The 108,630-nt window shown below is 47.4% G+C and carries 144 protein-coding genes and 6 pseudogenes (1 of these 150 running past the window's edge); 38 read left to right on the forward strand and 112 right to left on the reverse strand.

The genetic code is table 11. The annotated features are described in order from the left end of the window. The 6 genes from O3W44_RS22080 to O3W44_RS22105 all read left to right on the forward strand — a co-directional run. On the forward strand, positions 1 to 282 hold the 3' end of the coding sequence (locus O3W44_RS22080; protein WP_269294873.1) for a hypothetical protein. 321 nt of this gene lie to the left of the window's left edge; only the last 282 of its 603 coding nucleotides appear in the window; its start codon lies off the left edge, out of view; its stop codon occupies positions 280 to 282. A gap of 152 nt (positions 283 to 434) precedes the next feature. Next, positions 435 to 785, forward strand: coding sequence for a hypothetical protein (locus O3W44_RS22085; protein WP_269294874.1), 351 nt, complete (start codon positions 435 to 437; stop codon positions 783 to 785). Between the two features lie 69 nt (positions 786 to 854). Further along, on the forward strand, positions 855 to 1,349 hold the full coding sequence (locus O3W44_RS22090; RefSeq protein WP_269294875.1) for a glycoside hydrolase family 24 protein: 495 nt from the start codon (positions 855 to 857) through the stop codon (positions 1,347 to 1,349). A 310-nt stretch (positions 1,350 to 1,659) separates the two neighbouring features. Next, positions 1,660 to 2,004 (forward strand): hypothetical protein, encoded by a 345-nt coding sequence (locus O3W44_RS22095; protein WP_269294876.1) that lies wholly within the window; start codon positions 1,660 to 1,662, stop codon positions 2,002 to 2,004. A gap of 148 nt (positions 2,005 to 2,152) precedes the next feature. Further along, positions 2,153 to 2,467 carry a hypothetical protein gene (locus O3W44_RS22100; RefSeq protein ID WP_269294877.1) on the forward strand — a complete coding sequence of 105 codons (315 nt, stop codon included), beginning with the start codon at positions 2,153 to 2,155 and terminating at the stop codon, positions 2,465 to 2,467. A gap of 33 nt (positions 2,468 to 2,500) precedes the next feature. Next, positions 2,501 to 2,707 carry a hypothetical protein gene (locus O3W44_RS22105; protein ID WP_269294878.1) on the forward strand — a complete coding sequence of 69 codons (207 nt, stop codon included), beginning with the start codon at positions 2,501 to 2,503 and terminating at the stop codon, positions 2,705 to 2,707. A gap of 572 nt (positions 2,708 to 3,279) precedes the next feature. On the opposite strand, the pseudogene O3W44_RS22110 reads toward O3W44_RS22105, so the two are convergent. From O3W44_RS22110 to O3W44_RS22190, 17 genes and pseudogenes are all read right to left on the reverse strand, one after another. After that, positions 3,280 to 4,578, reverse strand: a pseudogene (locus tag O3W44_RS22110) (hypothetical protein); the annotation flags it as partial. Between the two features lie 65 nt (positions 4,579 to 4,643). After that, complete coding sequence (locus tag O3W44_RS22115) at positions 4,644 to 5,048, reverse strand: hypothetical protein (protein ID WP_269294880.1); 405 nt, start codon at positions 5,046 to 5,048, stop codon at positions 4,644 to 4,646. Beyond that, positions 5,048 to 5,605, reverse strand: coding sequence for a hypothetical protein (locus O3W44_RS22120; protein WP_269294881.1), 558 nt, complete (start codon positions 5,603 to 5,605; stop codon positions 5,048 to 5,050). Before O3W44_RS22120 ends, O3W44_RS22115 begins: the two co-directional genes overlap by 1 nt. Positions 5,606 to 5,625: 20 nt before the next feature. After that, positions 5,626 to 7,470: a hypothetical protein gene (locus O3W44_RS22125; protein ID WP_269294882.1), complete on the reverse strand. Its 1,845-nt coding sequence runs from the start codon at positions 7,468 to 7,470 to the stop codon at positions 5,626 to 5,628. Then, positions 7,463 to 8,101 (reverse strand): hypothetical protein, encoded by a 639-nt coding sequence (locus O3W44_RS22130; protein WP_269294883.1) that lies wholly within the window; start codon positions 8,099 to 8,101, stop codon positions 7,463 to 7,465. Before O3W44_RS22130 ends, O3W44_RS22125 begins: the two co-directional genes overlap by 8 nt. After that, positions 8,094 to 8,540, reverse strand: coding sequence for a lysis protein (locus O3W44_RS22135; RefSeq protein ID WP_269294884.1), 447 nt, complete (start codon positions 8,538 to 8,540; stop codon positions 8,094 to 8,096). Before O3W44_RS22135 ends, O3W44_RS22130 begins: the two co-directional genes overlap by 8 nt. Continuing rightward, positions 8,541 to 8,849 carry a holin gene (locus tag O3W44_RS22140; RefSeq protein WP_269294885.1) on the reverse strand — a complete coding sequence of 103 codons (309 nt, stop codon included), beginning with the start codon at positions 8,847 to 8,849 and terminating at the stop codon, positions 8,541 to 8,543. A gap of 114 nt (positions 8,850 to 8,963) precedes the next feature. Further along, positions 8,964 to 9,368, reverse strand: coding sequence for a hypothetical protein (locus O3W44_RS22145; RefSeq protein ID WP_269294886.1), 405 nt, complete (start codon positions 9,366 to 9,368; stop codon positions 8,964 to 8,966). Between the two features lie 140 nt (positions 9,369 to 9,508). Further along, the gene (locus O3W44_RS22150) at positions 9,509 to 9,736 is read right to left on the reverse strand and encodes a hypothetical protein (protein WP_269294887.1); all 228 of its coding nucleotides are present in this window, start codon (positions 9,734 to 9,736) and stop codon (positions 9,509 to 9,511) included. Continuing rightward, positions 9,736 to 10,932 (reverse strand): phage tail fiber protein, encoded by a 1,197-nt coding sequence (locus O3W44_RS22155; protein WP_269294888.1) that lies wholly within the window; start codon positions 10,930 to 10,932, stop codon positions 9,736 to 9,738. The genes O3W44_RS22150 and O3W44_RS22155 overlap by 1 nt, the downstream gene beginning before the upstream one ends. Then, entirely contained in the window at positions 10,911 to 11,195 is a 285-nt protein-coding gene (locus O3W44_RS22160) for a hypothetical protein (RefSeq protein ID WP_269294889.1), read from the reverse strand. Before O3W44_RS22160 ends, O3W44_RS22155 begins: the two co-directional genes overlap by 22 nt. A 62-nt stretch (positions 11,196 to 11,257) precedes the next feature. Beyond that, the gene (locus tag O3W44_RS22165) at positions 11,258 to 13,378 is read right to left on the reverse strand and encodes a hypothetical protein (protein WP_269294890.1); all 2,121 of its coding nucleotides are present in this window, start codon (positions 13,376 to 13,378) and stop codon (positions 11,258 to 11,260) included. Beyond that, positions 13,378 to 13,827, reverse strand: coding sequence for a phage tail protein (locus tag O3W44_RS22170; protein ID WP_269294891.1), 450 nt, complete (start codon positions 13,825 to 13,827; stop codon positions 13,378 to 13,380). The genes O3W44_RS22165 and O3W44_RS22170 overlap by 1 nt, the downstream gene beginning before the upstream one ends. 100 nt (positions 13,828 to 13,927) lie before the next feature. After that, on the reverse strand, positions 13,928 to 14,989 hold the full coding sequence (locus O3W44_RS22175) for a phage tail protein (RefSeq protein ID WP_269294892.1): 1,062 nt from the start codon (positions 14,987 to 14,989) through the stop codon (positions 13,928 to 13,930). Between the two features lie 8 nt (positions 14,990 to 14,997). Further along, complete coding sequence (locus O3W44_RS22180) at positions 14,998 to 15,495, reverse strand: hypothetical protein (protein WP_269294893.1); 498 nt, start codon at positions 15,493 to 15,495, stop codon at positions 14,998 to 15,000. Then, positions 15,492 to 16,409: a baseplate protein gene (locus O3W44_RS22185; RefSeq protein ID WP_269294894.1), complete on the reverse strand. Its 918-nt coding sequence runs from the start codon at positions 16,407 to 16,409 to the stop codon at positions 15,492 to 15,494. The genes O3W44_RS22180 and O3W44_RS22185 overlap by 4 nt, the downstream gene beginning before the upstream one ends. A gap of 2 nt (positions 16,410 to 16,411) precedes the next feature. Next, positions 16,412 to 16,756 carry a hypothetical protein gene (locus O3W44_RS22190; protein ID WP_269294895.1) on the reverse strand — a complete coding sequence of 115 codons (345 nt, stop codon included), beginning with the start codon at positions 16,754 to 16,756 and terminating at the stop codon, positions 16,412 to 16,414. A 193-nt stretch (positions 16,757 to 16,949) separates the two neighbouring features. On the opposite strand from O3W44_RS22190, the gene umuD (O3W44_RS22195) reads away from it, so the two are divergent. From umuD (O3W44_RS22195) to O3W44_RS22205, 3 genes are read left to right on the forward strand one after another with little or no spacing between them, the layout of a single operon-like run. Beyond that, positions 16,950 to 17,393 (forward strand): translesion error-prone DNA polymerase V autoproteolytic subunit, encoded by a 444-nt coding sequence (gene umuD, locus O3W44_RS22195; RefSeq protein ID WP_269294896.1) that lies wholly within the window; start codon positions 16,950 to 16,952, stop codon positions 17,391 to 17,393. Beyond that, positions 17,377 to 18,639, forward strand: a complete 1,263-nt coding sequence (gene umuC, locus O3W44_RS22200) for a translesion error-prone DNA polymerase V subunit UmuC (RefSeq protein ID WP_269294897.1) — start codon at positions 17,377 to 17,379, stop codon at positions 18,637 to 18,639. Before umuD (O3W44_RS22195) ends, umuC (O3W44_RS22200) begins: the two co-directional genes overlap by 17 nt. Before the next feature lie 55 nt (positions 18,640 to 18,694). Then, the gene (locus O3W44_RS22205) at positions 18,695 to 19,171 is read left to right on the forward strand and encodes a hypothetical protein (protein WP_269294898.1); all 477 of its coding nucleotides are present in this window, start codon (positions 18,695 to 18,697) and stop codon (positions 19,169 to 19,171) included. 153 nt (positions 19,172 to 19,324) lie between these two features. Here O3W44_RS22205 and O3W44_RS22210 read toward each other — a convergent pair whose 3' ends face one another. From O3W44_RS22210 to O3W44_RS22270, 13 genes are all read right to left on the reverse strand, one after another. Beyond that, entirely contained in the window at positions 19,325 to 21,316 is a 1,992-nt protein-coding gene (locus O3W44_RS22210; RefSeq protein WP_269294899.1) for a hypothetical protein, read from the reverse strand. 5 nt (positions 21,317 to 21,321) lie between these two features. Beyond that, positions 21,322 to 21,738 (reverse strand): hypothetical protein, encoded by a 417-nt coding sequence (locus O3W44_RS22215; protein WP_269294900.1) that lies wholly within the window; start codon positions 21,736 to 21,738, stop codon positions 21,322 to 21,324. Further along, positions 21,702 to 22,292 (reverse strand): hypothetical protein, encoded by a 591-nt coding sequence (locus O3W44_RS22220; RefSeq protein WP_269294901.1) that lies wholly within the window; start codon positions 22,290 to 22,292, stop codon positions 21,702 to 21,704. Before O3W44_RS22220 ends, O3W44_RS22215 begins: the two co-directional genes overlap by 37 nt. 29 nt (positions 22,293 to 22,321) lie before the next feature. Then, the gene (locus O3W44_RS22225) at positions 22,322 to 23,086 is read right to left on the reverse strand and encodes a hypothetical protein (RefSeq protein WP_269294902.1); all 765 of its coding nucleotides are present in this window, start codon (positions 23,084 to 23,086) and stop codon (positions 22,322 to 22,324) included. 120 nt (positions 23,087 to 23,206) lie between these two features. Then, the gene (locus tag O3W44_RS22230; protein ID WP_269294903.1) at positions 23,207 to 23,617 is read right to left on the reverse strand and encodes a hypothetical protein; all 411 of its coding nucleotides are present in this window, start codon (positions 23,615 to 23,617) and stop codon (positions 23,207 to 23,209) included. A 20-nt stretch (positions 23,618 to 23,637) separates the two neighbouring features. Next, positions 23,638 to 24,030 carry a hypothetical protein gene (locus O3W44_RS22235; protein WP_269294904.1) on the reverse strand — a complete coding sequence of 131 codons (393 nt, stop codon included), beginning with the start codon at positions 24,028 to 24,030 and terminating at the stop codon, positions 23,638 to 23,640. 8 nt (positions 24,031 to 24,038) lie between these two features. After that, positions 24,039 to 24,839: a phage tail protein gene (locus O3W44_RS22240; protein WP_269294905.1), complete on the reverse strand. Its 801-nt coding sequence runs from the start codon at positions 24,837 to 24,839 to the stop codon at positions 24,039 to 24,041. After that, positions 24,826 to 25,398 carry a hypothetical protein gene (locus O3W44_RS22245; RefSeq protein WP_269294906.1) on the reverse strand — a complete coding sequence of 191 codons (573 nt, stop codon included), beginning with the start codon at positions 25,396 to 25,398 and terminating at the stop codon, positions 24,826 to 24,828. Before O3W44_RS22245 ends, O3W44_RS22240 begins: the two co-directional genes overlap by 14 nt. 3 nt (positions 25,399 to 25,401) lie before the next feature. Next, positions 25,402 to 25,896 (reverse strand): baseplate protein, encoded by a 495-nt coding sequence (locus O3W44_RS22250; RefSeq protein ID WP_269294907.1) that lies wholly within the window; start codon positions 25,894 to 25,896, stop codon positions 25,402 to 25,404. An 8-nt stretch (positions 25,897 to 25,904) separates the two neighbouring features. Beyond that, positions 25,905 to 26,468 carry a hypothetical protein gene (locus tag O3W44_RS22255; protein WP_269294908.1) on the reverse strand — a complete coding sequence of 188 codons (564 nt, stop codon included), beginning with the start codon at positions 26,466 to 26,468 and terminating at the stop codon, positions 25,905 to 25,907. A 60-nt stretch (positions 26,469 to 26,528) separates the two neighbouring features. Continuing rightward, on the reverse strand, positions 26,529 to 27,245 hold the full coding sequence (locus O3W44_RS22260) for a hypothetical protein (RefSeq protein ID WP_269294909.1): 717 nt from the start codon (positions 27,243 to 27,245) through the stop codon (positions 26,529 to 26,531). A gap of 15 nt (positions 27,246 to 27,260) precedes the next feature. Further along, positions 27,261 to 28,853 carry a phage tail protein gene (locus tag O3W44_RS22265; RefSeq protein WP_269294910.1) on the reverse strand — a complete coding sequence of 531 codons (1,593 nt, stop codon included), beginning with the start codon at positions 28,851 to 28,853 and terminating at the stop codon, positions 27,261 to 27,263. 42 nt (positions 28,854 to 28,895) lie between these two features. Beyond that, positions 28,896 to 30,887, reverse strand: coding sequence for an Ig-like domain-containing protein (locus O3W44_RS22270; protein ID WP_269294911.1), 1,992 nt, complete (start codon positions 30,885 to 30,887; stop codon positions 28,896 to 28,898). A 160-nt stretch (positions 30,888 to 31,047) separates the two neighbouring features. Here O3W44_RS22270 and O3W44_RS22275 point away from each other — a divergent pair, with 160 nt between their 5' ends. The 3 genes from O3W44_RS22275 to O3W44_RS22285 all read left to right on the forward strand — a co-directional run bounded on the left by O3W44_RS22275 (position 31,048) and on the right by O3W44_RS22285 (position 32,095). Next, positions 31,048 to 31,434, forward strand: coding sequence for a hypothetical protein (locus O3W44_RS22275; protein WP_269294912.1), 387 nt, complete (start codon positions 31,048 to 31,050; stop codon positions 31,432 to 31,434). Then, positions 31,431 to 31,700: a hypothetical protein gene (locus O3W44_RS22280; protein WP_269294913.1), complete on the forward strand. Its 270-nt coding sequence runs from the start codon at positions 31,431 to 31,433 to the stop codon at positions 31,698 to 31,700. The genes O3W44_RS22275 and O3W44_RS22280 overlap by 4 nt, the downstream gene beginning before the upstream one ends. A gap of 98 nt (positions 31,701 to 31,798) precedes the next feature. Then, positions 31,799 to 32,095 carry a hypothetical protein gene (locus O3W44_RS22285; protein WP_269294914.1) on the forward strand — a complete coding sequence of 99 codons (297 nt, stop codon included), beginning with the start codon at positions 31,799 to 31,801 and terminating at the stop codon, positions 32,093 to 32,095. 381 nt (positions 32,096 to 32,476) lie between these two features. Here O3W44_RS22285 and O3W44_RS22290 read toward each other — a convergent pair whose 3' ends face one another. From O3W44_RS22290 to O3W44_RS22395, 22 genes are all read right to left on the reverse strand, one after another. After that, the gene (locus O3W44_RS22290) at positions 32,477 to 33,181 is read right to left on the reverse strand and encodes a RepB family plasmid replication initiator protein (protein WP_269294984.1); all 705 of its coding nucleotides are present in this window, start codon (positions 33,179 to 33,181) and stop codon (positions 32,477 to 32,479) included. Between the two features lie 398 nt (positions 33,182 to 33,579). Next, positions 33,580 to 34,212 (reverse strand): hypothetical protein, encoded by a 633-nt coding sequence (locus tag O3W44_RS22295; RefSeq protein ID WP_269294915.1) that lies wholly within the window; start codon positions 34,210 to 34,212, stop codon positions 33,580 to 33,582. After that, the gene (locus tag O3W44_RS22300; RefSeq protein WP_269294916.1) at positions 34,212 to 35,000 is read right to left on the reverse strand and encodes a hypothetical protein; all 789 of its coding nucleotides are present in this window, start codon (positions 34,998 to 35,000) and stop codon (positions 34,212 to 34,214) included. The genes O3W44_RS22295 and O3W44_RS22300 overlap by 1 nt, the downstream gene beginning before the upstream one ends. Then, positions 35,000 to 35,284, reverse strand: coding sequence for a PAAR domain-containing protein (locus tag O3W44_RS22305; RefSeq protein ID WP_269294917.1), 285 nt, complete (start codon positions 35,282 to 35,284; stop codon positions 35,000 to 35,002). The genes O3W44_RS22300 and O3W44_RS22305 overlap by 1 nt, the downstream gene beginning before the upstream one ends. Next, entirely contained in the window at positions 35,284 to 35,517 is a 234-nt protein-coding gene (locus tag O3W44_RS22310) for a crAss001_48 related protein (protein ID WP_269294805.1), read from the reverse strand. The genes O3W44_RS22305 and O3W44_RS22310 overlap by 1 nt, the downstream gene beginning before the upstream one ends. Positions 35,518 to 35,736: 219 nt before the next feature. Continuing rightward, the gene (locus O3W44_RS22315) at positions 35,737 to 35,967 is read right to left on the reverse strand and encodes a hypothetical protein (protein WP_269294918.1); all 231 of its coding nucleotides are present in this window, start codon (positions 35,965 to 35,967) and stop codon (positions 35,737 to 35,739) included. Then, entirely contained in the window at positions 35,967 to 36,596 is a 630-nt protein-coding gene (locus O3W44_RS22320) for a division plane positioning ATPase MipZ (protein ID WP_269294919.1), read from the reverse strand. Before O3W44_RS22320 ends, O3W44_RS22315 begins: the two co-directional genes overlap by 1 nt. A 232-nt stretch (positions 36,597 to 36,828) precedes the next feature. After that, positions 36,829 to 37,089 (reverse strand): colicin immunity domain-containing protein, encoded by a 261-nt coding sequence (locus tag O3W44_RS22325; protein ID WP_269294920.1) that lies wholly within the window; start codon positions 37,087 to 37,089, stop codon positions 36,829 to 36,831. Further along, on the reverse strand, positions 37,086 to 39,314 hold the full coding sequence (locus O3W44_RS22330; protein ID WP_269294921.1) for an S-type pyocin domain-containing protein: 2,229 nt from the start codon (positions 39,312 to 39,314) through the stop codon (positions 37,086 to 37,088). Before O3W44_RS22330 ends, O3W44_RS22325 begins: the two co-directional genes overlap by 4 nt. A gap of 201 nt (positions 39,315 to 39,515) precedes the next feature. Next, a complete protein-coding gene (locus O3W44_RS22335; RefSeq protein ID WP_269294922.1) occupies positions 39,516 to 41,573 on the reverse strand; it encodes a Dam family site-specific DNA-(adenine-N6)-methyltransferase in 2,058 nt (685 codons plus the stop codon). Next, a complete protein-coding gene (locus tag O3W44_RS22340) occupies positions 41,563 to 41,802 on the reverse strand; it encodes a hypothetical protein (protein WP_269294989.1) in 240 nt (79 codons plus the stop codon). Before O3W44_RS22340 ends, O3W44_RS22335 begins: the two co-directional genes overlap by 11 nt. Further along, a complete protein-coding gene (locus tag O3W44_RS22345) occupies positions 41,774 to 42,712 on the reverse strand; it encodes a recombination-associated protein RdgC (protein WP_269294923.1) in 939 nt (312 codons plus the stop codon). The genes O3W44_RS22340 and O3W44_RS22345 overlap by 29 nt, the downstream gene beginning before the upstream one ends. Positions 42,713 to 42,852: 140 nt before the next feature. Next, a complete protein-coding gene (locus tag O3W44_RS22350) occupies positions 42,853 to 43,293 on the reverse strand; it encodes a helix-turn-helix domain-containing protein (RefSeq protein WP_269294924.1) in 441 nt (146 codons plus the stop codon). Beyond that, positions 43,290 to 43,601 (reverse strand): type II toxin-antitoxin system HigB family toxin, encoded by a 312-nt coding sequence (locus O3W44_RS22355; protein ID WP_269294925.1) that lies wholly within the window; start codon positions 43,599 to 43,601, stop codon positions 43,290 to 43,292. Before O3W44_RS22355 ends, O3W44_RS22350 begins: the two co-directional genes overlap by 4 nt. An 88-nt stretch (positions 43,602 to 43,689) precedes the next feature. Next, positions 43,690 to 44,490: a hypothetical protein gene (locus O3W44_RS22360; RefSeq protein ID WP_269294926.1), complete on the reverse strand. Its 801-nt coding sequence runs from the start codon at positions 44,488 to 44,490 to the stop codon at positions 43,690 to 43,692. Positions 44,491 to 44,557: 67 nt separating this feature from the next. After that, complete coding sequence (locus tag O3W44_RS22365) at positions 44,558 to 45,190, reverse strand: baseplate protein (protein ID WP_269294816.1); 633 nt, start codon at positions 45,188 to 45,190, stop codon at positions 44,558 to 44,560. Then, a complete protein-coding gene (locus O3W44_RS22370) occupies positions 45,183 to 46,202 on the reverse strand; it encodes a tail length tape measure protein (protein ID WP_269294927.1) in 1,020 nt (339 codons plus the stop codon). The genes O3W44_RS22365 and O3W44_RS22370 overlap by 8 nt, the downstream gene beginning before the upstream one ends. Beyond that, positions 46,195 to 46,974, reverse strand: coding sequence for a hypothetical protein (locus O3W44_RS22375; protein WP_269294928.1), 780 nt, complete (start codon positions 46,972 to 46,974; stop codon positions 46,195 to 46,197). The genes O3W44_RS22370 and O3W44_RS22375 overlap by 8 nt, the downstream gene beginning before the upstream one ends. Next, positions 46,967 to 47,881: a phage tail protein gene (locus tag O3W44_RS22380; RefSeq protein WP_269294821.1), complete on the reverse strand. Its 915-nt coding sequence runs from the start codon at positions 47,879 to 47,881 to the stop codon at positions 46,967 to 46,969. The genes O3W44_RS22375 and O3W44_RS22380 overlap by 8 nt, the downstream gene beginning before the upstream one ends. Before the next feature lies 1 nt (position 47,882). Next, on the reverse strand, positions 47,883 to 49,091 hold the full coding sequence (locus O3W44_RS22385; RefSeq protein ID WP_269294929.1) for a phage tail protein: 1,209 nt from the start codon (positions 49,089 to 49,091) through the stop codon (positions 47,883 to 47,885). 11 nt (positions 49,092 to 49,102) lie between these two features. Beyond that, the gene (locus tag O3W44_RS22390; RefSeq protein ID WP_269294824.1) at positions 49,103 to 49,444 is read right to left on the reverse strand and encodes a baseplate protein; all 342 of its coding nucleotides are present in this window, start codon (positions 49,442 to 49,444) and stop codon (positions 49,103 to 49,105) included. Next, complete coding sequence (locus tag O3W44_RS22395; protein ID WP_269294825.1) at positions 49,441 to 50,082, reverse strand: maturation control protein; 642 nt, start codon at positions 50,080 to 50,082, stop codon at positions 49,441 to 49,443. The genes O3W44_RS22390 and O3W44_RS22395 overlap by 4 nt, the downstream gene beginning before the upstream one ends. A 312-nt stretch (positions 50,083 to 50,394) precedes the next feature. Between O3W44_RS22395 and O3W44_RS22400 the strand changes: the two genes are divergently transcribed. Beyond that, entirely contained in the window at positions 50,395 to 51,411 is a 1,017-nt protein-coding gene (locus O3W44_RS22400) for a DUF2806 domain-containing protein (RefSeq protein ID WP_269294826.1), read from the forward strand. Here the strand turns inward: O3W44_RS22400 and O3W44_RS22405 are convergent, their stop codons facing one another. The 6 genes from O3W44_RS22405 to O3W44_RS22425 all read right to left on the reverse strand — a co-directional run bounded on the left by O3W44_RS22405 (position 51,412) and on the right by O3W44_RS22425 (position 55,513). Continuing rightward, a complete protein-coding gene (locus O3W44_RS22405) occupies positions 51,412 to 51,768 on the reverse strand; it encodes a Ref family recombination enhancement nuclease (RefSeq protein ID WP_269294930.1) in 357 nt (118 codons plus the stop codon). A gap of 89 nt (positions 51,769 to 51,857) precedes the next feature. Further along, entirely contained in the window at positions 51,858 to 52,658 is an 801-nt protein-coding gene (locus O3W44_RS22410) for a hypothetical protein (protein WP_269294828.1), read from the reverse strand. Beyond that, positions 52,658 to 53,002, reverse strand: coding sequence for a hypothetical protein (locus O3W44_RS22415; protein WP_269294931.1), 345 nt, complete (start codon positions 53,000 to 53,002; stop codon positions 52,658 to 52,660). The genes O3W44_RS22410 and O3W44_RS22415 overlap by 1 nt, the downstream gene beginning before the upstream one ends. A 179-nt stretch (positions 53,003 to 53,181) precedes the next feature. After that, on the reverse strand, positions 53,182 to 53,436 hold the full coding sequence (locus tag O3W44_RS25155; RefSeq protein WP_442954687.1) for an HNH endonuclease: 255 nt from the start codon (positions 53,434 to 53,436) through the stop codon (positions 53,182 to 53,184). Between the two features lie 452 nt (positions 53,437 to 53,888). After that, the gene (locus tag O3W44_RS22420) at positions 53,889 to 54,479 is read right to left on the reverse strand and encodes a hypothetical protein (RefSeq protein WP_269294830.1); all 591 of its coding nucleotides are present in this window, start codon (positions 54,477 to 54,479) and stop codon (positions 53,889 to 53,891) included. 5 nt (positions 54,480 to 54,484) lie between these two features. Then, the gene (locus tag O3W44_RS22425; protein WP_269294831.1) at positions 54,485 to 55,513 is read right to left on the reverse strand and encodes a tyrosine-type recombinase/integrase; all 1,029 of its coding nucleotides are present in this window, start codon (positions 55,511 to 55,513) and stop codon (positions 54,485 to 54,487) included. A 609-nt stretch (positions 55,514 to 56,122) separates the two neighbouring features. On the opposite strand from O3W44_RS22425, the gene O3W44_RS22430 reads away from it, so the two are divergent. Further along, complete coding sequence (locus O3W44_RS22430; protein WP_269294832.1) at positions 56,123 to 56,296, forward strand: hypothetical protein; 174 nt, start codon at positions 56,123 to 56,125, stop codon at positions 56,294 to 56,296. 313 nt (positions 56,297 to 56,609) lie between these two features. Further along, positions 56,610 to 57,611: a hypothetical protein gene (locus tag O3W44_RS22435; protein WP_269294932.1), complete on the forward strand. Its 1,002-nt coding sequence runs from the start codon at positions 56,610 to 56,612 to the stop codon at positions 57,609 to 57,611. A gap of 316 nt (positions 57,612 to 57,927) precedes the next feature. On the opposite strand, the gene O3W44_RS22440 is transcribed toward O3W44_RS22435, so the two are convergent. The 4 genes from O3W44_RS22440 to O3W44_RS22455 are packed head-to-tail and all read right to left on the reverse strand — an operon-like array spanning position 57,928 to position 60,597. After that, the gene (locus tag O3W44_RS22440) at positions 57,928 to 58,905 is read right to left on the reverse strand and encodes a hypothetical protein (RefSeq protein WP_269294933.1); all 978 of its coding nucleotides are present in this window, start codon (positions 58,903 to 58,905) and stop codon (positions 57,928 to 57,930) included. A 20-nt stretch (positions 58,906 to 58,925) separates the two neighbouring features. Beyond that, on the reverse strand, positions 58,926 to 59,441 hold the full coding sequence (locus O3W44_RS22445) for a hypothetical protein (RefSeq protein ID WP_269294934.1): 516 nt from the start codon (positions 59,439 to 59,441) through the stop codon (positions 58,926 to 58,928). Continuing rightward, a complete protein-coding gene (locus O3W44_RS22450; protein WP_269294935.1) occupies positions 59,438 to 60,322 on the reverse strand; it encodes a hypothetical protein in 885 nt (294 codons plus the stop codon). The genes O3W44_RS22445 and O3W44_RS22450 overlap by 4 nt, the downstream gene beginning before the upstream one ends. After that, the gene (locus O3W44_RS22455) at positions 60,319 to 60,597 is read right to left on the reverse strand and encodes a hypothetical protein (RefSeq protein WP_269294936.1); all 279 of its coding nucleotides are present in this window, start codon (positions 60,595 to 60,597) and stop codon (positions 60,319 to 60,321) included. The genes O3W44_RS22450 and O3W44_RS22455 overlap by 4 nt, the downstream gene beginning before the upstream one ends. Positions 60,598 to 60,889: 292 nt before the next feature. Between O3W44_RS22455 and parM the strand changes: the two genes are divergently transcribed. The 3 genes from parM to O3W44_RS22470 are packed head-to-tail and all read left to right on the forward strand — an operon-like array spanning position 60,890 to position 62,591. Continuing rightward, complete coding sequence (gene parM / locus O3W44_RS22460; RefSeq protein WP_269294937.1) at positions 60,890 to 61,555, forward strand: plasmid segregation protein ParM domain-containing protein; 666 nt, start codon at positions 60,890 to 60,892, stop codon at positions 61,553 to 61,555. A 17-nt stretch (positions 61,556 to 61,572) separates the two neighbouring features. After that, positions 61,573 to 61,986, forward strand: a complete 414-nt coding sequence (locus O3W44_RS22465; protein ID WP_269294938.1) for a hypothetical protein — start codon at positions 61,573 to 61,575, stop codon at positions 61,984 to 61,986. A gap of 2 nt (positions 61,987 to 61,988) precedes the next feature. Further along, on the forward strand, positions 61,989 to 62,591 hold the full coding sequence (locus tag O3W44_RS22470) for a hypothetical protein (protein WP_269294840.1): 603 nt from the start codon (positions 61,989 to 61,991) through the stop codon (positions 62,589 to 62,591). Here the strand turns inward: O3W44_RS22470 and O3W44_RS22475 are convergent. From O3W44_RS22475 to O3W44_RS22525, 11 genes are all read right to left on the reverse strand, one after another. After that, entirely contained in the window at positions 62,581 to 63,015 is a 435-nt protein-coding gene (locus tag O3W44_RS22475) for a hypothetical protein (protein WP_269294841.1), read from the reverse strand. The two genes, O3W44_RS22470 and O3W44_RS22475, sit on opposite strands and share 11 nt — an antisense overlap. Before the next feature lie 1,468 nt (positions 63,016 to 64,483). Further along, on the reverse strand, positions 64,484 to 64,993 hold the full coding sequence (locus O3W44_RS22480; RefSeq protein WP_269294842.1) for a hypothetical protein: 510 nt from the start codon (positions 64,991 to 64,993) through the stop codon (positions 64,484 to 64,486). Beyond that, the gene (locus tag O3W44_RS22485) at positions 64,936 to 65,442 is read right to left on the reverse strand and encodes a hypothetical protein (RefSeq protein ID WP_269294843.1); all 507 of its coding nucleotides are present in this window, start codon (positions 65,440 to 65,442) and stop codon (positions 64,936 to 64,938) included. Before O3W44_RS22485 ends, O3W44_RS22480 begins: the two co-directional genes overlap by 58 nt. Continuing rightward, entirely contained in the window at positions 65,430 to 65,636 is a 207-nt protein-coding gene (locus O3W44_RS22490; RefSeq protein WP_269294844.1) for a hypothetical protein, read from the reverse strand. The genes O3W44_RS22485 and O3W44_RS22490 overlap by 13 nt, the downstream gene beginning before the upstream one ends. Further along, complete coding sequence (locus O3W44_RS22495; protein ID WP_269294845.1) at positions 65,623 to 65,853, reverse strand: hypothetical protein; 231 nt, start codon at positions 65,851 to 65,853, stop codon at positions 65,623 to 65,625. Before O3W44_RS22495 ends, O3W44_RS22490 begins: the two co-directional genes overlap by 14 nt. A gap of 10 nt (positions 65,854 to 65,863) precedes the next feature. Next, positions 65,864 to 66,352, reverse strand: coding sequence for a hypothetical protein (locus O3W44_RS22500; RefSeq protein ID WP_269294846.1), 489 nt, complete (start codon positions 66,350 to 66,352; stop codon positions 65,864 to 65,866). Then, the gene (locus O3W44_RS22505) at positions 66,349 to 66,822 is read right to left on the reverse strand and encodes a hypothetical protein (protein WP_269294847.1); all 474 of its coding nucleotides are present in this window, start codon (positions 66,820 to 66,822) and stop codon (positions 66,349 to 66,351) included. The genes O3W44_RS22500 and O3W44_RS22505 overlap by 4 nt, the downstream gene beginning before the upstream one ends. A 118-nt stretch (positions 66,823 to 66,940) precedes the next feature. Continuing rightward, the gene (locus O3W44_RS22510; RefSeq protein ID WP_269294848.1) at positions 66,941 to 67,183 is read right to left on the reverse strand and encodes a hypothetical protein; all 243 of its coding nucleotides are present in this window, start codon (positions 67,181 to 67,183) and stop codon (positions 66,941 to 66,943) included. Further along, entirely contained in the window at positions 67,183 to 67,926 is a 744-nt protein-coding gene (locus O3W44_RS22515) for a hypothetical protein (RefSeq protein WP_269294849.1), read from the reverse strand. The genes O3W44_RS22510 and O3W44_RS22515 overlap by 1 nt, the downstream gene beginning before the upstream one ends. Beyond that, complete coding sequence (locus O3W44_RS22520; protein ID WP_269294850.1) at positions 67,923 to 68,486, reverse strand: hypothetical protein; 564 nt, start codon at positions 68,484 to 68,486, stop codon at positions 67,923 to 67,925. Before O3W44_RS22520 ends, O3W44_RS22515 begins: the two co-directional genes overlap by 4 nt. Beyond that, positions 68,483 to 68,641, reverse strand: a complete 159-nt coding sequence (locus tag O3W44_RS22525) for a hypothetical protein (protein ID WP_269294851.1) — start codon at positions 68,639 to 68,641, stop codon at positions 68,483 to 68,485. Before O3W44_RS22525 ends, O3W44_RS22520 begins: the two co-directional genes overlap by 4 nt. Before the next feature lie 319 nt (positions 68,642 to 68,960). Between O3W44_RS22525 and O3W44_RS22530 the strand changes: the two genes are divergently transcribed. The 3 genes from O3W44_RS22530 to O3W44_RS22540 all read left to right on the forward strand — a co-directional run bounded on the left by O3W44_RS22530 (position 68,961) and on the right by O3W44_RS22540 (position 70,542). Then, positions 68,961 to 69,134 carry a GNAT family N-acetyltransferase gene (locus tag O3W44_RS22530; RefSeq protein WP_269294939.1) on the forward strand — a complete coding sequence of 58 codons (174 nt, stop codon included), beginning with the start codon at positions 68,961 to 68,963 and terminating at the stop codon, positions 69,132 to 69,134. Beyond that, a complete protein-coding gene (locus O3W44_RS22535; protein WP_269294985.1) occupies positions 69,106 to 69,477 on the forward strand; it encodes a GNAT family N-acetyltransferase in 372 nt (123 codons plus the stop codon). The genes O3W44_RS22530 and O3W44_RS22535 overlap by 29 nt, the downstream gene beginning before the upstream one ends. 153 nt (positions 69,478 to 69,630) lie before the next feature. Next, complete coding sequence (locus O3W44_RS22540; RefSeq protein WP_269294854.1) at positions 69,631 to 70,542, forward strand: restriction endonuclease; 912 nt, start codon at positions 69,631 to 69,633, stop codon at positions 70,540 to 70,542. 297 nt (positions 70,543 to 70,839) lie between these two features. Here O3W44_RS22540 and O3W44_RS22545 read toward each other — a convergent pair whose 3' ends face one another. Genes O3W44_RS22545 through O3W44_RS22565 form a run of 5 tightly spaced genes read right to left on the reverse strand, consistent with a single transcriptional unit; the run spans position 70,840 to position 72,102 of the window. After that, positions 70,840 to 71,013, reverse strand: coding sequence for a hypothetical protein (locus O3W44_RS22545; protein WP_269294855.1), 174 nt, complete (start codon positions 71,011 to 71,013; stop codon positions 70,840 to 70,842). Next, positions 71,003 to 71,251, reverse strand: coding sequence for a hypothetical protein (locus O3W44_RS22550; protein WP_269294856.1), 249 nt, complete (start codon positions 71,249 to 71,251; stop codon positions 71,003 to 71,005). Before O3W44_RS22550 ends, O3W44_RS22545 begins: the two co-directional genes overlap by 11 nt. 59 nt (positions 71,252 to 71,310) lie before the next feature. After that, a complete protein-coding gene (locus tag O3W44_RS22555) occupies positions 71,311 to 71,547 on the reverse strand; it encodes a hypothetical protein (protein ID WP_269294940.1) in 237 nt (78 codons plus the stop codon). After that, positions 71,544 to 71,867, reverse strand: a complete 324-nt coding sequence (locus O3W44_RS22560; protein ID WP_269294941.1) for a hypothetical protein — start codon at positions 71,865 to 71,867, stop codon at positions 71,544 to 71,546. The genes O3W44_RS22555 and O3W44_RS22560 overlap by 4 nt, the downstream gene beginning before the upstream one ends. 58 nt (positions 71,868 to 71,925) lie before the next feature. Next, entirely contained in the window at positions 71,926 to 72,102 is a 177-nt protein-coding gene (locus O3W44_RS22565) for a hypothetical protein (protein WP_269294858.1), read from the reverse strand. Between the two features lie 231 nt (positions 72,103 to 72,333). On the opposite strand from O3W44_RS22565, the gene O3W44_RS22570 reads away from it, so the two are divergent. Continuing rightward, complete coding sequence (locus O3W44_RS22570) at positions 72,334 to 73,203, forward strand: benzoate transporter (RefSeq protein WP_269294859.1); 870 nt, start codon at positions 72,334 to 72,336, stop codon at positions 73,201 to 73,203. Between the two features lie 289 nt (positions 73,204 to 73,492). On the opposite strand, the gene O3W44_RS22575 is transcribed toward O3W44_RS22570, so the two are convergent. Genes O3W44_RS22575 through O3W44_RS22600 form a run of 6 tightly spaced genes read right to left on the reverse strand, consistent with a single transcriptional unit; the run spans position 73,493 to position 75,209 of the window. Further along, complete coding sequence (locus O3W44_RS22575) at positions 73,493 to 73,810, reverse strand: hypothetical protein (protein ID WP_269294860.1); 318 nt, start codon at positions 73,808 to 73,810, stop codon at positions 73,493 to 73,495. Continuing rightward, positions 73,810 to 74,229 carry a phage protein NinX family protein gene (locus O3W44_RS22580; protein ID WP_269294861.1) on the reverse strand — a complete coding sequence of 140 codons (420 nt, stop codon included), beginning with the start codon at positions 74,227 to 74,229 and terminating at the stop codon, positions 73,810 to 73,812. Before O3W44_RS22580 ends, O3W44_RS22575 begins: the two co-directional genes overlap by 1 nt. A 60-nt stretch (positions 74,230 to 74,289) precedes the next feature. Next, on the reverse strand, positions 74,290 to 74,517 hold the full coding sequence (locus O3W44_RS22585) for a hypothetical protein (protein WP_269294862.1): 228 nt from the start codon (positions 74,515 to 74,517) through the stop codon (positions 74,290 to 74,292). Then, positions 74,517 to 74,741, reverse strand: a complete 225-nt coding sequence (locus tag O3W44_RS22590; RefSeq protein ID WP_269294942.1) for a hypothetical protein — start codon at positions 74,739 to 74,741, stop codon at positions 74,517 to 74,519. Before O3W44_RS22590 ends, O3W44_RS22585 begins: the two co-directional genes overlap by 1 nt. Beyond that, positions 74,714 to 74,959, reverse strand: coding sequence for a hypothetical protein (locus O3W44_RS22595; protein ID WP_269294943.1), 246 nt, complete (start codon positions 74,957 to 74,959; stop codon positions 74,714 to 74,716). The genes O3W44_RS22590 and O3W44_RS22595 overlap by 28 nt, the downstream gene beginning before the upstream one ends. Positions 74,960 to 75,017: 58 nt before the next feature. Continuing rightward, the gene (locus O3W44_RS22600) at positions 75,018 to 75,209 is read right to left on the reverse strand and encodes a hypothetical protein (RefSeq protein WP_269294863.1); all 192 of its coding nucleotides are present in this window, start codon (positions 75,207 to 75,209) and stop codon (positions 75,018 to 75,020) included. 310 nt (positions 75,210 to 75,519) lie between these two features. On the opposite strand from O3W44_RS22600, the gene O3W44_RS22605 reads away from it, so the two are divergent. After that, positions 75,520 to 75,927 carry a hypothetical protein gene (locus O3W44_RS22605; RefSeq protein WP_269294864.1) on the forward strand — a complete coding sequence of 136 codons (408 nt, stop codon included), beginning with the start codon at positions 75,520 to 75,522 and terminating at the stop codon, positions 75,925 to 75,927. A gap of 351 nt (positions 75,928 to 76,278) precedes the next feature. On the opposite strand, the gene O3W44_RS22610 is transcribed toward O3W44_RS22605, so the two are convergent. The 5 genes from O3W44_RS22610 to O3W44_RS22630 are packed head-to-tail and all read right to left on the reverse strand — an operon-like array spanning position 76,279 to position 83,521. Further along, positions 76,279 to 76,722 (reverse strand): olxA, encoded by a 444-nt coding sequence (locus O3W44_RS22610; RefSeq protein ID WP_269294865.1) that lies wholly within the window; start codon positions 76,720 to 76,722, stop codon positions 76,279 to 76,281. 32 nt (positions 76,723 to 76,754) lie between these two features. Beyond that, complete coding sequence (locus tag O3W44_RS22615; protein WP_269294986.1) at positions 76,755 to 79,166, reverse strand: helicase C-terminal domain-containing protein; 2,412 nt, start codon at positions 79,164 to 79,166, stop codon at positions 76,755 to 76,757. After that, on the reverse strand, positions 79,154 to 79,768 hold the full coding sequence (locus O3W44_RS22620; protein WP_269294944.1) for a hypothetical protein: 615 nt from the start codon (positions 79,766 to 79,768) through the stop codon (positions 79,154 to 79,156). The genes O3W44_RS22615 and O3W44_RS22620 overlap by 13 nt, the downstream gene beginning before the upstream one ends. Next, positions 79,732 to 82,356, reverse strand: coding sequence for an SNF2-related protein (locus O3W44_RS22625; protein WP_269294945.1), 2,625 nt, complete (start codon positions 82,354 to 82,356; stop codon positions 79,732 to 79,734). The genes O3W44_RS22620 and O3W44_RS22625 overlap by 37 nt, the downstream gene beginning before the upstream one ends. Then, positions 82,268 to 83,521: an N-6 DNA methylase gene (locus O3W44_RS22630; protein WP_269294946.1), complete on the reverse strand. Its 1,254-nt coding sequence runs from the start codon at positions 83,519 to 83,521 to the stop codon at positions 82,268 to 82,270. The genes O3W44_RS22625 and O3W44_RS22630 overlap by 89 nt, the downstream gene beginning before the upstream one ends. A gap of 270 nt (positions 83,522 to 83,791) precedes the next feature. Here O3W44_RS22630 and O3W44_RS22635 point away from each other — a divergent pair, with 270 nt between their 5' ends. Genes O3W44_RS22635 through O3W44_RS22645 form a run of 3 tightly spaced genes read left to right on the forward strand, consistent with a single transcriptional unit; the run spans position 83,792 to position 87,243 of the window. Then, the gene (locus O3W44_RS22635; protein ID WP_269294869.1) at positions 83,792 to 85,423 is read left to right on the forward strand and encodes an AAA family ATPase; all 1,632 of its coding nucleotides are present in this window, start codon (positions 83,792 to 83,794) and stop codon (positions 85,421 to 85,423) included. Positions 85,424 to 85,429: 6 nt separating this feature from the next. Continuing rightward, positions 85,430 to 85,999, forward strand: coding sequence for a hypothetical protein (locus tag O3W44_RS22640; protein WP_269294947.1), 570 nt, complete (start codon positions 85,430 to 85,432; stop codon positions 85,997 to 85,999). Beyond that, positions 85,993 to 87,243 carry a phage portal protein gene (locus O3W44_RS22645; protein ID WP_269294948.1) on the forward strand — a complete coding sequence of 417 codons (1,251 nt, stop codon included), beginning with the start codon at positions 85,993 to 85,995 and terminating at the stop codon, positions 87,241 to 87,243. Before O3W44_RS22640 ends, O3W44_RS22645 begins: the two co-directional genes overlap by 7 nt. A 43-nt stretch (positions 87,244 to 87,286) precedes the next feature. Here O3W44_RS22645 and O3W44_RS22650 read toward each other — a convergent pair whose 3' ends face one another. Continuing rightward, positions 87,287 to 87,658: a DUF6283 family protein gene (locus tag O3W44_RS22650; RefSeq protein WP_269294871.1), complete on the reverse strand. Its 372-nt coding sequence runs from the start codon at positions 87,656 to 87,658 to the stop codon at positions 87,287 to 87,289. Between the two features lie 200 nt (positions 87,659 to 87,858). Between O3W44_RS22650 and O3W44_RS22655 the strand changes: the two genes are divergently transcribed. The 8 genes and pseudogenes from O3W44_RS22655 to O3W44_RS22690 all read left to right on the forward strand — a co-directional run bounded on the left by O3W44_RS22655 (position 87,859) and on the right by O3W44_RS22690 (position 92,207). Continuing rightward, a complete protein-coding gene (locus O3W44_RS22655; RefSeq protein WP_269294872.1) occupies positions 87,859 to 88,893 on the forward strand; it encodes a head processing protein in 1,035 nt (344 codons plus the stop codon). A 293-nt stretch (positions 88,894 to 89,186) separates the two neighbouring features. Next, positions 89,187 to 89,516 (forward strand): hypothetical protein, encoded by a 330-nt coding sequence (locus tag O3W44_RS22660; protein WP_269294949.1) that lies wholly within the window; start codon positions 89,187 to 89,189, stop codon positions 89,514 to 89,516. 17 nt (positions 89,517 to 89,533) lie between these two features. Then, on the forward strand, positions 89,534 to 89,788 hold the full coding sequence (locus tag O3W44_RS22665; protein WP_269294950.1) for a hypothetical protein: 255 nt from the start codon (positions 89,534 to 89,536) through the stop codon (positions 89,786 to 89,788). Positions 89,789 to 89,940: 152 nt separating this feature from the next. Then, positions 89,941 to 90,291, forward strand: a complete 351-nt coding sequence (locus tag O3W44_RS22670) for a hypothetical protein (protein WP_269294874.1) — start codon at positions 89,941 to 89,943, stop codon at positions 90,289 to 90,291. A gap of 69 nt (positions 90,292 to 90,360) precedes the next feature. Further along, a pseudogene (locus tag O3W44_RS22675) lies at positions 90,361 to 90,854 on the forward strand (glycoside hydrolase family 24 protein). Positions 90,855 to 91,161: 307 nt separating this feature from the next. Then, positions 91,162 to 91,650 (forward strand): hypothetical protein, encoded by a 489-nt coding sequence (locus tag O3W44_RS22680; protein WP_269294951.1) that lies wholly within the window; start codon positions 91,162 to 91,164, stop codon positions 91,648 to 91,650. A 3-nt stretch (positions 91,651 to 91,653) separates the two neighbouring features. Next, positions 91,654 to 91,920: a hypothetical protein gene (locus tag O3W44_RS22685; protein WP_269294952.1), complete on the forward strand. Its 267-nt coding sequence runs from the start codon at positions 91,654 to 91,656 to the stop codon at positions 91,918 to 91,920. Between the two features lie 80 nt (positions 91,921 to 92,000). Next, entirely contained in the window at positions 92,001 to 92,207 is a 207-nt protein-coding gene (locus O3W44_RS22690) for a hypothetical protein (protein WP_269294878.1), read from the forward strand. A gap of 570 nt (positions 92,208 to 92,777) precedes the next feature. Here O3W44_RS22690 and O3W44_RS22695 read toward each other — a convergent pair. The 3 genes and pseudogenes from O3W44_RS22695 to O3W44_RS22710 all read right to left on the reverse strand — a co-directional run. Further along, positions 92,778 to 94,073 (reverse strand): annotated as a pseudogene (locus O3W44_RS22695) (hypothetical protein); the annotation flags it as partial. A gap of 65 nt (positions 94,074 to 94,138) precedes the next feature. Continuing rightward, complete coding sequence (locus O3W44_RS22705) at positions 94,139 to 94,408, reverse strand: hypothetical protein (protein ID WP_269294955.1); 270 nt, start codon at positions 94,406 to 94,408, stop codon at positions 94,139 to 94,141. A gap of 136 nt (positions 94,409 to 94,544) precedes the next feature. Beyond that, positions 94,545 to 94,997, reverse strand: a complete 453-nt coding sequence (locus O3W44_RS22710; RefSeq protein WP_269294956.1) for a hypothetical protein — start codon at positions 94,995 to 94,997, stop codon at positions 94,545 to 94,547. Between the two features lie 66 nt (positions 94,998 to 95,063). Here O3W44_RS22710 and O3W44_RS22715 point away from each other — a divergent pair, with 66 nt between their 5' ends. Beyond that, complete coding sequence (locus O3W44_RS22715; RefSeq protein ID WP_269294957.1) at positions 95,064 to 95,201, forward strand: hypothetical protein; 138 nt, start codon at positions 95,064 to 95,066, stop codon at positions 95,199 to 95,201. A gap of 269 nt (positions 95,202 to 95,470) precedes the next feature. On the opposite strand, the gene O3W44_RS22720 is transcribed toward O3W44_RS22715, so the two are convergent. The 18 genes and pseudogenes from O3W44_RS22720 to O3W44_RS22805 form a co-directional block, all read right to left on the reverse strand. Then, positions 95,471 to 95,824, reverse strand: a complete 354-nt coding sequence (locus tag O3W44_RS22720; protein WP_269294958.1) for a hypothetical protein — start codon at positions 95,822 to 95,824, stop codon at positions 95,471 to 95,473. A gap of 133 nt (positions 95,825 to 95,957) precedes the next feature. Next, positions 95,958 to 96,308 carry a hypothetical protein gene (locus O3W44_RS22725; RefSeq protein WP_269294959.1) on the reverse strand — a complete coding sequence of 117 codons (351 nt, stop codon included), beginning with the start codon at positions 96,306 to 96,308 and terminating at the stop codon, positions 95,958 to 95,960. Then, positions 96,305 to 96,760, reverse strand: coding sequence for an internal head protein (locus O3W44_RS22730; RefSeq protein ID WP_269294960.1), 456 nt, complete (start codon positions 96,758 to 96,760; stop codon positions 96,305 to 96,307). Before O3W44_RS22730 ends, O3W44_RS22725 begins: the two co-directional genes overlap by 4 nt. 32 nt (positions 96,761 to 96,792) lie before the next feature. Continuing rightward, the gene (locus tag O3W44_RS22735) at positions 96,793 to 96,957 is read right to left on the reverse strand and encodes a hypothetical protein (RefSeq protein WP_269294961.1); all 165 of its coding nucleotides are present in this window, start codon (positions 96,955 to 96,957) and stop codon (positions 96,793 to 96,795) included. Between the two features lie 337 nt (positions 96,958 to 97,294). Beyond that, positions 97,295 to 97,585: a hypothetical protein gene (locus O3W44_RS22740; RefSeq protein WP_269294962.1), complete on the reverse strand. Its 291-nt coding sequence runs from the start codon at positions 97,583 to 97,585 to the stop codon at positions 97,295 to 97,297. A gap of 169 nt (positions 97,586 to 97,754) precedes the next feature. Beyond that, entirely contained in the window at positions 97,755 to 97,979 is a 225-nt protein-coding gene (locus O3W44_RS22745) for a hypothetical protein (protein ID WP_269294963.1), read from the reverse strand. A gap of 438 nt (positions 97,980 to 98,417) precedes the next feature. After that, positions 98,418 to 98,606, reverse strand: coding sequence for a hypothetical protein (locus O3W44_RS22750; RefSeq protein WP_269294964.1), 189 nt, complete (start codon positions 98,604 to 98,606; stop codon positions 98,418 to 98,420). Next, positions 98,584 to 98,847, reverse strand: coding sequence for a hypothetical protein (locus O3W44_RS22755; RefSeq protein WP_269294965.1), 264 nt, complete (start codon positions 98,845 to 98,847; stop codon positions 98,584 to 98,586). Before O3W44_RS22755 ends, O3W44_RS22750 begins: the two co-directional genes overlap by 23 nt. A gap of 236 nt (positions 98,848 to 99,083) precedes the next feature. Beyond that, positions 99,084 to 99,284, reverse strand: coding sequence for a hypothetical protein (locus O3W44_RS22760; protein ID WP_269294966.1), 201 nt, complete (start codon positions 99,282 to 99,284; stop codon positions 99,084 to 99,086). A gap of 436 nt (positions 99,285 to 99,720) precedes the next feature. Beyond that, positions 99,721 to 100,053 (reverse strand): annotated as a pseudogene (locus O3W44_RS22765) (hypothetical protein); the annotation flags it as partial. Between the two features lie 409 nt (positions 100,054 to 100,462). Then, positions 100,463 to 100,789, reverse strand: coding sequence for a hypothetical protein (locus O3W44_RS22770; RefSeq protein ID WP_331283460.1), 327 nt, complete (start codon positions 100,787 to 100,789; stop codon positions 100,463 to 100,465). A gap of 443 nt (positions 100,790 to 101,232) precedes the next feature. After that, entirely contained in the window at positions 101,233 to 101,586 is a 354-nt protein-coding gene (locus O3W44_RS22775; protein ID WP_269294968.1) for a hypothetical protein, read from the reverse strand. 620 nt (positions 101,587 to 102,206) lie between these two features. Next, positions 102,207 to 102,449, reverse strand: coding sequence for a hypothetical protein (locus tag O3W44_RS22780; protein WP_269294969.1), 243 nt, complete (start codon positions 102,447 to 102,449; stop codon positions 102,207 to 102,209). A gap of 429 nt (positions 102,450 to 102,878) precedes the next feature. Then, positions 102,879 to 103,052 (reverse strand): hypothetical protein, encoded by a 174-nt coding sequence (locus tag O3W44_RS22785; protein WP_269294970.1) that lies wholly within the window; start codon positions 103,050 to 103,052, stop codon positions 102,879 to 102,881. 808 nt (positions 103,053 to 103,860) lie between these two features. Then, positions 103,861 to 104,109 carry a hypothetical protein gene (locus tag O3W44_RS22790; protein ID WP_269294971.1) on the reverse strand — a complete coding sequence of 83 codons (249 nt, stop codon included), beginning with the start codon at positions 104,107 to 104,109 and terminating at the stop codon, positions 103,861 to 103,863. A 618-nt stretch (positions 104,110 to 104,727) separates the two neighbouring features. Further along, complete coding sequence (locus tag O3W44_RS22795; RefSeq protein ID WP_269294972.1) at positions 104,728 to 104,943, reverse strand: hypothetical protein; 216 nt, start codon at positions 104,941 to 104,943, stop codon at positions 104,728 to 104,730. A 33-nt stretch (positions 104,944 to 104,976) separates the two neighbouring features. Beyond that, complete coding sequence (locus O3W44_RS22800) at positions 104,977 to 105,402, reverse strand: hypothetical protein (RefSeq protein WP_269294973.1); 426 nt, start codon at positions 105,400 to 105,402, stop codon at positions 104,977 to 104,979. Beyond that, entirely contained in the window at positions 105,399 to 105,596 is a 198-nt protein-coding gene (locus O3W44_RS22805) for a hypothetical protein (RefSeq protein WP_269294974.1), read from the reverse strand. The genes O3W44_RS22800 and O3W44_RS22805 overlap by 4 nt, the downstream gene beginning before the upstream one ends. Positions 105,597 to 105,663: 67 nt before the next feature. Here O3W44_RS22805 and O3W44_RS22810 point away from each other — a divergent pair, with 67 nt between their 5' ends. After that, the gene (locus O3W44_RS22810) at positions 105,664 to 105,843 is read left to right on the forward strand and encodes a hypothetical protein (protein WP_269294975.1); all 180 of its coding nucleotides are present in this window, start codon (positions 105,664 to 105,666) and stop codon (positions 105,841 to 105,843) included. A gap of 185 nt (positions 105,844 to 106,028) precedes the next feature. Here O3W44_RS22810 and O3W44_RS22815 read toward each other — a convergent pair whose 3' ends face one another. After that, positions 106,029 to 106,205 (reverse strand): hypothetical protein, encoded by a 177-nt coding sequence (locus O3W44_RS22815; RefSeq protein WP_269294976.1) that lies wholly within the window; start codon positions 106,203 to 106,205, stop codon positions 106,029 to 106,031. A gap of 192 nt (positions 106,206 to 106,397) precedes the next feature. Between O3W44_RS22815 and umuD (O3W44_RS22820) the strand changes: the two are divergent. Both umuD (O3W44_RS22820) and umuC (O3W44_RS22825) read left to right on the forward strand, forming a co-directional pair. Further along, positions 106,398 to 106,843, forward strand: a pseudogene (gene umuD, locus O3W44_RS22820) (translesion error-prone DNA polymerase V autoproteolytic subunit). Continuing rightward, positions 106,827 to 108,078 (forward strand): annotated as a pseudogene (gene umuC, locus O3W44_RS22825) (translesion error-prone DNA polymerase V subunit UmuC). Before umuD (O3W44_RS22820) ends, umuC (O3W44_RS22825) begins: the two co-directional pseudogenes overlap by 17 nt. The last annotated feature ends 552 nt before the right edge of the window (positions 108,079 to 108,630 follow it).

A 108,630-nucleotide genomic window follows, 5' to 3' on the forward strand; every position in this document is an offset into this window, starting at 1 on the left:
ATGCGAGTGATTGAGGCAAGCGGGATTATGACCCGTACTACCGTGACCGACAGTATTAAAGGCCACCAGCCAAATGTTTATACCTTCGCACCGGAATTCATCGCAGCAGCGCGCTCATTTTTCACCGAGCAATTGTCACCGGCAAGCATTAAAAACCTTCGCACTATCGCTCAGGCTGAACTGTCAAAACTGGTAGATAAGGCTCTGGCACCTTTTAAAAAAACATTTCGCAAGATCCTATCTCTCGATGCGGCTAAAGCTTTTTTAAAGCGTCCCCCATAGGACAGATTGTCCCGTCATCCCCAGGTCAAAATGACCCACAAGAAGTAGTTGTTAACAAACCAGAAAAAGAAAATAAAAACCTTCCTCGCACTGGCTCGGAAAAGCTTCATTCCATTTTAAGGAATTCTTTAACAGGCCAGGAACGCAAGGCTATGACCAACAAAGCCCTGACGGAAACCCGCCAAAAGCGTGAAGAAGAAGCGGCTCAGCTAACTCGCGCTGCATACCTCCGCAGAAAACACGTTCAATCTAAAGCTGTATCCACAGACGACGAACTGGAAGCGATGGGGTGGAATACCGGCAAAACTCCTAAGACTCAGAAACGCACTGAACAACGCTCTACACAACGCGCTCCACAGACCAGCTACAACAGTAACCGGTTCGAATCAGCAAACCGTGAACACGATGCAGCTCTTGAATTGGCAAAGGCTAACGCCCAAAAGAATCCTGAAATCATTAGCGGCCATCTGAACAGAATTCGTGACATGTTTAAAGGCCGCTAACCGGTCCTAAAACTCACTTTTAATAGCATACGCGGCGGCAATTTTGCCGATATGACAATGAGTTGAGTTATGACCGATATTTCGAAAGCGAACCGTAAAGCCGCATTAGACGTGATTGCATTTTGTGAAGGCACCAGCACCAGTCCTTTCACTCGCAACAATGGCTATGACGTGATCGTGACGGGTTTGGGCGAAAAAGGTGAAGTTTTTACTGACTACCGAGATCACCCGTTTGCTAATGGCCGTCCCAGCAAGGTATGGAGCAAATCAGGCGCAACATCAAATGCAGCCGGTCGTTATCAACAAATGTACCGCTGGTGGCCAGCCTATAAAAAACAGCTTGGCCTGCCGGATTTTAGCCCGGCCTCGCAGGATCGTCTTGCTCTGCAAATCATTCGTGAGCAAAAAGCCCTTACAGATGTTGATCGTGGCGATATGAAAGCCTTTGCTGAGAAATGCTGTGATATTTGGGCATCCCTGCCAGGTTCTCCACATGGCCAGCCGACAAAATCACTGGCGGTCATTCAGCAGAAATTTCTAGAGTTTGGTGGCATTGTTGCTTAACTCTTTGGGGCCGGATGGCCCCACTTGGCTTTAGTTGTAGTCCCTGCTTCAAACGCCTAAAAGGCCCTGGCTCTTAAAAGCTTAAAAAGTATTCGCTTAACCATCGCGTAACTTCCTCAGTTAACTCTTAATCTGTTTTTCTAATAGAAAATTGATTGGCAAGAGTCAGTCCTATATGCTGGAATCATGATCATTAAACTAATTGATAATTATTTGGCAGTGCGCCTCTAACCGTAACAGAATCCATGCGTGTGATGGATATACTCACAAGGGTTATTGCACCCCTTTCATCAATAAAGACTGAGGGACTATGAGAGACGGGATCGACGATACACTGGCGAAAATGCGCAGGTTAGCGATTGAGATAAGCCAAATGGTCGCCGCGCAAGAAGGGATTGATATTATTCCACGGGATTACGCTGCTTTACTGGATAAAGCGGATGAGATTTTTAGTGCCGATAACGTGTTGCTGGCGCTTGAACAGATGGACCGATGGAAAAATATTGCGCTTAATCAGAACGTAGCAACACTTTTTCATGCCGGTTATTTGTGCGGGCATGAAGCTGGTTCCGAAGGTAATGCACTTCTTACGCAGGAGGAAATTCTTCACCTTCTCCCCGACATTTTGGACAGCGAAAACATCAAACTTCGTTAACACAAACGGCCTGCATACAGCACTACACATTCAACCCGGCGAATACCGGGTTTCTATGTCTATTTTTCTAATAATTAATTGTGTTTCAAATATTTCCGTTGTACAGTCGCTGGATAATGTCTATTTATCTAATAGGAAAATGTAAGGTATGTCCGACACGCAACTAGCGTCAGTGCCGGTAGCTACTCAATTGTGGGATCTGGCTAAGGTAGACACTGCGAACGCCCCGCTATTACGTCAGGCATATAACCTGATTGAAGTGCATAAATCATTACTCAATCAGGTTGTAATTAATGCAACTGCATTAGGTTTTGAAGGAAATGATATCGAAGGCGCATTAGTCTTTTTGCAGGCGCTGACTGACGATTCGAAAGACTTCAAACTCTTGCAGAAAGATTTACGGGCGCCTTCCCTAGTTAAACAAAAAGTAGCAGACGTGGCGGCGATCCTCCGCACTACCTGACGAAAAGAGCATCCTAACGAAAGGCTAAAAATTATGATGACAATCGCGCAAAACAACCAATTAGAGCGTTACCGCAACTTGTTATTGTCTAAGGGTTTTAAAATAACCGCTGACCGCCGCGCCATCCGACCCGACGTTGAAATAACTTCCAACGGCAGAGAGTGGATATGCAATGACCTGATTAAAAAGACAACTAAGAAAAATGATGATTTAGGCCGCATGTTGCGCGCGGGCGTGTAACCAAGACCAGAAACAGTAAACCCGCCAATTGGCGGGTTTTTTAGTATTAATCGGGAAATGGTTTACTTTGAAACGCAATTATTCCCTTGGTAACGCCAGTTCGTTATAGCTCCGTTTACTACCTCAAAAGTTGTAGTGCAAGACATAGCCACATTCATCGCGGGCGTACCGCCATAAGCGTTAGTATAGGCAGTATTACCTATCAAAGTTGTTTGATAAGTTGGGGAGGTTCCTGGCAAGTACATGTTTGATGAGTTTGAATAAACAAGAAATTTATGTCCTTCAGTTTCATATGCTTGCTGTGGAGGCCCCCATGCCTGAATCAAGCTTATTTCAGATGAGCCAAGCCAGGTATTCAGTGCAGCCTTATATTTGCTTTCTGTGGCACAACTGGTCACTAAAAAGCACATAAGAATGATCGAAACGAATCTGAACTTCATTAAAAATGCGACCCTCTAAAACGGACTGAAATATATAGACACTTTATCCCAACCAGGAATAATCTTAAAGCTACTCTTTGATATGGAACTTTAAGCATCCCAAATATGCGTTTTTAATATCTATTCATGTCAAAACAGTCCGCCTAAGCCGGTGCCCCCTTCTGCCTCAAGTTCATCCGATACCTGTCGCAAAATGTCCTGAAGCGATACATCACCGCCGCCAAACATGTCGCCCATTGCCTGCTGCTGGTGGGTAAGTTCCGAATTAATTTTATCGGCCAGTAGCTTAAAAGCTTTGCCCATTCGCTTCGCTGAACGGTTGTTATCAACGATAAAAAGCGCCAGCGCCTTTGCTTCATCGCTGGCATTTTCGAACATACCTAATTGAGCGATCACATCTTTAATATGCTGGCCTGTTTCCTTTGCCTGGCGAACCAAATCGACTGCCTCTTTGAGCGCGCCGAGCGCCTTCTTATCGAGGCTGGCAACGTCTTCAGTTCCATCCACCAGCGTGCTCACCGTTTCTTTGTGTACATCGCCGGAAAGGATCTGCATTTGGGCAAAATCATTCGCTGCTGTATTAAGCGCAGTCAGGACGTTACGCATATCCGGGTCAGGTTCCTCGGACACCATTTTCACAAGGCGTTCGTCTTTATACGCTTTGGCGAAAATGCTGTTTTGTAATCGGTCAATTAACTGGCGTGTAGGCCTGCCGTCTTCTGTCAGCAAACCTGCCGCTGCCGTTGCGCCAATCTGCGTAACGAAAGCTCGAATAAAACCATCGTTTGACCGTGCAAGCAGATCACCACTTTCTGAAGGTTGAAACAACTTCATCATATCCGGGGTAATGCTTTCCGCATCCACGAAAGCTTTTTCACTGGCTGACATTTCTTGCAGATCCGACAAATTACTGTCTTTTGCAAATTGCGCCCTGTCCACATCTGTGAGGCGCTCACGCACTAACAAGGGCCTTTGCATGGATTTTACATCTGCGGCTGAAATACCGTAGCTGCGGGCGTTCTTAATGAGGAATTCACGATAGTTATCAGCCTTGCCTTCTGCATAGGCCCGAATAATCCCCATTGTGCGACCGTTACCGGATTCGACAACATTATCCGGTCCGACAATAGGTGATCCGTGGCTGGACAGACCTGAATCAGTCAATTGCGCCGGTCGAAGAGATCGGGAAATGTTGTTCACTTGGAGTTTGCTGGAAAAGCGAGTGCGATCTCGCGGTTGAAGTTCCTGCGGATAGTTTTCGTTTATGCGCCCATCCTGATGATTGGACACAAGCAGATCATTAGCATCCACCAGCTTGAATCGGGTTTTAACTTCATCCCCTTTGGCCGTCACCACGAATGAACTGCGTCCACGATTGAATGCCTGACGAATAACGGCAATAAGCGACTTAACGGTCGGCGCGCTCTGGATTTGTTGTAATACGGTTTGCTGCATATTCACACCAAAAAGCCCGACATTGCGCCGGGCATAAATTATCAGGCCGCTTCCGGGTACTTTTCGCGTAACCAGTCTGAAGCCCCGCCCAACACGTCATCCATTGTCAGGAAAATATCGAGATACGGCTCCAGTTGAGTTAACGTCTGAGTGAAATCATCGCTGTCTTGAGTGACGTAATCACCATTCAAAAACGCCGCCACGATTTCAGGTTTGGCGGGTTCTGGCGGCTCAGAGTCATTAGCAGTTGCTGGTGGCGTGGTTTCGTTTGCTGCCGGGGTGGTATTGTCTGCGGCAGTATGACTTCCATAACCTAACTGAATTAACAGAGCGTTAATCTGCCGCCCGATAGTAATTTTGCGTAAGCCGGTTGCGCCGTTTGCGTCCAGAATCAACGGGTTTAGTTGGCGACCGAGGCGGATTTTTTCTAAGGCGGTTAAAGCCATTAGTTGCCTCCTTGCGCCACGGCTACAGACAGGCTAACGAGATGATCGGCTACGTGATTCAGTAAATCTTCATTCTCATCCATCTGGCCCGCGTTGGTCAGCGTAGCGGCAATGTCTTCCACCTTCGCCAGTTCAGCGTCAATGCTGGCCGGATCGGTTGACTGGAAGGAAAGCAGCCCGTGAAGGTAATCAATACCTGCCTGTGCGGCTGTATCGGCTTCGTTCAATGGTGCTTCCTCTTCTTCCTGCTGATGCTCAGCGGCGTTGTTTAGTTCTTCCACCTTCGGGATACGCTTGCCAGTGCTCATCGCTTCATTAACGGCGGTCAGATATTCAGGCGTGGCATGTTCTGACACATAATTCGCAATCTCATCCATCTGGCGCGAGTCATAACCCAGGGCATGGCCCCATGCGCTTACGAGGTCCCATGCCCAACCGATTAAATCACCCACTTTTTTCGCTGCAATAGCAGACGGATCGGTCGGCTCCGGCTCTTCGAAATCTGGAGTGCCATCAGGCTGTGTCTGTGAATTTTGGTGCTCCCGGCTATCGTTCACAGCGCCGTTTTCCGGCTCAATTACAGCCGATTGAGTGTCAGATTCTGCCGCTGCTGCTTCCGGTCGGACCGCTGCTGGCACGCTGTCATACAATTCTCTGAAGGTATCAAACGTGGTTTTTCCGCTGGTGCGTGCGAGCACGCGCAAAAGGCCCATTGCTCCCCCGCATCTTTCACTGACTGCGGTTGTTTATCCCAATCCGGCGCGTTGAATTTAAGGTACTGGCTAATGAAATTTTTATCAGTGGCTTCAGGATTATCGAGTTTGAAATTAGCAATTAGCGGGGTAAGTTCATCCCATATCGCGCGCGCATCAGATGGGGCTGTAATAGCCTGGAAGTCCACCAGCTCGTAATCGTAAACTTTGGTTTCGCTTAGCGGCTCTGCATATGCAACAACGCCCCAGCGGTAATCATTTTGTTTTACGCCCTTGTGCTGTATGACGGGTAAACTTTTCGCCTCTTCTACAGGCCACTGCTCAACAGCGCCGCGCGGTTTCCAGTTCGGACGCGCTTTCATTCCGTAATAAAACAGATTTGTTTTACTGGCGTCGTCTGTAGTGCCGGTGTTGCCCGATTGTTCAGTATATTGGCTTGCTTCAGATGGCGGGAACATATCAAGGTAGATTGCCTCAAACCATGCCTGCTGCGTAGGTTGGTCGCCTTCAACATCGCCGGTTGCAGGCACGTTCGGAAATGCCGCTTTCAGGCGCGGCATCCAGTCATCCATGCTCAAACTGCCTTCGCCGCTGCGTTTCAATGGATTCGGATCAGACGCCGTGCCCATCGTGCGATAGAACCAACGGTAAAAGTCGTAGGCATCCGTAATGTTCGCACTTGCACCTACAAAGGCTTTCAGGTTGTCACGATCTGTTGCTGCGGTTTGCTTTGCGATATCGGGGGCGGATGATTCTGGTTCCCGCTTATCAGAATTGCTAATTTCTGCGGGCTTGTCTTCTGGCGCTGGTGGCTGATTGCCTGCTTCAATTCCCTGATTTGCCTGCTTAGAAGCCTTTTTAGCCTTGAGATCGGCAATCTGCCGTTCCAAATCGCCATTGGATTTTTTGATGCGATTCAGCGCGGCGTTGGTTTTCTTAAGTTGTCTATCAAGCGCGGGCTGCGCATCACGTAGAGCATCAGCTTTAGCCATTTCTTCTGCTGCCTGTGCTTCCAGCTTATTCGCTTCATCCTCTGCGCTCTCTGCGCTGGCTTTCAGCTTGCTGTGCGTCTCTTGCAGTTTCTGGAATTTGGCAGAGTTTCGCTCGATGAGATTCGACAGAGTTTGCGCCGTCTGGTCCAGCGACATATCGCGACCGCCAATCGGTGCGACAACATGTGTCACATCACGCTTGTTAAGAAGAAACTTAAACGCAACCAGCGCATCACTACTAACCAGCTTCGCGCCGTCTGCGGTCGGACTGTGAAAAATAAGTGAAACGCTCTGACCATCGGTGCAAGGGATTTTTGCAGTCATGACCGGCACGCCGGACACCTTACGCACGTTGCCAATCATCGCGCCGCCAACAACCGCTAATCCGGTTTCGTCCGTACCGGCATCATGGGTGCCTGCTGTAATGCCAGTGCCGTTTAAACCGCGATTTAGAACACGCACAAAAGCGCGCATGGTTTGTGCCAGGCGCTGTTTAGTGGTGCTGACGGCTTCGAACATCGCCGTTTCGCCTGCATCAGTTAAATGCTCGCCTAAATACGTGTGTTCGATGTCTTCAAGCGTGGTCGGCTCAAGTAAAAGTGCGTCTTCGTCATCTGACATCAGACTGTCAATCTGCGTATCGCTCAGCGGCTTTACGTCATAATCAGCGCGATCATAAATGGCGATGCCGTTTACTGGATGGTAAGGATTAATCATCGTCTTTCTGCCCCTGCAATTGCTCTAATTCACCCTTTAGCTGACGGTTGCGCGCCTGCTCAGACTTCAGTTCAGTCTTTGCCGTTTCCATCTTCGTTCGGGTGCTTGTCGCTGCCTGCTCACGCTCAGCGTAAAACTGCTGTACGGTCTGGATATTGGCTTTAGCGGCGTCAATACGGGCGTTCTGCTCAGCCAGGCGCTGCGCATTAGATTTAACGGCGGGCTTCTTTGATTGGCCATCCTGCGGCTTAGCAGCACGCGCCAGTTTGCGCTCCAGTGATTTTGCGAAGGTATTAGCGTTGGCCTTGATGGCATCAGCAATAACCTTTGCCAGTTCACTCAGATTTCGCGCGCCGGTATAGGGAACGGCTTTCTTGTTAAGGCTGATTGCGGAGACGTCGCCAGTGTCGTTTACCTGTACCGTGACTTCTTGCTCATCCATTACTTTGAGGCCAAACGTGCGCATGGCCACGCCATCTTTACGGCGTGCGGTGCCAGCCTGGATGATTTTGGCAATCTCTACACCACTTCTCTCAATCGCCTTTTTAAGTGGTGTCAGGCCACGCTCGTTTAGATTGTTATAATCAAGAAGATGGTATTGATTACCGTTCTTCGAATTGAGATTAATCATCTGCTATCACCACCTTGTCGGCAGGCAGATAAAAATTCTTTTCCTGTGTAGTCTGGATTGGAAAAAGGCGATAAAGCGGATTTACGCGGCAGTCGCCGTGCGTCATGCGCACCTGCAAAACCCAATTACCTGCCTTAAGATATTTGCGACTGAAAAAAAGGTATTCACGCGCTACGCCTTTTTTGGAAAAAAACAGGGATCGCGTTTTGCCAGTGATTACCGTTGAAGGATCGTTTTTGTCGCGAAGACAATACTCAACCTGCGCGCCTTTAATGTTCGAGCGCGAGGTTTTAAAACTGACGGGGAAACGAATAACGTTATCGTCGTCCTGATATTCCTCTTCACCAATATCACTTATAACAGCTTGCTTACGCTTCCAGCCGTAGCGGTCAGCAAGCGCCGCCGCAATCACAATCCCTAAAAAAACCTCACGGATCACTTAGACCCCCTTCTTAATGAAAATCGCCTGAATGGCCTGTAAAAACATGTCCTTACCCTTCGTCACTGTCTCACGACCGTTATTGCTCGCCAGGAGTACCGACAGGAAAAGAAGCGCCTCTTCCCATTGGTAATGAGCCGCCGCGAAATACGCAGTTGCCCCGGAAACAAACGCAACGCTTAGTTCGGTGAAAAAATTCAGCCAGTCACGTTTAATCCTTTCCTCTCGCACCCCCTGTAAGAAAACAGCTACGCCGCTTAGCAGGGATAGCAGCGCCGCAATAGCGATTGTGTTTATGCTGCTGTACACAATCTTTCCTCCATCGAATAAGCTGCGGCGCGAGGTTAACAAAAGTGACTTTTGCGGAAGCGAGTGGGAATTTCAGGCGTAAAAAGGGGCCTATTGGCCCCATAGAAGTTTGTTTTATTCGGCGCTACTGGCTGCTTCAGCTTCAGTATTTTCACTCTCAGCGGTAGTCTGCTCTGTCACTGTTTCTTCTGCCGTTTCGTCTTCTGCTTCCGGTTCAGGCGGCACATATACGCTGAAAGTGCCGGTTGCTTCGTCATAAAGCATTCCCGGCTCGCATACTGTGTTTTCTTCCAGCGCCACCAACGTGTAACCCGGCATGACAAACGTATCAGGCATGGTCAGTATGCTTTGCACCAGCGCGGGCGAACCCAACACCATTGCTTTGCGTAGGAAAGGAACCTGGGCGACTTCTTCCTCTTTCATATCTTCTGCTGCATCCAAATTTTCAACCGGCGCAATTGTTGCTACATCACCTACACCATTCTGGTTTCCATCGTTTACTATTTCTAAATCACTCATCTTGTACTCTTTATGAAATTACAACTTTGTGAACGCTTCGCCGTTATATGCGTAGTTACCAAACAATTTCATTTTGTCTGTTTCTGGCATGTCATTTAGGTCTATTTCCCAAACGTCATATCCTTCAACGGGTATAAACTTCATAGCGTCATTCTCAAACGCACCAATTTGACCGTCTGGCCAAGTAGCAACAATCGCCCCCATTTGTTATCTTCACGTTCGTCGTACCAATCGCGGCCTAAGTTATCAACAAAACAAGTAACTGGCGTTCCTGGGTATCCTGTTTTTGGATCGGCGGGAAATGCTTTATCGTGCAACTTCAAACCAACATATTTAACGCCTTTAAATGATCTTTTTGCTGCCGTCATTATGCAAAATCTCCAACACCAAACTGAGCACCGCTAATTTTTCGGCCAATTAATTGCCTAAAATAAATACCCATTTTACGACCATCATTATAATCTGAATTTAAACCTGTCATTACACAGCCCGCTGGGCATTCCCAGGCTCCAATCCAGTCTCCACCTGCTTTAAATTGCTGACCACCACGGCCAAAATCTGACATGGCATTACTGTTTGAGTTGCTCTCTATAGATGCAAGGCGATTACTAAGCCAACCGCCCCAAACAGAACCGTATACATTTCCATCACTATTAAGATAAGAGGCTCCATTACCCGTATATACGACGCCTTTGCTTACTATTCCGCCAGGCTGAAAGCGTGCAACTTGAGCGTTATTACAATAAACATCCAGTAAGCCAGCTCCAGGGCTTACGAATCCCGTGTCGGAGTCGCCTATATTCAGAGATGCAGTTGTTGACGCAAAAGTACCCGTCCCTGCGTTACCTACGCTTAAAGAGTTAGCAATAGTCATTTTGCCTGAAACGTTCACAGTGCTGGCAAATGCCGCGCCACCTGAAACGGTGAGCGAATTACCGAGGCTTGCGGCTCCAGTGACCTCTAGGTTGCCGATCACTTTTGCGCTATTACCCAAAGTTACCAATCCCGATGAAAGAGCAACTGTGATGGGCCGTAGGGAATTATAGTTACCTTGCGGATCACCACTATCAGTAAGTAGAACGTAATAGTTTGAGCCATAATTGCGGTGAATAACGCCATACGTGCCGTTTGCCATGCGCACGTTGTTGCCATTTACGTTTGAGATAATTTCGCCGGGCGCGGTAATAGAACCACCTACCGTAAGATTGGCAGGCATGATCCAATTATCGCTGGTGTCCTTTCTTAATAACCAGCCGCTATTTGTGGTGTCCCAAAAGCCAAAATTACCTGCGGATGAATAGTTTGCAGCAATGATAGGCTTAGAATTGTCGGATGAACTGAACATGATGCAGCTATCGTGACGGTTAGCATTGATGATGCCGTTGAAATTTACCGCTCCGCTAAATGTTGCATCACCGGTAAAAGTAATCGTACCGGCGCTGCCATCAAGATTTATTCCAGCCGTTGTCTTAATTGAATCATTGTTGGCATTAAGGAATACTCTTCCGCCCCCACCTTTAAGAGCATAGGTACTGAGATACCCTAATACGCCCCCGTACCCCAACTGTCTGAATCAGTCATACCGTAACCAAACAGTACTCGCCCGATTTCAGTATCAGATGATGGTGCGGATGTCATTTCGGTACGGCTAAACGATTGATAACCTGGTGCGTTAGCACGCTGGAACATCTGTCGATAGCCTAATGTCAGGCTGGCATTAAATGAACCACCTCCTTTCACTTCTAATCCGGCTGAACCAACAGTAACTCCACCCTGGAAGTTCATATTGGTTACGTTACTGTTGCCGGTTCCATCCGCGCCTAGCATGAGCCATTTATTGCTGGTGTTGTTACCCCAGGTAACATTATCCGTACCATTGCTCGACTGGCCTAAATACCAGTGGGCAGTACCGTCACTTTTTGGCCGCGCAAATAGTATGAACTGTCAGCCGTTTGTGGCTTCAAAATTAGAGCGTTGACGTTGGCATTGAATAAACCAAAGTTACTAACAGTCAGGGAACCGTCATTTCCAAAGATTGCAGCGGTTGTGGGTGTAGTAGTGCCTTTAGGTGTAGTCAAAATGCGAATTTCGCCGCCTGAACCTGTCGCAGTAGTGTCTTCAGAAGTATAAAAATCAATTCGTCCTAAAGTCTGGTAATCGGCTCCATCACTAGCAGAACCCATAAGAGTAAATACGTTTTTACCCTTACTCATCTGCCCATGATTACCGAGTGTACCCATAGAACGCGTACCGGAAATACCTGGCGCGAATCCAGCAGTCGAATAACTGTATCCCTGTAAGGCCATTAGCGATTCGCCATTGCCAGTCAGACCAGCAAGCCGTACTTTAGGCATGTATCGGTTATTATTAGATGCGTACTGAGTGTTTGGCCCCGGAACCAATTCAGTAGCCGTGGCCAGTGAAGTCATATTTCCGCTCAAAATAGCTGAGCCAGCCACGGTAATATCCCCAGCAAAAGCAGCCGCTTTTGAAACGGTCAGAGAATCACCTATTGAAAGCGCACCGGTTGTGGTAATTCCACCAGCCTGAATAGCCATTGTGCTGGTAGATAGCGTTGAACCGCTTACAACAATTGCGCCCGTTTTAGTGCTCGCTGCACCAGAGTAAAAAGTAATCTGCGTACTTGCTGCGTCTGTGCTTTGATAACCCAGATCAAGATAACGTGCTGCGCGAAGCGATGAGCCAAAATAACTAATCCCACTGACATTTAATGTGCCGCTTAAGGCTGTGTTTCCCGCCACACTCAACGCGCCGGTTGCATTGACGGTTGATGCACCTAGCGTGACAAGGTTAGCGTCCAGATCAATGAAAGAAGCGGTTAGATGGTTTTGAAGCGTTACCACATCAGTTGATGCGCTTCCCTGGCCTAAATACCAGTGATTCGTAGCATCATATTTTTGCCCGCGAAGATAATAGGTGGAATCTTTCGTAGCGGGTTTAATCAGTAGTGACATACCTGAAGAGGTAAATGCACCATAGCCATTAGCAGTTACGTTTCCACCTACTGCAAGCGTGCTCGCTAGTGCTGTTGCACCTGTAACAGTAAGCGAATCGCCGATACTCACCGCACCGGCTGCGGAGAATGTACCGTTCGTGCTCAGTGCGCCGTTAAGCTGAAGAAAACCAGCGCGTACCGTCATGTAGCTTGCCGTGAGGCTACCACCCACGACATTGATATAACCTGTTAACGTATTATCACTGGCGGAATAGAAATTTAACTGGCGAGTATTAGATGCGCCACTGTCGTAGCCAACATCAATACCGTAGACGCCACGTACCCGGTTGAAATAGCCATTACCATCAGCTTTCACGTCACCCTGAAAAGTCGCGCCACCTTTTACATCTAACGTACTGTCTAACGTCAGCGCACCTGTAACAGTGCCACCAGCCAGCGGCAGAAATGATTTACCGGCTTTGACAGTTAACAAACGCGTTTCGCGAGTATCGTGAATGTCGTCAGTTGGCTCATACGCCACCAGATACTGATAACGTTTAGTGATATCAATTTGCGAAGCGGCCACGCTCTTTGCGCCCGCTGCAAGCGTAATCCGCGCAATCTCGATGGCATTTACCGGAATGTCACTTTCAGCGTAAACAACACGGAATAAAGCGGCTTCCTGCGTGGCGGTGCTGTCTACCTGCTTCGTCAGTACGCCCTGCCCGTATACCGCCTCAAGAATGACAAAGTTCGTTTTGCCAGCGGCCAGCGCCACAGTTTGCGCATTTAGTAGCTGGACAGTGATCTGGAAATTATCGACGTTAACCGACGCAACGCCGGGTTTAGTGCCGTCCGGGTTCACGGTAACATTCAGACCGGTGCCTGGCACCACGGTATAGCCACGGTATACACCAGCGCCGAAAATTCCAAATGCCTTACGGTTGAGCGCAGAAGATCCGAATTGCTCCAGGTATTGTACGTCAGCTACGAGGCCAGTTTGTGCATTGGCGGCGACGACTGCAACGCCGCCTAAAGCTGTTACAGCGGCCATCAGTTTGCCCTCTGGTCAATAGTGAGTTTGGCCGTAAAAGCTTTACCCTGGTAGAGCGTGTCTTGCTGGCAGCACAACACGGCGAATGCTTTATCATCAGCATCAAGCAGCATTAGAGTGTTGAAGTCATAAGCGGTATCAGCGGGCAGCACTGCATCCTGTAACGTCGCCGTCACGGTAATCAGTCCTTCATCGGCAGTACAAATGAGTTCCGCTTCAGCAAACTTGTTTTGCAGATCGCTCAGTGAATACTTCAGTGGGATTTCCGCCACGGTCCAGCCACCAGCCGGATTTTTCGTTACCAGTGCCGATGTACCAAAATACGCCTTCACGTATTTAAACCGATTACCCAAGCCGATTTCTGATTCAGCGCGGCGTGTATAAAAATAATCAAGCAGTGCGGCGCGAAAGAGTTTCCCCGCGCCAGTCACCGCCGTAATAGCAGCCATATAAAAATCACCTTTAACGTGTGGGCAGATGGCAGGCAGTTTAAAAAAAGTGAGTTATGGCGGAGGTAAGTAGCCCGCCAGGCAACGGGCTGAAGACTGGTTAGTAAGTATCGCGAAAAAGAATGCTTTTGATGTTTTGCGCGAGGATGGCAGTGATCGGCAAAATTACGCTGGTGGACCCGTCCGGGAAGTTAAACCCGTCAATGGTGCCGTCCGTGAATTCAACTACACACCCACGAAAACCCAGTGTTTGCAGTGTGGCCACGCCATCAGCAACGATTAAGCGCCCGTCAGGTTGTGCGGCTTGCGGCCTGATTTGTGGCGCAGCAATCTGATCGAGGCCCCACGAATCAATGCGATGGTTGTCGAGGCGAAATACTGGCGTTTCCAGTGGCCTGTTAATATCCGCTACCGTCCCTTCCACCCGCTGCGCTGTGTTAAAACCGGTCAGAGTAATAGTCGATTTTTGAGGCGGAAAATACCATGTGCCGTCGCGGATCTCAGTTGTGACAGCCGCCAGGGTGAAAGTAATTTGTCGCTCAGTGATTTCATAAGCCAGATGGTAGCCCATGCCATCAAAGACGATGGTAAGCGGGATAAGCGGCTCTACCACCAGTTTAAACTGCGACACAAATTCATTAAGCACGTCTTCCGGGTTAACGTCTGAAAATGTGTCATAAACGGCATTCAACGCCACGTTGATACGCCCGCGTGAAGTCAAAAAGAAGTCGCCGTATTTAGGTTTTGCCGCTTCCAGTTCGTCAGCCGTGACAAAATAAGTGCCGTAGGGGAAACGTTCCTGATCGACTGGTGCATAAAGCGGTGCCCATTCTGCCGCAAGGTTTTTAAACTCGCGCCACAATGTTGACTCAATAGGGCGATCAGTACCTTTGAAGTGGATTTCATCAAGGCGCTGTTGTAGCAGCACTGGCAACGATGATCCGCTGCTTTCATTGATGTAAAAGAATCGCCCTAATTCGCTGATACGCGTTGTTAAATCTTCGCTATCCATTGAAAAGAGCGATTTGCGATTAGCCGTTCGCTGTATCAGTGGTAAAACGGCGCTTTCAAGTAACGATTGCATGGCATCAGCAAGGCCGGTCCACAGTTCGGACGTCTGCTTAGCGGGGATTAATCGCTTTTTAAACCAGTTCTCTTCCATGATTCGCCTCAGTACGTCAGAGTAATAGTGGAGTTAGTGACATCGAGATAAACGAAGTCATTCAGCGCCACGGCATCAGACATACCCGTGATCGAGATATTGAACGAAGAAAGCAGTTCTGTTTCCTGCACGATAGCCCAAATTTTATTGCGCGTTACGCGTGAATATTCGTCCGTATCATTCGTATCCGATCCCACTGAATCACGGCCTGCATTACTTTCAAGCACGCTACGGATTTTGCGCTCCGCTTCTACCAGGTTAACCGTTTTTAACGCCGTGCCGGTCATGTCCAGAGTAAAGGGTTTCTCGTTGGTCTGAACGTGCTTGAAGTTTTTGTTTAACTCATTGGGCACGTTGGCCAATGCTGCAAGCATAGCCGCACCAATCTCATCCTGAGTCATTCCCGGTTTATGAGCACAAAGGAAAACCGTGTTGATGTTGGCGATTGATTTAAAGCCGTCCTGTGCTTCCTGCTCCTTTTCTCCCCAGGCATTAATCCAACTCATGCCAGGAATGACGGTTTTAAGGAAATGTTTATAATCACCCCCCACACTACCTGTTCATCATAGGCAACGTAGTATTGCGCACGATTACGGGTTTCCTCCGTGGTTTCAAACCCGGCCCCGTTAGTAATCGGCGTATCCGTGACAACTTCAACACTGTTGGCAAGCTCTGCATAGTCACCGCTTGGCGTCAGTGCTTGCCCCTGAACCAGAGTAATATCGCCATCACTTAACCAGACATCGATCAGGATGCTTTCGCCCTCCGCTGGCATCATGCCTATTGATCCATCACCGAAGCGAATCCCGATTTGCTCCGTTGGCCGGAAAAACATCACATAATCTCGACTGGTCTTTTTGGACAAGCGAAACTGCGAATTGTATTTCCACAGAACGGGCTTGCCGCCCTCGGTAACGTAAACATCAATTTGCGCACATCGTGCGGTCAGTTCCTTAGAAAGCGTCACTGAAAGAAATTCAGTTTCGTTATCAACCGCCACGGTAATTCGCTGTTTCTCTAACTGCTTCACTGAAACGCCGGTTCTCACCTCGCCTGCCACCAGAGTGATCGGCTCCATAAGCATATAGGCATACTGCGCGTCGGAAATGAGCGTACTGTAGAGCGCCAGCGCAACTTCGCTGTCTGTTTTGTTGGACACTTTTGCCGTACCCACCGCTGGCGTGATAAGGCGCGCTACATAGCCCTTATCTTCAGCGGCGGCAAGAATGGATGATCGACGTGTTGCTGTACTGATAAAACCCTCTGTCAGTGCCTTTGCGGCGGCTACCTGCGCTGCGTAAATAACCTGACTGCCCATCACGGCAAACATTTTGATGAACTGGCTGTTAACGAACCGCTGCCACCAGCTATTACCCAGCAGCAGGTTATTAAACTTTTCGTATAATTCCTGTGTAGTCATGCCTAACCTTTCTGTAAACCGATGTTGTAGTCACCCCACGGCAGGCCAATCTCCAGGTAGTACAAATCCTTTTCTATTGCCTCGATCCTGATACCTGTTATTTGCACATCGGGAATGTCCCGCCTGATAGACGTCACTATGTCGTTTTCAATGGCCACCTCTGTGAAGGTATTCATTGGTTCATGTTTGTACTTCTGAAGCGGGTTTCCCCACCCTGGCAGGCCATAAATGCTGCCTTCCGGCGTGTGAAGCCACTCTTCTACCTTTGCCTGTTGCGCTTCGTTATCGCCTAGCTTCACGCTTACGCCTTCGCCGGTAACACGTAACAGGCTGTCTATCTCATTCATTGCCCACCCCCTGTAGGGTTCAGTTAATGCGTGGCTAATCTATCGAAAGTGAGGAATCATCGACTGTCAGGCGAGGTTTTACGGGAGGGGCTACGATTTACTAATAGGCAAACAGACTCAGTATTTAACGTTTCGCTTGATTTAGATGGCGGCTCGCTAATACTGTATATAACAACAGTGGAACTTGGTTGAAATGAGCTTTGAGAAAAACGAGGCGTTACCGGATGACGCTGAAATACCGGGTTTTATTCGGTTAAAACCTAAAGGCTTTCCGTCGCCAGCAAATGACTATCATGAGTCAGGAATTGATTTGAACAAGTTGCTGGTCGGTAAAGCTGTTTCTACTTACTTTTTAAAAGTCGAAGGGGATTCGATGGTAGATGCACACATTTACGATGGCGACTTGTTAATAGTCGATTCGTCGAAGATTGCAGAGCATGGAGACGTTGTAATCGCCGCTGTGGACGGAGAATACAAAGTGCGCAACCTTGTTAAGCATCCTCGCGTATCGCTGGTGGCCATGAATCCCAAATACCCACCGATAGATATCACTGAAGCCACGCCATTACATATTTTTGGCGTTGTGACTTATATCATTTCACCCGCGCAGAGCCGTCGCTATGTTCGCCCTCTGTGATGTGAACTCATTTTACGCATCGTGTGAGACGGTTTTTCGCCCGGACCTGTGGGGAAAACCTGTAGTCGTAGCGTCCAACAACGACGGCTGCGTGATCGCAAGATCGGCTGAAGCTAAAAAATTAGGCATACCAATGGGTGCGCCATTATTTAAGTGCGGCAATTTTTTCAAACAGAACGGTGTTAACGTCTTCAGTTCAAACTATGCGCTTTATGCTGACATGAGCTTGAGAGTGATGACCATACTTGAGGAAATGGCACCTAAAACAGAGGTTTATAGCATTGATGAAAGTTGGCTTTATCTGAAAGGTATGGAAAACCTGGTGTCATGGGAAGAGTACGGACGCGAAGTACGTGAAAGGGTTCAGCGTGAAGCACATTTAACTGTCGGTGTAGGCATATCGCAGACTAAGACCCTTGCTAAACTGGCTAATCACGCTGCAAAAAAATGGACTAAAACAGGTGGAGTTGTTGCGCTGACTGATCCCGCACGCCAGCGCAAGTTAATGGCACTTGTCGAGGTATCGGATGTTTGGGGCGTTGGTTCACGTATCAGTAAACGGCTTAATACAATGGGCATTAAAACGGCCCTTGATCTGGCCAATGCAGATACTGGCATGATACGGAAAAATTTCAACGTAGTGCTGGAGCGCACCGTTCGAGAGCTACGCGGCGAATCGTGTTTAGAACTGGAAGAAGTTGCTGCGACTAAGCAACAAATCGTTTGCAGTCGCTCATATGGAGAAAAAGTTACCGATAAAGAAGATGTGCGCCAGTCATTGTGCGCCTTTGCTGAACGCGCGGCGGAAAAGCTACGCGGTGAAGGCCAGTTTTGTAAGACGGTTACAATCTTCTTTCGTACCAGCGGATATGACACATACGGCGAATATTGTTCTAAACAAGGCACAGCCAAATGTCAGATCCCCACTAATGACACGCGCGATATTATCAAGATGGCCATGACGGTTTTCGATGAAATCTGGCAAGAAGGCCCCCGCTATGCAAAAGCAGGCATCATGTTGGGGGATTTTTACAATAAGGGCGTAGCGCAGTTAGGTTTGTTCGATGAAATCCAGCCCAAAGCCAACAGCGAAGCATTAATGCGCGTGGTTGACGGGCTTAACCAGTCCGGCAAGGGTTCGCTATGGTTTGCCGGTCAAGGCATTCAAAAAACTTGGCAGATGAAGCGTGAAATGCTTTCACCAGCATATACGACTCGTTTTTCTGATCTACCTACTGTTAAGTGATTGCAATCAATAATTAATCCGTTAAATTACACTTTTTTCCGTTACAGGCTTAGGTATGAAGGACTATTTGAAATCAATTTGGGATAACTTTAGCAGCCACATGTTATTTCTGTATCTAGGTGCTTTTATTTTCATTCAATTAGATATTTGGTTTTTCGGTGAAAAAATTGAACCCGCGACTTTCACTGCTACAGCTTCAACCGTCACCCTTCTTTTAGCTTTATATAGCTTAACAAGATGGGAAAGCACCAAAACATCAGAAAAAGCGTTTGAGCGCACATCGAAGTTTATTGAGAATATCTACAGAATATTTAGGCTAAACAAAATAATACATGCTTGCCTTTATGAAACCGACCAAAAACTGGAAAATATGGATAAGAGCTTATATGACCAATTCTTGTCAGATGCAGCAGAAAGCATTAAACAAGCCAGAAGTTCTTATGATGAGGCTTTGACTTTACATGATAGCTTTTTGCTTGGTCGATTACATTTCAAAAAGAACCAGAGTTTGAAAAACTCCGATCCTCAATAAATAGTTTTTTCGTTGAAGCAGAAATGTTTCATGATCTATTGGTGAATAAGAAAGACAATTCAAAAAAGGAATCTATTGAATTTTATCAAGCTGAATTCAAAAAAAGCTGGAAGGTTTTCGCTTCAGAAAGAGATAAATTTAAAATGATTGCATTCAAAAAAATGTTTGCATATAGGAAATAGTTAAAGCGGCAGCTAGGCCGCTTTTTTTATTTGAATAATTGCTCCAATGACGAATCCCCACATTTAACGGAATATCCTTACGCGGCGATGGTTGCGCAGTTTCCGTGGTTTTGTTCGGGTTTACGCTAGCCTCTTTCTTCTCAGGCTCTTTCTTCTCGACCGCCTTTGCAATACGTTCAAGCAGGCTGGTTTGTTGCTCATCGCTACCGCGCGTTTCCTTGTCGCGTGCAGCGACCGGCGCAATACCACTACCGGCAAAATCCGTAACCGGCGCGCGTGGCGCGGTGGAGAATGAATTGATTGCCTTACTGGTCAGTTCACCCGATTTATTACCCAGCGCGGAGGACACTGTATCGCTCAGGAAAGATAGCGGCGTATTCTGCATGACGCCGCCCGTAAGACCTGACACTAGCCCGGAAACAGTACCGCCCGCCTGGCTGGCCATCCACTGCATAGGGTTATCAACATCAATCCCCATGCTGGTCAGTGCGTTCTTACCAATTCCGCCCATCACATCAAGCGACTTGCCGCCAATGTCTTTCATCGTATCGACCGTAGAGCCAAACCAGCCTTGATCTCCCTCCGCTTCTTTAGGGTCAGCCGGGGCCGTTTTCGCCCTGCTGCCGGGTACACGCGCGCTGGTGGAAGTAACAAGATGGGGTTTGTTTACTTCACTCAGCGGCACAACGTTATCGACAGGACGAGCAACACCCACCAGCGAAGCATCAACGGTTTTAATGCCTTCCGGCTCACTGGTGGCCTGAACGCCATCAGTCTTAGCCGTTATGCTACTTCTCTCAGCTACTTTACCGATATCATCAGGATTCAGCGCCGCACGCGCTAGGCCAGGCGGAAGCTTGTCACCAGTGGGTAGCGTTAGCCCTTTATCGGGCACCTGCACACGAAGACCTTCGACGTTGCCGAAAATCTTGCCTAATTGCTCATCACTGTAATCACGGAATTCACCCAGCTTTTCTAGTGAGGTATCCCACGCCTTGCCGCCGTATTCTTTCGCGCCATCCACCAGCTTATCGGTCATGGTATAGCGTTCAGGATTAGCGCGCTGGTCAGTGCTCGCTAACGCCTTCAGCCCACTTGCCGTGCGCTGCTTGTTCAGCTTTTCTAGCGTCTCAGGGTTAAACTGCCCTTCCCATTTTCCTTTGCCGCTTTGTCGCGTCCCGATAGCATTGCGAATGAACTGATCTGTTACCTGCGGATTACCACCCTCAATAGTAGAAATCTGACGGATCATTTTCGTCATCACTTCAGGATTATTGAGATCTAGCGTCTCGTTATCCCTTACGCCGAGGTTTTTCGACAGCGTTGAAATATAGTTTTCTGTGTTGTTCTCACTTGCTGGCGCAAACTGCGTGATGATGTCGCGAACATTGGTCAGCTTTTGATAATTAACCGCTTTGCTGGTGCCGTCAGCGTAGCTGCTTAATTGATTAGCCAGCCCACGCATTCCCTCTTCCGGCGAGTCGTATTTAGCAAACGTCTGTTCACCTTTGGCGTTCGCCTCTTCCAGCGTGGCATCACTCTGGCCAACATATTTAATGTTGCCGAAGTTGTTATTGCGGAAATTACGATTGCTGGCGTTAGCGCCGCCAATGTTCAGGTCATCACTGACTGTATTGGTCGTTGGCCCCGCCGGTGCCGAGATTTCTGTTGTCTCTGCGGTAGCTGGTTCGCCGGAATCGCCGCCTGTTACCGTGCCCCTGTCTTTGATGGACTTATCCAGCTTGCTGATGGCGTCTGTGGTTTGCTTTGTGCCGTCGCGGATCGCATCAATTTGTTTATCGCCGCTGGAAGAGAAAACGTCTTTAACGTTGCTTACGCCGCTATCCAGTGACTTAGCAATGTCGCCAGTATCGAATGACAGCTTTTCCGCTACGCCATCGAAGCCCAGCGCACTTGCCCCCTTAGCCAGCAATCCTGCCCCACCTGAAACCAGCCCGCCCATGTTAATCACATTGGCCGCTGTATACTCCGCTTTTGCCTGCCGCTTACGTCCTGGTTTTCACCAATGTTGAATGCTGCTTTCTGGCCTTCCGTATCGTTATAGCCGTCAACTGCATCCATGCCAGCACCAATAGCCGTACCAATGACCGGCACAGCTTTAAGCGCAGTTTTGGCGAGCAACTTCTCTCCTCCCTTTTTAATCGCTTCTTTTTCGGCCTTCTGCGCAACTTCTTCGCCCGCTTTCGTTTCAACCTTTTGCGCAGCTTTGGTTTCTGCTGTTTTGGCTTCAACCGGTTTGGCTTTTGCCTTCTCTTCAACTTTAGCCTCAACCTCTTCTGGCTTCTCCCCGCCAGTTAAGACGCCTTTAATGGTTGCTGCGCCCCCTACTACGGTCGCCCCAATTGCGGTGGCCACTTTGGCCAATTTACCGCCGCCTTTAACTTTTTTGGCGTCTTAGGCTTTTTGGTTTTCCCTGGTGTGCCAGGCCTGCTTGCATCCGGCAATGGCAAGCCATCATCTGCACCGCCGCCGATAAGACGTTGCAGCAATTTCAGAATGGTTTTTCCACCCAGCGCAGCGGCTAACCCGGAAAGGATGCGCGAACCAATGAGTTTACCCAGGGCCCTTGCACCAATAGCCCCGGCTAATGCGCCAAGAATCCCCTTCCCACCCGACTTGCCGTGTTCACGGGTGTTTTCCTCAATCTCCTTTAGTTCTTCAATGATTGTGCGGTCGTTCTCCACCAGCGTTTTGTTCTGGTCACGCACCATTGAAATAACGCTGCCGCCCTTACTCGCTTGATAGGCTTTTTGTGACTTCGTGCCACCCGCATCGGCCATATCCGGGAAGCGAATAGGATCGCCTGACACTGTCGCTTTTCCGGCTTTGCGCTGTTTGTTCCAATCGTTGAGGCTGACAACCTTTTCGCGCACGCCTTCACTCAGATCATAAAGTTCTTTCCCTGCACTCCAAATCACCCCACCTGCTGCCGTTCCGGCTACTTCAGTCAGATCATTGCCATTACTTTTTTATTGCCGAGGATGTCCCCCAGCTTTTTAAACAGTGATTTGTTTTCTGCTTTTTCGCGGCGCTCGTCGTCCTGTTCGCTTTTTTCTTTTGAGGTAAAACGGCCATTGGCATCGCGCTGTGGCGTAGCAACACTTTGCTCACTATTGATTGCTGGCGCACGCCATTTGGCTGTATTTGCATTATTTTGAGTGCGTTGCGATTGTGATTGAGTGATGACGAAATGATTTTCGACATGATTCGTCTGCGAGATAAATCCGTCATTGGCGGCATATCCGCCTGACTGTAATCGTTTTTCAGCCGATTGAATGGATTTTGCAGTGATTTTTGCCGCATCTGCGGCAGATCGCCTACGCGCACCAGAAGCATTGAATGTTTTTTGCTGATTTTTGGATGCGTTTGGATTGCGTTTGCCGTTACTTGACTGATTGCTAATGCGGGCGTCATACCGCATGTTTGCAAGGTGATTACGGCTTTCATCCGTTTTAATGCGACTTAATGGGCGATAATTGCGATTATCACTCAAATGATTGTCATTGCCTGCATTTCTACGCGACATGATTGCATTTAAAATCGCCTTGTTTGATATCTGAAGATTTTCATTAGGCGTTGATTTAGCGCCGTTACGGGCGATTACCGCCCGATGAATATCCTTAAGCAAACCGAGTTCTTTAGTGCTCGCGTGCTCGATGGCGTCAATGATTGCCAATGCGTCAAAACTTTGGTGCTGCTGTGGAAGTGCCATGCTTAATTACCGGCTGCGTTTTTTAACATCTTTTCCAGATCTTCAATCATCTTGGGGATGCGCCATTCAGGCAGTTTGTGAATATCCCCGATTGATTGATGTCCGTAAAAGGCGAGGCTGTTAATCAGCGTCATCCATGAGTCCAAGGAATGCGACTGGAAGGTACTTGATAGCCCGAAAGGGAAAGTACAGACGCGTGATCAGCGTTTGTCCCTCCTTAGCCTTTATCGGGCAAGCATGAGGCGGGGCGTACAGCATGGGTTTCCCGTCTTTGATAAACATTGGCAAACCGTGGCGTAATGATTCCTGCATAGCTTTTACGCTTGCCACCAAAGGCATAAATTCGGTGTATTCCTCCATCGAATTCACCAGGGCATAACGGTTTTCACCCGCTTGCTCAAAATCATCTGGTTCATTTTTCAACTGTGTTTGCAGCACGATTTCAACAATACGAAGGTTTTTAAGCTCGTTCCGGTAATGAGGGGAATCTTTCGGCGGCATTCGCATCTGCATATGCTGTAACTTCTCCATGCTACGACCGTCCAGCGGCTTCAGAATCCACTCAACCGCCTTCCCTGAACCGGGATCATTACTTCAACGAACGGTGGCACCTGTAATAGCTCCAGTTCTGCGCCCAGATCAGCCATATCAAACTGATGCTGGTGGAGTTGATTACAGTGGCCGCAGGTATAACTCAGCGTGTGCCCGTGCTTCATGCGAGTGTTCATCCAAATCCAGTACAAAGCCGCGCGGCGGTCCTGAACGGTCCATAACGCACTGTCATGCTTTTCGCCTTCCTGCACCAGATTCAGGTAGCGCGTAGTGAATTCTTCTTCCAGTTCTTCCGTGGCATTGCCATATTCAAGCGATTCCTCAACGGTATGCGCGCGAAAACGTAATTCGACATTGGGATTGGAAGGTAAGGGCAGCGGAGGAATGTACATAGTTGTTCTCAGAATTTAATGATTGAGGATACTTTGCTGCTGATCGAACTGCCGACACTGCTTAACGCGTTACCGGCTGCGCCCACCACGGCACTTGTGGCAATGCCTTTGAGGCTGGTATCGGCGGAGGAATAAGAAACAAAAGTCAGGGGATACGAGAAAAACTCGCCAGACTGATCGTAACCACGCGTCGTTGAACCTCGCTCGGTCGGAAACACTTTCATTTCCCGATCAATGGATTTGGAGCCGTCGAAGCCTATCCGGTAAACGCGGATCGCCATTGTGTAAAACGGCGGCAGGTTAAGCGTGCCATCCTGGTTAATAACGCGCGCTTTACGGGCATCAAACCATTTCGCGATTTTGCCGTCCTGCGAGTCGCGAACGGTCAGCGTTACGGTTCCGGCTGAAATATGCGTTGGCTTGTTGAACATCACGCCACCAATGATTTTCGACTCGGTTTCAACCGTACCGGCACCATAAGTAACGTCTTTAACATACATGAAGAGGTCGCTAAGCCCATCAGCCTCAACAACAAATTGCCAGCCTTGTGCGTACTGAATTTGCATGGCCATCTGCAAAATGGTTTTCGCATAAGCCATGTCGCGAGTAGTGCCGCCTTTGCCGTTAACCAGACCGCCGCTACCTCCAGAAAAGCTTACGCCGCCCAGCGCAGCACTTAACGCTTCGCCTACAACAGAATTAGCCGTGCTCTGTAGCTGGCTTGTGACATTGCTGGTTAACTGGCTGACGGTGTTAGAAACGAAACTTTTTGCACTAAAGCTGCTGGATAATCCGTCAAAAATGCCCATTAGCCCCCGTAATCAGCGAACCGCTGAACACCATTGCGCGATGTGCGCTCATATTTGCTTCAAGGTCGATTTTGCGCTGATAGAGGGTTGAGTCATCGGGAAAGGCGCTTGCATCTACTTTACCGGCGATACTCATACGACGTTTACGCTCTGTATTGTTAATGGCGATAAGGATTTCAAGGTAATCCATGATCAGGGCGCGAATGGTTGCAGGCACAACCCATTTATCAAATGGCCTGTCACTCAGGTTAACCAGATAAGTCAGGGTGAACGGATAATGCTCGCTTCCCAGCAAATCTAATTCAATTGCCGTACCGAAATCATCGCTGTAAACCAACGCGCCGCGTTTGTCAGCCACGCCTACCAGCGAAAGATAATCCTCCGGGTAAGGCAGGGCTACGCCTGCCTCTTTTTCGATACGGACGCGCCGGATGTATCCGGCGCGATCCTGATATGCCGACAGAGCCTGCCTGAGCATGGATTCAAGCGTATTCTTTTCCCTCACAAGGAGCGGAGTAAAACGGCTTTTCACCTCATCAAGAAGTTCATGCGGCGTCATTAATTACGCATCCACCCAGTTGTATACGATTCGCAGGTTAGGCTTTACAACTTGCGTCATATCTTCAGATGAAAGGTCCACGGCGTCCGAGAACACCAGGCAGTGACCGAGCGTGCGGGTTAGCCCTTTAGCATCGCCGCTGTTAGATTCGGCTGCTGCCTGCACCTTAACGGTCACATACTTCTTGTTAATCACAATCTCACGCACAGCGGCCAGCACTTTGCCGTCAATTGTTTCTGAACACTGCATTGGCATTTCACCATTGTTCTTGTACGCGCCGTACTGCGTCATGGTCAGACCGCCAGGAATGGTGTCTTCAACCTGCTGGCGTGCCTGCTCTGGCAACTGCGCGGTACGAAACAGGATAGAAATGCCTTCATAACCTTCAATCGTTGCCCAATACTCCGCGCCCAGCAATTTCTCACCGGCTGCGATGTTCTGATCAAGACGTTTTTTTACAAAGCCCATATCGGCTTTGGCGTTAGAGAAACCAGCCATTTAATACCTCAAATAAACATAAGCGGGATGTCAGATTTGTTTTGTGCTGACATGCCTGAAATACGAAGGTTTACAGTGTTTTGTGTGAACATCCCGGTAAGCGTCTTGGGTGCGTCCAGTTCGAAACTGACCGACTGAATAACGGCATCCATTAGCTTTATGCGCCTGCCGATATCCAGCACGACTGGCTTAGGACGCCGCCCGCCAGGCACAAACTCTTTCAGTTCCGGGGATTCCATCTGCATGAGCGCCGAAATTGCATTGTTAACTTCGATTTTTGCGTCAATCGTGGCCATGAAATGCAGGACAAGATTGAATTCAGGTGGCTTGTGGCCTTCCCAAACCATCAGTGAGTTAACGAGCGATTTAGACGTATTGGTGCTGGTGGCCTGAACGGCATTAACAAATGTAGAAGCGCCAGCTATTGAACCAACCGTGTTGTTTTCAAACGGTGAAACCCACATGCTTTCCAGTGATGCAGCACTGCCATCACCGATGTAGCCCACAACCATTTGACCGTCTTCAACCGATGTGATGTATGCCTTCAGGAAGGGACTCACGCCATCCGGCATTATTGCGCCACAAATCACACAACCCCTTAATGCCCGCCGCCAGAACGGCGGGCGAGACACTTACAGGCCGCGCTTTTTGCGGACCTTCATAGATTTACGGAACGACATTTTTGCGGACGCGGTATGCGAGCGTAGGCGGTTCTTTTTCAGCGCAGCGCGCTGTTTAGCCGTCTGGCGCAGCTTGCGCGGACGCTTTTTCTTAAGAATGACCTGACCAGCACGGACGACCTTGATATTGGCTTCAAGCATGGCGTCGTCATTGCCTGAAACGCTGTACACAGCAATGGCTTCGTCTTCATCTTCAACGTTGCCAGTAATGCCATCAGCAACGTTAATTGCTGCGTCGTCATCGTCTTCGTCAATCATGGCGGTAACATCAGCCTGGTCAGCACCAAGCGATACGGCTGCATCAGCCAGCAAGTCGAGCCAGTAGTTGTACGAATCAATCTGCGCGTCGGTAATTTCGTCGTCGCCTTCATCGTCTTCAATACCGGCCAAACCCAGCGCCAGATCATCAAAGTCACTTGAGGTAGGTTCTGAACCATTCGCCCAGCCGATCACGGTAGATGCAGCCGTACCACGCTCGTCCTGCTTGTTTTTCTGTTGAACCGCTTCGAAAATCGCGTCATCGAGCGGTTTCTTATTAGCTTTCTTTTCTTCCTGGTTTTGCTTGTCCTTACTGGACTCCAGCATTGCTGTGTCAGAGTCACCAGCGTTAGCGAGCGGCGCAGCGAACGCGGTTTTCAAAAGGCTGTTTGAGGATTTCTCGTTAAACATTCTCGTTTTTACCTGTTAGCGGAATAGGATTGGCTGGAGTAAGGTGCGACGACCAACGCCAGTGATGGAAAGGGAGTAGGAAATCTGCCAGTAGTCAAAATCCAGTTTTTCGACGGTCACAACGTAAGGCTGATCGCCTTCGCTGGTGTCAGATGGCGTGACAAGCGCCTCAGATGCCACATAGCGATCAAGGAGGTTAGGCAAACCCTTTTCCCAGCCTTCACGGGTGATACCGTCTGGCTGGTGTTTCAGCTCCAGACCGAGCGCATAGACGCTGCGCGCGATGGCGTTGGTCACAGAAACAACGTGCTGGTACTTCTTGTAGTTGTTTTCAGTACATGCAGTCAGCGCATCGTCGATAACCACGCCGCCGCCGTAGCTTGAAACAACGTTCAAATGCGCCTTAGCAAACAACTCACGATCAATTGAACCTGCTGAAGCCAATGGCTTGATATTTTGACGGGTCAGCATTCCTCGCTGCGCGCCAGCCGGGGAGTAATGCCAGCCGCCAACGTCAGCCACCAGCGCAACGCCTTTCGCTTTCGCTACAAAGGCATCACCAGACAGACCAAAAACAACTTTGGTTTGGCCGAGCGGATCGCGGCAGGAGTAAGGGAAGTAGTACAGCGTGATGTTTTCATTGCCATTCAGGCCCAGCGCAGTCATTTGCTCCAGCGCCTTCGTTGCAGAGAGACGAGGATCGACATCACCAAACGCATCAACACGAACGTCTTTGGCCAGCGTGGCCAGCTTCTCAATTACGGTTGCGTCATAAACGCCCAGCGTCAGAATTGCGGTGTATTCCACCAGCGAATTTTCCAGCGCAGTGATTGGTGCGTCATAGCTTTCAGCGGTCAGCTTGCTAACGTCGCCGTCATCGCCGCCCACGAATGCCTGGCCTTTAAATCCTGCAAAATCAACCGGCAGCATTGCGTCATCGGCTAATACACACTGAATTTTTGATTCATTGTTTTCGAGCACGTCATGCAGGAATGCGCTAACGCCCATATCACTCAGCGCCAGCGGATCAAGCGATACTTCATACTCTTCCAGCGTGGTTACGGTGCCCATTGAATCGGTAGATTTCAGGGTTAGCGTGTAAAAGCCTGCTTTACCTGTTACCGGCACGAAACTCAGTGATCGATTATCCGATTTATGGCCATCATCCACATACAGCGTGAATACACCGCCTTCCGGTAATTCAATGTCTGAACCGAATAGCGTTGCGCTGGTGGTCACGTCAATGGTTACGGTATCGGCTTCGCCATCGCCACCAGCCAACGTCTTTTTGACCAGGTTGATCGCGGGCACTTTCATGCCTGGCAACGGTACGCGAACCACATAGCCGTTACCGCCTTTAACGGCAATCGCAACGTGACGCATAGATTCGAAGTGTGCGCCTTCCAGCGGGCGATACGGCTCACCGAGCACGTTTTTAAAGTTATCCGCATTGATGGAAAGCACAGTGTTTGGCTTGCCAGATTTGGCAATCACAACACCCGCGAAGACAGAAGCGTTACCGGCAACGCTGCCCGTGGTGGCGTCAGCATTAATCGGGCCAACCGCAATCTGCGAGGCTTGTCCGATTGTAAAAGCAATTTTTTGCATTGTTTCACCAGATAAAGCGCCCTGTTACGGGCGCTGTAAAAATTAAACTGCCGCGTTAACCGTTACTTTGGTAACTGCGGTAAAGCCGCCGTCTTCAGTAGTCAGGGTTACGTCAGCCGTACCCGTACCAACTGCTTCCAGCTCACCGTTCGCGTTAACCTTCACGACAGACGCATCACTTGAAACGAGTGTGTAGTTCTGGTTCGTTGCATCAGCCGGTACAAAAGCTGGTGTCAGTACAAACATGCTGCCAACGGTGGTGGTTTTGGTCTTAGGCGACATAGAGACGCTTTCAACCGCTACGCTGGTGATGGCGGTGGAGGTGATGCCTACACCGCCATCAGTCTTTCCCACGTAGTCGCCTGTCACCGGGTTAAGCGCGCCAGCTTTCTTGTTGGTCAGAAGCAGACGAGCAAAGTAGGCGTGACCGTTACGCGGATGAACTTCGTTCAGAGACGAACCCCACAGGGTTTGGCGGTTAACCAGACCTGGCGTAGTTGGGTGAGTGAATGGGATCGCAGGGATCGCATCGCCGGAAACCATGCCCGCTTCGCCCAGGTTATCGCCGCGCGAATAGAACAGGACTTCTGCCGGGTCGAATGGATAGCCGTCATCGCTCATCTGCTGACAAACTGGTGAAGGCACTTCAAAGATGCGGTACACGCCAAACAGGGTGCCCATGAACTGCACGTAGGATGATTCCACATAGCCTGGAGCCGGGGTGAACAGGGAAGACGGCAGAGACTTAATGAAAGTCGCAGCCTCGCCACCAGCAAAACCCCCACGAATGCCGTATTTCAAAGTACGGTCGCGGATGTCGCGGGAAATGGCGTTAACGCGGTTTTTGAACAGGCCGCACCATGATTCCCAAACCTGACCTTCAGGCAATGCGGTATCAAATTCGTAATCATAAATGGTGTGGTAAGCCAGCTTACGCAGACGCTTCATGTCGATTTCATGAGACGCCCACTGAGTCAGGCTGGTGAACTGCATGGAAGCAAGGTCTTGACCGAATTCACGCTGCAATTCCATCATGCCCTGAACGGTATGTTCTGCGGCCAGGATGTACTGTGATGGCTTCATCATCCAGTCTTTCATTGCCTGGTTAATTACCGGGATGATGTCAGGTGCGTTTTCAACATCCAGCTCTGCCTGGATAGCAATTTTGGTGCCCGCTGCTGGCGCATCTTTGAAGGTCAGCGTTACTTCGCCCTTCGTATAGTCGATGGTGCCTGAAATAACGTAGGTCGCGCCTTTCGGATGTTCTTCGTTGACGTTAATGTTGCCGTCGCCATCGTCAAACGACTTGAAGATCACACGGTCCACCAGGATACGCACACGCCCAGCCTTGATCGGCATAGAGCGAGTTTCCTGGTCAGCAACCTTGATGGTGTATTCCGTCAGGGTGCCGTCTACGGTTGCAGGGTCCAGCATGTAAATGCGGCCCATCTGCGAGTAAACACCGCTGGACAGTTGATCCATGCGCTGACCTTTCTTAAACGAACCCATGTTCGTGCCAGCAATGTTATAAATCTCGTAAAACTTGTTTTCATCACGTTCAACCGGCATGAAGGTACACATGTCGCCGGTCGCCGCGCCCAACTGAGACGGCAATACCATCGCCATGAAAATCGCCTGCTTCAGCACGCCCTGGCTGGTGGACATATCTTTGGCCGCTGATTCAAGCATCGCCGCGCCGTCGCCCGCGAACTTCGCGTTTGGCTGCGCAACTGACTTAATCAGGTTGCTCATGGAGTGGTAAGCGTTGGCCAGAAGGTCGAAAGGCGGGTTGGAGCCGCGCTGTTTGATGTAGCCACGAACAGATGCAGCCCACGGTACAGCAATCTGACGAACGGCCAGCGGGTCAACCGATTCAAACATCGGATCTTGCATTGCCGCGTGGGTGATGGCCTGAGCTTGTTGCTCTGCGTCCATCGCTTCATTTAGTGGTACGTGTGCGGTAAACGCCAGTACGTTACCGGCCATCTTCGCGATGTTCTGCTGGTGCTTCTGAAAAACACTGATATCAGACACTGTTTTTAACCCTATCTATGTGCAAGACAGAGGTACTGCTTTCGACGGCAGGGATTCTAACGAAAGTGAGTTATTGGAATTCCAATAAAAATATCTGCGAATTTTCTGCCTGATTAGGTAGACTCTCTGTCTATTAATCTAATAGGAGATTAGAAAGCACATGCGATACACGGTTTACGTTCAATACCGCAACGGCGCGACCGGTAACAGTTACACCGAAGGCACTAAAACAAAAATTTATCAGCGTTTTACTCAAATCCTCAGTAACGCTGACTTGCGCCTGACTGCGAAAGCCGTGGTGATTGAAGCCCCGCGTGGTGAAGTGTATCGCTATGACCTGTCCACGGACACGCCATTACCGGCCTATACCGACATCCCGTGGCCGCGCCGTGGCCGCACTGCGCTGGTGGAAGATGGCCGAACTGTGTCAGCATTCATCACAGAAGATGAGCAGGAATTTGTTCGTAAGAAGGGTGGAGGCAACTTTAGCCGTGGCATCCGTAATCTTGTAAACGAATCAAAAATCATTGAAGGGGCGCAGGTGTGATCAGGATTATCGGCAATGAATATTTCCTACCTACGCATTACTGTGAAGATGAATTGCCGGCAGAAGAACAGAGAGTGCTGGCATCAATCAAAAATCACGTAGCCGAAACAGGGAAGTCGGTTTACGCCTCAAAGCTGATTAAAGAATTTGGCCATTATCATAGCCGCCTGGAAACATACGTTTGGGATTGTAAGCCCGTGATTTCCATGATCGACAAGGGCGCTGTTGCCGTGGTTGCTTCTCATACGCCTGCATTCATTTCTTAATCATACATAGTATGAATTTCACGGCCCGCTAAGGGCGATTACTACACACTAATCTTTGCTGGTGGCTGTCCACCAGCTACGCCGTAAATGAGGCACGTATGCGCTTATCTGCCGTTCAGAAAAACACGTTATTCCTTCTGTATCACTTTACGCATAAAAACCGGCACACGGTGCGCCAGCGTGTACTGTATAAGATGATCAATAACATGATGCTGGAGGAAATGGCGCGCCCGTTATTTCCAAATAATTTCCGTGCTTCGTGCCTGACGTTGGCCAGTAATGAACTTGTGGTGCGTGAACGGGATGATTCAAACCGTACCTGGCTGACGCTGACAGAGTCGGGAAGGGAGCAGGCAAGGGTGATTTATGATAAACGCCTGGCAGAACAGGATTAAGAGCAGGTGTAGTTTTTGCCCTTAAAAGGACACTTTCATAAAGGAGTTAATGCTTTTCCCACATATAGCGCCGCGCCAACTTGTTAGCGAAAGCATTTAACTTTCGAAACCCGACAAGGTGTATAAATTGCCCTTAAAACTGAGCGAGCACGGGGAAGTATGTAGAAATTGCCTTCAAGGTCATTACTCACATGAGCCTGGGCATCGTGGGCATCGTGGGCATCGTGGGCAGGTTATATGAGATAAATAACCTTTAGCACTGCGTAAAGGTGTAGAAATTGCCCTTAAACCAGACCGGCAATGTCTCTTCAGGAGCGTTCAGGTGTAGTTTTTGCATTCAAGATGGATAGTGGCGGTAACGTCCATGTGTAGAAATCGCCCTTAATTCTGCTGATAGGTGAACTGGAAATGAGTGATCCTATTCCCGATTTTCTTTTCACTGTATGTTATTGACATATGGGCCTTTTCTTTTATTTCTTTGATGGCTTTTATTAAAAATCCTCGTTTAAATTCTGCCATTTTTAGATACGACTTCGGTAAGCCATAACGCTCTATCATCCATTCAACGCCGAGCACAGCAAACCCCGCGCCTTCAGCATTTTTATACTGGCATAGCGACTCATACAAACGGATCGCGTAAGGATTGGTTATGCCAGCCACATCCTTGATTTTGATTTTAGTGAATCGCTTCTCCAGTGAGGTGAAGAACGGCATCAGGTAAGGGTTTAGATGCACAATGTAAGTGCCGCGACGTGGGGAATAAGCCTTCTTGATCATCCACGGGTAAACCTCACTACCTTTCTCGCCTCCTTCATCTTCTTCAGGGCGAAAAATACATACTTCCTTCGCCGCAAAACCGGCAAGGGCTGAACGGATATCTTTACTTGCTTCAGCCGAGGGCAAATTATACATATCGGCATATTCAGCGACCGTGAACTCACATAAACCGGCTGACTGATCGCCGCCTTTGGTAGCATTACGAATGCGGCCAACAGCAAGAAAAAGAATGCGCTTCTGATCGCGTGTCAGATGATATGCTGCTTCAGTCATTTCGTTTGATTGAGCAATGATTTTGCTCACCGGCATGACCGATTCAACCAGCGCCAGCACTTGCTTGTTTTTATCCACCGTTTCTAGTTCCATTTTTATCAGTGTGAGTAACTTGTATGGCTGAGGGTGATTTATACATATGCTAAGGGCAAATAATACATATGCTGAGGGCAATTACTACACCTAATGAGGGCAATTTATACACCTAATGAGGGCAATTTATACATATTGCCCGCTGGGAAGCTCGCGCCACACAAGGGCTGGGAGCCTCTTAAAAAGGTTTAAAAATAGATAACAATATATAAAAACAATTAAAAATATCTCAGTGGATAAGTGGACAAGTGAACCTTAAGCGGATTATCTGGCTTGAAGATCGCAACGATCCTTCATGCGATCCAGCAATAAAAAGGCCCGCATTATGCAGGCCCTTGAGGTTATTCTGTTACCGCACCGTTAAGCTGGTTAACCGTTATGTTGTGATCGTTCACCGCCGACAGGCTGGTGATAAGTGCCGGTAAAAATGTTTCCGGGTAATCGCCATACTTACCTAGCAACTCCACCGGCATCACGCACATCTGCGCTGGTAGAATTACCGGCTTGTGTTGTTCTTCCACCACGACCGTATTTTTCGTTGAAGGCTCTGACTGCCTCGACGTGCATCCGCTTAACGTTATCAGGAATGCGACTATTAGCGCCGGGATCGTCTTTTGCGCCTTAAATATGCGTTTGCCCAATGCGTTGTTTTCACGTTCAACCTCTTCTAATTTTATTGCATTCGCCTGCTGCTCTGCATCGAGACGGACATACTTTTGCTCAGCCTCTTCTCGACCTTGCTTTGCCTGCTTAACATTGAGTTTGAGCAATTCATTTTCTTGCAGCGCCGAACCTAATTTCTCGCCGGTTTGTTTAATGGTCCCGGCTTGAATCGCAATAGTTTTCACCTGCGAGCTGTAGACGACATAGAAGCCACCAAGCACAGCAATGATTGCTATAGCCACCAGCACGTACCGCTTGATGTTTTTAAACGTGCCCAGCGTCATCCAGGCTGTTTTAAATAACGCCCACATCACGAAACCCCTTTAAGCGCGTCTGTCACGGCTGCTGGTGTGATCGAACTTATAGCCGGTCCCATTGCCGCGTTGTCTTTCATCGAATCCAGTAACGAGATACCTACGGCGTTAGTAAACGCTTTCTTTGCTGTATCGACGGATTGTTTACCTGAAGTGCTGAGTTTGATCAGATTCGCCTTTGCCTCTGTAAGCGATTTTGAGCGTGTTTTCAGTTCAAGGCTTGCCGTTACCAGGCGTGAGGCGAGATCGTCGCTCACAGTGGCTACAGCGCCCGCCGTTCCGCTACCTGATTGAGACGCTCCACCAGCATAAGCCGCACTTGCTATCAAAACCGTATTGATCTCACCCATAATGGTTATCAAATCCGCAGTGCTAACAATTGCCAAACCATCGGCCATTGCCTTTACGATCACCGAGTCAGCAATTGCTGTTACCAGTGCGGGCGACTGTGTATCGGGCAAACTTTCACCCTTCAGGTAACAGCGCCAGCCAATGCTTACGTTCAGCAATTCAGAAGGTGACTGAAACTTAACGAAGTACGACGCAAAATCATTTGTCGCTGCGCTGACAGCATCGAGCACGGCAATGGCATCCGATATTTTGGTTACAGACGGAGCAATGTTGGCCGGATAGGTCAAACTGGGTAAAACAACTGCCGCCAGCGCCGCTGATAATGATTTGGCCTGGCTGCTAGTGCTGGTGGCCAGAACCACTGAATCGGGTGGCCTAAACCCGGTTTTATTTAGCTGCCGATACGCGGCCAACTGGTTATCGTTATCAAGCATCAAGACACCTCAACCAGCGCATCACCGGTCGCTACTGTAGAACCACAGGAAACAGGATCATCGACACACACAACTCCTTTACCGTTGATTGACCACCACGGGCGCGTGCTTATTGCTGTACCCGCGTGGACTTCATCGCCGTTTGTGTGCTCTGCGAAGGCGTTGCCGTCCACCATCACTGGTATACCGTTGATAGTGAGAAGCGACTCGCCATCAACGTCCGAGCGCGGCGGAAAATCACCATGCCCGGAACAAACTGAACCCTTGATTGCGATGATTGGCATTAATCCACCTGTTTGCCTTGCTCATTCGTTCGCTCAATACGTTTCTTAAGCAGGTTGAGGTAGTAATTCATTATTTCTAACTGGATATCAAACAGGGTGCGGTCATAGCTACTCATCGCCGCATATTGAGTGGTGGCAGTAAAGGCGCTCGCTTTATCAATACGGTTTTTGAGTTCAGTGCGTTCTTCGCACATACGCTGAACGAATGGTGGAAGTTCTTTGATACTTGTCACTTTATGGCCTCGCTTTGGTTGAATGCGAGCTACCTTAGCGAAAGTGAGTTTTACCGATAGAAGGTATGAAAAAGAGAAATGTAAGCACTAAATAAAAAAGCTCCATTTAGGAGCTTTTTGTACCAATTTTACACCATAAAGGAACCATAACGGATTCAATAAGGCGTTACTTTTGTTCCTCTTTCTCTGCCAGTAGAAGCAAGGCATGACGGATCATGTTCAGCTTTGAACGGTTATGCTTTTGCAAAGTTCATCCAACACGTTGTATTCATATTCATTGAAGGGCACGCGTATAGATTTAAAGTCGCGTGATGCGTCTTTATTTAATTCTGCCGGGGCAGGCTTATCGCCGGGATTTAAATCAGCACCAGCGGCAAAGGCTTCAATTTTCTTTTCCAGTTCAGGATCAGTTGCTGTGTTTTTATCTTCGCGAGAACGTGGCTTAACCATTACAACAACTCCTTAACCAGTAACTGAATCTCGGCCTTAGCCTGTGAGTTATTCATCTCTACTACACCTTTCCCTTCAGAAAGGGCATCACGATAAATCTTTCTGTCACGGATGATCGTGCGCATTAATTCCATTTGCGGATATTCAGCGAGATATTCACGCGCTTCTTTGGTTTCGTTGATAACCGGGTTTGACGGAGCCATCGTTATCATTGCGCGAACCTTGAGCGAAGGGTTCATATCACTAGCGGCAGTAATCAGTTCTTCCATACGCGGCAGCAGATCTAAATCTGCCTGTGAAGGCCTGAAGGGCACCAGCAAGATATCAGCAGCAGTCATGCCGGTGCGCAGTTCGCGACTGTCACGGCCAGCAGTATCGACAACAACAATTTCGTAGCGTTTGGCCATATCAAGTATGGTTTCACGGATATTGTCGAATTTCTGGATCGAGTGAATTACAGGTAGGCTTTCATTCTGGTTACGATCACGAATCCAGCGCGAAGCGGTTCCTTGTTTATCGGCATCAATCAAAAGTACATCTTTGCCCTGACGAGCCAATTCGGCGCTGATATTGCAACTTAGCGTCGATTTACCACAACCACCTTTCTCATTTCCAAGCAGTACAATCATGGCACCATTCCTGTGTAATTTTAGCATCAAGTTGGTACAAATTTAGTGCTACCAGATATTCCGGTCAATCATTACCGTCTCGCTGGAAAGAAATAACCTCATTTTTGTACCTTATTGGTACAAATTCGGTGTTAATAAGCATCCGCTTTACTACCTAAAAGGCACCAAAAAGGTGTTAAAAAGCCCGCATGTGCGGGCTGCAATTAGAAGAATGTAAACGTGATGTCAGTTGTTAACTTTCCAGCAAATTTTTTACACGCTTCTTGAGTTCCTCAGCGTCAAATTCAGAGTAATGTCTGTCTGTCTCTGGATTGTACTGGTCAGCTAAACAGAAAAGAGTGGATAGCTTTTCGTTGAGAGCACTTGGGTCTTTTGATAAGGCACCAGAATCACGTTCAGCTTTCCATTTAGCTTGATAAGGATCGGCAAATTGTTCCGCTGAAATCTTACCGGCAACGAAATCTTTGGCAAATTGTAATAAGCTCTGGCTCATCTTAGTTTTCCTGTTTTGATATAAAAATCATATTGGTTAGTCTTGAATGGGTCCAGAACCCAGCCCGAAATAAACATCCCATCCTTATCTAACACAACAACGCGCAAATTTTTTGGATTAAAATAGACTTTAGAACCTTCAACTAAGGCGTAAGTACCTTTTTCAACAGTTGAGGGGTCTTCCAGGTGCGCATCAATTGCGTCACGGAATTTAGTCAACGTTTCACGGTTTTTCTTAGTATCGCTAATGCCAAAGTCCGGGGCATGTTTATACTTCCGATCCAATTGCTTACGAGTATAAATACCATCATCGAGACTATCCTGAAGCATGACATACATCGGCTTCAAGTTTAACTCTTCAAACACCAGAATGAAGTCATTAAAATCCGGCTCATCACTTAGTGGATATGAAGTAACTTTCAGGTCTATATCAGGAACGTTCGGATTACCAGTATTGGTCCCACCTACAACGTGGTTTACAGGATTAACCAATGGTGGAAGGCCACCAGCTCCAGGCACAGTTGCGGGAGAAACTAGAATAGTGCGTGATGGCAAAGTGTCTGTTGCTGGCACGGTGTAACCATATAAACCAGTTACTGCATCTTTAACCGCTTTTACAACGCGAATAGAAGTTGGCTTTTCGGTTCGTACCAATTCAGTATTAAATTGATCGTTGTCATAAAATACACGACCACGAATAGATGATGTTACGGTTCCACCTTTATTCAATGCTGCTTTCAAAGCATTATCATCGGGAAGATTAAGTACGGCTGGGTCTAGCACGGTCGAAAACATATTAATATTATTGCGCCCTGGAACTTGATCACTGCCTTCTCCAGCGCCAGGTATATAACCAATTGCGGCAATTAAAGCACCCATACCCGTTCCGACAGCAGCAATACCTAAAAGCTCACTTACAACGCTTCGAACAAATGACCAAGCTGCCGTAGCAGCAGCACCCGAAAGAGAAATTGAACCCAAACCTGTTTCAGCGAAAGCCATTGGGGTGGTAGACGTACCCATAGCCGCAGCAAGCGCACTTACACTGAAAACATTTGGTTCTTCAAGACGAGACTTAGCAGCTTCAATTGCGGCGGCTTTAGTTGCTGCTTCAGCCGCAGCTTTCGCTTTTGCCTCAGCCGCAGCTTTCGCTTTAGCTGCCGCTTCTTGCTCGGCTTTAACGCGGGCTTCTTCTGCCGCCTGGCGAGCTGCTTCAGCTTTTCGTTTGGCTTCTGCATCTGCTTGAGCTTTACTTAAGCGTTGGTTTGCAGATGCCAAATCACTTTGAGCTTTATTTAAAATAGCCCTTTGTGTATTAAGGTCGTTGTTTAAAGAAGTGTTTTGGCTTTGAAGCGTAATGATTTCAGACTGTAAAGCGTCTCTTTCATTGTATCGGGGAGCCATTAAACGTACATATAATTCATGGGCACGACGCAATTCAGCTACGCTCTCCATCAAATTGTACGTTTTCTCATACGTTGCCAGTTCTGCTTGTAGTTGATTAACACGTGCCTGTTTAGAGGCAATAGCTGAGTTATTATTACTAATCTGAGAGCTATCTGAGTTCACTCTCGGTTGAGATGCATTGATGGTGTTTGTGGCGTTATTTACATCACGTTGTGCAGCTTCAACAGGATGAGCTGCGTCCCATTCTGCTTGCTTACGTTTAGCTTCCTCTTCTGCTTTGCGTTTAGCTTCAGCCGCAGCAGCTTCTTCAGCCGCTTTTTTGGCAGCAGCAGCAGCGGCTGCTTTTACAATATCTAATTGCGCTTGTACTTGCGCCCGTGCTGAATTTTTGCGTGACTCTTCGCCATTTTTCCAGTTTATACGTGATGATGAAGCCGGACGTGAATAAAGACTTACGCTTGTGATGTTATTATTTCCATCAACGGTAACTGTATAAACATAACCATTAACTACGGCACGATACCCGTTAGTAATCTTCGCTGTTCCGCTTGTACGAACATTACCGTTACCGGCATTCCCATTAGACCCATACAGAGAATCATCATTGACCCAATGAGGGCCATCATTGATGCTAATGATTGGATGGCCAGTGGAGTCATAGCTAATTGGTCCTGGCTTAACGCCATCCATTGACCAGTAGCCATTGCCACGACCTGCATTACCACTTGAACCAGAACCTGTATTTACACCACCTGTAGGACCGCGCCCACCACCACCAAAAGCGTTATTGTGGGCATTGTCGCCTCCATTACCAGACATAGAAATTCCTCATAAAAATTATTAACAAAGCTGCAACTTAACGCAGCCTTCGCATACTAATATGAAAAACATCCTCATGTAAGTCTATTTATCTAATTAATTTTTATGTGGATTTTGATGGTATAAAAAGAGTGTCAATTTGGTTCCTTTTTAGTGTTGGTTTGGTGCTTTTTTGCAATGCTTTATTTTCACTACATTCACTTAAAATAAGGCTATGATGTCATCTGCATAAGCCTGCGTGCTTGTTTTAGAACTGATATTTCGGCGGGCACGTAGTGGGTTAATTGTCAGTCCGTGATCCTTGTACAGTTCGATAATCAATGCCGAGCTACTATTTGTGATCACAGCCTTAGCCCCGCGCTCACAAGCCGCTTTAAGATGAAGCACTAACGATTCCTGATCGGCCATCGTAAATTTGCCAGTCGCGTATGATGTAAAACCCTCAGTTTTCGGCATTGGCTGATAGGGTGGATCGCAGAATATGACATCACCGGCACCCGCGTGGCTGATTGTGTCTGCAAAGGTGGCGTGAAGGAACTCAACCTTTGACGAACGTTCAGCGCATGTGTTCAGTTCAGTTTCTGGCAGGTAAGGGCGCTTGTAGTTCCCAAACCCTACGTTAAATTCCCCTTTCAGGTTATAGCGCATTAAACCCTTGTAGCAGTGGCGGTTGAGATAGATGAAATCGGCGGCGCGCTCCAGTGCGGACATAGTGAAGCGCATGTCATTGAACTTCTCACGAGCCATAAGGAACGACAGTTGTGTATTGCCAGTTTCAAACCGGTCCTTAATCATCTTCAACAACTGGTCAGGGCGCTCTTTAATCATGGTGTAAGCGGTAATCAGATCGCCGTTAAAATCCGCACATAAGTAAGCCGGGTAATTTAAATTCATAAAAACTGAGCCACCACCAACGAACGGCTCAATCAAGCGCGCGCCACCGGGCATATGCGCAGCTATTTTATCTAGCTCGCTGAATTTGCCACCAGCCCATTTAAAGACAGGACGATTAACTGCAACACAACTAATTTTTTGTTCCTTATTGGTTCCGTTTTGGTGTTGAATTGGTGCTGTTATGATTCCTTTATGGCGTTCTTTTGGTGCTTTATTAGTGTCAGTTTTCATCGCATCATTGCTCATTATGTATCGTCCAATTCTTTTCCCTAGCCATCGCATAACCGGCACGGCCATGCTGTTGCCAACGGCTTTCATGCGCGGCGCATCAGGGCACAGGCGGGCATCTTTACCGCGCCAGGGAATCAGGGTGTGTCCAACCGGGAAACCCTGAAGGCGTTCATATTCAACGGGCATCAACCGGCGCAGTGTTAGCTGTGGTAGCTGATGGACAATGAACGTCTCTGTATCAAAGTCCATACGATTGCCGTGTGCAGTGAGCGTCGTTGTGACAGGTATAGGCCCACTGCAATTACCGCCTCCAAAAGCTGTTAAACCGCCGTCATGCTGTTTTGCAGCGCCATCTTGAATAATGCTGGCAGATTGCGCCTGCGCTTCACTGCGCGCCCGTGAATGCCCTTGCAAGCTTTCGAACTCAAAAAGTAGCGAGGCGGGATCACACTCGTTTCCAGCACTTGCCACAAGAAAGACTCTTTTACGTCGTTGGGGCACTCCGAAGTGTTGGGCATCGAGTACGCGCCAGGCGAGGCGGCGCTGTGGTCCATAAACACAACCAGCGAACGGCCAGTTTGCAAAGTGCTTACCTGCTTTCTTGCTCCAGCTCCAGTAGGCGTTGCGCTTGCCGTGTTCAGGTCGCTCACCAGGTTCAAATTCTTCATCGTCTCCAGCCAGCGCGGATAAAAGATTGCCGTAGGCGTTGTCATGCTGACTGAACACGCCGGGCACGTTTTCCCACACGATGATGGCTGGTGACTTTCCTTCACGCTGACGCACGGTGTCGATTGCATTGGCTAACTCCACAAAGGTCATGGTTAGCTGCCCACGGGCATCTTTTAGCCCTTTACGCAGCCCTATAATTGAAAAGGCTTGGCATGGTGTGCCGCCCACCAGCAAATCCGGCGCAGGAATTTCACCGGCAAGTACGCGCGCCGGTAATGCGGTCATGTCGCCCAGGTTTGGGACGTTTGGCCATCGCTCTTTCAGGACGGCTGAAGGGAATTTTTCTATCTCTGAAAACCAGCAGGCGTGCCAGCCTATTGCTTCCCAGGCAAGCGTTGCAGCTTCGACGCCGCTGCATACTGATCCATAGGTAAATGCGCTGGAGGCTGGTGCGTTAGCTGACATTGATTACCTTCGAACCAAAACGCTCAACAGCGGCATATATAGCTTCTTCCCGATTTACGCACTGGTCAGAAAGCATCGTGCAACCCTTGCCGCAGGCGAAACTAACATTCCATTTCAACATTCCGGTCATATCTGCGCCTTTATCGCGGCGCGTCGCGTTAATCGCCTCTTGCTGTTTTGCAGTTAGCTTGAATAAATGGCTACCGACAGGCTTCACTTTCGCCCCCAAACGCTTCCAGAGCATCAGAGATAATGGTGCCCAGGGTGTCGCACATCAGGATGAAATCGGCTTCAGCACGCGCCAGCTTATCCGCGTCCTCATCTACCGCGATATCTTCGTTCCGGTCTTTAAAGGCGTCAGGGAATTCAATCCGCTTGAATATGAGATCGTCAGTCAAAGTAACTTCAGTCAGGAATTCCCCGGCGTGACATATAGCCAGCGAACAAACGAGACGCCCATCCGAAAGCGATGATTCCAGGGTTTCGCTTCCTACTGGTTCCTTTTTGAAAGTGGCGGTCGCGCCTGATTCAAGAATGCTCATTACTTTGGCAGAGGTGCTTTCGCCCATTTCGAAAGGTACTGGCGCACGCTGTTGCTTGATCCAGTCAGTCAGTTCTAAGGCTGGTGGATTGACGGTCATGATTGGAACAACCGGCAGACTGCCAATCGACTTACGCAGCAGGGCGAGCGCATTTTCCGCGTTACGCGGGCTTGTGGTATCTATGACGATTCGAAGGCGCTCAAGGTCAATCCAGATCTGAATAAAGCTGTTACGGGTGAAGGCACGCGGCAGAAGGGTATGCAGCACTTCGTCTTTTAGCGTGTCTTTTTCCGTTTTTTTCAGGCGACGTGATTGTTCTTGCTCCAGCTTATCAACGCGTGCGTCCAGGTTTTCTTTTACGACTGGCGGCGGCATGATCTTCTTTTGGGTCTGAGCCACCAGCAGAATGTTTTTGCCTGTAATGTAGCAAAACTGATTGCTGTCTTTAGTGATTGGACGCCAGCCAGTACGGGACATATCTTGTGCCCCGCAGGAAGAAAAGGGATAAGCGGAAAGTAATTCGTTCAGCCTGCCGAGGTTGATAGCGTCATCACGCCTGAGCGAGTAAACGCAGGCATTTTTAAAAAGAGTAAACAATGGATACGGCTCCAGTGATGTCTATTATTCTAATGATATATTAGATAAATATACATACACAGCCTTTTATCTTTATCACGGGCCATACGGTAGACATAAAAAACCCGCGCAATGGCGGGTTTATAAGTGGGAAGAAATGATCAGGCGTGCTTGGTTGAGTGAGTGCTTTGCTCATTGAAGGCTTCAAACGGCAATTTAAACCGCTCTGCAAGTCTCGCTTTGTGTTTGTCCGTAAGTACGCGCTCACCACGCAGAATACGGCTTACATACGAACGCTGGCCAATCTCATCCACAAATGAAGATTGTGTCAGCCCATGCTGATCCATCAAGACACGTAGCAGGGCAACGCCGTGAGGCATTTCTGCAATGCGCGCGTTGAACTCAGCGAACTCAGGCGCGTTATCTTCATAGCGGGCCACCTTTTCTGCCAGCAAATCTACCAGCGGGCTATCAGGGTCATGCTCGACAAGATACTCCACCAGTTCAAGCGCCTGTTCGTAATCTTTTTTATTGGTACTGCCCCCCAGAAGAGGGACAATTTTAATCAGGTTATTTGTTGCCTGAATGGCTTCGGTAATCATTCTTTACTCTCCCGATACTTCTTAACCAGCTTGTCGTATTCCGCGTGGGTAACTATGTGCTTTATGAAAATCTTGCCTCGCTCAAAGTCTGCAAAAAACATAATTCTCAGCTTATTGCCACCAACATCAATCACCCACCACTTGTTCCTGTACTTCATCCGGTCAAGGCTTGGAAACTGTGCCTTCAACTCGTCTGGATTCGCAAAAATTTCGCCTTTTAATACTAGGTAAGTCGCATCCAATGCTGTTGCATCGTTTGGAAAATCTTCTGCCGCTTCCTTGAACGGCCCCCTTGAGATAACGTGCATTTTTCCCTCAAACGTTCCAACGTGGAAACATAATAGCGTACTTTTTTCATGTTTCCAACATGGAAACATGAATTATTTATGACTTAGGTCAAGATGCTTCAGAAGATTCGGATGAATGAGCATTTTTTATAACAACGTTCATAGTCTCGCGTATCAATTCATCGCTTATCAATAGAGACTTTGGATCGCCTTTCAGGAGACTATTTGCAGCTTCAAGTCCAAGAATACTAATTATTTTTTCACGCCAGCGTTGCGCTTCTTGCCTTTCTTCATTAGTAAAAAGCTCAATTAAATATTTTTTAAACTGTTCTTCCTCAAAGGTTAATTCAGAAGACAAACCATTGATATCATTGATTAATTTATTAGATCTCAAAACAAGTGTCAAAACACCACAATGGGTTGATTTCAACTTCTGAGCAAATTCTTCGGTTTTTTTCTCAAGAATTAATGTTTCCGTGTTTAAAACATTTCTCCGCTTTTCAAGGTTTTCAATATTTGCTTCGGCGTTAAGTTTTTTGAATCTTGCATCTGCTAACTTTTTCCCTACTTTTAGTCTTGCTAATTCCTGACCTGCTTCAGAATGTGCGGTAAAGATAGCTGTTAGGTTAGACACAAAAGCATTCATGCCAGGCATAAGAATGGATAAAAGAAAACCAGTCATAACAGGTACGATAAGGTATTGAGTATATAACCAATCTTGCCCATAGATAGCTTGTAGTCTTTGCTCAACAGGCACATTAGACATGAACAGCAATGCAATGTTAGACCAATTATAGGCAACCCAAGAAGTTGCAACATAGGCTGTAAAAGCACCGTTGAAACGGTGAGAAAAAGTTTCTTTAACATGGTTCACTGCATCATTAGCAGCATCTTTAATAATCTCGCTCATAACTCCTCCTACTGATAATTGATCGATGATACAACAAGGTAGTGAAATCATTTGAGCGAGAAACTTTCTATTTAGCCCTTTTCATATTAATTTTGTCAGCCATAAATTCCATTTCTGCTGCCTTAAATGACATTTTTCCACCAGCTTCAATTTTCGCGTCACCGGCAGTAATAATCGTAATAGGGCCGGTCGCGTTCACATAGGTTTGCCCTTCGCTCATAATGCTGACGTTGCCTTTATCATTAAATCCAATCGTCGTACCGTCTTCAGTTCGTGTCATAGAGTACGCGCCGGTTGCAGTGCGCATGATTAACACGCCGTCGCGATTACTCACCATATCCGCTGTAGGACTCATTGTCGGGGCTGGTGGCGCGCCGTCCTTATCTGGTGGCTGATATTGTTCGCCTACTCCAGATGCCTCTGACGGCACGTTCGGCACTCCACCCGCCCAATCCTGCGCGGCTCCGACTATCATCGGTCGGCGGCTGTCACCGCCATAAGGAAATTCAACCCATACAAGATCGCCGGGCTTGGTTGGCTCAAATGAACGGTCTAGCCGCAGCATGTACTCTGCCCACGGTAGCGCGTCGTCGCCCATTTCATCCCAATCAGCCAGGACGCGAACCTGCGCTTTCATTTTGTTGCCTTTTGCCACTGTTGCGATCACCACGGCACGGCGCTTGCCATCAATCTTATGCACTGACAACAACTCCTAAAATCATGCGACAAAAATATGCGCGGCGGTCTTCGTGGTGCGTCACGCTCATGATGATCATCTTCTGTGGTACAGACTCATCCAGCCCACTTTCTGAGTTGTAGCGATGAATAATAATATCCAGCACCATTCCCACGGTTAACGCCTCGTTGCCTTCGCATTCAGCGTCAATTTTGGGTATGAGGGCATAGAGACGATTGCGGAGGTTTGCGCGGTCGGCATTAGATACCTGTTTAACCGGATAGGACGGATCGCCCACGGAAATAAACCCTTCGGTTTCGCTGTATCCCGTAAACCGAAAACGCACTTTACTCAAAAAGGTTTCGTCCTGGTTGATCGCGCTAACCTTGATAAGCGTTCGCGCCGCTTTAGGATTGTTCATTTCATAGGTGAAGGCAGGCTTCTGACTATAGAGCGACGCCAGCAGGCGCATATTAAGCGTACCCCGTGCCAGCCAGGTTCGCGCTCCATGATCTATAGCCATTTCATTAAGCACGCTGGTGGGCTTTTGGCCCATATTCAGGTGATACGTGACCAGTCGCGGGAATCCATCTGGCAATAATTTCACGCCTGAAGGTATCAGCGCCTTGAGGATAGTCAGCGGCTGCTTGTCTACGAAAAACGCCGGTTTGTTAGCTGGCTGGCAGAGAATGTAAAGCGCCTCTGGCACAAGGTTAAGCATCAGCACGTCGCCGCTGTATGGTGGGGAAACTACAACCATCGTTTCTGCCCATGTCTCGCCGTTTTGGTCTAAGCCGCCGCCCATCTTAATGATTACACGCGAACCGGCCTTCAAACCGATTTCATTGGTCACGTAATTGCTAACGTCTCGGATTTTTAGTTGCAGGATAGGCGAACGGACGTTCATCACTTCGATATAGGAGGACGTGGTAATCATCGGGCGCGGAATTTCAATCTCTTTCTTGTCCATGATCACATGCGCGGTTTGCAGAAAGAGCTGGCTCATTTGTTGCTTACTGGAGTCTTTATTAGCCATGCTGCGCCGTCATCCCACTTGAGTACAGTCCTACGCGGTGTGTTACCGCGTTCACAGCCAGCGCGCGTACAACGTCAGCATTTATTGTCAGCGTGACTGAGGCGGCATACAGGCGGTCTGTGGCCGTGGGGGCCGACATATCGGACCAAATCAGATCGCGGGAGTCGGTAAAGGTGCAATCCAGATCCACGGTCGAGTTTGCCAGCATCACCGGCACACTGAATGACTGGTGAACCGCAAATTTGAGGTGCATTGAAACAGCGTTAAGCATCAGCGATAACGTTTCTTTCTCAAATGCCAGCGCGGAAATTGTATAAGTCAGTGCCGCCTGCGAACGGTCAAGTGCCGCATAGGTTTTCCCGTTACCATCTTCAATGGTTTCCAGCTTCAGGCTGGCGCGAGTATCTCGCTTCTGGTCGCTGGTGGAGTAAACGACGTCATAGGATCGGCTAACATTGATTATTGGCAGGGCATCAGTGCTTACTTCCGGCGCTTTCGGTCGCCCACGCGAGCGGCGCAGCATCTGAAGAAATTCCACCAGCGAATCGAACTTACCCACGACGACACGCTTAGCCGGGGCGCTTTCAATGAATCTGTTATATGCCGTGTTTTCGGTGCCTACGGTATTCACGCAGGCAGTATCAAAAATGCGGCTGACGTAACTGGCTGCTGCACCATCGACTTCATGGAAGCCGCTCACCTCATATTCGCCGGTTGGCTCAAGGTGGATTTCTTTAAGACTGGCAAGAAGGCTGTTATTGAGGTTATTCACTGGTTGCCTCCATTACGGCGTCATAATTGCGCGCAGGGATGCAGTAATACAGCGAACCTACTGACGCGGTACCATAGGTAAAGATACGATGGACATACCACCAGCTACGTGACTCAGAGCCATCCGCCAGGGCTTCATTCCATTCCAGAATTGAACCAACTGGCACAAAGGCGCGAATGATCGGGTGATCGGCTTCCTCGTCGCTGTTGGCATCGATCACTTCCAGCGGCGGGGCGATACGTAAAATCAAAACGTCATCTATGCCACCATCCAGATCGCCGTCATTGTCTGAGGCAGAAAATTCAGGGCGTTCGTCCGGGCAGTCCAGCACTGCCACTTTTACCGGATCGCCATAAGTCAGGGTTTTCTGATTAGTATTGATTTCGGTGTATGCCGGTTCGTCATGGTCATCGCCACCAGCATCGGGATCGGTTTCGGTTGCGCTGGAATCAGTTGGTACATAAAGCAGCGCATCGAAAGCAAACGGATCGGCAGCAATAGCGAGTTGCCAGTCTCGGCGTACAAGGTCATTAAACAGGGCATGACCAGAATAGCGGGCCTTCATGGCTGTTTGCGGTCGGCTGGCAATGTCAGCAGGTAATGTGGCTTGCGTGGTGACTTCGCTGGTTGTAACGCCTTCTATGCTGTCCTGCTCGCTTACTGGCGCACTTTCCTCACTCAATAAGGTAAATGCGGCAGAGGTTGAATCTGGCGCGCTGGTGGCGCTATCTGGTTCGGTATTAGTAGTCTGTGGTTTATTTTGAGCTGTATTGGTTCCGTTTTGGCTCTTTAATGGTATTAAAGTGGTGTTATTTTGGTTGCTATAAGGTACAGAATTAACCTCAATTGGTGCATTCTCAGGTAACGCTGCTTCATCGTCGGTAAAGAAACTGTCAAAACGTCCCATATTAATTGCCTAATTTACTTTTAACGTGTTCAAGGTAAGCGCGACGAGCTTGTTCCGGCGTTTTTCCAGCCATTACCTGCGCGTCTATGAATATTTGCTTTTGCATTATCAGCGTATCGGCCAGTTGCTGTTTGAGCGCGTCACGTTCGGCTGTAGCTTCCTCCAGCTTTCTTTGCGCGGCTTCGCGGCGGGCCTGCTCTTTTTGGGTAATGGTTCGCGCTTTGAGTAATTGCTTACGCGTCTTGGTAAGTTGCTGCTTGTCAGTCGCCTTAAGCTTCCCGGCCAGTGCGTCCAGACGTGCCTGGTAACGATTAAATTCGGCGCGAGCGGCTCGCTGATTAGTCTGACTCTTACGGTTACGATTGAGGCGTTTAATTTCATCGTCCGTAAAATATTCCGTGGTCTTTTTGGGATCGTCTCCGTAATGCTCGCCAGCGGCATTCTTCCGCAACGTCATCAGCACGCGACTTTGCCAGCCTGAACCCTGCATACGGGTAAGGGCATGAATAATGTGCTTACACGCAACGCCTTCCAGCGTTGGGTTTTTTAACTTGGGATAGACGTACTCTTTTGGCGGCGCAATTGTGAAATTGCCAGCGGTCGCGATGTAGCGATACCAGTATTGATAGCGCCCGCAATTACAGTTGACTGATACCCGATCCTTCACCATTTTCTTCGCAATGCGTTGCTGCGCGCCTACGTCATTACCGGCTGCGTCTTCTAATGCTTCGTCCCATGTTTCGAACCGGATTTCAACGCGGTGATTCTTGTGAACGGATCGCTGTGACGCGGTAACGTCAATCAATGCGACGTTATGGCGCATCCCTTTAAAGGCCGCACTGGTAATTCCAGAACCGTCATCAACATTGTTATTTGCACGCTTAACGTCAATGCTGCGTGAGTTGGCCACCAGTTGCGCGTGAGTGATACCAGTCTGAGTGCCGGTGTATTGCTTTCGTACCTGTTTGCGGTTTCGTTCGAACGATTTAAGGTCGTCTATGGTAAAAAAGGTCCCGACCTGCTTCTTGCCCAGCTTCAGGATTTCATCCAAATTTTTATTCTTCAGTACGGCTGGCGTTAACTGCCTGGCTTTCTGGCGGCGACGTTTTTGCCGGTCCTGATGAATGGTGTCAAATACCTTGTCGAACTGCTTTGGGGATAAACCTTGCGTGACATACCGGCCAAACCGGTCTTTCTCAAAATCTGCCATTGAGTACCCTGTTAATCCGTGTCTACTGTGTCGGATACTTCACCGTCATTCGCAAAATGGCGGATGCGGTCACGTAGCCAGGCAAGCGGCGGCATATACAGTGTTTCGCCAACCGGTAAGGGGTCCCATTCGGCCTCAGTACCTGCAATCGTTCGCACGGCCCAGCGAAGTTCATCTGTACCCCATACACGGTGTGCCACGAGATCGGGGCGATACTCTTCTTCTGGCTTAATGTCATAGCCATAAAGGTCACTATCTTGGCTGGTGGATTTAGCCACTACCTCGTTGTGCATGAATGAACGGATTACCGGATCGTCGATATAGCGGTCATCAAGGCGACTGTAATCACTCATAAGATGATCGTGTCCTCATCAATGGTTTTACCTGCCAGCGTTGGCTTTGGTTTCTCTTTGCCATTCTGGTGCTCGGTCAGCCAGTCGCCTCCAGCCTTACGCGGTTCAGGAATGGCCATAGTTGCGGTAACTTGCGATATGTAATCAGCCGAACCGGGGCGGTTATACAACGTGGCGTAAACGCTCAGGATGGTAAGAACGTGGCTGGCGGTGATTTCAGCCCAATTGATGTTGTAAACAGTCTCGCCTTTGGCGTTACTGGTGGTATCGATGAGGCTGGCAGGAATGTCGAATCCTGTACCGGATTGAGGCGTAATGATTGATTTTAAGCGACGCAATTCCTGATAGCGGTCGAGCGCAACGGACAGGACAGGGCGATCATCAAAGTGCTGATCGTTCAACCTTACTTTGCTTGCCCCTGACATCCTGCAAAAGTCGCCTGATACTTCATCCACCAGCACTTTAAAGCCTCTGGCGCGACGGTTGATAAGACGGGGAATCATTTCAGCAATAAGAGAATCACGGGAAGGCTTCAGGGTGATAGCATCACCCATAACCAGAATGCCATCGGTATACACAGATTCCAGTAGCATAGGCTTGCTCTGCGATAGCGAGGCGACGAGAATTTTTTGAACCATAGAGATACACCTTCAGAAGAGAAAAAACCGCCAATAAAGGCGGTTTTTTCGTTGCTGTGGTGATTTCGGCTGTCGCGCTGAAAATTGTACAAGAAGTAAATTTGTTGCCGTCGAAAGCAACACCCCAACCAAAACCGCCGCAGCAAAAACATATTAGATAAATAGTCAGATATATGTCAATTATATTTTCCCAAATGGCTTATTCATACAATATATGCTTAAGTTATAATCAGTGACCGGCAGAGATCGTTAAAAAATGTTATAAAATTGAAAACCAAATAAAAATATAGATATAAATGGAGGTATAAAACGATGTTAGAAGGATTCCCGTTTAAAGCAGAAATCAGCAAGTTATTAAATGAAAGCATGCCCAATGGTATAGACAGGATATGGGTTAAAATATTTGGCAAAAAGCAAGCGGAAATTAATGCAGACATTTTAAGAATAGAAACGCAATCTAAAGCAGAGGAAAGATTATTTAACGCCCAACTCGGAGTGGCCGAAAAGCTCATTGAAAGTGGAAAGGCTGTATATAATCCCGAAACGAAAGCTGTAATTTTATTAGATTCGCTTAGCTCTAAAGCTGATATAGATGAAACGACTAATCTCCTAGGATGCTTTGTACCGGCTGTTAATGCGCTGGAAGCAAAAGGAACAACCTCAACCAAGCCAGTCTCTAATGAGTTTATCAATAGGTGGAGAGATGAAGCTAAACTGATTGAAAGTGAAGATTTAAGGTTGATTTGGGGGCATTTATTAGCTGAAGAGGTAAGGCACCCAGACTCAATATCACTAAGGACACTTGACGTATTAAAGAATCTTTCTAGAGAAGAAGTTGATTTGTTTGTAACGATCTGCCCATTTATTCTAGACGGCTGGTCTATACCTGAAGCCATTGTAGTTGAAAATGATAATTATATAATACTGAGTGAGGCTGGTTTAATAAGCCATCGCGATACGCCATACCACCAGCATTGGAATGATTCTAAGTTAATAACTGAAGATGGAAGACTTATAAGCGGCCATGTAATAAATACTGGTGAATTTTTAATTCGCGCTGATAACATGACCGGTGATATTCCAGAAACACGCGTATATCAACTTACTAGGGCTGGAGCGGAGATTTATAAAATAGCATCCCAAGATATGACATCTAATTTTGAAGACATTACCTTAGCAATTGTTGGTTCAAGCAACGTAATTGGTGACTTATATTTTTTCAATCCCCCTGTAGGTAATGAGATAAATTTGGCTGAGGATTTATTAGAAGTAACTCATCAGACGAATGATCCCGAACCCTCAAGTCTTTATGCTGATCCTAAAGAGTAATCAGCCTAACACAAGTCCATTTGCCATGCGCTGAATTAGCGCATGGCAAAGTTCTAGGAGAAATCCTTGCGTGTTGTTGTGTTTTTCAAAAGCTACTCTGCCTCCAACATTCCCGCAGGCATGGACCGGAACCAGCCACGGATAACAGGTGCGAACTGCCAGCGGTGCGGCGTGCTGGTGGTGATAAACACACAGAGGGAGAATCAAAAAGTGCGCGCCTTCTTTTGTTCGCCCTTCAATGTGATGCAGACTAATCTCAAGGGTTTGCTTTCCATTTAGAAGGCAGGCAATACAAGGGAGTTTGCCCATCTTATCCATAAAGTGCCGCTCAGCAGCGGTAGGTGTACGTCCGTTCATTGTGTACCCGTTAAATATACAGTTAATAATTCACTAATTAGTAAAATAGGGCGATAGCCATTCACCCTATGTAAGTAGGTGCGCGTTACTTATTCAATAGGGGCGGTAGCCGGTGCTGATCCTTCAGGCGCTGGCTCATTAGTAGTTGGTGCCGATGATTCGGCTGATGGTACTGGAGCAGGCGCAGCTTCAGCATTAGCTTTAGATTCTGCGATGGCATTTTCAAGGATACGTTTAGCGTCTTCTTCTGAAATGCCGCAGACAGCATACGCATCCAGTGCTGGAACAGGTTGCAGGCGCTCGGCATCAGTGGTGTTTTGCGCAATCCAGTCAATGCACCAGTCGCTAAGATAAATTAACTTAGCGTCATTTGAATCTTTCGACTCACGCAGCAGATACGCTTTGCGGCCAACACCAGCTACGCGAATAGCAGTGCGGCAAATTGCCTCAAACAGATTTTGTGAGGTTTCACTTACTGGTTCATTTTCACCAAATGTCCAGCCGTTGTTTTTAAAATCAGTTACGCCATAAAACGTTACATACTCAACGCGCCATTGACCAGCAAGATGGCCACCGTCCAGTAATACAGGGCTAACGATCAGGCCAAGTTTGCGCATAAGCACATGACAGAATGCAGGGTTTTTATGCGGAGCCAGTTGCATCATATTGGCAAACTCTGAGTAATCCGGTGTGATGCCAGCAGCAACAGGTTTAGGAATCCAATAATGAGTGCCATCCTCACCAACAAAAATATTTGCTGCGCCCTGGCTTGCATCGGGATCATGGCGCAAGCCAGCAATCGCAGCCAGCAGGCAGGCCGTATCGTGAATGGTTGCCTGACCTTTCTTGTTAAGGGTAATGCTCAGTGCTTCATTGATGATGTACTTCATTATCGTGCCTCAAATGGATTTATTCGTTTAACTGGCGCTGGAGTGGCGGCATTGTCACCAAAAGCCATAGTGATCCGGCTGATTACGTCGCCAAACTTAGATTCAACTTCTGATTTGCCGCGTATGGCCACTGCTTCATCCGCTTCTGCAACGAACGCTTGCGCACGCTCGATGGACCGCATCGGGTAATCTATTGCGATAAAGCTAAGCGCATCAGAGCCGGGGCCGCTGGTGGACAGTTGCACGCCTAACACAACGATGGGGGAGTCATGCTTCATACCAGCGGCAAGTGAAACTTTGCTGCCGTTTATAGTGAATGTCTTGCTTGAAAAAATTTTAGCCATGCTTCCCCCGTTAAGTGCTGCGGTAGCATAGCAAATAAATCATCTATTAGAAAAATAGCCCTAAATTTAGGGCGTGTGACCCTACTCATTATAAGCAGCAAATGCAGCCCATCTTTCAGACAATGCGGTAGTGTTAATTGCCCAAATCTTTGGGTTTGCTATAACCAAACCATGAATATTCAGAAACTGACGCAGATCTTGCGAACGTGGACGGTCAGCGTTAAAGGATGAATGCAAAAGGCGTGAGCGTCATAGGCTTTATGCAACCAAGACACTAAAGCCACTCCATTACCCGGAGTCATACCTCCGCCTTTAGAAAAGGCTGTGATATGAGCGGCCTCAACGGAAGTAGTTAAGTCGGTAACGGCACATTTCCAGCCAAAATTACCAAGTACATAGTTTCGAAAGTGGGATTGACCATTACGAACGGTCACTCTACGCAATGCTTTTAAATTTTTGCTCGCAACTGGCGCCAGGCACTAATATGTCCACTATGTAGGATAAATAACGGCTGGCTTACATCGTTAGCTTGCGTAACGACAGGTATCCAACCATGCGGTTTCCATAATGGTACATCATCACGCTTAATAACTTGTGGATGTCTGCCCCTATCACCATATGGCTAGCCGGTTGTAGGGGCCAGAACAAAAGCACCTTTCTCACCTACCAATTCTGAAGGCCACCAGCTCCAACCGGACGGCGCGGGAAAGCCTTTAGGGTTATAGCGATACCATGTGCCACCAGTTTTAGAATGAAGTTCCAGCCCTTCTAATTTTATTGGCCATCTGCAACCGGAAGCCGTGGAAAAATGCTGATATAGGTATTCAATAGCCTGCTCTCTGGTGGTCAAATTTGTTAGCCTCTTACGCGCAAGCCTTATAGGTAATTAACGAATTTTAAACGTGCTACCGCTCTTATCAATCTCGCTTAACGATAAACTAATTCTGGCAATTTCATTAACTATTGGAGGGATTTCAAATTCCTCGTCTAAAAGTTTGAAAATTTCATCACCCATAAAATAAGCACGGAAGGTATGTCCGGCGGTTTTACCTTCTTTCAGGCGTGGGCCAACATATTCGGGAACAATTATGCCATTTATTCCACTAGATAAATAGTTGTCTAATCTTTCATCGAAATGCTCTATAGCATTACGCAGCCCGCGATCTTTAAGGGCACTACTGTCAGAGATTTTTAAAGCCTTTCTCAAAAACTCCCCTCTGGGAAAATGGTCTTTCCTTACTGGCCAAAAATATCTTGATAATGCTCCGCCTTGAATCACGATATTTTGCATCTCGTTTAATATTTCTCGGTGAGACAATTTTAATGTGTCTTCAAATGTAGGTTTTTCAGGCAAGACACTAAACAAACTGTTTATTTTGTGTGCTGAATCAATTGCGGATTCGCAGCAAAAGGACATGCTTCTAATATAAAATGAGTGGTACGGGATGCAGTAGGCTGCATTTAAATCTATAGCCACAGGATTTAATCCTCATCTTCCATATGTTTTATCATTGCGCCCTTATGGGCCTCTACGTGTCGTATATATCCCATCAGCGTCTCGGTTTTACGCCAGGTGCCTTCCTGCATGATTTCCGCCACGCTAAAACCTTTGTTTGTCATATCCTGCGCTGCGCCAACGCGGGCACTATGGCCACTCCATCCGGCATAGCGGTTTTTATTCGTCTTGACTGTTTCATCATTCCCGGACAACTGCCAGGCGCGCACAAAAATCTCTTCCATTGAGCGTGTACTGAATTTATGCGCATCACTGGTCAATGGCTTGTTCGTTCTGTGCACCCGGCAGAATATATATGCCTCTGGCTTGTCGAACAGAGCCGCAGCCTCAAGCCATTCTGTTAGCCGTTTACTGGAGCGGGCACTAAGCGCCTTGATCACACCGCTGGCATTTACGATGGTTTTTGTATATCTCACATCAATAATAAACCGGCCATCTTCAGCGCGAGACAAGTCTTTAACACGGATGCGCGATATCTCGCTGATACGCATCAAGGTGCTGTATGAAACATGCAGAAAAGCCAAATCGCGAAGGTCCTGCAAGCGGGGAGAGCTGCCCCATAACTCATCGAACTTCATAAGGTCCGTTTTACGGAACGGTAGCGCCTGGCCGGTTCGCTCACCAGACATCACCGCAGTACGGTTGATTTTCTTTATAGCGCGAGTTACATCCGGGGAAGTATTTGGCGCGACATAACCTGCGTTACGGTGTAACAGAGAAATCATGGCGGCGTGTTGTTTGATAGTTGATGAAGCGCGGCCTGACTCCTGAAGGTAAATTAAATAAGCGCGCAAATCCTCCGAAGACATAGGTAAGAACGAGCGGCCATATTCCATCGCCCATCGGTTACACACCCGCATGACCGATAATAGCTGCTTCCAAGTATTTTCTGAGTAGGCATCTTTATCCTTAATAAAATTCCTGAGCCGTAATGCCAGGTCTTCACTGTTATTAAAAGTCGTTAGTACATTCCCGCGTTTAGATATTCCGCCCATTAATTCCTGCTTATTTTTATGTCTTAACAATTGGCGTCGCTACGTGAATTCTGAGAAACCAACAAGGTACTAGCTCTAAAGAATTCACGTAGACGCGCCATTTCACTAATAGCTATTGAGACAGGTCAAAATCACCATTTTCAGCCACCAGCACTAAGCAAAGCGATCATATGATCAAATGATCATCAGCTTGCATACCGGTCATCTAAACCGAGATAAACCCAACAGCGACAGCTTTTTAGTATCCGTTGTTGCTGGTGGGCATGACCGATCACAAAAAATGATCACTATGTACTTTTGTAAATTATACGCCTAACTTCGCATAACTGCGATTATGCGAGGTTAGCAATCCAATGTCAAAAATGGGCCATAGTGTGCCAGACAACAACCGTACAATTTGAATATGTACCTTATGAAATCATTGCAATTGCAACTATCAGACTAATTACGGTCCATTAAGATAACCAAACGATGAATTATATAAGTTTTATCTGAAACCCGATTTTAAATAGACAACCGATCAAAACTCGATAGAATGCATATGGTTATTTTCCTAACCAGTAATTAATTAGCAACGCCTCTTACATTCGGACGTGGACTGAGTAGTAAATGATTGATAAAAACCAAGTAAAACAAGCGGCTAAAGAGCACTTTATTAACCTGAAATCATCTGGCGCTGCTGCAATGTTACTGTCGGTACTAAATGCAATTTTCCCGACAACTGACCGCAATGAAAAGGTCCGACGCCTCGATCTAATTATGGATGTTGTCGCCACCGCCTGACCTCCCACTAGCTTGTTTCAATAATATTTTCTGTACTATCCCACCAATTTCAAATCGGTTCTAAATGTTCAATAAATTAGCATTACAGTAGTGATGCTAATTGGAACCGGTACACATAATCCACACTAAGAATTATCTGCAATTAGAACGATTGGCCCTAAATCGGGCTTAAACAGCCCGTTTGTAACCTCTGTTTGCGGTTTCCTTACCTTATTTGATGTGGCTATTTTTCTAATAGTGATTTAGATTAACAACCACAAACATTAGTATCGTATGTCAATAAAATTGCGCTTTTATAATAAAGGTAAGTCACATGAACACCGTCGAACTTGATCTAGCTTACAAAGCGTTTCTTAAGGTTCGCCAGGAATGGATTTCCACTTTGCTCGATTTCACACAGTATCCAGAGACAGAACAGCCTGAAGCCATTACGCGCCCTGTGGCGCTGGTGGGCGGTCCAGAATCAGGTGGAGTGAAGACGCTGGAGAAGTTAAAGCACCTTCAGCGCGAGTGGCAGCGTTTCTATGATCTGGCGGAAGAGTATCGCGAAAAGAAAGTTTCCCCGATCCCTAAAAGCATGTATCACCCGGTGCCGTTTATTGCGCCTGAATGTGATTTTGTTGTGGTGGCCATTAATCCCGGTGCAAATACAGTTAAATGGTACGTGGAAAAGGTACTCGGCCTTATTCAGAAACAAATCAACGTAACCGAGCGGGCAATACGTGGCGCATCCCCGGCTGACGCTGCGGCGCTTGAAGACAAGCTTTTGCTACTGGAGAGCGATTTATCGCGCTTTCAGAAATTCCCTGAAGGCACAAAGCTGGTTCGCCGTCAGGATGGTTACATTGACATTACTATTAGCCTGAAAGACAAGGCGACACTGGAGGAAGTAAAAACTGTATCCAGTATCTTTGACGGTTTTGTCGAGCGTGACTTAATGCGCGTTGGCCAGTATGGCTGCGTTATTCAGGAACCGGCGCTTAAATACAAGCTGGCCATCTATGATCGCGGCGAAGCGAGCGCAGATAGTTCACGCACCATTTATGACAAAATAAAGCCGGTCCCATGCTCAGTTATGGCTGACAACGTGTCGCTTTACCTTGAAGACGATGTGAATGAAGCAAAAGCGCGGGCGAAGGCTGAAGCACTGGAAAACAAGCGTGCTATGCGCCGTATTTACTCAACACGCGCCTATGATGTGAAGCGTAATAAAATGGGTAAAACGGTAGTGCCGCTAAACCCTAACAGCCGGTCAGTTAAGCGCGTCACACGCCGTATGAAGCTGTCAGAGTTAGCGGAGCCAATGGACTCTTAATTCTATCCAGTAAATTCTAAGAATTATGCTTTTAAGAAGCTAAATTTGGCGCTTTAGTAGCCACTTACTCAAAAGGAATGTAGGTATGTTTAAAATAATAGGTTTTGTGATTGGCTGGTTTCTAGCCTCTATTTCTATCACTGCTAGTCCGCTCAGCCCTCTTGGTTTTATGTGCTCACTAATTTGCGCCTTAGCCTTTCTCTTTGTGGGTCATAGTATTGATAAATCTCGCTCAGCAAAGTGACTTCTGGCCTGTTTGCAGTATTTTTTTAGGTAAGTATTTACTTACCTGTCAAATCCCCACCAGATACAGGCGCTATGCTGCGCCTGCTTCATCATAATCATCCAAATACTTAAGTGCCTCCACTCGCACGTTTTCACGGTCAAAGCCGCTGTCATCGTTCGCTGCTTCGTAGGGCATCAGCCAGGCAAAACAATATGTGTCAAAGTGGTCAGGTGATTTGATGTTTAACTTCTGGCGCATGATCACCTTTTTCATTATCACGTTCTGGCCCATCTCGTTAATGTCGCAAGGTATTTTAGACGCCTGTTCTGCTGCTTTACCGCTGGCGTCGAAACGCAGACGACCGGAACGGATGGCATCGCGCGCCATGATCGAGGCAAACGCACGCTGATTGGCGAAACGTTTCCTGTCTTCATATGAGTGCATTACCTTGCCCCAATTGATGCGTACCACCTCCTGTCCCAGCTTTTGCAATTCGCGCACTGTGGCATCGCCTATGCCATCAGAGTCCACGCCAATAGTGATGTTGGGATACTTGTCGTGGGTACACTCGTTAAAGATGAAGTGGGCAAACTTAACAGGATGGCAGTCGCCGGTCATTTCCATCACCTTGAACGGCACAAGACGGCGCTTGTGGCGATCACCTGATACGCGGAAAATGCTCAGTACCGATTTATCACGACCGTTGCCCACGTCAGCGCACGCAATCCAGCCCCAACCCTTATGCAAAAGCACTTTGCGGCGCATAGCTCGCTCACATTCATCACGGCCCAACAGGAAGCCGTGAGCATTGCCAGGGAACCGGCCCAATACCTTAATCTGATATTCAGGACTATCACGTCCGCCATACTCCGCCAGCTTGTCCATGATAAATTCAGGCTCAACCCAGGGGGATTCTTCAGAGTTGAGCGTGATCGCCGTCCAGCGGCCTTTTGGATTGTCCTTAGTGCGCGCAAGCTTATGATGTGTGTCGTAAAAGAATCCGCTCGGACGTGTTGGCTGGCTCAGCAACACCATGCGGTTATCTTTCTGCGTAAGTGCGCCGGTCATGACGCCGAACGCCTTATCGCCTACGCCTGACGCCTCATCGACCACGTAAAGCAGATGGTGTGCGTGCTCACCCGCCAGTGCTTCTTCGTTACCACGGCGATAGCCTTTGCCTTTACGGTCCAGCTACCCTTTGATGTGATTTCATAGAACGTGGTATCAGTCAGGACAAAGTAATTCTGAAGCCACGGCTGTCGCCTGACGGCTTCTTTCCAGTTACTACGGAGATACTTGAAAACACCATCCATAACCTGCTGAATTTTGTTGGCCACAATAACGGCGCGCGCATCTTTGTGAAGCATAAGGAACAACAGGATCATGATACTGGTCATGTCCGATTTGCCTGTGCCGTGCCCGGAGGCTACAGACGTTCGGCTACCCTGCTCTTGTGCGGATAAGAGAATTTCGTCTTGCTGGTGGCTCGGTATCTTGCCAAATAGTTCGACAGCGGCAAGGCCCCAATTGTAGCGATACCTGATTACCATTTCCCGCCAGCGCGGGTCAGATGTCACCGAGCGGATTTTCTTCTTACGGCTCAATCTTCATCATCCTCGCCGTACATGTCGCTGGTGGCGTCTAAATCAAATTCTTCGTCGTCTTCAAAGTCAGCCCCGATAAACTCACCTTCACGGCCCTGACCTTCACTATCGAGATCGCCATATCCGTTGCCATCAACAATGCTGGCCACCAGCGCGCGGCGGTCAGCCAGGAAATCTTCTTTCCCTGCCTGCATTTCACGGTATTTACGCGCTTCAGCGTCTATTTGTTCTTCCGAAACCTCCCCTGCGTTATCGTCCACTTCAGGCGGCTTATTGGCCTCAATGCGCGCCATAGCCATGATGTGAGACGGCACCTTGCCGCCCATCGACTCTATAAACGCAGCCATTTCGCCGTAGCTTAATTCAGGGTTTCGTTTCTGCATTTCGTAAGCTAGGGCAACCGTGTTTAACACCTCCATTTTGGTGTTATGTACTTCTTCATCACGGCTGGTTTTGAGCATGTTGGTGCGCATATGCGCAATTGATTTGGCTGTTTCGCTAATACCGGCGCTGGCGTTGATTAACATCTGGAGTGTTTTGTGGTGCGGATGCAGCCCGCCGCCACCGTCCTCGTCATCTTTATCGCCTTCCAATGCTTCGGCATCTTCATCAAGGCGATCCATTGAGCGATTACGCGCGCGCTCTATCAGGTTCAGATGTGCATAGGTTTTAGCAATTAACCTGGCATCAAGCGTATCAAAGAAATTTTGGTCTTCCATTTCCGCCAGGACATCGTTCATATCCTGAATGCGTGGGCGTGCGTAACGACCATGAATAATGGTGTATTCATTATTACGGGCAAACCGGCGACCGCCTCGCGGTAACGGGATATGAATCAGGTCTGAATCATCAACGCCATCTGGCGACGGCTGCATGATCATTTTGTCGTTTCGATGATCGCATGATCATTTTCCGCGTCCTTATTGGCTCGCGTCTCACGCTCTAATTTCGCAGCCCCTTTGCTGGCGCGGCCTGCGGAGTTGTTTGTTTTGTTTTTTGACTGTCTTTTATTGTCCTGATCAGGGGTGTGATCGCTCGAATGATCGCGCTTTTGATCACTGTATTGATCGCTTTTCCCCGCCTTCGCTTTTATGCCTTTTAGCTGAACGCGCGCAGTGTTCGCATTCAGCCCATGCGCCTCTGCATATTCGCGCACAGTTAGACCCTTGCGCTCAAGGCACAACGCAGCATATCGCGCTCTGTGTTCGTCCCAGGTCATTTGTAAGATTTGTCTATTGAACTAATTAATTTAGATATTACACAAGGTGAGTTAAACCAGACAAAATAATGAGATAAACGATTTCTAATTCATTAGAAGCAATTATTTGATTGCACTTTACGCGATTAATACGCATTTATCCCTCAAATGCAATTGTATTATTGCGGCCATGATCACGGTACGCTACTCTGTCAGTGCATTTTCCTAACAACAAAAGAGAACGTAGATTATGAGTAATAAAGCCCCTGTTTTAGTCGGCATGGATTGCGGCTCTGGAAACGTGGCAACAATCATGGAAAAGGATGGCAAAATGCAGGTGCGGCTAACACCTTCATACGTCCGTTACTTACCTGGTGTGTTAAAAGAGACTGAATCCCGTAATTCATGGGTAACGATTGGTAGCGATGGCTCTGAAGCCACCTATGCCGTTCAGTCGAAGGCTATTAATGCAGTTGATACTCGCACAAAAGATTATCAACTTAGTGCTGCCTGTCGGGTGCTGGTCGTCAATGCACTTGCCGGACTTGGCTTATCTGGACAAAAGGTGATCATCGCCGATACGCTTCCAGCCGATCAATTTTATGATGATAACAATGCTGTAAACCGCGCTCATATTGAGTTAAAGCGCCAATCCCTTTTGACTGCGGTTAAAAATGCCAATAAGGACATCGCATCCCCGATTATCGTTGATGTTCGCATTATGCCTGAAGCCGTAACCGCCTTTAACGCTGCGTTGTATACCGAAAGCGGCGACGTTGAACCGCGTCTCGATGGCGTGCGAGACGTAGTTATTGTGGATATTGGTCGCTACACAATTAACTATGCTCACCTCGATTGCGAAACGCAGGATACCTATGCACGCGAAACGACTGACCAGGGTGCGCATGTCTTTTGACGCGGATGAAACAGCTAATGATTGAGGCTGCTGAAGCGGCTGAAATTGCCCTTGCTGCTGAAACTATCCGTAGTATGACCCTTGATGATGTTGATGCGATTGCTCGTAGTGGCTATTACGGATCGCCTGTAGAAGCATTGAAGCATAAACGCATTCAACTGGACGAAATTATGTGTGCTGCCGCATCCAGCTACGCCAGCGAAATTCGCTATAAACTTGGAGTTGTCGTGCCACAACTTGCAAATGCCGATGCCCTGATTGTTGTAGGTGGCACGGCAAATTACATTGGGGGCCTGCTGCGTGACCTACCAAACTTTGTAGCAGACTGGCATGACAATGTGGTTATCCCTTACCAGCCACAATCTGCTAATGGCCGTGGCGCTTTCTTCGCGTTACAGGCTGAATTTGAAGAAGAGACTCAAGGCGTTTAATCATGACTGAAGCCCGCAAACGTAATCTCCACCAGCTTAATTTAGACAAGGTAGCCGCTCACAGCCCATCAGGGCGGCGCTTTGTGGACAAGATTAAAGGTACAGAAGTGCTTGCTGACCGGCAGGCGTTAATGATGAATGTCATCGCTAACGGCAACCTGCTGGAAGAGTCTGGCTTGCTCAACCTGTTTCGCTTAATGGATACAGAAGAATTCGCTGCAAAAGATCGTGCAGCCCGCATGAATGAGATTCTTCGCGGCGCGCAATTTTTTGCTGGTCAGAATTCCCCTGAAGCTCCACCAGCGGCAACAGTAACAAGCCATTCACGCGCAGTTCTGACATTTGCCGATCTTGAGCGTGAACTGCTGGATGATAATGGTTTGCTGGCTAAAGCGCCTACCAGTGCGCGCGCTGCACTTCTGGATAAGGTGATCGGAAAATACGAGATCGCTGAAGAAGTACCGGAACCGGCTGTATCAAATCAGTCACCAGCAAAACGCACCAGCGAGGCAGCGCCAACAATGGATTCTGTAGAAGATAATGGAGATTCTTCAACGCCTCTTCCTTCCAAAAAGAATAAGCGCGTGATCACCTTCAAACGGTAAGCGTCATTCTTTTATGAACCAAATCTTTTTGTATTGACTGGTATAAGGCTCTGACTTCGCGCATGGCCTTATCTCTTTGCCTCTTAGTCAACTTCTTCCAGGGATTAGGCATGTTTGCGTGATCGCGAACGATTGCCGTCTGGCTGATATCCGTCTTCCTGCCGTGTCGAAACTTGAAATAGCGACAACTGATACTTTTCAGATGGAACGTGCGTGGGCGAACGTCATTGTTCATTACACACTCAGCCTGATCGGAAACGTAAAAGCCTCTTAGGCGGATATAAATGTCATGGTTTTCTACAAGGAGGTGCGGGTAAAGCCTGGAAAGGATCGTGGTGAGTTCAGGCGCTGAAATTGGCCGGTTGATACTTAGCATGTAATCTGCCACTTCCGCACTGTTAATGCGTGGGCGCGTATCGGTCATTCACCCCCTGAAAACGTACTTATGACTATTTGTCTAATAACTTTCTGCGGGTGATTTTAATCGCACCCTTGTTCCTTTATCAACCTGATAGACAAAGAAATCTCATAAATGTTATGGGAAATGAAAATAATATTTAATCATTATACTAATTAATGAATTAGTATCTAAAGATAGCCTTATGCTTATACACTTCTCGGCTTTTTATCCTGTATAACGTTTTATGAAAATACACCGGGAAAGTTGTCACGGTTCAGGTTTGCGTGTTGATTTGGTTTTGTTGCTCTAGATGTAGTTAGGGATGTATCACAGCAATAACTAGCTGCTACAAAGCTTTAAAATAAGCCTTCAAATAGCTTCCGTTCATGGGTGGGGGCGTTAACCGATAACCTCGTTTACATTTCCGCGCCATAACGCAAAAGCGAGTGTGTTAGTATTCTTTTAATGCGGGAAACAAAGAGAAGCAGACACAAAAAAACCGCAATTAAGCGGCTCTTTTGTGAGCAAGGATTCGCAGGTCCCTGCTCTGAAGAAGCAATTCGCAGTTGCAACTTCTTTCGCTGCGCAATGTGGTTAGCACAGGCGGTTACTCATGGGTAATCCTATCTATTTACTAATGCCCTGTAAATATCCACTGGTTATTATCTGTGGATAAAGTCTGTGGATAAGCTCTATTTAAGACTCATCATGGGCAGAAATGGATACATTCAATTCTAATTTTCATAGAATGCAACAATTGTAAATACGTTTATTAGCTGATTTGCTTAATTTTTTAGTTGAGACGTGTGGTAAATGTTTGCTGTAATTTAATGAACCTTTCCAGTTAGCCTCGCAGGGCTAATGATCGGTTTGGGAAAGGAATAATGTTTTTCGTGGCACAGGCGGTTACTCTCCCTTGCGGCTCTGACAGATACCGGTCTTGGTCAAAGCACACGAATTAATCCGAGGGTAATCAGATGAAGGCTTTTAAAAGTGTCTTTATCACGATCCTGATTGGGTTGACTTCACATGAAATAGCTCAAGGCGGGTGGAACATTTCCACCAGCATTGAAACTAACATTCATGTGAACCAACTCCGTTAATGACGTGTGCCGCCGCTTATTTAGTGCGGCTTTTCCTTTCCCCAATTAATTTCCTCAAATGGTCATCTTTACCAGATTAAGGAACGTATAACCTCCTTAACGTACAATAATTTTCGATATCCAAACTGACCCCTAATTACAAAATCACTTATCAACACAGGAAAAATGGCCAAACCAGATCTGAAGAGGTTATTTTGCCAAGTGACAGTGAACCGACCAATGAAGAAGTGTATGAAGCCGTGCGTAAGATACAGCAAGGCACAGTAGCACCAGTGCTGAACAAAATGCCCTAGCAAGTTATTCAATAATTTCCGTTGTTCCCTATCCTTAAGCAGCATAGTCAAAAGCCACCGCCTATGGTGGCTAAATATTGGCTGGCGGGCCTTGTGCTATTGCTGCGAAGGATTGCGCTGAAGATGCGCCGCGACAGTGAGAGCCAATATGGTTAAATTTCCAATCCGGCTTTTCTCATACCGAATGCGGTTATCCGTTGTTAACGTAACCACGTTACTGGCAAAATACTCATCCATTTCCTCTCGGTGATTTTGCGTGAGAAAGTGAATTCCTCTATGAGTTAGTAGTCCCTCAATAGTGCTATAGGCTAATGCCTTCATGTTGGCGAACGTCTTATCACCTGGCATATATACACTAAGGCGCACAGACTGCACTGTACGGCCATTAGAACCCGCTGCCAGCTTATCCGCGATATCTCTTCCAATTCCATCCTGGCATACCACTAGCGAACCGCTTTTATCGCGCGTCCATTCAAGAAAGCTTTCGGCAATTTCTTTGGTAGTTTTACCGGCGCTGCGGATATCCAGATCGCGAAAAATATACTCGCCTAAAAATTCCGTAACACCGATCCGGGCAAAAAGAGTTTGTCTTGCTGTGGATGGCAAACGAGATAGTTATAGCGTGCGGTTGGCACGATGCGCGCCGTTGTTGCAAGTTTGCCAGTAACTGTAACGCTATTAGCTTTAACGTATTGAGGCTTCGCAAATGATTGCAGGCGAAGTTTAAAAGAATCAAAAAATCGCTTCACGACAGTTGGGCTAGCCGCTGAAGTGGTAGATGATAGCTTGTGCTTCTTTAGCTCCAGGCGCTCTACCTTTCTACGTAGGTGATACACCTCACCTTTATGCATGTAATTAGCAAAGAAGTAGTTAAATGCATCCTTAGCTTTGTCGTCTATATCTCCTTCAAATTCCAGCCTGCCGTTTACTTCGCGAATTTTGCAATTACCAATGCATAGCGTGAGTGGCGCTGGTTCAAATGTCTTAATGGGAAGAACATAACTATTCTGCCCTTTGTATTTTGCTGCGTTACCGTTTTCTGTCATTTTTTCCATGATTTTGTGTTCTTTGTTAACCGTTTCCGGCTGCTGCGGTAGGTGGCGCTGCCATATATGAGCGCCAGAAGGCTTGATACAGTGGCGATAATTCCGGCCTGGTGCGTGCCCCACGTTGCGCCAGACGCCAGCGCAATAAGCAATCCCCACGTAAGGAACGCCAGCGAAACCACCAGCGCCTTAAACAATTGCATCCCGCTTCACCTTGTCACCTAATCGCCAGCATTCCAGCGTTGAACAAATGGCGCTTGGCACTTCGTTAAAATGTGACTGAAGAATGTCGCTGCGTTCTTTTACTGCGCCAACTAGTTTACCGTTGACGAAAACTAGCTGTTCGCCAACCTCAAACCGAAACGTGACGCCACTATCGTCTGCTGGCCAACCGGGCACGTAAGGGGTGATAATTTTCATTAGCAGGCGTTCACGCCGCTGCGTGATCAAAGCAATAACGTCGAGGCTCATTTCTGCGTCTTTTCTTCCGGTCCGTAATGCTTTCTGCGGCCCTGATAGCCGCAAGGCACGATTTATTCCCCGCTGGTGCACACGTGCGCTTGCTGGTGGCTTTTTGTTTCTTTGGCTCTGTCGCTTCTGCGGTATTTGTCTTGATGTCTTCTGCGGTGCTCTCAGGCGCAACTTCTGGTGTTTCGGTTAATCCTGTTTCTGTTTCATCAGAAAACATCTTTTTAAAGTCTTCCAACTGGCGATCCAGTTCCGCATAAGCCGCCTCTCGTTCGTCCACCAGAGAAAGCAGCACATCAATATTGGCGGGTGTGACAGTGCTAACCCATGCCTGCAATTCAGGCGACAGGCGGTTGTCACGGGCTGACTTAACCAGCAATGCGCTGGCTTGTGGTGTGATATGGGAAGCGAGGTCTTTCAGTTTTTTGCGAAAGTCAGCTAACTGGCTCATTGTTTTGCTCCAGGTGAGGTTAAAGAATTAATCAGTGCATTACGGAAACGATCTTCCAGCGGGAATAGGTTCGGCTCGCTGCGAAACGTCAGCTTTGCGCGTAAGCGCATCAAACTCCTGGCACGGCGTAAGGCGCGCATGAAGACGTTAGCGGTATGCGAATCCATTTCAGGCATGGCGCGGCTGCGCAGAATGTCGTTGTCGAGGCTCAGGCAGTCGAGTTTGCGGGCAAGGCTGTTTTTATCCTCGTTCAGGGTATTGGCCAACTCTTCAAGGCTGGCTATACGCGACTGCATTCTTTTCAGTTCGGGGCGCTTTCCAACGGCTTTTATCAGTTCTGATAGCTGACTCTGGCTAATTTGCAGTTCCTTGCTTAAGGCCATGCCTGCTGGTGCTGTTACCTGTAAACCACACCACTCAGCCAGTGACTTGATTTGGTCAACGGTGATGCGGGTCATGTTGTTACTCATAGTTTTGCCCTGCGCTTAAATTTCGATCTTGATATGAAGTCAGCAACCAGGCCGGATACAATCACCAGCCCAACGCAACCCAAAATAATCCCGACATAAACACCTGCATTTCCCATCATCAGGCCCTTACAGCTTGAGCAAAGGCATTGCGCCCTTTTTGGGTCAGGTTGTAACCCGTTGTGCGGCGACCGCTTAGTTCTGGTGAGATCGCATCAAAAAAGCCGTGATCCACCAGCTTTCCCATACGTGGGCTTGTTGTATGAATCAGGGAAAGATCCGCGTTGATATCTGATGCGCTGCGCATAACTGCCTTTTCAATCAGTTCCATATCAGCCTTTGCCAGTCGAATTGCTTTACTCATTAGCGGTTCTTCCCCTTACGATGTTTTTTGCTACGGCCAACTTTTGGCCTGGCTTGCGGTTTTGTTTGTTGTGCTGACTTTTGCGGCATTGAGGCAGAAGTGATCCCTGTCATTGGTTTTTCCAGTTCAACCGGCCCATGCTCCGCCATCCACGCTACGCCTTGCTCATATGCAAGTGCACGCCACTTGCGTGCTGTGGTTTCGCCAACGCCTTTGAGGCGGGTAAGGTCAGATGTGAAGCAGCAACCTAATTGCGCCAGGTTGGTTACTTCGAGGCCCTCTTTAAGCACGGCGCGGTTTGCGTCGGTTAAGCCCTTCAGATCGGTGAGCGGGAAAGAATGCGCCCAATCAAAGAAACGCTTCATATGCGGATTACGGATGGCCACAATTTCGTGGTGTGCGCGAATCAGTTCCGCAAAGAGTTCTTTTGGGATTTCATCTTTGAACAATTCCAGCGTCTGATACTGGACCATGCCCCACTCATCCAGGCGCGTGACCAGATCCACACCATAAGTTGTGCGCAGATTGATATGAAAATTCAGGTTGTTGACAAAACGCGGCGTGTCGATGTCACGGGGGTCGTGTGGATATTTCAGCGGATAATTGAATGTGTGCATGTAGAAAGTCAGGCGGTTGTTCTTCAGCCCTGACCAATATTTATCGCCGGTAAAACCGTTAATGTTGTCCTGCTCTTTGTAAAGAACATCCAGCGCGGCTTGAAGCACCTCTTTTTCGCGGCTCACTTTCTGGAGTGCCTTGCGGCTGTCCGGTGGGCATTCATTTCTTTATGCAGTTTTGAAGTAAGTTCTGAAGTAGTTACGCGAGCGTCTTTGGCTTCTTTCTCAAAGCGGTCAGCGCGGGCGCGTGACTGCTCCAGTTCGTTTGTTTGAGCCGTAGTTAAACGTTCCATTTCAGCCCGTAGCTGGCTGATCGTATTTTCAGACGTTGCGACGGCGGCAGAGTGTTTTCTATCGGCAGCGGCCAATTCATCTGTCAGGTGGTTAATGTTGCCCTGAAGCAAATTTACCTGAAGACGCAGCGCCACCAGCTTTTTATCGCTGTCTTCTGCAACGCTGGCCAGCACGTCATATTCTGCGATTTCATTGTGTGCATAGCGTTCAAAATCTTGAGCAAGTGCGATCACTTCGTCGCTCATCCGCTCCATTCTCGCCCTAAAAACATCATCCCCGGCGACGCGCTTTGTACAAAAAGCAATGCCGCTCGCGATAAGGCTGATTTGCTCAGCGATAAGGCTCATATCAGGCGCGACGGTTGACGCCTGTTCTAATGCCACGGTACTCAAATTTCTTTCTCCCACTGGATTTCAGTCATGCGACCGTGCTGAAGAATGCCAACTAACTCTGCGTCAGTCGGAATGTTGTCTTCACCGGCTTTGATGTTGGCGAGCCTGTTCTCTCCGAGGCGATTTGTTTGCTCGCGGATAGATATACGATGCAAGTCAGGATTTTTGGGTGCCTTAAAGAGCAAAGTGAAGTAGTACCAGCGGCGTCTGAAGAGGAGCATTTTGAGTGTATGTCTATTTATCTAATATATTATTAGAATAATAGGCATACTCTGATTGGTTTGCACGTTTTTTTTCGGTAAGGCGGCGGAGAAAGTACGTGCTTTGGCCATAAAAAAGCGACTCATTAACAGTCGCTTTGGTAGTAAGATTTCAGTTGTCTGCTTCGTGACAGTAGATGACATTGCTCACAGCGTGATACGTTCATTGATAGAGAGCATCCGGTTAACTCCCTCACGTAAAAAGGAATGTCAGATGGATTTAGAAACTGCGCGTTTGAGGCTCGAACCCTTTCATGACTCACACTACGAGGGTTTAAGGTTGATGGATAATGATTCCAGCGTGATGCGTTATATCAATATGGGAATAGTTAAAACACCAGAAGAGACCTGGGGAAAGTATCAGGCGTGTTCAGGCCCGTTGGGATAAGTACGGGTATTCGTGGTGGGCTATCAAAGAAAAGGCTTCGGGGGTCATCGTTGGCGCAGCATGCCTCCAGCACCTGGCAAACGTGGAGAATGCCCCCTTAGAAATTGGCTGGAGGCTTGTCCCGGAACAGAATGGTAAAGGCTATGCAACAGAAGCGGCTAAAGCGATTATTAATTTCGCGTCAGAGCAGACAGGCGCAACGTATTTGGTGGCTGTTGCCGATCCTGAAAATATACCCTCTCAGCGAGTGATGCAGCGGTTAGGTATGACTTACAAAGCAATAGAACAACATTACGATGTGTCCTGCGTTGTTTATGAACTTAGTATTCGTGGCGCTGATTAGTCGTAAGGGATGTTTACACAACTTCCGCTTTGTGCCAAAAGCGGACATTGTACCTTCTGAAGTATAATGCTGAGGTCAGCGTATTAGGCCGCTCTAGTCACTTATAGTAATCTTATGCGGTAAATGAAAATTGAAATGGCGGGGTTTTAATCGGTGATTGATTTTACGGAAATTGATATTGATGGTGAGGTATGGGAGTCATTTGCTCGTGATTTTCTTGAAGAGCTTGGTTTTTATATCGAATCCACACCAGATAGAGGTGCAGACGGAGGAAAAGACCTTCTGATTACAGAGCAGTTACAAGGGCAGTTAAATAAATATAAATTTCGCTGGCTTGTAAGTTGCAAGCATTATGCAACTAGTAAAAGATCGGTTTCAGAAAAAGATGAGATTAATATACAGGAGCGCGTTGAAGGGTTCAACGCTGACGGTTTTATTGGGTTTTATTCTACCTTACCAAGCAGTGGTTTAAACTCAAGACTTAATCAACTGAAAATTAATGGAAAGATAAAAGACTTTCGATTCTTTGACGGTAAACTAATAGAAAATCACCTTGTTAGAATAGGCTACTCAAGACTGCTTCTTAGATATCTACCTGAAAGTTATAGAAAAATAAAACCAAAGCACTTAATTTTTGATAAATACATCCCTATAAAATGTGATCGTTGCGGAAAGGATTTAATAGAAAATCATCATGAAGAAAACTATGATGGTATAGTTTGTAATGCAGAGATACATCATGATGGCAAGCCAAGCGAAGTAATAGATGTATATTATGCATGCAAGGGTGATTGTGATAAATACTTTGAAGGTTACTATTGGAATAATTTTAAAGCCATAACAAGATGGCAAGACATAAGCGATATATCAATTCCGGTATTTTATCTTAAATGGATCATGGGGACACTTAATGAAATTGAATCCGGCAATAAAGTTTATACCGAAAAAGCATTCAAAAAAACAAAGCAAATAACCTTAGCACTATCTCAAATTGTCATGAGGGAAATGACTGAAAAAGAAAAGGAAAGAGTTATGGCATTAAGTTCAATTCCTGACTATATGTAAATGCTTTTATAATTATATGGTTCCATTTCTGGTTTCCCTTATACTTAAATAGTGAAATAATTTTCATTCTCTGACAGCTATATTAATTAACGTCCGCTGTTCACTTATAGCGGACTATGATCTGCGCGAGTTTCTGTCAAATCACCGTAATTTGGGCGCAAAAAAGCCGCTTCGAAAAGCGGCAAATCCTTGTTACTCAATCTACTTCACGCAAAGTAATGCCAAAAAGTAGAGGTAAGGTAATGCTAGAACACCGTCCAATGTTCAAAAACACCCTAGCACAATATGTCTATTTCTCTAATTCTTTTTTATCAGGCGAGTTGCGCTGGTTGCTGCTATCAGAAACGCCACAACTATGTTAATCCCCAGCAGCGGGATATTCTTACTCAGGTCCATCATGTACACCGGAACCATTGCCACGGCGAACACCAGAGTAAAAATCAGGGCGCGCTGTAATTTCTTAGTAATCAAGTAACCTCCGAACCGGATCGATAATAATGTCCTTTCTCAGCGCCCAGGCGTAGTTGTATTCCCCTACTGACAACGCTGAACGCTCAAAATCTTTCGGGAACCAGACAGTATCACAAGCCACCAGCATAGACAGACGCAGTACCGCCAGCGCGTCTAAATCATCCAGACCAATCACCTTATCTGGCGATGAAAGCGCAAACCCTTTATCTACAAGCCCGCTTTTAACATTAGCGAGCATAACTGCTACCAGCTCTGACTGTTCCAACTGGTGTGGCAATGACAGGAAAATCCGTCTAACTACGCCGCCCATTTCAGATCGCGCTCCCTAACCGGTAACGCTTCGCCTGGCTGCAAATGCCAGTAGGCCATAATAGCGTCTACCGCCTCCATCCAGCCAACGGCAAGCACGCAGTAATAGCCATCTTCAGTTAACTGCTTTAGATACTTTTTCTGTTCAGTGCTCAATGGGTTGCTGCCAAACTTTAGTTCAATACGCATCCCGTGATAGATACCTTTTGGTTTATCAACCATCATATCCGGGTAGCCCTTTTTTGTCCTTCAGCTTTCATCTGGCCACCAGCCTTAAAACCACGCCAACCGCCGTTAGGTGTTGCTGCAAGCCGCTGATAGATAGCTGGGGAAAATTGTTCGAAATGCCAGAAAATGCGCACCTGCTCGTAATGTTCCTGCTTGCCTTCCAGCAGAGATGGCTTTTTGGCCAGCCGCTTCAATGCCTGTTCATGCGGTGATTTATAAGGCTTCGTGCTGGCTTTACTGGCTTGCTTTCTGGTTGGTTTAGTGATTGTTTTTTGCGCTTTCTCAATCTCACCGAGTACGTTGATTTTTTTGTTCAACTGCGCGATGGCGTTTTTACCTTTGCCGGTTCGCGCGACATACCCGGTTAGCCAGTCCTTATCTGCGCGGAGCATTATTGCCTCTAATGCCGCTACGCGCGCGCAGGTTACGCGCCCCGTTCAGGCTTTTCATAGGGTCATAAGCTACGCCGTTGTCTTCTGGGGGCTGCTCGCTGCGTTTTTTAGGCTGGTAGAACGCGCTGCCGTTAGCAATACGCGTGTTGTAATGAGACATCACTGTATCCATTTGACTATTTATCTAATAATAAAATAAATATATCAAATTTCATGCTTATGGTGCTCTTAAAAGATTATAAAAATCGCCTAAACCCTTAAGGTAGTTCATTTTATCATCAAACAATAGAAGGATTTTTAGTACCTTTTAACTAATAGTAAAAGAGAGTTTCTCTTCACAAACTGTTAGAATGATTGCGATTTCCTAACACATATCTAACAGGCTAACCTAATGATTTATGATTGTTTTTTGTACTATGACGAAGACATGCTTTTAGAACTGCGCCTTAATACTCTTCACCAGCACGTAGATAAATTTGTTATAGTCGAGTCACTGTATACCTTTACAGGCTTGAAACGTGAAAAACTCAATTTTGATATAGAAAAATTTTCTCGTTTCCGCGAAAAAATTATTTATGTTGTTAACGACACACCTCCTCGCCTATACGCCGCCACTAAATACGCCCCTGATGGTGATGTGGATTCGTGGGAAAACGAAGCCATTGCTCGTAATTCCATTATGAAAGGTCTGGTTGGCGCGAAGGATGATGACATTATTATTGTTTCCGACGTTGACGAATTATATCGTCCAGAAGTAATCGAGAAGTTTAGTCCTCGACGCCTTTGCACAACGATTTACATGGACTTTTATAACTTCAAATTCAATGTAAAGGTGCTGAACGATGATGGCACTTCTCGCCAATGCAAACTGCCCAAAATGGTAACTTATAAAAATTTGAAAGGTTTCTTCCTCGGCCAGCCGGAACTGTTGCGCAACGTGAAACGTGTTGGTACACCGATCCGCAGAAGCTGGTGGCTCTGGAATCGCCTGAAATGGCAGACAAAAATCATCCATAACGGCGGCTGGCATTTCTCATGGGTGATGACAGATGCCCGTATCAGTGAAAAAATGTCTACCATTTCACATACTGAGTATGATCTGCCGGAGTTCAATAACCCAGATCACATTAGAAACTGCGTAGAAAACAATATAGACATTTGGAACCGCCCACGCAAAATGGAGATTATACCAGTCACGAAAACCAATTTTCCAGAATGGCTGGTTGATAACAAAGAGCGTTTTGCTGAGTTTATTAAATAGTATAAGAGCCGCTAATGCGGCTCTTTTTCATGTGGTATTACATAGCCAGCGCCATTTGTTTAGTTGCCTGTTTCACTTGGCGGACGCTTAGCTGGAAAAGTTATTTTCTCACCTCCAGCCCAACGCCACGCGCATTGGCTGAGCATGCCGCACATAACAACGTCCCGTGCGGGTGCTCTGTACCACACGAATATTTCTGGCCTGAATAAGCCACAGACGCGCTGCAACCAATAAGGTAAGGGTTAAGGCTTGCTGGTGGTGCTGGTGGGCTTTTTGCCGTTAACTCTGCTCATACTGTTTCCTGTTTGATCTCATACGCCAGAATGTCATCACTACCCGTTTCAATGTGTTCCAGATTGCCCTGCTCATTGGTACGGAACATACCCATTGGTAGAAATACACGATTAAATAAGCCATGCCATTGACCGTATTCAGTTGGCTTGCCATCACGGTAGGCTAAAGGGCCGCACGCGCTACACAGCCCCTTCCCTTTGCGTTCTGGCGCATATGACCAGTCAAAGAAGCCTTCAAACAAGCCATGAAATCCCTGAAATGCCAGGGCTGTGTTTTCGCAACATCCACATACTTCACACTGGAAGAGTGACATTAAGCAGTCTCCACCAGCTCAGCCGGTACGTTTACCGACTCGCCAAAATGGCGCTTAACTATCGTCCGGCATATTGCGATCAATTCAGTTTCACCAATCGCCCAGTAGTAATTGCTCTCGGCATAGCATGGCTCTTTCGGCGTTGAATAGTCTTCAAAGTCATGATCAACCATCACCTTAAAACGGTTAATTAAAGGGCCGCACTGGCTCCAGTCGGTAGACGGATGAAAACATTCTTCACTTCCCCACGGTTCACCATTACTGAGTACAGGCTGATACCAACGATGCCATACCCCATCACCATCTACCTGTTTAGGTTTAGGCAAGCCAATAGCATCTGCGACTGCCCAATCAAGGGCTGCTCCAGTTAACTCATCTGTCTTAACTGCTATGTTTCGCATCACGCCTTCTTTATTCATTCCCCTGCCTTTACTGCAATGCTCTGTATGGTCAACGCACCCAATTCCGGCATTTTGCACTCATACATGGTCCGTTTGTTCAAATACGATTGGTTTCATTTTCAGTCGCACGCCATCATCGCGTAGATCATCCAGCATATGAATAACCGGCTCGCCTGCTTCGAAATCTTCACGGATTGATACGTCACCATCTTCATCTATAAAAACTGGAAGAATTGTACCCTTTTTAAGGTATGAGCCGTTTGCATCAAGAATTTCCACTTTTGCAATCTGCCATTCTAATGCCATTACTCTTCCTCCACAGTGTTAAGCGTTACCTCAGTGCCCTCGTAAACAGCTTTAACTCTGTTAGCGGCTGCAATAATCACTTTAAACTGATCTTGTTCGACTGTAATACCTGGATACTGACGCGCGATCTCAAAAGTTATGGCCGTAACAAGGCGCATTTGAATTAACGAAACTTTTGCCTTTCGGCTCTTACAATTCATTTTTTCCTCTTTAATTTTATCCATATCAGCCCGCCTAAAACCGCTAACACTTCTTCCACCAGCAGCACTATCAACAGGCACAACATGAGAGGCCAGGCTGTGACGCAGCCCACCGAAAACAACAATCCGGGTTTTGTGTCGCAAATGAGGATGGTGATAAAGGCGTAGTAAATTGCACCGGCAACGAGATACATCCCGATCAACGCTATCGGGGGTAATGAAACAAGCTGGTGGAAGGTCATAGCGCGATCCCTGATACGCAAAAAGGCGCTTTTCAGCGCCTTGTTTAGCTGGCTTGCATTAATGGCCTGCCGCCACTGTATAAACCACGTTCAGGAGTGTCATTACGCCCAGCGTACCAAACAGAATTCCCATTAGTTTCACTGGCATTGGAATAGTGCTGGTAGTGGTAGAAGAGTTTTGAGCGGGTGATTGCACGCCAATATTGACGAAATCAACAGGTAAAGCGACTCGCTTAGACTGTGTACTCATGATAATATTTCTCTCGTTAGGATATGCAATGGAAGAAGGCAGGTTAGCCGCCAATCCTTCTTCCCCTAAAAACCCGCCAAGTGCGGGTTTTTTTGTGCCTGCTATTTGCTGCTACGCTGGCACAGCAAGACTATATAATTTTCTATTAGTTTAATGCAATAACAAAAACAGTCAAATGCAATCAAAAGCATGATTTCTGCAATCAAAGGGGTTAATCTATTTTAATTTATACATTAACTTGAAGTAGAAATGGTTCGCCCGCATACCTGTCTTGCTACACGTCCCCTCACTTGCTAACAGGATAAAAATAATGGAAGACAGCAATTTTATTGCATTCACTGATTTGGAATTGGAAGCTTTCCAAAAAGACGCTGCTGAAGAATTTACCGAAGAAGAACTTGAAGAACGGTTAGGCTTAAAGCTATTCGAAGTAACCGTAGTAAATCGCGAATTTCCCAATGATATCTATGACAAAGAGGCAATCATCCTTGCGCGAGCACAAGGTCAGGTTCCCGAATTTAGTTTTGACGTACACGCAGATAAATTGAACCCTACAAGGTTTATCATCCTGCCAAGCTCACTGTTAGAAGACCCAATGTTTCGGGTTCCGCGTGGGAATCCTGCTCAAGTACAAAGTGATGTGGATGATGTATTTCTCTCCAGAAGAGAAGTGAATGATCGAGATGGTTGGGAAGATGAGGATGAGGATGAGAATTAGAATACCATCTCAAATACCGTTGGTTGCTATTGCAACTTATGGTTGAAAAAAAGGGCACTAAGCCCCTTTTTTATTCACCGTTACCCAATTTTTTTGGCCCGCCAGACAGGTCCAGGATTCGCTTTATGTTTTCGGGTAAAGCGCGCTCCCAGCCAGCCATGTCGTAATGCCTGAAACCGACAACGGGTAGCCCTGTACTTAGATCCGTGACCGTTCCCCAGCATTCTGGATCGGTCTTATTGACCAATATCAGCATACGGTTTGAGGTCATCCGCATTTCGAATCCAAGCGACTCCGCTTTGTCGAATAACTCTAATCGGGTGAAAAAACGCTTTGGTATCCCCACTTTTATCACCCCCTGATTGCTATCAACTTCTCGATTTCATCATCATTACTGACATACAGATATGGCTCTGTATCGTCGGCATCTTCGTGAACGGGCAATTCATGATAAGCACTGTAGATATACCCCGACTCAATCCGTTCAGCACTGTATAGATGCGCTGCAATAACAGTCAGTGCCGGACGAGTGAGGCTATATATTGCCTTAACATCTGCATCAATGCCTTGTCCAAAAGACTGATTCACTTCAGTTTCGATAATAAGTCGTTTAATTTCCGGCCACCACGGACCATAAGCACGATAGATTGTTGGATTATCACTCAGTTGTTTACTCACACCAGCCAGGTATGAAGCGGTAAAGGCGTCTTCTGTACGTCCCGCTAAAGCTTCTTGCTGTAATGCCTGTTCAAGATGTTCCTCAGTAGGCATTACAGCGTCGATTAATGTAGTCATTGTTTTATTCGTCCCATACGGGGCGACTCCGTTTATTTATATGATGAAATAACGGCAAGCACGTCCTGCATACTATGCTGTGCAGAAATGATCCACCAGCTTCCCATTAACTCCTGGCCTGTTATTTTGCCATTGTGATATTTGGCTCTAAATTTAGCCTTGAGTGTATCTTTGGCACGATAAAGCGCACCGTCTTTCCCTTCCTCATCCTGAAGGCAAATTGCCTCATCTGGGGCGAAGTTATACCGGTTAGCCGCTTTACCGCCCGTCAGCGCCTGACTGTTGCGTTTTATGGTGATTGAGTCACGCATAGCTGATTCAGCTTCTTCTTTCGCTTCAGCGTCACGGGCCGCTTTATTGGCTTTGGCGGCGTCAATCTCATCCTTTGAGATCAAACCGGCTTTCAGCTTGAGATTATTGATCAGACCTTCCCGGTCTTTGTTCGCTTCCGCAAATGCCGCGTTAATGCGTGACACGGTTTCATTTAACATTACGGAGTCAGCGAAACAGCCTTCAGTAATGGAATTTTCAACCACAAGCCCCAGGCGCACGGCATGAGCGAACAACACATCATAATTGTTCGTTTCGTAATCCAGATGATTAGAGCTGTAGGTGCGATACATATAAGCCATCTGACTCGCATTTTCAGGCACACGCTTTAGCAGTTCAATAATATCCTCTAATGACGCCTTCAACTGATCGCGATAGTTAAGCCAGACTTTATGCGCACGCTCTTTTGCGGTCGAGATTGTAGCCGCCAAATGTTCACGGGTTTTGAGCGCAAACGTTTCTTGCAACGTAGCTGTAAAGTCATCTTTGTTTTTATATTGCTCAGGGACATACGCTGTATTACGTACAGATATATGCCATTCCATGTACTTAGCCGGATCATACTGCCCTTGCAGCAGGTATGCACCATATTGAGATTTGCCTTCACCTTTGAAGTTTCTCCCTTCCCGGTCGGTCCCTTCCAGTTGCTTAGCAATGTAATCCGAAACGACTGACGCGATCACAACCGCGTTAGCCGTCTCCCCGTAATTATCGACTTCCTTTTGAAAATCACGGCCAAACAACGCAATCATAAATGGCTCAACATGACGTGTGCTGCGGTCGCCACGATACCAGCCAGCAGTTGCCGTTTTCAGTTCAACATCATTAGTATCCGGGTAAACAATTTTATCGGCATTCTGCGCAAGCCAGGACAATGAGCCGGATTTAATAATCGTACCGTAGCCGTATGTTTTGCTCTCGCGAAGCGCGTAATCCGCCAGTTTTCCTTCAGCATCCCGATACACAACATAATCATCAGTGAGCAATAACTGGCTGGCTTTCAGTAACGATACAAATTCTGCTTTTGTTACGCGGTCAGCTACCTGGTAAATGTGCTGACCCTGCGCGCCCCATTCGCGCAATGAAGCCTCTGACTCAGGCATGTCTGATAATTCACCTAAATTATCAAAACGGACTCTGATTTTCTTATGCAGTTTATCCGCGATCCGCGATTTGAATATTTCATCGCAAACCGCTTCTGACGCATCAATATCCAGGCTCATAACACGTATATAACTGTCGCCGCTATACCGCGAATAAATAGCCCCAATTTTCACGGTTCGGCCATCCGGCAGAAGAACATACTTATCGCCGTGGGTAAGAATATCAATATCAACGTCCACCAGACCGGCGTTAATGGCTCGTTCTACCTCCGGGCGCAACTGCTTAATACGCTGCTCCGCTTTCTTCGCGCGAACGAGCTGGCGCTCACCCCGACGAATATTAGTTTGCGCTTTGTTTATTTCCTTACTCAGTTCAACAATTTCAAAGCGCAGAGACTTCTCTAAATAAGATTGCCCCTTGTCGATAGCCTCCTGTAATTCTTCCTGCTTTGACGCAATGTACTGGCGACGACTATCCAGAGTGGTTCTCGCGTTAGTTAACGTGGACTCCACTAAATTAACCGGAAGCTTCAAAGCGTGCTGCATTTTGACAAGTTCATTCAGGTCGATTTTAGCGCGCTTCTCAGCAGCAGCGCGGGCGATAGCTTCAGCCTTTTTCTTGGCCTCTTCCACGCGGCGCGCATAGTCTTCAGGATCGGCTGCAAGCAGCAGATTCATCTCTTCCTGCGAATTAGCGTCAGCATTGGCCATACGTGATGCGTCAGACGTGAGAATGTCACCAATCCAGTTCGCTTTGCTTTTTAATGCCTTCATGCGGAAGTCATCAAACGAACCTTTTCCACAATAGTATCGCACACGAACTTTGCTGGCTTTCGAGCCTACGCGGGCACCGCGCCCGTTACGCTGCGCAATACTGGCTGGCGTCCACGGCAATGTTAGGTGATGCACGTCCGTTGTGCCGTGGTGAAGGTTGATCCCTACTTCAGCCTTTTTATTGCAAATGAGGATGCGCGTGCGGCCTTCATTGTAATCAGCAGCTATCGACTCCATCCCTCCCAGCGATACCTCTGTTTTGCTGGCGATATAGGTGTCATAAGCTTCTTTTTGCGTGTAATACGCCTGTAATTCGTCGTCGGTTGCATCTTCTTTCGGCTCTTTGGGCAACTTAACCGCTTTTGGCGCTTTACCCTTTTGCCGGCTTCAGCAACAGTGGTGGCATTCAGAATGCCGATTTCTTTTGGATCGAAGCCCAACGCGGATGCAATAATGCGCTTCAGTTTGCCGTGTTGCGTCTTCTCATCGGTGAAAATAATTTGCTTGCCATCTTCCAGGCCGGTTTTGAGGTTTTCAATAAGCGCGCTGTATTTTGGTGGTACTGGGTGCGAAACATCTTTTTCGTTAAGACCGACTTTGGCTAGGCGCTTCAGCACTTCTTCTTCTGCCGCTTCAGGCACAATAATTTCAACGTAATCGGCTGTAACAGTCATTTTCGCCGTAACGTTTACGCTTACCGTCTCGCTATTTTTTTCTTCGTCGTCAGTTGCTTTAACGGCAACCGGCAGTTCGCCCACCAGCGACTTAACAGCGTCCTGTTTCTCAACTGGAAAACGGAAAGTCATCTGCCGATGATATAAATCAGGATCGATACACACACGGTCCATGTCGCGGATGATGCTGAAAATAGAATCGCGTTCTTCCTCGCCATCTTTTTACCTTTAGACAGATCATCAGCACGCTGGCGGAGTTCCTCGTATCTCGCCTCCTGCTCACTTGTCATTGGCACGGGAACATTCTGTTCATCAAGTTCAGGTATTTTGACCGTATCTGAAACGTCCTGTGCGGTCTTCAGCGTGGTCCAGCGATGGAAAATGCCTCGTAGCCCGTCAAGGTTTTTAAAGCCGACTAGCCCCTGTTTTTGCTCAATCTCGCCGGAAATCTTCATGACGTTAACGAGTTCGGTTTCTCCAAACACTTTAACGAAATCATCTGGCGTAAGGATGCCCATGCGCTGCCATTCTTCCTGGCTAACAACATGAGAAAGCATATTAAAGGCGTCAACCGGCGAGTTAACCAATGGCGTAGCTGTCAGCAGTACCGGTCCACGTCCGTTGTGCTTCTTCATCAGATACGAGGATTTGAGTGCAAAGTCGCGAGCTGATTTGGCCACACTGTTTGTTGGAAGGTATGCCAGTTGCGAGGCTTCGCGCCCTGTAGCGAAACTGTTGCGGTAGTTGTGCCCCTCATCCGCGATTACACTGTCGAAAAGCATGTCTTCGAAATATGGAAACTCTTCTTTTTTGGTGCTGCCTGTATTAGACGCTTTCGCCAGAATGCTGTTTTTCTTTTGGGCATCACGGTGCTTTGTGCCGCTCAGGTTTACGCGGCCTGCATCAGCTTCAGCAAACAACACTTCACGCGCGTGGTTTTCTACTGTTTCAGGGCGCAACGGAATAGCTGAAAATTGCTCTTTGGTCATGATCACGGTGCGATAGTTCGACATCGGAATCATGTTCATGCGCTCTTTTATTGTGTCGGCGGATGATACAGAAACAGCGTTGCGGTAAGTAGCTTGCCCGGTGTTAGGGTTAATGAACTGCTCGCCCTTCTCATCGAGCACTGGCACCTGTTGAATGCTACCGTCTTCACCTTTGACTTCATCCAGGCCAACAAACAACATGCTGGCCAGTGCGTCCGGGCTGTAAAACTCTTGCGCCTCGTAATACCAGTTCTGATACACCGCTTTCGGCACCACAATTGCCGTGCGCTTGCTGCGACCGTTTTCAAAGTTATAGGCTTCCAACGCCAGCGCGGTCGTGGTTTTACCTACACCCGTTCCGAATGCGTTTATGCCGCGCCCATCTTCTGACAAGCGGCGAACTTCCGCGTTCTGATATGAGAACGGAATCCGCGCACCTGATACACCTTTGAGATTTAGTGACTCTTCCGAATGGCTGAAGGGAATGAAAGCATTAAAAGCGTCGTTATAGTCCTGAACAAGCTTCTTGATGTCATCATGCTGGCGCACCCACGTATTAAACTCTTCTTCCAGGCGCCCAATTTTTTCCAGGTATGTGTTTGCGAGCGGGCCGCGTGGCTTAACGCCGTTGAGGTAGTTTTCAAACTGGTCGAGAAAACCATCCTGATTGCGCACGCGCTTGTAAACAAACGTGCTCTTGCCCGACTCTTTATCGCGTTGCTGAACGGTTTTGTAGCGGTAGCCAGTGAATATGCCATCGCGCCCGCTGTAGCCATTTTCAGATACCAGCGCGCCGTTTTTAACATCAACATTCTGAATATATTTAACGTCTTCATAACCATTTTCATGAAGGAATTCCATGACAAGGCGGCGGTCAAACCAGCGTGAGTTAAGAGAAAAATCTATATCATCAATTTTGGTCCACTTACGTCTCGCTCTAATCTCCGCTAACTGCTTTTGGTAGTTGTCTTTGATAGCCCCGTCAGGCGTGCCAGCCAGTGCGCCCATTAATGCGCTATTAAGTGCGCCAATATCGCCGCTGGTAGCGCGATCCATAGGAATTAGCGTGCCATCTGGCTGAACGGCGATCCCGTCTTTTTGCGCCAATAGGTTTAGCAGTTCACTGTCACTTTCCGGCAACTCACCTTCAAAAGCTTCACGGAATGCGCTCAGTTCAATTGGATCTAAATCAATTTGGTTGAAGAGATGGCGTAACACCTGCTCATGATCAGTAGCATCATGCGTTTTTGCCGTGCCTGCCTCAAGCGTGCCTGTTATCAGTGCCGTCAGTTGTCCGTCTTTGGTCACGCTGGCTTTAAACTTCAGCCAGTTTGCTGCTCCTTCACCCTTCAGCGCGGCTGATTTTCCGTGGTGCGGGTTGCCGCTGCGGCGTACTTCCTCACCCACCTGTTTCTGTAGGTCAGCCAGTTCCAGATCGAGCGATTCAGCGTTGTAGCCAGTGGCAATTTTGTCCTGAATGATGCGTATACGGGCACCAATAACTGAACCACGTAAAACACGCTCGCGCATTGCCGGTTTCTGGCTCATAGCGAAACGGATCGTACTCTGGTATTCCTGCGGAAAAACGTCAGGAAAACGCTTAACTATGTTCTCCAGTTGCGCCATGTTCAGCGTAAGAATGCCCTCACTGGTGGACACGCGGGAACGAAGATCGTCATAATTTTTTTGCGCCGTAAGCCACGTCATCGAGCGCAGCGTAATTCGCATTGTCATCCACCAGCCAGCGACCGCCGATAAATTCATTCCAGACGCCATTAATCAGCTTTTTCTCGCCTTCACCCACGGACGGTATAACTGGTTCGCTTAATGCCAGCAAATTCCAATTAATGCGGCTTTCAAAACGTCTGGCCAGCGCCGATTTGATGGATGCCTGTGTTACCTGGCCATCAGCTTTAACCACCATCCGGGCGAACTTGTCTTTGCCTTCTATCGACATCGTGCCGTGAATAAATTTTTTCCCTTCCCGGTCAAACCATTTGCCATTGATGAAGGTATCCCACAGTACGTTAGCCTCGCGCAGAATGGCGTCTTCCCCGGCCTCGATACGTTCCGCCAGTTCTTCTGTATGCTTTCGCAATACCCATACGTCAACGACCGTTGCTGTGCCGTTGTTGGCAAACGTGCCAGACGGTAAACGGTGCGCGCCCAAAAACTCCGCTTTACGTGATACCCGTTCACGTAATTTCTTATCACCGCTGTTGTGTGTCAGTCCGTTCGGCACAATCAAAGTGATCAGCCCGCCAGGCTTAACCTTGTCGATTGGACGCAGAACAAAATATCCGGCCAGCGACTCGTTTTTATAAGCCGGATCTCGTTCGGCATACCCGCCGCGTGAACTGCCGAACGGCACGTTCCCTACACAGTGATCGAACGTGTTATCCGGCGTTATGCGTGCAAGATCCTCGAACGGTGTGATCGATACATTATCTTCCGGGTGAAGTAGCTGGTTAATGCGCCCTGACGTGTCACTAAGTTCCGCCGCCTGCATAACCATGCCTTTTGGCTTCGTTTCCTGGAATACCCCGGTCCCGGCTGAAGGTTCTAGCCCTAAGCCGCCGTTTATCCCATACGCTGCCAACATGTCCCACATGCCCTCTGCCACGTACTGAGGCGTGTAATACTCATACTCGCTTCCGCCAATACCACCTTTACCTGTATAGCCTGCAAGCGTTGCTCGCTGAGTGTCAGTTAGTTTTTCGTCTGGCTTTAAGGTTGCCAGTAAATCAATTGCCGCCTGGTTAGCTTCTCGGCGCTCGCGCTCAATGCTTACGCCATCGCGTTTTTCGACGCCAAAAGAAACAGCCTGCCGGGAATTCGACAGGCTGTTAATTAAGCGCACGATCTGTTTGATGTTACTTACGGACATCAGCAACTTGCTGACCTGCCCGCGCTTCTCTGGTGTTGCCACGTTTAATCTCCAAAAACTCACATCGGTTATGGTGCGAACCACTGCAAACCGTAACCGAAGTGAGTTTTTGGTACCTGATATGAAATATGTCCTGCCTAAAACATCCACTTGATCGTCATTTGAAAAACTATTAATTTACTTTTAGACTTTCAACTGCTTCTATTCCCATGAAGTATTTAGTTGATTTATAAAGTGGATTTGATTTTTTAATGCTTTACCCTTCTTGCATTTTTTAAGCAAGCAGTCATTGCTAATAAATAAGGATATAAATTGTCTGACTTAATTCAAATAAAAATACCCACTCAAACCAAGGAGAATGAAAGTATTTCCTTAGAAAAAGGAAGCGTACTTTTCATTTTGGGACCAAATGGATCTGGCAAATCTTCTCTTATATATAACATCATGCAGAGATTAGATGATCGTCAAAAAATGGTATTACTTTCCGCACATCGCCAAGTATGGTTCGATGATGCTGTAATTGATATGTCAAATGCAGAGTACGAGCAAACTTTAAGCTTCCTCAACACAAATGTAAAATATACAAGCGAATATCGGTGGAAGATAAACGATAACAGACAAAATAAATTACCAATCATACGATTAAAAAAAGGTGTAAACAGAAGGAATAGAGATCTTGCGGCTAAAGTTGACGCTAGGGATTTTAATGGGGCGGTAGAAGCTCCGCCTTCCCCAGTAACGCAAATCAATTCTGTGTTAAAGTCATCTGGAATGCCAATAAGCATTTATCATGACCACGAAGATAATATTATAGCAATGAACTCTAGATACAACCCACCATCGATGTATTCCGTATCTGAGCTTTCTGATGGTGAAAAGAATGCAATAATCATATCCGCCGATGTTATATCTTCTTTACCTGGAACTTTATTCATTATCGATGAGCCAGAAAGACATTTACATAGATCAATATCCTCCCCTCTTTTATCAGAATTAATCTCTATTAGACCTGACTGTTATTTTATAGTTTCTACACATGACATAGGACTGGCTTCAGACATGGATGGCTCTCAAGTCCTGTTAGTAAATTCTTGTAACTATGTTGATAAAATAGCAGAGTCATGGGATGTTGAATATTTAACCGAACCAACACTAATTCCAGAGCACATAAGAAAAGATATCCTAGGCGCAAGAAAAGAAATTTTATTTATTGAAGGAGTAAATACTAGCCTAGATATGGGCCTGTACAAAGCCGTATTTCCAGAGGTTACACTTATATCTAAAGAAGGTTGTGAAGATGTTTCAGTGTCGGTTAGAGGTGTTCGCAACAATGATAGGTTGGGATGGATTAATGCCTATGGGCTGGTTGACAACGACAATAAAAAAACCCAAGAAATAGAAAAATTAAGGGATGATGGAATCTATACATTGAAATATCACTCTATAGAGTCTATTTTCTATCACCCCCAGATGATAATGTTTTTCATAACACACCTTGGACCAACATTTAATGTTGACGAAAAAATATTATCAGAAATAAACCTCGATGTAATAAAAACATTAGATAATGAATCAAGGCTTACAGACTTATGCAGCTTAGCTGTAAACAAAGCCGTTAGGTGGAGATTTAATGAATTCACCCCCAACAATAAGGAGGGGTTTACTAATAAAATAATAGAAATTGATGCAGGTGACATCTATGCAGAAGAAGTACAAATTTATAAGCAAGCAATACATCGACAAGATTCTAAGTTCCTTATAGAACGTTACTCGATTCGAAGGACTGGCGTCATTGATAAAATAATAAAAAAACTCAACTGCCCTAATAAAAATTTTTATGAATCAAAAATTATGTCAATTGTTAGGGAAGATATGGATGCCCGAGACTTTGTTATTGGTTGCCTAGGTGGATTATATGAAGCTATATATGGCACTCCTAAATGAAAATCTTTGATTTTTATTAAACATAATAATAGCCCTCTTTTGAAAGAGGGTTATGTGATTAAAGTTCCATCTATTTCTCAACTCTGTTTCTTCACAGTTCTTGATAACTCACATCGGTTATGGTGCGAACCAATGCAAACCGTAACCGAAGTGAGTTTTCCAACCGTGAAGCAACCTCGTTCTAACAATCCAATTGCCGCCCTGAAACGGCTCATGCGCGGGTATGATGCTGGCGATCATATTAACAACGTACCTATGACCACCAGCAGGCGCGGTGTTGTGTCGCGCTCTGTGCTGCCAGGTGTTTTTGACGATCAGAACACGGGCATGTCATCCGCTGGTGACAGCATGTCAGCAAGCGTAGTTATGCCCACGGATCGCATGGCTCGTTATGCATTATTTGACCAGATGATGCGTTCACCAATCGTTTCGACGGCACTGAATATTCACGTTTCATCCGCATTATCCGTGGACAAAAAAAGCGGCCTTTGCTTCAGCCTTACACCAATTGACCCGTCTGACACCGAGACGATTAACCGCTGTAAGGAAATGACAAACGATTTAGGGAAATGCTAAATACCGGCCTGCCGTCCTGGGCAATCATCATGGCCACTTTCGGCGTCGCGTACATTCGCCCTTATGCGAAAGAAGGAAAAGGTATTCAGGCATTCGAATCCAGTTACTACACCTTGCCTCATTTCATTAGTGAGTTTTACCGTGGCGGTGATTTGGCTGGATTTACTGGTGATTACCTTCTCGACCCCCAAACGTATCAGCGTATCCTGGCGAAGCCGTGGGATATGATTTCCATGAAAAACCCCTATTGGGTTCCAGACATCAATGACCGTCCGATTATTACAGGCTCAACCAGCTACACATTGATGCAGGACCCGGCGTATCGTGTGTTATCAGAGACACAAAACTATGGCACTAGCTTTCTTGAATACAGTTATGAGCCATACATTAATCTGTGTGATTCTCTACGTGCACTGAAAGCTGCGCGTCGTAATGCCGCAACTATTGACCGCCTGATTGCACTGACAACTGACGAACTCGACCCGGCAAACGCCGCTACACACCTGCGTAACGTTAGCCAGTCACTTAAGCGAAGCATGGATGAAATTTCTCGGCTTTCCCGTAACGGCAATACTATGCCAACGGTACTTAACCACCTTATCCCGACAATGGGCACTAAAGGCGGCGTGACGTTCGATACGCAACAGATCCCGGTGGATATCAATGGCATTGAAGATGTAATGTTTCACCTGCGTCAGTTATGCGCCTCAGTTGGTTCGGACGCGTCTCTTATGGGCTGGTCCGATCAAATGGCCGGTGGATTAGGGGAAGGTGGCTGGGCGCAAACAGCAATTCAGGGTGCGCAGCGCGGGTTATGGATTCGCAATGCTGCAATGACAACAATATATCGCGTGTTGGATATTCACTGCGCTTTCAAATACGGCAAAGTTTACCAACAGAACAATCGCCCTTTCCGTGTTGAATTTAATTCAAACAACACTGCTATACAGGCAGAGAACGACCGTGAGCGCGAAAGTAACGTTAACTTTATTTCGGCGCTGGTGGGCATTCTGGACGCGATGCAGAACAACCCTAAATTGGCTGGTTCACCTACTCTCATGTCATCTTTACTTTCCGACAGCCTGAAAATGCCGGTTGAAACGGTGAATAAAATTTATAAGGAATTTCAGGCTCAGAAAGCCGAACAAGATCCGATGATGGAAAGCGCCCCGCATAAACCTAGATTTGGTGATTTCACACAAAGCGAACTGGCAACGTTGCTTGATGAATTAATCAGGGCATAACTAAAGGCCGCGCAATGCGGCCTTAATTTTAGATAAAGATTTATCAGCGGCATCTTACTAAAACCGGATCATGTTCTTCCACGCCATTAGCGATGGCCATTTCCTTGTAATTTTCAAAAAGTGCGTGACCACCATCAGTGACTTCTGGCACTTCGCCACGAATGTAAGCCAGGCGAATCGCGAGATTGTTTTCTGCACCTCTCAAGATAAAACCTGCGCAGGTTGCCGCATGATCTACACCAGAATCATGACACGCAAAAACACTAAACGACTGGTCATAACTGGTTTTGGCTGAATGCCTGAATGCTTCAGCCGGAAACTCACCCACTGAATCTCTGCGCCAGGGGACAATATGTACAGGGTTTGCGACGGCAGGCCCGCGTTTTACTTTCGACGGTGACGACCTGGTGATCATTTCCTGCCGCACGGGTAGCTATCACCTTAGAATTTTTGAACTTTAAAGAGCCAAATGTTTGTTGAGATTGAAAGTGAGTCTAATTTTCTAATAAATAATTATCCATCTATTTTTAAATTAGTTTTTTAGTCAGATACCTTAACTCACTTGCGATACATTTCCCCGTCCTGGTCGCAATGGAAATTTAGTTAGGGGAAATCATGGGTAAAGAAAAGACCCTTCGTACAGTTACAGACAGCTTTTCACTGGTGGATAACATCAGAAAGCACACTGCTCAAAACGGGCGCAAATATATTGTTGCTGCGGTGCGGGCCACGCTTGCATTACCAGAAGTAAAAGAGCGAATCGCGCTGGGTGAAATGTTCGGATATTACGGGCACACCAACCGCGCTTTGTACCATAGAGAAACCGGCAGTCTGGATTTGCCTGAATCCTGCACGGTTACAATTGACGGACAAAAGGTTGTTCTTCAGAACGTACCATCAAACCGCACGTTAGCTATTTCAATTGATGACAACGGCATCGTTGAGCATACGCAGGAAATTCTTGATACAGAGCCTGGGCGCATAGTGGATGCAATGGATCGCTCAATGGCTGGCGGCTGGTCATGGGCAACTAAAGGCAGCGATCACCCTACTCAGTCATATGTAAAAGGCTTTAGCGGCGTTGATTATGTCCATACGCCAAATTATCCAAGCTTGAGCCGAAGCCATGCCATGCTCGAAAGCGTCACAAACGTGGACCAGTGGCGCGTTGAAAGCCTTATTAACGCTGGATACAGTGCTGAAGCTGCGATGGCTCTGCTTTCTCATATGGACATCATGAAGCGCGAGGACGCAATGTATGAAACTGCGCATCGCGTGGCTGGGTATGAGTCTGAAATGTTGATGATGCAGGGGCAATTATTAGATTTGCAGGAACTCTGTCGTAATCAGGTTGCCATGCTTGAAAGTGCAAATGCAATGCAGGAACGCCGTGAGAAAATGATGGATATGGCATCGCGTGTACTGCCGGTCTTTATGTCTGAAAAGCAAAAAAACGCCCTTCTGAATTTGGGTACGCCTGAGCACTTAGAAGAGGTAGCCGCAATGTTTGAGTCTATCAATGGAGGTGGATTATCATCGCTTCCGCTGGGAAACAATAACGTTCCCCACGTACCGGCTCCGGCCCCAAGCCGCCATGTAACATTAGGCACACCGCCTATCATCACCCCTCACGGTATGAGTCTACTCTAAGCCGCCAATCTATCCCTGATCATGCGATCAGGGATTCACTTAAAGACTGTTTATAAGATCAGGTGATCGATAAAAAAATACTCATCTGGTATTAATCTAACAACAAACAGTTTGTCATTAGATTAATAGACAAATATGATTCGCGCAGTTGCGGGATCTGAGATTGATCTGAATTTCGGACGAAAAAAACGCCAGATTAACTGACGCTTTCTCCGCAGAACTGCTTTATCTGCTTGCTGTTATTGGCCCGCCAGCCTCACAGCAACCTTTCGACTACTGAATCTAAGGTTTGTATGAACATCGTAATGCCCATGCCCGCAATTTTATCGCAGGCGACCACACCTGACAATAATTTGACCGGCGAAAAATCGGTTCCAGTCGTAAAAAAATCAAGAACTTCTGCAAATCCCTATATTCGCGCCGGTAACGTCACCGGGATCGCGCTGGAATTCTTTGTTCGTCAGATGGCTTCGCGCTTTATCACTCGTACTGCCTCTGATTTTCTGACGAAGATTTGTAACGTTGCGGCAGCATCTGAGGCATACCAGCTCTATTACAGCAAAGCCACGATGGCCACAAAGCGGATGTTTGTGCCAAAAGCGTTCAACGTTACATGCGAGTGATTGAGGCAAGCGGGATTATGACCCGTACTACCGTGACCGACAGTATTAAAGGCCACCAGCCAAATGTTTATACCTTCGCACCGGAATTCATCGCAGCAGCGCGCTCATTTTTCACCGAGCAATTGTCACCGGCAAGCATTAAAAACCTTCGCACTATCGCTCAGGCTGAACTGTCAAAACTGGTAGATAAGGCTCTGGCACCTTTTAAAAAAACATTTCGCAAGATCCTATCTCTCGATGCGGCTAAAGCTTTTTTTAAAGCGTCCCCATAGGACAGATTGTCCCGTCATCCCCAGGTCAAAATGACCCACAAGAAGTAGTTGTTAACAAACCAGAAAAAGAAAATAAAAACCTTCCTCGCACTGGCTCGGAAAAGCTTCATTCCATTTTAAGGAATTCTTTAACAGGCCAGGAACGCAAGGCTATGACCAACAAAGCCCTGACGGAAACCCGCCAAAAGCGTGAAGAAGAAGCGGCTCAGCTAACTCGCGCTGCATACCTCCGCAGAAAACACGTTCAATCTAAAGCTGTATCCACAGACGACGAACTGGAAGCGATGGGGTGGAATACCGGCAAAACTCCTAAGACTCAGAAACGCACTGAACAACGCTCTACACAACGCGCTCCACAGACCAGCTACAACAGTAACCGGTTCGAATCAGCAAACCGTGAACACGATGCAGCTCTTGAATTGGCAAAGGCTAACGCCCAAAAGAATCCTGAAATCATTAGCGGCCATCTGAACAGAATTCGTGACATGTTTAAAGGCCGCTAACCGGTCCTAAAACTCACTTTTAATAGCATACGCGGCGGCAATTTTGCCGATATGACAATGAGTTGAGTTATGACCGATATTTCGAAAGCGAACCGTAAAGCCGCATTAGACGTGATTGCATTTTGTGAAGGCACCAGCACCAGTCCTTTCACTCGCAACAATGGCTATGACGTGATCGTGACGGGTTTGGGCGAAAAAGGTGAAGTTTTTACTGACTACCGAGATCACCCGTTTGCTAATGGCCGTCCCAGCAAGGTATGGAGCAAATCAGGCGCAACATCAAATGCAGCCGGTCGTTATCAACAAATGTACCGCTGGTGGCCAGCCTATAAAAAACAGCTTGGCCTGCCGGATTTTAGCCCGGCCTCGCAGGATCGTCTTGCTCTGCAAATCATTCGTGAGCAAAAGCCCTTACAGATGTTGATCGTGGCGATATGAAAGCCTTTGCTGAGAAATGCTGTGATATTTGGGCATCCCTGCCAGGTTCTCCACATGGCCAGCCGACAAAATCACTGGCGGTCATTCAGCAGAAATTTCTAGAGTTTGGTGGCATTGTTGCTTAACTCTTTGGGGCCGGATGGCCCCACTGGCTTTAGTTGTAGTCCCTGCTTCAAACGCCTAAAGGCCCTGGCTCTTAAAAGCTTAAAAGTATTCGCTTAACCATCGCGTAACTTCCTCAGTTAACTCTTAATCTGTTTTTCTAATAGAAAATTGATTGGCAAGAGTCAGTCCTATATGCTGGAATCATGATCATTAAACTAATTGATAATTATTTGGCAGTGCGCCTCTAACCGTAACAGAATCCATGCGTGTGATGGATATACTCACAAGGGTTATTGCACCCCTTTCATCAATAAAGACTGAGGGACTATGAGAGACGGGATCGACGATACACTGGCGAAAATGCGCAGGTTAGCGATTGAGATAAGCCAAATGGTCGCCGCGCAAGAAGGGATTGATATTATTCCACGGGATTACGCTGCTTTACTGGATAAAGCGGATGAGATTTTTAGTGCCGATAACGTGTTGCTGGCGCTTGAACAGATGGACCGATGGAAAAATATTGCGCTTAATCAGAACGTAGCAACACTTTTTCATGCCGGTTATTTGTGCGGGCATGAAGCTGGTTCGAAGGTAATGCACTTCTTACGCAGGAGGAAATTCTTCACCTTCTCCCCGACATTTTGGACAGCGAAAACATCAAACTTCGTTAACACAAACGGCCTGCATACAGCACTACACATTCAACCCGGCGAATACCGGGTTTCTATGTCTATTTTTCTAATAATTAATTGTGTTTCAAATATTTCCGTTGTACAGTCGCTGGATAATGTCTATTTATCTAATAGGAAAATGTAAGGTATGTCCGACACGCAACTAGCGTCAGTGCCGGTAGCTACTCAATTGTGGGATCTGGCTAAGGTAGACACTGCGAACGCCCCGCTATTACGTCAGGCATATAACCTGATTGAAGTGCATAAATCATTACTCAATCAGGTTGTAATTAATGCAACTGCATTAGGTTTTGAAGGAAATGATATCGAAGGCGCATTAGTCTTTTTGCAGGCGCTGACTGACGATTCGAAAGACTTCAAACTCTTGCAGAAAGATTTACGGGCGCCTTCCTAGTTAAACAAAAAGTAGCAGACGTGGCGGCGATCCTCCGCACTACCTGACGAAAAGAGCATCCTAACGAAAGGCTAAAAATTATGATGACAATCGCGCAAAACAACCAATTAGAGCGTTACCGCAACTTGTTATTGTCTAAGGGTTTTAAAATAACCGCTGACCGCCGCGCCATCCGACCCGACGTTGAAATAACTTCCAACGGCAGAGAGTGGATATGCAATGACCTGATTAAAAAGACAACTAAGAAAAATGATGATTTAGGCCGCATGTTGCGCGCGGGCGTGTAACCAAGACCAGAAACAGTAAACCCGCCAATTGGCGGGTTTTTTAGTATTAATCGGGAAATGGTTTACTTTGAAACGCAATTATTCCCTTGGTAACGCCAGTTCGTTATAGCTCCGTTTACTACCTCAAAAGTTGTAGTGCAAGACATAGCCACATTCATCGCGGGCGTACCGCCATAAGCGTTAGTATAGGCAGTATTACCTATCAAAGTTGTTTGATAAGTTGGGAGGTTCCTGGCAAGTACATGTTTGATGAGTTTGAATAAACAAGAAATTTATGTCCTTCAGTTTCATATGCTTGCTGTGGAGGCCCCATGCCTGAATCAAGCTTATTTCAGATGAGCCAAGCCAGGTATTCAGTGCAGCCTTATATTTGCTTTCTGTGGCACAACTGGTCACTAAAAAGCACATAAGAATGATCGAAACGAATCTGAACTTCATTAAAAATGCGACCCTCTAAAACGGACTGAAATATATAGACACTTTATCCCAACCAGGAATAATCTTAAAGCTACTCTTTGATATGGAACTTTAAGCATCCCAAATATGCGTTTTTAATATCTATTCATGTCAAAACAGTCCGCCTAAGCCGGTGCCCCCTTCTGCCTCAAGTTCATCCGATACCTGTCGCAAAATGTCCTGAAGCGATACATCACCGCCGCCAAACATGTCGCCCATTGCCTGCTGCTGGTGGGTAAGTTCGAATTAATTTTATCGGCCAGTAGCTTAAAAGCTTTGCCCATTCGCTTCGCTGAACGGTTGTTATCAACGATAAAAGCGCCAGCGCCTTTGCTTCATCGCTGGCATTTTCGAACATACCTAATTGAGCGATCACATCTTTAATATGCTGGCCTGTTTCCTTTGCCTGGCGAACCAAATCGACTGCCTCTTTGAGCGCGCCGAGCGCCTTCTTATCGAGGCTGGCAACGTCTTCAGTTCCATCCACCAGCGTGCTCACCGTTTCTTTGTGTACATCGCCGGAAAGGATCTGCATTTGGGCAAAATCATTCGCTGCTGTATTAAGCGCAGTCAGGACGTTACGCATATCCGGGTCAGGTTCCTCGGACACCATTTTCACAAGGCGTTCGTCTTTATACGCTTTGGCGAAAATGCTGTTTTGTAATCGGTCAATTAACTGGCGTGTAGGCCTGCCGTCTTCTGTCAGCAAACCTGCCGCTGCCGTTGCGCCAATCTGCGTAACGAAAGCTCGAATAAAACCATCGTTTGACCGTGCAAGCAGATCACCACTTTCTGAAGGTTGAAACAACTTCATCATATCCGGGGTAATGCTTTCCGCATCCACGAAAGCTTTTTCACTGGCTGACATTTCTTGCAGATCCGACAAATTACTGTCTTTTGCAAATTGCGCCCTGTCCACATCTGTGAGGCGCTCACGCACTAACAAGGGCCTTTGCATGGATTTTACATCTGCGGCTGAAATACCGTAGCTGCGGGCGTTCTTAATGAGGAATTCACGATAGTTATCAGCCTTGCCTTCTGCATAGGCCCGAATAATCCCCATTGTGCGACCGTTACCGGATTCGACAACATTATCCGGTCCGACAATAGGTGATCCGTGGCTGGACAGACCTGAATCAGTCAATTGCGCCGGTCGAAGAGATCGGGAAATGTTGTTCACTTGGGTTTGCTGGAAAAGCGAGTGCGATCTCGCGGTTGAAGTTCCTGCGGATAGTTTTCGTTTATGCGCCCATCCTGATGATTGGACACAAGCAGATCATTAGCATCCACCAGCTTGAATCGGGTTTTAACTTCATCCCCTTTGGCCGTCACCACGAATGAACTGCGTCCACGATTGAATGCCTGACGAATAACGGCAATAAGCGACTTAACGGTCGGCGCGCTCTGGATTTGTTGTAATACGGTTTGCTGCATATTCACCACCAAAAGCCCGACATTGCGCCGGGCATAAATTATCAGGCCGCTTCCGGGTACTTTTCGCGTAACCAGTCTGAAGCCCCGCCCAACACGTCATCCATTGTCAGGAAAATATCGAGATACGGCTCCAGTTGAGTTAACGTCTGAGTGAAATCATCGCTGTCTTGAGTGACGTAATCACCATTCAAAAACGCCGCCACGATTTCAGGTTTGGCGGGTTCTGGCGGCTCAGAGTCATTAGCAGTTGCTGGTGGCGTGGTTTCGTTTGCTGCCGGGGGTGGTATTGTCTGCGGCAGTATGACTTCCATAACCTAACTGAATTAACAGAGCGTTAATCTGCCGCCCGATAGTAATTTTGCGTAAGCCGGTTGCGCCGTTTGCGTCCAGAATCAACGGGTTTAGTTGGCGACCGAGGCGGATTTTTTTCTAAGGCGGTTAAAGCCATTAGTTGCCTCCTTGCGCCACGGCTACAGACAGGCTAACGAGATGATCGGCTACGTGATTCAGTAAATCTTCATTCTCATCCATCTGGCCCGCGTTGGTCAGCGTAGCGGCAATGTCTTCCACCTTCGCCAGTTCAGCGTCAATGCTGGCCGGATCGGTTGACTGGAAGGAAAGCAGCCCGTGAAGGTAATCAATACCTGCCTGTGCGGCTGTATCGGCTTCGTTCAATGGTGCTTCCTCTTCTTCCTGCTGATGCTCAGCGGCGTTGTTTAGTTCTTCCACCTTCGGGATACGCTTGCCAGTGCTCATCGCTTCATTAACGGCGGTCAGATATTCAGGCGTGGCATGTTCTGACACATAATTCGCAATCTCATCCATCTGGCGCGAGTCATAACCCAGGGCATGGCCCCATGCGCTTACGAGGTCCCATGCCCAACCGATTAAATCACCCACTTTTTCGCTGCAATAGCAGACGGATCAGTCGCTCCGGCTCTTCGAAATCTGGAGTGCCATCAGGCTGTGTCTGTGAATTTTGGTGCTCCCGGCTATCGTTCACAGCGCCGTTTTCCGGCTCAATTACAGCCGATTGAGTGTCAGATTCTGCCGCTGCTGCTTCCGGTCGGACCGCTGCTGGCACGCTGTCATACAATTCTCTGAAGGTATCAAACGTGGTTTTCCGCTGGTGCGTGCGAGCACGCGCAAAGGCCATTGCTCCCCCGCATCTTTCACTGACTGCGGTTGTTTATCCCAATCCGGCGCGTTGAATTTAAGGTACTGGCTAATGAAATTTTTATCAGTGGCTTCAGGATTATCGAGTTTGAAATTAGCAATTAGCGGGGTAAGTTCATCCCATATCGCGCGCGCATCAGATGGGGCTGTAATAGCCTGGAAGTCCACCAGCTCGTAATCGTAAACTTTGGTTTCGCTTAGCGGCTCTGCATATGCAACAACGCCCCAGCGGTAATCATTTTGTTTACGCCCTTGTGCTGTATGACGGGTAAACTTTTCGCCTCTTCTACAGGCCACTGCTCAACAGCGCCGCGCGGTTTCCAGTTCGGACGCGCTTTCATTCCGTAATAAAACAGATTTGTTTTACTGGCGTCGTCTGTAGTGCCGGTGTTGCCCGATTGTTCAGTATATTGGCTTGCTTCAGATGGCGGGAACATATCAAGGTAGATTGCCTCAAACCATGCCTGCTGCGTAGGTTGGTCGCCTTCAACATCGCCGGTTGCAGGCACGTTCGGAAATGCCGCTTTCAGGCGCGGCATCCAGTCATCCATGCTCAAACTGCCTTCGCCGCTGCGTTTCAATGGATTCGGATCAGACGCCGTGCCCATCGTGCGATAGAACCAACGGTAAAAGTCGTAGGCATCCGTAATGTTCGCACTTGCACCTACAAAGGCTTTCAGGTTGTCACGATCTGTTGCTGCGGTTTGCTTTGCGATATCGGGGGCGGATGATTCTGGTTCCGCTTATCAGAATTGCTAATTTCTGCGGGCTTGTCTTCTGGCGCTGGTGGCTGATTGCCTGCTTCAATTCCCTGATTTGCCTGCTTAGAAGCCTTTTAGCCTTGAGATCGGCAATCTGCCGTTCCAAATCGCCATTGGATTTTTTGATGCGATTCAGCGCGGCGTTGGTTTTCTTAAGTTGTCTATCAAGCGCGGGCTGCGCATCACGTAGAGCATCAGCTTTAGCCATTTCTTCTGCTGCCTGTGCTTCCAGCTTATTCGCTTCATCCTCTGCGCTCTCTGCGCTGGCTTTCAACTTGCTGTGCGTCTCTTGCAGTTTCTGGAATTTGGCAGGTTTCGCTCGATGAGATTCGACAGAGTTTGCGCCGTCTGGTCCAGCGACATATCGCGACCGCCAATCGGTGCGACAACATGTGTCACATCACGCTTGTTAAGAAGAAACTTAAACGCAACCAGCGCATCACTACTAACCAGCTTCGCGCCGTCTGCGGTCGGACTGTGAAAAATAAGTGAAACGCTCTGACCATCGGTGCAAGGGATTTTTGCAGTCATGACCGGCACGCCGGACACCTTACGCACGTTGCCAATCATCGCGCCGCCAACAACCGCTAATCCGGTTTCGTCCGTACCGGCATCATGGGTGCCTGCTGTAATGCCAGTGCCGTTTAAACCGCGATTTAGAACACGCACAAAAGCGCGCATGGTTTGTGCCAGGCGCTGTTTAGTGGTGCTGACGGCTTCGAACATCGCCGTTTCGCCTGCATCAGTTAAATGCTCGCCTAAATACGTGTGTTCGATGTCTTCAAGCGTGGTCGGCTCAAGTAAAGTGCGTCTTCGTCATCTGACATCAGACTGTCAATCTGCGTATCGCTCAGCGGCTTTACGTCATAATCAGCGCGATCGCAAATGGCGATGCCGTTTACTGGATGGTAAGGATTAATCATCGTCTTTCTGCCCCTGCAATTGCTCTAATTCACCCTTTGGCTGACGGTTGCGCGCCTGCTCAGACTTCAGTTCGGTCTTTGCCGTTTCCATCTTCGTTCGGGTGCTTGTCGCTGCCTGCTCACGCTCAGCGTAAAACTGCTGTACGGTCTGGATATTGGCTTTAGCGGCGTCAATACGGGCGTTCTGCTCAGCCAGGCGCTGCGCATTAGATTTAACGGCGGGCTTCTTTGATTGGCCATCCTGCGGCTTAGCAGCACGCGCCAGTTGCGCTCAGTGATTTTGCGAAGGTATTAGCGTTGGCCTTGATGGCATCAGCAATAACCTTTGCCAGTTCACTCAGATTTGCGCGCCGGTATAGGGAACGGCTTTCTTGTTAAGGCTGATTGCGGAGACGTCGCCAGTGTCGTTTACCTGTACCGTGACTTCTTGCTCATCCATTACTTTGAGGCCAAACGTGCGCATGGCCACGCCATCTTTACGGCGTGCGGTGCCAGCCTGGATGATTTTGGCAATCTCTACACCACTTCTCTCAATCGCCTTTTTAAGTGGTGTCAGGCCACGCTCGTTTAGATTGTTATAATCAAGAAGATGGTATTGATTACCGTTCTTCGAATTGAGATTAATCATCTGCTATCACCACCTTGTCGGCAGGCAGATAAAATTCTTTTCCTGTGTAGTCTGGATTGGAAAAAGGCGATAAAGCGGATTTACGCGGCAGTCGCCGTGCGTCATGCGCACCTGCAAAACCCAATTACCTGCCTTAAGATATTTGCGACTGAAAAAAGGTATTCACGCGCTACGCCTTTTTTGGAAAAAACAGGGATCGCGTTTTGCCAGTGATTACCGTTGAAGGATCGTTTTTGTCGCGAAGACAATACTCAACCTGCGCGCCTTTAATGTTCGAGCGCGAGGTTTTAAAACTGACGGGGAAACGAATAACGTTATCGTCGTCCTGATATTCCTCTTCACCAATATCACTTATAACAGCTTGCTTACGCTTCCAGCCCGTAGCGGTCAGCAAGCGCCGCCTGTAATCACAATCCCTAAAAAAACCTCACGGATCACTGGGCCCCTTCTTAATGAAAATCGCCTGAATGGCCTGTAAAAACATGTCCTTACCCTTCGTCACTGTCTCGACCGTTATTGCTCGCCAGGAGTACCGACGGGAAAAAGCGCCTCTTCCCATTGGTAATGAGCCGCCGCGGAAATACGCAGTTGCCCCGGAAACAAACGCAACGCTTAGTTCGGTGAAAAAAATTCAGCCAGTCCCGTTTAATCCTTTCCTCTCGCACCCCCTGTAAGAAAACAGCTACGCCGCTTAGCAGGGATAGCAGCGCCGCAATAGCGATTGTGTTTATGCTGCTGTACACAATCTTTCCTCCATCGAATAAGCTGCGGCGCGAGGTTAACAAAAGTGACTTTTGCGGAAGCGAGTAGAATTTCAGGCGTAAAAAGGGGCCTATTGGCCCCCATAGAAGTTTGTTTTATTCGGCGCTACTGGCTGCTTCAGCTTCAGTATTTTCACTCTCAGCTTGTTAGTCTGCTCTGTCACTGTTTCTTCTGCCGTTTCGTCTTCTGCTTCCAGTTCAGGCGGCACATATACGCTGAAAGTGCCGGTTGCTTCGTCATAAAGCATTCCGGCTCGCATACTGTGTTTTCTTCCAGCGCCACCAACGTGTAACCCGGCATGACAAACGTATCAGGCATGAGTCAGTATGCTTTGCACCAGCGCGGGCAGACAACACCATTGCTTTGCGTAGGAAAGGAACTTGGGCGACTTCTTCCTCTTTCATATCTTCTGCTGCATCCAAATTTTCAACCGGCGCAATTGTTGCTACATCACCTACACCATTCTGGTTTCCATCGTTTACTATTTCTAAATCACTCATCTTGTACTCTTTATGAAATTACAACTTTGTGAACCTTCGCCGTTATATGCGTAGTTACCAAACAATTTCATTTGTCTGTTTTCTGGCATGTCATTTAGGGTCTATTTCCCAAACGTCATATCCTTCAACGGGTATAAACTTCATAGCGTCATTCTCAAACGCACCAATTTGACCGTCTGTGAAAGTAGCAACAATCGCCCCCATTTGTTATCTTCGTTCGTCGTACCAATCGCGGCCTAAGTTATCAACAAAACAAGTAACTGGCGTTCCTGGGTATCCTGTTTTTGGATCGGCGGAAATGCTTTATCGTGCAACTTCAAACCAACATATTTAACGCCTTTAAATGATCTTTTGCTGCCGTCATTATGCAAAATCTCAACACCAAACTGAGCACCGCTAATTTTTCGGCCAATTAATTGCCTAAAATAAATACCCATTTACGACCATCATTATAATCTGAATTTAAACCTGTCATTACACAGCCCGCTGGGCGTTCCAGGCTCCAATCCAGTCTCCTGCTTTAAATTGCTGACCACCACGGCCAAATCTGACATGGCATTACTGTTTGAGTTGCTCTCTATAGATGCAAGGCGATTACTAAGCCAACCGCCCCAAACAGAACCGTATACATTTCCATCACTATTAAGATAAGGCTCCATTACCCCGTATATACGACGCCTTTGCAATACTATTCCGCCAGGCTGAAAGCGTGCAACGACGTTATTACAATAAACATCCAGTAAGCCAGCTCCAGGGCTTACGAATCCCCGTGTCAGGTCGCCTATATTCAGAGATGCAGTTGTTGACGCAAAGTACCCGTCCCTGCGTTACCTACGCTTAAAGAGTTAGCAATAGTCATTTTGCCTGAAACGTTCACAGTGCTGGCAAATGCCGCGCCACCTGAAACGGTGAGCGAATTACCGAGGAGCTTGCGGCTCCAGTGACCTCTGGGTTGCCGATCACTTTTGCGCTATTACCCAAGTTACCAATCCCGATGAAGAGCAACTGTGATGGGCCGTAGGGATTATAGTTACCTTGCGGATCACCACTATCAGTAAGTAGAACGTAATAGTTTGAGCCATAATTGCGGTGAATAACGCCATACGTGCCGTTTGCCATGCGCACGTTGTTGCCATTTACGTTTGAGATAATTTCGCCGGGCGCGGTAATAGAACCACCTACCGTAAGATTGGCAGGCATGATCCAATTATCGCTGGTGTCCTTTCTTAATAACCAGCCGCTATTTGTGGTGTCCCAAAGCCAAAATTACCTGCGGATGAATAGTTTGCAGCAATGATAGGCTTAAATTGTCGGATGAACTGAACATGATGCAGCTATCGTGACAGTTAGCATTGATGATGCCGTTGAAATTTACCGCTCCGCTAAATGTTGCATCACCGGTAAAGTAATCGTACCGGCGCTGCCATCAAGATTTATTCCAGCCGTTGTCTTAATTGAATCATTGTTGGCATTAAGGAATACTCTTCCGCCCCCACCTTTAAGAGCATAGGTACTGAGATAGCCTAATTACGCCCCCGTACCCCAACTGTCTGAATCAGTCATACCGTAACAAACAGTACTCGCCCGATTTCAGTATCAGATGATGGTGCGGATGTCATTCGGTACGGCTAAACGATTGATAACCTGGTGCGTTAGCACGCTGGAACATCTGTCGATAGCCTAATGTCAAGCTGGCATTAAATGGACCACCTCCTTTCACTTCTAATCCCGGCTGAACCAACAGTAACTCCACCTGGAAGTTCATATTGGTTACGTTACTGTTGCCGGTTCCATCCGCGCCTAGCATGAGCCATTTATTGCTGGTGTTGTTTGAGGTAACATTATCCGTACCATTGCTCGACTGGCCTAAATACCAGTGGGCAGTACCGTCACTTTTTTGGCCGCGCAAATAGTATGAACTGTCAGCCGTTTGTGGCTTCAAAATTAGAGCGTTGACGTTGGCATTGAATAAACCAAAGTTACTAACAGTCAGGAACCGTCATTTCCAAAGATTGCAGCGGTTGTGGGTGTAGTGGTGCCTTTGGGGTGTAGTCCAAAATGCGAATTTCGCCGCCTGAACCTGTCGCAGTAGTGTCTTCAGAAGTATAAAAATCAATTCGTCCTAAAGTCTGGTAATCGGCTCCATCACTAGCAGAACCCATAAGAGTAAATACGTTTTACCCTTACTCATCTGCCCATGATTACCGAGTGTACCCATAGAACGCGTACCGGAAATACCTGGCGCGAATCCAGCAGTCGAATAACTGTATCCCTGTAAGGCCATTAGCGATTCGCCATTGCCAGTCAGACCAGCAAGCCGTACTTTAGGCATGTATCGGTTATTATTAGATGCGTACTGCAAAGTGTTTGGCCCCGGAGACCAATTCAGTAGCCGTGGCCAGTGAAGTCATATTTCCGCTCAAAATAGCTGAGCCAGCCACGGTAATATCCCCAGCAAAAGCAGCCGCTTTGAAACAGTCGAGAATCACCTATTGAAAGCGCACCGGTTGTGGTAATTCCACCAGCCTGAATAGCCATTGTGCTGGTAGATAGCGTTGAACCGCTTACAACAATTGCGCCCGTTTTAGTGCTCGCTGCACCAGAGTAAAGTAATCTGCGTACTTGCTGCGTCTGTGCTTTGATAACCCAGATCAAGATAACGTGCTGCGCGAAGCGAGTAGGCCAAATAACTAATCCACTGACATTTAATGTGCCGCTTAAGGCTGTGTTTCCCGCCACACTCAACGCGCCGGTTGCATTGACGGTTGATGCACCTAGCGTGACAAGGTTAGCGTCCCAGATCAATGAAAAGCGGTTAGATGGTTTTGAAGCGTTACCACATCCCAGTTGATGCGCTTTGGCCTAAATACCAGTGATTCGTAGCATCATATTTTTGCCCGCGAAGATGATAGGTGGAATCTTTCGTGGCAGGTTTTAATCAGTAGTGACATACCTGAAGGGTAAATGCACCATAGCCATTAGCAGTTACGTTTCCACCTACCGCAAGCGTGCTCGCTAGTGCTGTTGCACCTGTAACGTAGTGAATCCCGATACTTTCTGCACCGGCTGCGGAGAATGCTTACCGTTCGTGCTCAGTGCGCCGATTAAGCTGAAGAACCAGCGCGTACCGTCATCGCTAGCTTGCCCGTGGGGCTACCACCCACGACATTGATATAGACCTGTTAACGTATTATCACTGGCGGAGCCGAAATTTAACTGGCGAGTATTAAGATGCGCCGCATGGTAGCCAGCATCAATACCGTAGACGCCCGTACCCGGTTGAAATAGCCATTACCATCAGCTTTCACGTCGCCCTGAAAAGTCGCGCCACCTTTTACATCTAACGTATCTGTCCAACGTCAGCGCACCTGTAACGGTACCACCAGCCAGCGGCAGGGGGGTGATTTACCGGCTTTGACGGTTAACAAACGCGTTTCGCGAAGTATCGTGAATGTCGTGCGGATTGGCTCACGCCGCAGATACTGATAACGTTTAGTGATATCAATTTGCGAAGCGGCCACGCTCTTTGCGCCCCGCTTCAAGTGGCCGTCCGCCGCAATCTCGATGGCATTTACCGGAATGTCGCTTTCCAGCGTAAACAACCCGGAATAAAGCGGCTTCCTGCGTGGCGGTGCTGTCTACCTGCTTCGTCAGTACGCCTGCCCGTATACCTCAAGAATGACAAGTTCGTTTTGCCAGCGGCCAGCGCCCCTGGTTGCGCATTTAGTAGCTGGACAGTGATCTGGAAATTATCGACGTTAACCGACGCAACGCCGGGTTTAGTACAATCCAAGTTCACGGTAACATTCGGACCGGTGCCGGCACCACGGTATAACCCACGGTACCCACCAGCGCCGAAAATTCCAAATGCCTTACGGTTGAGCGCAGAAGATCCGAATTGCTCCGGGTATTGTGCGCTCAGCTACGAGGCCAGTTTGTGCATTGGCGGCGACGACTGCAACGCCGCCTAAAGCTGTTACAGCGGCCATCAGTTTGCCCTCTGGTCAATAGTGAGTTTGGCCGTAAAGCTTCTACCCTGGTAGAGCGTGTCTTGCTGGCAGCACAACCACGGCGAATGCTTTATCATCAGCATCAAGCAGCATTAGAGTGTTGAAGTCATAAGCGGTATCAGCGGGCAGCACTGCATCCTGTAACGTCGCCGTCACGGTAATCAGTCCTTCATCAGCAGTACAAATGAGTTCCACTTCAGCAAACTTGAGTCCTGCAGATCGCTCAGTGAATACTTCAGTGGGATTTCCGCCGCGGTCCAGCCACCAGCCGGATTTTCGTTACCAGTGCCGATGTGCCAAAATACGCCTTCACGTGGCTAAACCGATTACCCAAGCCGATTTCTGATTCAGCGCGGCGTGTATAAAAATAATCAAGCAGTGCGGCGCGAAGGGTTTCCCCGCGCCAGTCACCGCCGTAATAGCAGCCATATAAAATCACCTTTAACGTGTGTGGGCGGATGGCGAGCAGTTAAAAAAAGTGAGTTATGGCGGAGGTAAGTAGCCCGCCAGGCAACAGGCCGAAGACTGGTTAGTAAGTATCGCGAAAAAAGGTGCTTTTGATGTTTGCGCCGAGGATAAGCGTGATCGGCAAAATTACGCTGGTGGACCGTCCGGGAAGTTAAACCCGTCAATATTGCCGTCCGTGAATTCAACTTCACACCCACGAAAACCCAGTGTTTGCAGTGTGTGGCCACGCCATCAGCAACGATTAAGCGCCCGTCAGGTTTTGCGGCTTGCGGCCCTGATTTGTGGCGTACCAATCTGATCAGGCCCTACGAATCAATGCGATGGTTGTCGAGGCGAAATACTGGCGTTTCAGTGGCCTGTTAATATCCGCTACCGTCCCTTCCACCCGCTGCGCTGTGTTAAAACCGGTCAGAGTAATAGTCGATTTTGAGGCGGAAAATACCATGTGCCGTCGCGGATCTCGGTTGTGACAGCCGCCAGGGTGAAAGTAATTTGTCGCTCAGTGATTTCATAAGCCAGATGGTAGCCCATGCCATCAAAGACGATGGTAAGCGGGATAAAGCGGCTCTACCACCAGTTTAAACTGCGACACAAATTCATTAAGCACGTCTTCCGGGTTAACGTCTGAAAATGTGTCATAAACGGCATTCAACGCCACGTTGATACGCCCGCGTGAAGTCAAAAAGTCGCCGTATTTAGGTTTTGCCGCTTCCAGTTCGTCAGCCGTGACAAAATAAGTGCCGTAGAAACGTTCTGATCGACTGGTGCATAAAGCGGTGCCCATTCTGCCGCAAGGTTTTAAACTCGCGCCACAATGTTGACTCAATAGGGCGATCGGTACCTTTGAAGTGGATTTCATCAAGGCGCTGTTGTAGCAGCACTGGCAACGATGATCCGCTGCTTTCATTGATGTAAAAGAATCGCCCTAATTCGCTTTGATACGCGTTGTTAAATCTTCGCTATCCATTGAAAGAGCGATTTGCGATTAGCCGTTCGCTGTATCAGTGATAAAACGGCGCTTTCAAGTAACGATTGCATGGCATCAGCAAGGCCGGTCCACAGTTCGGACGTCTGCTTGCGGGGATTAATCGCTTTTAAACCAGTTCTCTTCCATGATTCGCCTCAGTACGTCAGAGTAATAGTGGAGTTAGTGACATCGAGATAAACGAAGTCATTCCAGCGCCACGGCATCAGATATACCCGTGATCGAGATATTGAACGAAGAAAGCAGTTCTGTTTCCTGACGATAGCCCAAATTTTATTGCGCGTTACGCGTGAATATTCGTCCGTATCATTCGTATCCGATCCCGCTGAATCACGGCCTGCATTACTTTCAAGCACGCTACGGATTTTGCGCTCCGCTTCTACGAGGTTAACCGTTTTTAACGCCGTGCCGGTCATGTCAGAGTAAAGGGTTTCTCGTTGGTCTGAACGTGCTTGAAGTTTTGTTTAACTCATTGGGCACGTTGGCCAATGCTGCAAGCATAGCCGCACCAATCTCATCCTGAGTCATTCCCGGTTTATGAGCACAAAGGAAAACCGTGTTGATGTTGGCGATTGATTTAAAACCGTCCTGTGCTTCCTGCTCCTTTTCTCCCCAGGCATTAATCCAACTCATGCCGGGAATGACAGTTTTAAGAAATGTTTATAATCACCCCCACACTACCTGTTCATCATAGGCAACGTAGTATTGCGCACGATTACAGGTTTCCTCCGTGGTTTCAAACCCGGCCCCGTTAGTAATCAGCGTATCCGTGACAACTTCAGCACTGTTGGCAAGCTCTGCATAGTCACCGCTTGGCGTCAGTGCTTGCCCCTGAACCAGAGTAATATCGCCATCACTTAACCAGACATCGATCAGGATGCTTTCGCCCTCCGCTGGCATCATGCCTGTTGATCCATCACCGAAGCGAATCCCGATTTGCTCCGTTGGCCGGAAAAACATCACATAATCTCGACTGGTCTTTTTGGACAAGCGAAACTGCGAATTGTATTTCCACAGAACGGGCTTGCCGCCCTCGGTAACGTAAACATCAATTTGCGCACATCGTGCGGTCAGTTCCTTAGAAAGCGTCACTGAAAGAAATTCAGTTTCGTTATCAACCGCCACGGTAATTCGCTGTTTCTCCTAACTGCTTCACTGAAACGCCGGTTCTCCACCTCGCCTGCCACCAGAGTGATCGGCTCCATAAGCATATAGGCATACTGCGCGTCGGAAATGAGCGTACTGTAGAGCGCCAGCGCAACTTCGCTGTCTGTTTTGTTGGACACTTTTGCCGTACCCACCGCTGGCGTGATAAGGCGCGCTACACCAGCCCTTATCTTCAGCGGCGGCAGAATGGATGATCGACGTGTTGCTGTACTGATAAAACCCTCTGTCAGTGCCTTTTGCGGCGGCTACCTGCGCTGCGTAAATAACCTGACTGCCCATCACGGCAAACATTTTGATGAACTGGCTGTTAACGAACCGCTGCCACCAGCTATTACCCAGCAGCAGGTTATTAAACTTTTCGTATAATTCCTGTGTAGTCATGCCTAACCTTTCTGTAAGCCGATGTTGTAGTCACCCCGGCAGGCCAATCTCCCAGGTAGTACAAATCCTTTTCTATTGCCTCGATCCTGATACCTGTTGTTGCACATCGGGAATGTCCCGCCTGATAGACGTCACTATGTCGTTTTCAATGGCCACCTCTGTGAAGGTATTCATTGGTTCATGTTTGTACTTCTGAAGCGGGTTTCCCCCACCCTGGCAGGCCATAAATGCTGCCTTCCGGCGTGTAGAAGCCACTCTTCTACCTTTGCCTGTTGCGCTTCGTTATCGCCTAGCTTCACGCTTACGCCTTCGCCGGTAACACGTAACAGGCTGTCTATCTCATTCATTGCCCACCCCTGTAGGGTTCAGTTAATGCGTGGCTAATCTATCGAAAGTGAGGAATCATCGACTGTCAGGCGAGGTTTTACAGGAGGGGCTACGATTTACTAATAGGCAAACAGACTCAGTATTTAACGTTTCGCTTGATTTAGATGGCGGCTCGCTATTACTGTATATAACAACAGTGGAACTTGGTTGAAATGAGCTTTGAGAAAAACGAGGCGTTACCGGATGACGCTGAAATACCGGGTTTTATTCGGTTAAAACCTAAAGGCTTTCCGTCGCCAGCAAATGACTATCATGAGTCAGGAATTGATTTGAACAAGTTGCTGGTCGGTAAGCTGTTTTCTACTACTTTTTAAAAGTCGAGAAGGGGATTCGATGGTAGATGCACACATTTACGATGGCGACTTGTTAATAGTCGATTCGTCGAAGATTGCAGAGCATGGAGACGTTGTAATCGCCGCTGTGGACGGAGAATACAAAGTGCGCAACCTTGTTAAGCATCCTCGCGTATCGCTGGTAGGCCATGAATCCCAAATACCCACCGATAGATATCACTGAAGCCACGCCATTACATATTTTTGGCGTTGTGACTTATATCATTTCACCCGCGCAGAGCCGTCGCTATGTTCGCCCTCTGTGATGTGAACTCATTTTACGCATCGTGTGAGACGGTTTTCGCCCGGACCTGTAGGGAAACCTGTAGTCGTAGCGTCCAACAACGACGGCTGCGTGATCGCAAGATCGGCTGAAGCTAAAAATTAGGCATACCAATGGGTGCGCCATTATTTAAGTGCGGCAATTTTTTTCAAACAGAACGGTGTTAACGTCTTCAGTTCAAACTATGCGCTTTATGCTGACATGAGCTTGAGAGTGATGACCATACTTGAGGAAATGGCACCTAAAACAGAGGTTTATAGCATTGATGAAAGTTGGCTTTATCTGAAAGGTATGGAAAGCCTGGTGTCATGGGAAGAGTACGGACGCGAAGTACGTGAAAGGGTTCAGCGTGAAGCACATTTAACTGTCGGTGTAGGCATATCGCAGACTAAGACCCTTGCTAAACTGGCTAATCACGCTGCAAAAAAATGGACTAAAACAGGTGGAGTTGTTGCGCTGACTGATCCCACACGCCAGCGCAAGTTCATGGCACTTGTCAAGGTATCGGGTGTTTGGGGCGTTGGTTCACGTATCATTAAACGACTTAATACAATGGGCATTAAAACGGCCCGCTGATCTGGCCTGTGCAAATACTGGCATGATACGGAAAAGGTTAACGTAGTGTTTGAGCGCACCGTTCGAGAGCTACGCGGCGAATCGTGTTTAGAACTGGAAGAAGTTGCTGCGACTAAGCAGCAAATCGTTTGCAGTCGCTCATATGGGAAAAAAAGTTACCGATAAAGAAGATGTGCGCCGGTCATTGTGCGCCTTTGCTGAACGCGCGGCGGAAAAGCTACGCGGTGAAGGCCAGTTTTGCAAGACGGTTACAATCTTCTTTCGTACCAGCGGATATGACACATACGGCGAATATTGTTCTAAACAAGGCGCAGCCAAATGTCAGATCCCACTAATGACACGCACGATATTATCAAGATGGCCACGGCGGTTTTCGATGAAATCTGGCAAAGGCCCCCAGCTGCTAAAGCAGGCATCATGTTCGGGATTTTTACAATAAGGGCGTAGCGCAGTTAGGTCTGTTCGGTGAAATCCAGCCCAAAGCCACAACGAAGCATTAATGCGCGTGGATGACGGGCTTAACCAGTCCAGCAAGGGTTCGCTCTGGTTTGCCGGTCAAGGCATTCAAAAACTTGCAGATGAAGCGTAAATGCTTTCACCAGCATATACGACTCGTTTTCTGATCTACCTGCTGTTAAGTGATTGCAATCAATAATTAATCCGTTCCATTGTACTTCCGTTACAGGCTTAGATTATGAAGGGACTATTTGAAATGAATTTGCGGATAGCTTTAGCAGCCACATGTTATTTCTGTATCTGGTTCTTTTATTTTCAGTCAATTCGATATTTGGTTTCGGTGAAAAAATTAGACCCGCGACTTTCACTGCTACAGCTTCCAACCGTCACCCTTCTTTTAACTTATATTTAGCTACAAGATGCAGGAACACCAAATCAGAAAAAGCGTTTGAGCACACATCGAAGTTTATTGAATATCTACAGAATATTTAGGCTAAACAAAATAATACATGCTTGCCTTTATAAATCGACCAAAAACTGGAAAATATGGATAAGAGCTTATATGACCAATTCTTGTCAGATGCAGCAGAAAGCATGACGCTAAGCCAGAAGTTCTTATGATGAGGCTTTGACTTTGCATGATAACTTTTTGCTTAGTCGGGTACATTTCAAAAAGAACCCAGAGTTTGAAAAAGCTCCGATCCTCAATAAATAGTTTTTTCGTTGAAGCAGAAATGT

Origin of the sequence: Pantoea sp. LMR881, assembly GCF_027157825.1 — a bacterium.
Lineage (GTDB): Bacteria > Pseudomonadota > Gammaproteobacteria > Enterobacterales > Enterobacteriaceae > Pantoea > Pantoea haifensis.

Excerpts from the sequence above, each read along its gene's own strand:
- O3W44_RS22085 (WP_269294874.1), top strand. The coding sequence starts at position 435 with ATGACCAACAAAGCCCTGACGGAAACCCGCCAAAAGCGTGAAGAAGAA.
- O3W44_RS22090 (WP_269294875.1), top strand. The coding sequence starts at position 855 with ATGACCGATATTTCGAAAGCGAACCGTAAAGCCGCATTAGACGTGATT.
- O3W44_RS22095 (WP_269294876.1), top strand. The coding sequence starts at position 1,660 with ATGAGAGACGGGATCGACGATACACTGGCGAAAATGCGCAGGTTAGCG.
- O3W44_RS22100 (WP_269294877.1), top strand. The coding sequence starts at position 2,153 with ATGTCCGACACGCAACTAGCGTCAGTGCCGGTAGCTACTCAATTGTGG.
- O3W44_RS22105 (WP_269294878.1), top strand. The coding sequence starts at position 2,501 with ATGATGACAATCGCGCAAAACAACCAATTAGAGCGTTACCGCAACTTG.
- O3W44_RS22115 (WP_269294880.1), bottom strand. The coding sequence starts at position 5,048 with ATGGCTTTAACCGCCTTAGAAAAAATCCGCCTCGGTCGCCAACTAAAC.
- O3W44_RS22125 (WP_269294882.1), bottom strand. The coding sequence starts at position 7,470 with ATGATTAATCCTTACCATCCAGTAAACGGCATCGCCATTTATGATCGC.
- O3W44_RS22130 (WP_269294883.1), bottom strand. The coding sequence starts at position 8,101 with ATGATTAATCTCAATTCGAAGAACGGTAATCAATACCATCTTCTTGAT.
- O3W44_RS22145 (WP_269294886.1), bottom strand. The coding sequence starts at position 9,368 with ATGAGTGATTTAGAAATAGTAAACGATGGAAACCAGAATGGTGTAGGT.
- O3W44_RS22150 (WP_269294887.1), bottom strand. The coding sequence starts at position 9,736 with ATGACGGCAGCAAAAAGATCATTTAAAGGCGTTAAATATGTTGGTTTG.
- O3W44_RS22160 (WP_269294889.1), bottom strand. The coding sequence starts at position 11,195 with ATGCTAGGCGCGGATGGAACCGGCAACAGTAACGTAACCAATATGAAC.
- O3W44_RS22165 (WP_269294890.1), bottom strand. The coding sequence starts at position 13,378 with ATGGCCGCTGTAACAGCTTTAGGCGGCGTTGCAGTCGTCGCCGCCAAT.
- O3W44_RS22170 (WP_269294891.1), bottom strand. The coding sequence starts at position 13,827 with ATGGCTGCTATTACGGCGGTGACTGGCGCGGGGAAACTCTTTCGCGCC.
- O3W44_RS22175 (WP_269294892.1), bottom strand. The coding sequence starts at position 14,989 with ATGGAAGAGAACTGGTTTAAAAAGCGATTAATCCCCGCTAAGCAGACG.
- O3W44_RS22180 (WP_269294893.1), bottom strand. The coding sequence starts at position 15,495 with ATGAGTTGGATTAATGCCTGGGGAGAAAAGGAGCAGGAAGCACAGGAC.
- O3W44_RS22185 (WP_269294894.1), bottom strand. The coding sequence starts at position 16,409 with ATGACTACACAGGAATTATACGAAAAGTTTAATAACCTGCTGCTGGGT.
- O3W44_RS22190 (WP_269294895.1), bottom strand. The coding sequence starts at position 16,756 with ATGAATGAGATAGACAGCCTGTTACGTGTTACCGGCGAAGGCGTAAGC.
- umuD (WP_269294896.1), top strand. The coding sequence starts at position 16,950 with ATGAGCTTTGAGAAAAACGAGGCGTTACCGGATGACGCTGAAATACCG.
- umuC (WP_269294897.1), top strand. The coding sequence starts at position 17,377 with ATGTTCGCCCTCTGTGATGTGAACTCATTTTACGCATCGTGTGAGACG.
- O3W44_RS22205 (WP_269294898.1), top strand. The coding sequence starts at position 18,695 with ATGAAGGACTATTTGAAATCAATTTGGGATAACTTTAGCAGCCACATG.
- O3W44_RS22210 (WP_269294899.1), bottom strand. The coding sequence starts at position 21,316 with ATGGGCGGGCTGGTTTCAGGTGGGGCAGGATTGCTGGCTAAGGGGGCA.
- O3W44_RS22225 (WP_269294902.1), bottom strand. The coding sequence starts at position 23,086 with ATGGCACTTCCACAGCAGCACCAAAGTTTTGACGCATTGGCAATCATT.
- O3W44_RS22230 (WP_269294903.1), bottom strand. The coding sequence starts at position 23,617 with ATGGAGAAGTTACAGCATATGCAGATGCGAATGCCGCCGAAAGATTCC.
- O3W44_RS22235 (WP_269294904.1), bottom strand. The coding sequence starts at position 24,030 with ATGTACATTCCTCCGCTGCCCTTACCTTCCAATCCCAATGTCGAATTA.
- O3W44_RS22240 (WP_269294905.1), bottom strand. The coding sequence starts at position 24,839 with ATGGGCATTTTTGACGGATTATCCAGCAGCTTTAGTGCAAAAAGTTTC.
- O3W44_RS22245 (WP_269294906.1), bottom strand. The coding sequence starts at position 25,398 with ATGACGCCGCATGAACTTCTTGATGAGGTGAAAAGCCGTTTTACTCCG.
- O3W44_RS22250 (WP_269294907.1), bottom strand. The coding sequence starts at position 25,896 with ATGGCTGGTTTCTCTAACGCCAAAGCCGATATGGGCTTTGTAAAAAAA.
- O3W44_RS22255 (WP_269294908.1), bottom strand. The coding sequence starts at position 26,468 with ATGCCGGATGGCGTGAGTCCCTTCCTGAAGGCATACATCACATCGGTT.
- O3W44_RS22260 (WP_269294909.1), bottom strand. The coding sequence starts at position 27,245 with ATGTTTAACGAGAAATCCTCAAACAGCCTTTTGAAAACCGCGTTCGCT.
- O3W44_RS22265 (WP_269294910.1), bottom strand. The coding sequence starts at position 28,853 with ATGCAAAAAATTGCTTTTACAATCGGACAAGCCTCGCAGATTGCGGTT.
- O3W44_RS22275 (WP_269294912.1), top strand. The coding sequence starts at position 31,048 with ATGCGATACACGGTTTACGTTCAATACCGCAACGGCGCGACCGGTAAC.
- O3W44_RS22285 (WP_269294914.1), top strand. The coding sequence starts at position 31,799 with ATGCGCTTATCTGCCGTTCAGAAAAACACGTTATTCCTTCTGTATCAC.
- O3W44_RS22290 (WP_269294984.1), bottom strand. The coding sequence starts at position 33,181 with ATGCCGGTGAGCAAAATCATTGCTCAATCAAACGAAATGACTGAAGCA.
- O3W44_RS22295 (WP_269294915.1), bottom strand. The coding sequence starts at position 34,212 with ATGTGGGCGTTATTTAAAACAGCCTGGATGACGCTGGGCACGTTTAAA.
- O3W44_RS22300 (WP_269294916.1), bottom strand. The coding sequence starts at position 35,000 with ATGCTTGATAACGATAACCAGTTGGCCGCGTATCGGCAGCTAAATAAA.
- O3W44_RS22305 (WP_269294917.1), bottom strand. The coding sequence starts at position 35,284 with ATGCCAATCATCGCAATCAAGGGTTCAGTTTGTTCCGGGCATGGTGAT.
- O3W44_RS22315 (WP_269294918.1), bottom strand. The coding sequence starts at position 35,967 with ATGGTTAAGCCACGTTCTCGCGAAGATAAAAACACAGCAACTGATCCT.
- O3W44_RS22320 (WP_269294919.1), bottom strand. The coding sequence starts at position 36,596 with ATGATTGTACTGCTTGGAAATGAGAAAGGTGGTTGTGGTAAATCGACG.
- O3W44_RS22325 (WP_269294920.1), bottom strand. The coding sequence starts at position 37,089 with ATGAGCCAGAGCTTATTACAATTTGCCAAAGATTTCGTTGCCGGTAAG.
- O3W44_RS22330 (WP_269294921.1), bottom strand. The coding sequence starts at position 39,314 with ATGTCTGGTAATGGAGGCGACAATGCCCACAATAACGCTTTTGGTGGT.
- O3W44_RS22335 (WP_269294922.1), bottom strand. The coding sequence starts at position 41,573 with ATGTCAGCTAACGCACCAGCCTCCAGCGCATTTACCTATGGATCAGTA.
- O3W44_RS22350 (WP_269294924.1), bottom strand. The coding sequence starts at position 43,293 with ATGATTACCGAAGCCATTCAGGCAACAAATAACCTGATTAAAATTGTC.
- O3W44_RS22355 (WP_269294925.1), bottom strand. The coding sequence starts at position 43,601 with ATGCACGTTATCTCAAGGGGGCCGTTCAAGGAAGCGGCAGAAGATTTT.
- O3W44_RS22360 (WP_269294926.1), bottom strand. The coding sequence starts at position 44,490 with ATGAGCGAGATTATTAAAGATGCTGCTAATGATGCAGTGAACCATGTT.
- O3W44_RS22370 (WP_269294927.1), bottom strand. The coding sequence starts at position 46,202 with ATGGCTAATAAAGACTCCAGTAAGCAACAAATGAGCCAGCTCTTTCTG.
- O3W44_RS22380 (WP_269294821.1), bottom strand. The coding sequence starts at position 47,881 with ATGGGACGTTTTGACAGTTTCTTTACCGACGATGAAGCAGCGTTACCT.
- O3W44_RS22385 (WP_269294929.1), bottom strand. The coding sequence starts at position 49,091 with ATGGCAGATTTTGAGAAAGACCGGTTTGGCCGGTATGTCACGCAAGGT.
- O3W44_RS22390 (WP_269294824.1), bottom strand. The coding sequence starts at position 49,444 with ATGAGTGATTACAGTCGCCTTGATGACCGCTATATCGACGATCCGGTA.
- O3W44_RS22395 (WP_269294825.1), bottom strand. The coding sequence starts at position 50,082 with ATGGTTCAAAAAATTCTCGTCGCCTCGCTATCGCAGAGCAAGCCTATG.
- O3W44_RS22400 (WP_269294826.1), top strand. The coding sequence starts at position 50,395 with ATGTTAGAAGGATTCCCGTTTAAAGCAGAAATCAGCAAGTTATTAAAT.
- O3W44_RS22405 (WP_269294930.1), bottom strand. The coding sequence starts at position 51,768 with ATGAACGGACGTACACCTACCGCTGCTGAGCGGCACTTTATGGATAAG.
- O3W44_RS22410 (WP_269294828.1), bottom strand. The coding sequence starts at position 52,658 with ATGAAGTACATCATCAATGAAGCACTGAGCATTACCCTTAACAAGAAA.
- O3W44_RS22415 (WP_269294931.1), bottom strand. The coding sequence starts at position 53,002 with ATGGCTAAAATTTTTTCAAGCAAGACATTCACTATAAACGGCAGCAAA.
- O3W44_RS22425 (WP_269294831.1), bottom strand. The coding sequence starts at position 55,513 with ATGGGCGGAATATCTAAACGCGGGAATGTACTAACGACTTTTAATAAC.
- O3W44_RS22430 (WP_269294832.1), top strand. The coding sequence starts at position 56,123 with ATGATTGATAAAAACCAAGTAAAACAAGCGGCTAAAGAGCACTTTATT.
- O3W44_RS22435 (WP_269294932.1), top strand. The coding sequence starts at position 56,610 with ATGAACACCGTCGAACTTGATCTAGCTTACAAAGCGTTTCTTAAGGTT.
- O3W44_RS22440 (WP_269294933.1), bottom strand. The coding sequence starts at position 58,905 with ATGACCGGCGCACTTACGCAGAAAGATAACCGCATGGTGTTGCTGAGC.
- O3W44_RS22450 (WP_269294935.1), bottom strand. The coding sequence starts at position 60,322 with ATGATCATGCAGCCGTCGCCAGATGGCGTTGATGATTCAGACCTGATT.
- parM (WP_269294937.1), top strand. The coding sequence starts at position 60,890 with ATGAGTAATAAAGCCCCTGTTTTAGTCGGCATGGATTGCGGCTCTGGA.
- O3W44_RS22465 (WP_269294938.1), top strand. The coding sequence starts at position 61,573 with ATGATTGAGGCTGCTGAAGCGGCTGAAATTGCCCTTGCTGCTGAAACT.
- O3W44_RS22470 (WP_269294840.1), top strand. The coding sequence starts at position 61,989 with ATGACTGAAGCCCGCAAACGTAATCTCCACCAGCTTAATTTAGACAAG.
- O3W44_RS22475 (WP_269294841.1), bottom strand. The coding sequence starts at position 63,015 with ATGACCGATACGCGCCCACGCATTAACAGTGCGGAAGTGGCAGATTAC.
- O3W44_RS22485 (WP_269294843.1), bottom strand. The coding sequence starts at position 65,442 with ATGGAAAAAATGACAGAAAACGGTAACGCAGCAAAATACAAAGGGCAG.
- O3W44_RS22490 (WP_269294844.1), bottom strand. The coding sequence starts at position 65,636 with ATGCAATTGTTTAAGGCGCTGGTGGTTTCGCTGGCGTTCCTTACGTGG.
- O3W44_RS22495 (WP_269294845.1), bottom strand. The coding sequence starts at position 65,853 with ATGAAAATTATCACCCCTTACGTGCCCGGTTGGCCAGCAGACGATAGT.
- O3W44_RS22500 (WP_269294846.1), bottom strand. The coding sequence starts at position 66,352 with ATGAGCCAGTTAGCTGACTTTCGCAAAAAACTGAAAGACCTCGCTTCC.
- O3W44_RS22505 (WP_269294847.1), bottom strand. The coding sequence starts at position 66,822 with ATGAGTAACAACATGACCCGCATCACCGTTGACCAAATCAAGTCACTG.
- O3W44_RS22510 (WP_269294848.1), bottom strand. The coding sequence starts at position 67,183 with ATGAGTAAAGCAATTCGACTGGCAAAGGCTGATATGGAACTGATTGAA.
- O3W44_RS22530 (WP_269294939.1), top strand. The coding sequence starts at position 68,961 with ATGGATTTAGAAACTGCGCGTTTGAGGCTCGAACCCTTTCATGACTCA.
- O3W44_RS22550 (WP_269294856.1), bottom strand. The coding sequence starts at position 71,251 with ATGCTCGCTAATGTTAAAAGCGGGCTTGTAGATAAAGGGTTTGCGCTT.
- O3W44_RS22555 (WP_269294940.1), bottom strand. The coding sequence starts at position 71,547 with ATGATGGTTGATAAACCAAAAGGTATCTATCACGGGATGCGTATTGAA.
- O3W44_RS22565 (WP_269294858.1), bottom strand. The coding sequence starts at position 72,102 with ATGTCTCATTACAACACGCGTATTGCTAACGGCAGCGCGTTCTACCAG.
- O3W44_RS22570 (WP_269294859.1), top strand. The coding sequence starts at position 72,334 with ATGATTTATGATTGTTTTTTGTACTATGACGAAGACATGCTTTTAGAA.
- O3W44_RS22575 (WP_269294860.1), bottom strand. The coding sequence starts at position 73,810 with ATGTCACTCTTCCAGTGTGAAGTATGTGGATGTTGCGAAAACACAGCC.
- O3W44_RS22580 (WP_269294861.1), bottom strand. The coding sequence starts at position 74,229 with ATGAATAAAGAAGGCGTGATGCGAAACATAGCAGTTAAGACAGATGAG.
- O3W44_RS22585 (WP_269294862.1), bottom strand. The coding sequence starts at position 74,517 with ATGGCATTAGAATGGCAGATTGCAAAAGTGGAAATTCTTGATGCAAAC.
- O3W44_RS22590 (WP_269294942.1), bottom strand. The coding sequence starts at position 74,741 with ATGGATAAAATTAAAGAGGAAAAAATGAATTGTAAGAGCCGAAAGGCA.
- O3W44_RS22595 (WP_269294943.1), bottom strand. The coding sequence starts at position 74,959 with ATGACCTTCCACCAGCTTGTTTCATTACCCCCGATAGCGTTGATCGGG.
- O3W44_RS22600 (WP_269294863.1), bottom strand. The coding sequence starts at position 75,209 with ATGAGTACACAGTCTAAGCGAGTCGCTTTACCTGTTGATTTCGTCAAT.
- O3W44_RS22605 (WP_269294864.1), top strand. The coding sequence starts at position 75,520 with ATGGAAGACAGCAATTTTATTGCATTCACTGATTTGGAATTGGAAGCT.
- O3W44_RS22610 (WP_269294865.1), bottom strand. The coding sequence starts at position 76,722 with ATGACTACATTAATCGACGCTGTAATGCCTACTGAGGAACATCTTGAA.
- O3W44_RS22615 (WP_269294986.1), bottom strand. The coding sequence starts at position 79,166 with ATGGAGTCGATAGCTGCTGATTACAATGAAGGCCGCACGCGCATCCTC.
- O3W44_RS22625 (WP_269294945.1), bottom strand. The coding sequence starts at position 82,356 with ATGAATTTATCGGCGGTCGCTGGCTGGTGGATGACAATGCGAATTACG.
- O3W44_RS22645 (WP_269294948.1), top strand. The coding sequence starts at position 85,993 with ATGCTAAATACCGGCCTGCCGTCCTGGGCAATCATCATGGCCACTTTC.
- O3W44_RS22650 (WP_269294871.1), bottom strand. The coding sequence starts at position 87,658 with ATGATCACCAGGTCGTCACCGTCGAAAGTAAAACGCGGGCCTGCCGTC.
- O3W44_RS22655 (WP_269294872.1), top strand. The coding sequence starts at position 87,859 with ATGGGTAAAGAAAAGACCCTTCGTACAGTTACAGACAGCTTTTCACTG.
- O3W44_RS22660 (WP_269294949.1), top strand. The coding sequence starts at position 89,187 with ATGAACATCGTAATGCCCATGCCCGCAATTTTATCGCAGGCGACCACA.
- O3W44_RS22665 (WP_269294950.1), top strand. The coding sequence starts at position 89,534 with ATGACCCGTACTACCGTGACCGACAGTATTAAAGGCCACCAGCCAAAT.
- O3W44_RS22670 (WP_269294874.1), top strand. The coding sequence starts at position 89,941 with ATGACCAACAAAGCCCTGACGGAAACCCGCCAAAAGCGTGAAGAAGAA.
- O3W44_RS22680 (WP_269294951.1), top strand. The coding sequence starts at position 91,162 with ATGAGAGACGGGATCGACGATACACTGGCGAAAATGCGCAGGTTAGCG.
- O3W44_RS22685 (WP_269294952.1), top strand. The coding sequence starts at position 91,654 with ATGTCCGACACGCAACTAGCGTCAGTGCCGGTAGCTACTCAATTGTGG.
- O3W44_RS22690 (WP_269294878.1), top strand. The coding sequence starts at position 92,001 with ATGATGACAATCGCGCAAAACAACCAATTAGAGCGTTACCGCAACTTG.
- O3W44_RS22705 (WP_269294955.1), bottom strand. The coding sequence starts at position 94,408 with ATGGAAGTCATACTGCCGCAGACAATACCACCCCCGGCAGCAAACGAA.
- O3W44_RS22720 (WP_269294958.1), bottom strand. The coding sequence starts at position 95,824 with ATGGATGACTGGATGCCGCGCCTGAAAGCGGCATTTCCGAACGTGCCT.
- O3W44_RS22730 (WP_269294960.1), bottom strand. The coding sequence starts at position 96,760 with ATGTTCGAAGCCGTCAGCACCACTAAACAGCGCCTGGCACAAACCATG.
- O3W44_RS22735 (WP_269294961.1), bottom strand. The coding sequence starts at position 96,957 with ATGATTAATCCTTACCATCCAGTAAACGGCATCGCCATTTGCGATCGC.
- O3W44_RS22740 (WP_269294962.1), bottom strand. The coding sequence starts at position 97,585 with ATGATTAATCTCAATTCGAAGAACGGTAATCAATACCATCTTCTTGAT.
- O3W44_RS22750 (WP_269294964.1), bottom strand. The coding sequence starts at position 98,606 with ATGCGAGCCGGAATGCTTTATGACGAAGCAACCGGCACTTTCAGCGTA.
- O3W44_RS22755 (WP_269294965.1), bottom strand. The coding sequence starts at position 98,847 with ATGAGTGATTTAGAAATAGTAAACGATGGAAACCAGAATGGTGTAGGT.
- O3W44_RS22760 (WP_269294966.1), bottom strand. The coding sequence starts at position 99,284 with ATGGGTATTTATTTTAGGCAATTAATTGGCCGAAAAATTAGCGGTGCT.
- O3W44_RS22790 (WP_269294971.1), bottom strand. The coding sequence starts at position 104,109 with ATGGGCACCGCTTTATGCACCAGTCGATCAGAACGTTTCTACGGCACT.
- O3W44_RS22795 (WP_269294972.1), bottom strand. The coding sequence starts at position 104,943 with ATGAGTTGGATTAATGCCTGGGGAGAAAAGGAGCAGGAAGCACAGGAC.
- O3W44_RS22810 (WP_269294975.1), top strand. The coding sequence starts at position 105,664 with ATGGATGATCGACGTGTTGCTGTACTGATAAAACCCTCTGTCAGTGCC.
- O3W44_RS22815 (WP_269294976.1), bottom strand. The coding sequence starts at position 106,205 with ATGAATGAGATAGACAGCCTGTTACGTGTTACCGGCGAAGGCGTAAGC.